The organism is Streptomyces sp. AC627_RSS907 (assembly GCF_019049165.1).
In genome coordinates, this window is record NZ_JAGMUE010000289.1 from 146,910 (window position 1) to 229,456 (window position 82,547).

General features: G+C 72.3%; 65 protein-coding genes, 2 tRNA genes, 4 pseudogenes and 1 riboswitch (1 of these 72 only partly in view). Of the genes and pseudogenes, 23 read left to right on the forward strand and 48 right to left on the reverse strand.

Annotated elements, in window-relative coordinates; translation table 11 throughout:
• Positions 1-696 carry the 3' portion of a GntR family transcriptional regulator gene (locus KUM32_RS34665; protein ID WP_217145889.1) on the forward strand. 90 nt of this gene lie to the left of the window's left edge, so only the last 696 of its 786 coding nucleotides appear in the window; the start codon falls outside the window, past its left edge; the stop codon is at positions 694-696.
• A gap of 6 nt (positions 697-702) precedes the next feature.
• Here KUM32_RS34665 and KUM32_RS34670 read toward each other — a convergent pair whose 3' ends face one another.
• Entirely contained in the window at positions 703-999 is a 297-nt protein-coding gene (locus KUM32_RS34670) for a WhiB family transcriptional regulator (RefSeq protein ID WP_217145890.1), read from the reverse strand.
• Between the two features lie 337 nt (positions 1,000-1,336).
• Between KUM32_RS34670 and KUM32_RS34675 the strand changes: the two genes are divergently transcribed.
• From KUM32_RS34675 to KUM32_RS34685, 3 genes are all read left to right on the forward strand, one after another.
• Positions 1,337-2,311 (forward strand): SMP-30/gluconolactonase/LRE family protein, encoded by a 975-nt coding sequence (locus tag KUM32_RS34675; protein ID WP_217145891.1) that lies wholly within the window; start codon positions 1,337-1,339, stop codon positions 2,309-2,311.
• A gap of 119 nt (positions 2,312-2,430) precedes the next feature.
• Positions 2,431-2,784 (forward strand): MaoC/PaaZ C-terminal domain-containing protein, encoded by a 354-nt coding sequence (locus KUM32_RS34680; protein WP_308408793.1) that lies wholly within the window; start codon positions 2,431-2,433, stop codon positions 2,782-2,784.
• 722 nt (positions 2,785-3,506) lie between these two features.
• Positions 3,507-5,747 (forward strand): M4 family metallopeptidase, encoded by a 2,241-nt coding sequence (locus KUM32_RS34685; protein WP_308408794.1) that lies wholly within the window; start codon positions 3,507-3,509, stop codon positions 5,745-5,747.
• Between the two features lie 105 nt (positions 5,748-5,852).
• Here KUM32_RS34685 and KUM32_RS34690 read toward each other — a convergent pair.
• Positions 5,853-5,926: transfer RNA gene (locus KUM32_RS34690), tRNA-Pro, on the reverse strand.
• A gap of 111 nt (positions 5,927-6,037) precedes the next feature.
• Here KUM32_RS34690 and KUM32_RS34695 point away from each other — a divergent pair.
• Both KUM32_RS34695 and cobF read left to right on the forward strand, forming a co-directional pair.
• The gene (locus KUM32_RS34695) at positions 6,038-6,553 is read left to right on the forward strand and encodes a DUF309 domain-containing protein (RefSeq protein WP_217145892.1); all 516 of its coding nucleotides are present in this window, start codon (positions 6,038-6,040) and stop codon (positions 6,551-6,553) included.
• Between the two features lie 120 nt (positions 6,554-6,673).
• Positions 6,674-7,447 (forward strand): precorrin-6A synthase (deacetylating), encoded by a 774-nt coding sequence (gene cobF / locus KUM32_RS34700; protein ID WP_217145893.1) that lies wholly within the window; start codon positions 6,674-6,676, stop codon positions 7,445-7,447.
• A 134-nt stretch (positions 7,448-7,581) separates the two neighbouring features.
• Here cobF and KUM32_RS34705 read toward each other — a convergent pair whose 3' ends face one another.
• From KUM32_RS34705 to KUM32_RS34725, 5 genes and pseudogenes are all read right to left on the reverse strand, one after another.
• Positions 7,582-8,331: a cobalt-precorrin-6A reductase gene (locus KUM32_RS34705; protein WP_217145894.1), complete on the reverse strand. Its 750-nt coding sequence runs from the start codon at positions 8,329-8,331 to the stop codon at positions 7,582-7,584.
• Positions 8,241-8,660: pseudogene (locus KUM32_RS34710) on the reverse strand (DUF4232 domain-containing protein); the annotation flags it as partial. The gene KUM32_RS34705 and the pseudogene KUM32_RS34710, both read right to left, overlap by 91 nt.
• 67 nt (positions 8,661-8,727) lie before the next feature.
• Positions 8,728-9,501, reverse strand: a complete 774-nt coding sequence (locus KUM32_RS34715; RefSeq protein WP_217145895.1) for a sulfite exporter TauE/SafE family protein — start codon at positions 9,499-9,501, stop codon at positions 8,728-8,730.
• A 58-nt stretch (positions 9,502-9,559) separates the two neighbouring features.
• Complete coding sequence (locus tag KUM32_RS34720) at positions 9,560-11,074, reverse strand: long-chain fatty acid--CoA ligase (RefSeq protein ID WP_217145896.1); 1,515 nt, start codon at positions 11,072-11,074, stop codon at positions 9,560-9,562.
• Between the two features lie 55 nt (positions 11,075-11,129).
• Entirely contained in the window at positions 11,130-12,317 is a 1,188-nt protein-coding gene (locus KUM32_RS34725; RefSeq protein WP_217145897.1) for a thiolase family protein, read from the reverse strand.
• Positions 12,318-12,478: 161 nt separating this feature from the next.
• Here KUM32_RS34725 and KUM32_RS34730 point away from each other — a divergent pair, with 161 nt between their 5' ends.
• The 6 genes and pseudogenes from KUM32_RS34730 to KUM32_RS34755 all read left to right on the forward strand — a co-directional run bounded on the left by KUM32_RS34730 (position 12,479) and on the right by KUM32_RS34755 (position 16,053).
• On the forward strand, positions 12,479-13,288 hold the full coding sequence (locus KUM32_RS34730; RefSeq protein WP_217145898.1) for an alpha/beta hydrolase: 810 nt from the start codon (positions 12,479-12,481) through the stop codon (positions 13,286-13,288).
• Positions 13,289-13,335: 47 nt separating this feature from the next.
• Complete coding sequence (locus KUM32_RS34735; RefSeq protein WP_217145899.1) at positions 13,336-13,656, forward strand: WhiB family transcriptional regulator; 321 nt, start codon at positions 13,336-13,338, stop codon at positions 13,654-13,656.
• On the forward strand, positions 13,602-13,934 hold the full coding sequence (locus KUM32_RS34740; protein ID WP_217145900.1) for a DUF3140 domain-containing protein: 333 nt from the start codon (positions 13,602-13,604) through the stop codon (positions 13,932-13,934). Before KUM32_RS34735 ends, KUM32_RS34740 begins: the two co-directional genes overlap by 55 nt.
• Before the next feature lie 2 nt (positions 13,935-13,936).
• Positions 13,937-14,587 (forward strand): endonuclease, encoded by a 651-nt coding sequence (locus KUM32_RS34745; protein ID WP_217145901.1) that lies wholly within the window; start codon positions 13,937-13,939, stop codon positions 14,585-14,587.
• 247 nt (positions 14,588-14,834) lie between these two features.
• A pseudogene (locus KUM32_RS34750) lies at positions 14,835-15,445 on the forward strand (amidohydrolase); the annotation flags it as partial.
• Between the two features lie 80 nt (positions 15,446-15,525).
• On the forward strand, positions 15,526-16,053 hold the full coding sequence (locus tag KUM32_RS34755) for an NUDIX hydrolase family protein (protein WP_217145979.1): 528 nt from the start codon (positions 15,526-15,528) through the stop codon (positions 16,051-16,053).
• Positions 16,054-16,220: 167 nt separating this feature from the next.
• Here KUM32_RS34755 and KUM32_RS34760 read toward each other — a convergent pair.
• The 14 genes and pseudogenes from KUM32_RS34760 to KUM32_RS34825 form a co-directional block, all read right to left on the reverse strand.
• Positions 16,221-16,294: transfer RNA gene (locus KUM32_RS34760), tRNA-Pro, on the reverse strand.
• 220 nt (positions 16,295-16,514) lie between these two features.
• A complete protein-coding gene (locus KUM32_RS34765) occupies positions 16,515-16,874 on the reverse strand; it encodes an MmcQ/YjbR family DNA-binding protein (RefSeq protein ID WP_217145902.1) in 360 nt (119 codons plus the stop codon).
• A gap of 30 nt (positions 16,875-16,904) precedes the next feature.
• A complete protein-coding gene (locus KUM32_RS34770; RefSeq protein ID WP_217145903.1) occupies positions 16,905-17,435 on the reverse strand; it encodes a GNAT family N-acetyltransferase in 531 nt (176 codons plus the stop codon).
• Complete coding sequence (locus KUM32_RS34775) at positions 17,432-18,010, reverse strand: helix-turn-helix domain-containing protein (RefSeq protein ID WP_217145904.1); 579 nt, start codon at positions 18,008-18,010, stop codon at positions 17,432-17,434. Before KUM32_RS34775 ends, KUM32_RS34770 begins: the two co-directional genes overlap by 4 nt.
• A 46-nt stretch (positions 18,011-18,056) precedes the next feature.
• Positions 18,057-18,959 (reverse strand): LysR family transcriptional regulator, encoded by a 903-nt coding sequence (locus KUM32_RS34780; RefSeq protein ID WP_217145905.1) that lies wholly within the window; start codon positions 18,957-18,959, stop codon positions 18,057-18,059.
• Positions 18,960-19,016: 57 nt separating this feature from the next.
• Entirely contained in the window at positions 19,017-20,210 is a 1,194-nt protein-coding gene (locus tag KUM32_RS34785; protein WP_217145906.1) for a glycine C-acetyltransferase, read from the reverse strand.
• A gap of 29 nt (positions 20,211-20,239) precedes the next feature.
• Positions 20,240-21,268, reverse strand: coding sequence for an L-threonine 3-dehydrogenase (gene tdh / locus KUM32_RS34790; protein WP_217145907.1), 1,029 nt, complete (start codon positions 21,266-21,268; stop codon positions 20,240-20,242).
• Between the two features lie 177 nt (positions 21,269-21,445).
• Complete coding sequence (locus KUM32_RS34795) at positions 21,446-22,021, reverse strand: GAF domain-containing protein (protein WP_217145908.1); 576 nt, start codon at positions 22,019-22,021, stop codon at positions 21,446-21,448.
• Positions 22,022-22,103: 82 nt separating this feature from the next.
• Positions 22,104-22,748, reverse strand: coding sequence for an ATP/GTP-binding protein (locus KUM32_RS34800; RefSeq protein ID WP_217145909.1), 645 nt, complete (start codon positions 22,746-22,748; stop codon positions 22,104-22,106).
• Positions 22,726-23,100: a DUF742 domain-containing protein gene (locus KUM32_RS34805; protein WP_217145910.1), complete on the reverse strand. Its 375-nt coding sequence runs from the start codon at positions 23,098-23,100 to the stop codon at positions 22,726-22,728. Before KUM32_RS34805 ends, KUM32_RS34800 begins: the two co-directional genes overlap by 23 nt.
• A 2-nt stretch (positions 23,101-23,102) precedes the next feature.
• Entirely contained in the window at positions 23,103-23,537 is a 435-nt protein-coding gene (locus KUM32_RS34810) for a roadblock/LC7 domain-containing protein (protein WP_064730860.1), read from the reverse strand.
• 602 nt (positions 23,538-24,139) lie between these two features.
• A pseudogene (locus KUM32_RS34815) lies at positions 24,140-25,834 on the reverse strand (ATP-binding protein); the annotation flags it as partial.
• Positions 25,835-26,237: 403 nt separating this feature from the next.
• A complete protein-coding gene (locus KUM32_RS34820; RefSeq protein WP_217145911.1) occupies positions 26,238-28,634 on the reverse strand; it encodes a condensation domain-containing protein in 2,397 nt (798 codons plus the stop codon).
• A gap of 122 nt (positions 28,635-28,756) precedes the next feature.
• Positions 28,757-29,782 (reverse strand): fatty acid desaturase, encoded by a 1,026-nt coding sequence (locus tag KUM32_RS34825; protein ID WP_217145912.1) that lies wholly within the window; start codon positions 29,780-29,782, stop codon positions 28,757-28,759.
• 833 nt (positions 29,783-30,615) lie between these two features.
• Between KUM32_RS34825 and KUM32_RS34830 the strand changes: the two genes are divergently transcribed.
• From KUM32_RS34830 to KUM32_RS34860, 7 genes are all read left to right on the forward strand, one after another.
• Entirely contained in the window at positions 30,616-31,596 is a 981-nt protein-coding gene (locus KUM32_RS34830) for a fatty acid desaturase (RefSeq protein WP_217145913.1), read from the forward strand.
• A gap of 95 nt (positions 31,597-31,691) precedes the next feature.
• Positions 31,692-31,895: an MbtH family NRPS accessory protein gene (locus tag KUM32_RS34835; protein WP_217145914.1), complete on the forward strand. Its 204-nt coding sequence runs from the start codon at positions 31,692-31,694 to the stop codon at positions 31,893-31,895.
• 86 nt (positions 31,896-31,981) lie between these two features.
• Positions 31,982-33,064: an amidinotransferase gene (locus KUM32_RS34840; protein ID WP_308408795.1), complete on the forward strand. Its 1,083-nt coding sequence runs from the start codon at positions 31,982-31,984 to the stop codon at positions 33,062-33,064.
• 69 nt (positions 33,065-33,133) lie between these two features.
• Positions 33,134-36,328, forward strand: a complete 3,195-nt coding sequence (locus KUM32_RS34845; RefSeq protein ID WP_217145915.1) for a non-ribosomal peptide synthetase — start codon at positions 33,134-33,136, stop codon at positions 36,326-36,328.
• A gap of 2 nt (positions 36,329-36,330) precedes the next feature.
• Positions 36,331-36,576 (forward strand): MbtH family protein, encoded by a 246-nt coding sequence (locus tag KUM32_RS34850; protein ID WP_217145916.1) that lies wholly within the window; start codon positions 36,331-36,333, stop codon positions 36,574-36,576.
• Between the two features lie 139 nt (positions 36,577-36,715).
• Positions 36,716-37,414: an alpha/beta fold hydrolase gene (locus tag KUM32_RS34855; protein ID WP_308408798.1), complete on the forward strand. Its 699-nt coding sequence runs from the start codon at positions 36,716-36,718 to the stop codon at positions 37,412-37,414.
• A 48-nt stretch (positions 37,415-37,462) separates the two neighbouring features.
• On the forward strand, positions 37,463-38,284 hold the full coding sequence (locus KUM32_RS34860) for a class I SAM-dependent methyltransferase (protein ID WP_217145918.1): 822 nt from the start codon (positions 37,463-37,465) through the stop codon (positions 38,282-38,284).
• On the opposite strand, the gene KUM32_RS34865 is transcribed toward KUM32_RS34860, so the two are convergent.
• The 5 genes from KUM32_RS34865 to KUM32_RS34885 all read right to left on the reverse strand — a co-directional run bounded on the left by KUM32_RS34865 (position 38,257) and on the right by KUM32_RS34885 (position 48,165).
• Positions 38,257-39,834 (reverse strand): amino acid adenylation domain-containing protein, encoded by a 1,578-nt coding sequence (locus KUM32_RS34865; protein WP_217145919.1) that lies wholly within the window; start codon positions 39,832-39,834, stop codon positions 38,257-38,259. The genes KUM32_RS34860 and KUM32_RS34865 overlap by 28 nt on opposite strands.
• A gap of 70 nt (positions 39,835-39,904) precedes the next feature.
• Positions 39,905-45,712: a type I polyketide synthase gene (locus KUM32_RS34870; RefSeq protein ID WP_217145920.1), complete on the reverse strand. Its 5,808-nt coding sequence runs from the start codon at positions 45,710-45,712 to the stop codon at positions 39,905-39,907.
• 73 nt (positions 45,713-45,785) lie between these two features.
• Positions 45,786-47,510: a condensation domain-containing protein gene (locus tag KUM32_RS34875; RefSeq protein ID WP_217145921.1), complete on the reverse strand. Its 1,725-nt coding sequence runs from the start codon at positions 47,508-47,510 to the stop codon at positions 45,786-45,788.
• Positions 47,507-47,815 (reverse strand): acyl carrier protein, encoded by a 309-nt coding sequence (locus tag KUM32_RS34880; RefSeq protein WP_217145922.1) that lies wholly within the window; start codon positions 47,813-47,815, stop codon positions 47,507-47,509. The genes KUM32_RS34875 and KUM32_RS34880 overlap by 4 nt, the downstream gene beginning before the upstream one ends.
• Before the next feature lie 104 nt (positions 47,816-47,919).
• A complete protein-coding gene (locus KUM32_RS34885) occupies positions 47,920-48,165 on the reverse strand; it encodes an acyl carrier protein (protein WP_217145923.1) in 246 nt (81 codons plus the stop codon).
• 238 nt (positions 48,166-48,403) lie between these two features.
• Between KUM32_RS34885 and KUM32_RS34890 the strand changes: the two genes are divergently transcribed.
• Positions 48,404-49,210: an RNA methyltransferase gene (locus KUM32_RS34890; RefSeq protein WP_217145924.1), complete on the forward strand. Its 807-nt coding sequence runs from the start codon at positions 48,404-48,406 to the stop codon at positions 49,208-49,210.
• Positions 49,211-49,267: 57 nt separating this feature from the next.
• Here the strand turns inward: KUM32_RS34890 and KUM32_RS34895 are convergent, their stop codons facing one another.
• From KUM32_RS34895 to KUM32_RS34960, 14 genes are all read right to left on the reverse strand, one after another.
• Entirely contained in the window at positions 49,268-51,049 is a 1,782-nt protein-coding gene (locus KUM32_RS34895) for an ABC transporter ATP-binding protein (RefSeq protein ID WP_217145925.1), read from the reverse strand.
• Positions 51,046-52,665, reverse strand: coding sequence for an ABC transporter ATP-binding protein (locus KUM32_RS34900; RefSeq protein ID WP_217145926.1), 1,620 nt, complete (start codon positions 52,663-52,665; stop codon positions 51,046-51,048). The genes KUM32_RS34895 and KUM32_RS34900 overlap by 4 nt, the downstream gene beginning before the upstream one ends.
• A gap of 286 nt (positions 52,666-52,951) precedes the next feature.
• Positions 52,952-54,712 (reverse strand): amino acid adenylation domain-containing protein, encoded by a 1,761-nt coding sequence (locus tag KUM32_RS34905; RefSeq protein ID WP_217145927.1) that lies wholly within the window; start codon positions 54,710-54,712, stop codon positions 52,952-52,954.
• A 93-nt stretch (positions 54,713-54,805) separates the two neighbouring features.
• Positions 54,806-55,933 (reverse strand): aminotransferase class I/II-fold pyridoxal phosphate-dependent enzyme, encoded by a 1,128-nt coding sequence (locus KUM32_RS34910; RefSeq protein ID WP_217145928.1) that lies wholly within the window; start codon positions 55,931-55,933, stop codon positions 54,806-54,808.
• Positions 55,934-56,021: 88 nt separating this feature from the next.
• Positions 56,022-56,780, reverse strand: a complete 759-nt coding sequence (locus KUM32_RS34915; protein WP_217145929.1) for a thioesterase II family protein — start codon at positions 56,778-56,780, stop codon at positions 56,022-56,024.
• On the reverse strand, positions 56,777-58,555 hold the full coding sequence (locus KUM32_RS34920; protein WP_308408796.1) for a non-ribosomal peptide synthetase: 1,779 nt from the start codon (positions 58,553-58,555) through the stop codon (positions 56,777-56,779). The genes KUM32_RS34915 and KUM32_RS34920 overlap by 4 nt, the downstream gene beginning before the upstream one ends.
• A 109-nt stretch (positions 58,556-58,664) precedes the next feature.
• Positions 58,665-59,690 (reverse strand): TauD/TfdA family dioxygenase, encoded by a 1,026-nt coding sequence (locus tag KUM32_RS34925; protein ID WP_217145931.1) that lies wholly within the window; start codon positions 59,688-59,690, stop codon positions 58,665-58,667.
• 163 nt (positions 59,691-59,853) lie between these two features.
• Positions 59,854-61,353, reverse strand: a complete 1,500-nt coding sequence (locus KUM32_RS34930; protein WP_254406546.1) for an AMP-binding protein — start codon at positions 61,351-61,353, stop codon at positions 59,854-59,856.
• An 802-nt stretch (positions 61,354-62,155) separates the two neighbouring features.
• A complete protein-coding gene (locus KUM32_RS34935) occupies positions 62,156-62,485 on the reverse strand; it encodes a hypothetical protein (protein WP_217145933.1) in 330 nt (109 codons plus the stop codon).
• 13 nt (positions 62,486-62,498) lie between these two features.
• Entirely contained in the window at positions 62,499-64,970 is a 2,472-nt protein-coding gene (locus KUM32_RS34940) for a DNRLRE domain-containing protein (protein WP_217145934.1), read from the reverse strand.
• Between the two features lie 686 nt (positions 64,971-65,656).
• A complete protein-coding gene (locus tag KUM32_RS34945; RefSeq protein ID WP_217145935.1) occupies positions 65,657-67,000 on the reverse strand; it encodes an SWIM zinc finger family protein in 1,344 nt (447 codons plus the stop codon).
• A complete protein-coding gene (locus tag KUM32_RS34950) occupies positions 66,997-69,915 on the reverse strand; it encodes a DEAD/DEAH box helicase (RefSeq protein WP_308408799.1) in 2,919 nt (972 codons plus the stop codon). Before KUM32_RS34950 ends, KUM32_RS34945 begins: the two co-directional genes overlap by 4 nt.
• A 445-nt stretch (positions 69,916-70,360) precedes the next feature.
• Positions 70,361-71,185: a DUF1963 domain-containing protein gene (locus KUM32_RS34955; RefSeq protein WP_217145936.1), complete on the reverse strand. Its 825-nt coding sequence runs from the start codon at positions 71,183-71,185 to the stop codon at positions 70,361-70,363.
• A gap of 383 nt (positions 71,186-71,568) precedes the next feature.
• Positions 71,569-72,804, reverse strand: coding sequence for an MBL fold metallo-hydrolase (locus KUM32_RS34960; RefSeq protein WP_217145937.1), 1,236 nt, complete (start codon positions 72,802-72,804; stop codon positions 71,569-71,571).
• Positions 72,805-72,999: 195 nt separating this feature from the next.
• Between KUM32_RS34960 and KUM32_RS34965 the strand changes: the two genes are divergently transcribed.
• Positions 73,000-73,584 (forward strand): carboxymuconolactone decarboxylase family protein, encoded by a 585-nt coding sequence (locus tag KUM32_RS34965; RefSeq protein ID WP_217145938.1) that lies wholly within the window; start codon positions 73,000-73,002, stop codon positions 73,582-73,584.
• Positions 73,585-73,643: 59 nt separating this feature from the next.
• Complete coding sequence (locus tag KUM32_RS34970) at positions 73,644-74,264, forward strand: TetR/AcrR family transcriptional regulator (RefSeq protein ID WP_217145939.1); 621 nt, start codon at positions 73,644-73,646, stop codon at positions 74,262-74,264.
• Positions 74,265-74,311: 47 nt separating this feature from the next.
• On the opposite strand, the gene KUM32_RS34975 is transcribed toward KUM32_RS34970, so the two are convergent.
• The 3 genes and pseudogenes from KUM32_RS34975 to KUM32_RS44200 form a co-directional block, all read right to left on the reverse strand.
• Positions 74,312-75,097: an SGNH/GDSL hydrolase family protein gene (locus tag KUM32_RS34975; RefSeq protein ID WP_217145982.1), complete on the reverse strand. Its 786-nt coding sequence runs from the start codon at positions 75,095-75,097 to the stop codon at positions 74,312-74,314.
• A 206-nt stretch (positions 75,098-75,303) separates the two neighbouring features.
• The gene (locus KUM32_RS34980; protein WP_217145940.1) at positions 75,304-76,227 is read right to left on the reverse strand and encodes a M23 family metallopeptidase; all 924 of its coding nucleotides are present in this window, start codon (positions 76,225-76,227) and stop codon (positions 75,304-75,306) included.
• A gap of 4 nt (positions 76,228-76,231) precedes the next feature.
• Positions 76,232-76,390: riboswitch (cyclic di-AMP (ydaO/yuaA leader) on the reverse strand.
• A gap of 377 nt (positions 76,391-76,767) precedes the next feature.
• Positions 76,768-76,916 (reverse strand): annotated as a pseudogene (locus KUM32_RS44200) (alpha-galactosidase); the annotation flags it as partial.
• A gap of 94 nt (positions 76,917-77,010) precedes the next feature.
• Between KUM32_RS44200 and KUM32_RS34985 the strand changes: the two are divergent.
• Positions 77,011-77,808 (forward strand): tyrosine-protein phosphatase, encoded by a 798-nt coding sequence (locus KUM32_RS34985; protein WP_217145941.1) that lies wholly within the window; start codon positions 77,011-77,013, stop codon positions 77,806-77,808.
• A gap of 24 nt (positions 77,809-77,832) precedes the next feature.
• On the opposite strand, the gene KUM32_RS34990 is transcribed toward KUM32_RS34985, so the two are convergent.
• From KUM32_RS34990 to KUM32_RS35010, 5 genes are all read right to left on the reverse strand, one after another.
• Positions 77,833-77,952 (reverse strand): DUF6126 family protein, encoded by a 120-nt coding sequence (locus tag KUM32_RS34990; RefSeq protein WP_217145942.1) that lies wholly within the window; start codon positions 77,950-77,952, stop codon positions 77,833-77,835.
• The gene (locus KUM32_RS34995) at positions 77,949-78,578 is read right to left on the reverse strand and encodes a helix-turn-helix domain-containing protein (protein ID WP_217145943.1); all 630 of its coding nucleotides are present in this window, start codon (positions 78,576-78,578) and stop codon (positions 77,949-77,951) included. Before KUM32_RS34995 ends, KUM32_RS34990 begins: the two co-directional genes overlap by 4 nt.
• Before the next feature lie 97 nt (positions 78,579-78,675).
• Positions 78,676-80,061 carry an aspartate aminotransferase family protein gene (locus KUM32_RS35000; protein ID WP_217145944.1) on the reverse strand — a complete coding sequence of 462 codons (1,386 nt, stop codon included), beginning with the start codon at positions 80,059-80,061 and terminating at the stop codon, positions 78,676-78,678.
• Entirely contained in the window at positions 80,062-82,002 is a 1,941-nt protein-coding gene (gene dxs, locus KUM32_RS35005) for a 1-deoxy-D-xylulose-5-phosphate synthase (RefSeq protein WP_217145945.1), read from the reverse strand.
• A 27-nt stretch (positions 82,003-82,029) separates the two neighbouring features.
• Positions 82,030-82,547 (reverse strand): flavodoxin-dependent (E)-4-hydroxy-3-methylbut-2-enyl-diphosphate synthase (locus KUM32_RS35010; RefSeq protein WP_217145946.1); only part of this gene is annotated, 518 nt, incomplete at its 5' end.

The following is an 82,547-nucleotide window of genomic DNA, read 5'->3' on the forward strand; positions in this document are numbered from 1 at the left end:
CTGTACCACCAGCTCGCCCGGCAGCTGGAGGCGGCGATCGAGCACGGCGCCCTCGCCCCGGGGAACCTGCTGGGCAACGAGGTCGACCTCTCCGTCCGCCTCGGCCTGTCCCGGCCCACCGTCCGCCAGGCCATCCGGTCACTGGTCGACAAGGGGCTCCTGGTCCGGCGGCGCGGGGTCGGCACACAGGTGGTGCACAGCCAGGTCAGACGCCCCCTGGCGCTGAGCAGTCTCTACGACGACCTGGAGGCGGCCGGACAGGGCCCCACCACGCAGGTGGTGCGCAACGAGGAGGTCGCCGCGTCCGCCGACGTGGCGGCGGCCCTCGGGGTCGCGGAGGGCGGCGTGGTCACCGTCCTGGAACGGCTGCGCCTCACCCACGGCCGACCCGTGGCGCTGCTGTGCAACTACCTGCCGACGGCGCTGCTGGACCTCGACAGCGCCCGGCTGGAGGCGACCGGCCTGTACCGGATGATGCGCGCCGGCGGCATCACCCTGCACAGCGCCCGCCAGACGGTGGGCGCCCGCTCGGCCACCCGCGAGGAGGCGGACCGCCTGGAGGAGAAGGAGGGCGCCGCGTTGCTGACCATGCGGCGCACGGCCTACGACGACACCGGGCGGCCGGTCGAGTACGGCACGCACCTGTACCGCGCGTCCCGGTACACGTTCGACTTCCAGCTGCTGGCCAGGTCCTGACGCGGGTCAGCGGGCCGTGGCCGGCCGGGCCCGCCGCTCCGGCGTGAGTTCCCGGGAACGCCGCTCGCCCTCTGTCCGGCCGCCCCACGTGCCGTAGTACTGCCGCGACTCCCGTGCGAAGCGGCCGCAGGGACCACTCACGGGACAGCCTCGGCAGATCGCCCGCGCCGCCTCCTCACGCTCGCGACGAGCCGGCCCCCTCTCACCGGGGGGCGAGAAGAAGACCGAGCTGTCCATGCCGCGGCAGGCGGCACCGGCCTGCCACTCCCATTCCCGCAGCAGCGGCTTGGTTCGCGTCCTCATCCCTCTCACCTTCCGTCCGTCCGCCGCCGGACCGCGACGGTCGTCACAGCCGGCAGGCCCAGAGAGCCGACCGCGTGTTCGCGGAAGTCCCGGCCCCCGACAGTAGGGTCCGGGCGCCCGGCGCGATGCGCCGGGAACGCACAGGGTCTTGCCTCCACAGGAACCACGGGCGCGGCGCCGGAAGACGGACGAGGAAGAACCGGTGCGCTGACGAACCGCAGGTGGTGCGCCGAGAGTCAACCCGGCGGTTCCTCATCCCCTTTCCTATGGAACGACCTCGGAAAAGGTCTCGCTCAATGCCTTCTCCGCAGCCCGGAGACACAGGGAAAGAAGTGACATGCCGAATATCCCTTCCCGCATACGCAACGGCCTTCTGGCCTCCGCCACGGCGGCGGCCCTGGCCCTGACCGCCGCCGGCCCGGCAGCCACGGCGACCGCCGTCCCTCGGCCGGACGTGCGCTTCATGGCGCACCTGGACATCACCGGCGGACAGCGCCCGGAGAACATCACGCTGGAGCCCGGTGGCGGAGCCGTCGTCACCTTCGCCTACAACCGGCAGATCGCGAGGATCACCCCCGCGGGCAAGGTCCGGGTCCTGGCCACCCTGCCCGAACCACCGGCCGGTTCCACCACCCCCGCGCTCACGCAGCCGTTCCTCGGCGGCATCGTGCGCACGGACGACGGGACGCTGTACTTCGTCTACGCCACCGGCAGCGACGACCTGACCGGTGTGTGGCGCCTGCGCCCCGGCGGCACACCGCACCGCATCAGCGCGCTTCCCGCCACCGGCCTGCCCAACGGCCTCGCCCTCGACCGGCACAAGCGCCTGCTGTACGTCGCCGACTCGGTCCTCGGCACCGTCTGGCGCGTGCCCGTGACCGGCGGTGCTCCCACCCGCTGGAGCAGCGCGCCCCAGTTGGCCGCGGACGGTTTCCTCGGAGCCAACGGCATCAAGGTGCACGACGGAGCGGCCTGGGTCTCCAACCTGGACCAGGGCACCGTGCTCCGCATACCGGTCACCCGTGACGGCGCCGCCGGCCGGATCGAGACCCGGGCGAGGGGGCTGGCCAACATCGACGACTTCGCGTTCACCGGTCACGGGGACACGCTCCTCGCCGCGATCAACGCGGACAACGAGGTCGCCCTGGTCAAGCCGGACGGCACCCACCGCACCGTACTGACCGGCGCGGACGGGATCGAGAACCCGACCTCGCTCGCCGTGCGCGGCACCACCGCCTACGTCGCCAGCGGTGCCTACTTCACCAACGACGATCCCAACGTCCTGGCCGCCCGTGTCTCCCCGCGCAAGTGAACCCGTACCGTTCCCGGACCGCCTCGGCACGACCAGCGGAAGGACAGTCCGATGAGTGAGCGGCACCCCACCGAGCCCCGGCCACCGCGCAGGAGGCCTTCGATCCCGACTCGTTCCTGGTGGTCCCGGCCAGGACCTTCGAGGACCTGCGCGTCGGCGAGGTCTTCCGCGCGCCCAGCCGCACCCTCACCGACGCCCACGCCGCGGCCTTCCAGACGGTCTCCGCGGACAACCACCCGGTGCACTACGACGCGAAGTGGGCCCGCAGGCACGGGCACACCGCACCGGTCGTCCACGGCCTCCAGGTGCTCGCCTTCACCGCGCCGGGCGCCACCCTGTTCCCGGCCCTCACCGTCACCGACCTGCGACCGCAGGGCGACAACGGCGTCGTCACCACCGAGGCGACCATTCACAACCAGCGTGGCGAACTCGTGCTGTCCGGCCAGCACACGTACCTGCTCCGGCGTCGGTGAGGAGCGGAGCGGCCCGCCTGCCGGGAACGTGACGGCGGGCCGCTCCGCTGCCCGGCTACGCCGCTGTGGCGCTCACCTCTCGGCGGGCGGGACGGGCGCTGCCGACTCTTCCACGAGGGCGCTGAGCACCGGCGCCCCGCCCTGGACGGCGCCCCTTCGCGACTGCCAAGGCGCACGGGACACTTCCGGCTTGCCCCGTTCTGCGGTACTCGGCATTCAAGAAATTGAGCTTCGAGGTCGGACGGGGCGCCGTGCCCCTCTTTCTGTTACGAGCGGATGTACAGCAGGCGCCGCCCGGTTCACCGTTGGCGCGAAGGTGATCCTCACCGCCCAGGAGTTGAGCGCACGCCGTCTGGTGGCGCGCGGCACCTCAGCCAGCTCTGCCACACGGGCGAACACGCTGTTCAACGCGGTGATGCGGAGAGGTTCGCTCCAAGTGGCGCCGGGTGCGGGGCAGTTGGGAGGACGGCTGGACGCTCAGTGGGTTTCGGACAACGACTCGTCCCCTCCTGCCCATTCGCTTCACTTCTTGAAAGCATCGACCTGTTCCGAGCGGCTCAGACTTCCGCCCGGAGACGGTCGTGCCGGTCTCATGTCCGAGGAGAGCCACCCAAGTGCCTGACAGAGCGTCAACTTCCCCGTACGCACGAATACCCGGATCCCGTTCCCCTCGGGGCGGTGCCCCTTCGCGAAGGCGCGCCGCACTGACCGCGGCACTCGCGGTGGGCGCGCTCCTCCTCCCGGTCGCGACGGGGGCGGGCCCGTCCGCCTTCGCCGCCGACACGGACCCGGCGCCCCGGCGGATCGAGGCCGCCCCCCGATCCGGGACCGGGAGCGTCGAACTCTCCGCCGCGCAGCGCGAGAAGCTGCTCGACGCGGCCTCCGACGAGAGCACCGCCACCGCCCGCCGCCTGAAGCTCGGCGACCGCGAGAAGCTCGTACCGAAGGACGTCGTCAAGGACGCGGACGGTACCGTCCACACCCGCTACGAGCGCACCTACGCAGGGCTTCCGGTACTCGGCGGCGACCTGGTCGTCCACGAGGGCCACGCCGCCCGGACCGTCACCAAGGCCACCGCGGCGCCGATCACCGTGGACACGGTCGAGCCCGCCGTGACGGCGGGCGCCGCCAGGAAGGAGGCGCTGGCGGCGGGCAAGGCGGAGGGCACCGCCCGCAGGGCCGTCTCCCAGGCGCCCCGCAGGGTCGTCTGGGCGGGATCCGGCGAGCCCGTCCTGGCCTGGGAGACCCTCGTCACCGGCGTCCAGGAGGACGGCACCCCGAGCCGCCTCCAGGTGGTGACCGACGCGGCCACCGGCGAGCGGCTGCACAGCTCGGAGCAGATCCACGCCGGCGACGGCCTGAGCCAGTACAGCGGCCCCGTGCGGATCGGCTCGGTCCACAACGGCACGGCGTACGAGCTGACCGACCCGGTGCGGGGCGGCCACCGGACCTACTCCTTCGCGCCGGACAAGACGCAGACGCTGCTCACCGACGACGACGACCACTGGGGGGACGGCACTGCCGCCCACGAGCAGACGGCCGCCGTGGACGCCGCCTACGGCGCGCAGAAGACGTGGGACTTCTACCAAGAACGCTTCGGCCGCAAGGGGATCGCCGACGACGGGGTCGGCGCCCGCTCCCGGGTGCACTACGGCAGCGGTTACGCCAACGCCTTCTGGGACGACCGCTGCTTCTGCATGACCTACGGTGACGGCGTCGGCGACGCCCGGCCCGTGACCTCCATGGACATCGCGGCCCACGAGATGACCCACGGCGTCACCTACGCCACCGCCAACCTGGTCTACTCGGGTGAGTCGGGCGGGCTCAACGAGGCGACCAGCGACATCATGGCCGCCGCCGTGGAGTTCTACGCCGACAACCCGCTGGACACGCCCGACTACACGATGGCCGAGCTGATCGACCTGCGGGGCAACGGGCGGCCGATCCGGTACATGGACCAGCCCTCCAAGGACGCCTCCGCGAAGGGCACGTCCCAGGACTACTGGACGTCCGAGACCAGGAAGCTCGACCCCCACTTCAGCTCCGGCGTGGGCAACCACTTCTTCTACCTGCTGGCCGAGGGCAGCGGCCGGAAGACCATCCGTGGCATCGCGTACGACAGCCCCACCCACGACGGCAACCCGGTCGCCGGCATCGGCATCGAGAACGCCGCCGCCATCTGGTACCGGGCCCTGACGGTCTACATGACCAGCCGCACCGACTACGCGGGTGCCCGCACCGCCACGCTCCAGGCCGCCAAGGACCTCTTCGGTGTGGACGACGGCGTGTACACGGCTGTCGGCAACGCCTGGGCCGCGGTCAACGTCGGCCCCTCGTACGTCAACAACATCGCGGCCGTCGTCCCGTCCACCCAGAAGTCCGCGGTGGGCCAACCGACCGGACTGCGCATCGACGCGGTCTCGACCCGCCCCGGCGCCCTCACCTACGCCGTGACCGGTCTGCCCGCCGGGCTGAGCCTCGACACCGCCACCGGGGTCATCAGCGGCACCCCGACGGCGGCGGGTGACTTCACCACGGTCGTCACCGTCACGAACTCCGCCTCGGAGACCCGCGAGCTGTCCTTCACCTGGTCCGTGCTGGCCTCGGGCGGAAACTTCTTCGTCAACCCGGCCCGGGTCGACATCCCGAACTGGGTCACCGTCGAGTCGCCCCTCACCGTCACCGGCCGCAGCGGCAACGCGCCGAGCGACCTCAAGGTGACCGTCGACCTCGTGCACGACTTCATCGGCGGACAGGTGATCAACCTGGTGGCCGAGGACGGCACGGTGATCCTGGTGAAGGACTTCGTCTGGGACGAGGGCAGGGAGCTCCACAAGACGTTCACCGTCGACGCGTCGGCCGTGCCGGCCAACGGCAGGTGGACGTTGCGCGTCACCGACAACACCCCCGGCATCTTCACCGTCGACCCCGGTTACCTCGACGGCTGGAGCCTGACCTTCTGACGCCCGGGCCGGGGCCCGGTCCCTGGGCACCCCAGTAGTCCACACACACGGTCAAGGGCCGTTTCAGATTCTCTGAAACGGCCCTTGACCTGCGACTCTTTCGAGTCGGGACGACAGGATTTGAACCTGCGACCCCTTGACCCCCAGTCAAGTGCGCTACCAAGCTGCGCCACGTCCCGGTGTGCTCGCCCGCGGTGAACCGCGCGATCACGCGAACAGCACTCTACCTCACACCCCGCGCCACACCTAAGCGGGCCGGGGCGAGGGACAATCGGCCCATGGACAGTGCCATGGACAGCACAGCCTCGGACCGGCCGGTGGACGCGCGGGACCGCGACGACCAGGGGCGGGCGCGCAACGCCCGGCCGCGGGACGGGCTGGGACGCCCGTTGCCGTACGGGGCGGCCGGCGTGCCCCGTCAGCCCGAGGGCGTCGTGCGGGCGCCCGGGGAGACCGTCGCCGAGGCGCAGCGGCTGCTGGACGAGGGGAAGCCGTTCCACGCTCACGAGGTCTTCGAGGACGCCTGGAAGTCGGGCCCCGAGGAGGAGCGGGAGCTGTGGCGGGGGCTGGCCCAGCTGGCCGTCGGCCTGACGCACGCCGCCCGCGGCAACGCCACCGGCGGGGCCAGGCTGCTGCGGCGCGGGGCCGGGTCCGTCACGCGGTGGGCGGCGTCGGCGGCCGGGCGGGAGCGCCCGTACGGGATGGATCTGGACGGGGTCGCCGGGTGGGCCTCGAAGCTGGCGGGGGACGTGGAGGGCGGCGCGGCCGTGGACGCGGGGGCGCGGGCACCACGCCTGAAGGGCTGAGGGGTTGAGGGTCCACGGCGCTGAGGGTCCACGGCGCTGAGGGCAAGGGAGTCCGGCGGCCCGGCGGTGGGAGGGCGGCCCGGTCCGGGCGCCGCCGGTGGCGTACGGCAGACTCGTGGCGTGCGGAAGATTCATGTGATCGGTATCGGCGCGGGCGACCCCGACCAGCTCACCCTGCAGGCGGTCAGGGCGCTGCGGAGCACGGACGTGTTCTTCGTCCTGGACAAGGGCGAGGTGAAGGCCGACCTGGTGCGGCTGCGCCGGGAGATGCTGGAGGCGCACATACCGGAGGGGACGTACCGGGTCGTCGAGGCCCGCGACCCCGAGCGGGACCGGAGCGCCGGCGGGGCGGCGTACTCCCCGGCCGTCGGGGACTGGCGCAGTGCCCGCGCCGGCATCTACGAGCGGATGATCGCCGAGGAGCTGGGCGAGGACGAGAGCGGCGCGTTCCTGGTGTGGGGCGACCCGGCGCTGTACGACAGCACCCTGGGCATCCTGGAGGAGATCCTGGAGCGCGGCGCGGTGACGTTCGCGTACGACGTCGTGCCCGGCATCAGCAGTGTCTCCTCCCTCGTGGCCCGGCACCGGACCGGGCTGAACCGGGTCGCGCGGCCGGTGCAGATCACCACCGGGCGGCGCCTCGCGGAGGGCTTCCCCGAGGGCGTGGACGACGTGGTGGTGATGCTCGACGCCCACCAGGCCTTCCGGCGGTACGCGGACCAGGACATCGACATCTACTGGGGCGCCTACCTGGGCACCCCGGACGAGATCCTCGTCTCCGGCCCGATCGCCGAGGCCGCGCCGCGCATCGAGCGGCTGCGCGCCGAGGCCCGGGAGCGCAAGGGCTGGATCATGGACACGTACCTGCTGCGGCGCAACCCGAAGGAGCGGTAGGGGCGCCGGCCGGCACGGGACAGTCACCGAGCCCGGGCGGGTGGAGCAGGACGTCGGCCGTCCCTCGGGCACGGACCCGCGCGCCGCGGTCGGCGCGACCGCCCCCGGCGGGGCACCGCGCGGGCGCGGCGCCGTCAGGGCGCGCCGAGGCCCAGCCGCTCCAGGACGCCGGGCACGTCGGGCACCACGGGCACGCCTTCCGGCAGCGGGGGCCGGCGCACGACCACCACCGGCAGGGCGAGGTCCCGGGCAGCCGTCAGTTTGGCCGCGGTGGCCGCTCCCCCGCTGTCCTTGGTCACCAGCACGTCGATGCGGTGCTCGCGGAGGACGGCGGTCTCGTCGGCCACCGTGAACGGGCCGCGGGCCAGCAGCACCCGGGTGTCCGGCGGGAGGGGCGGCTCGGGGGGCTCCACCGAGCGGGCGAGGAAGTGGAGGCCGGTCAGGTGGGCGAAGGCCCCGAGGCCCAGGCGGCCGGTGGTCAGGAAGACGCGGCGGCCGAGCCCCGGCAGCAGGCCGGCCGCCTCCGGGAGGGAGGCGACCGGGTGCCACCGGTCACCGGGGCCGGGGTGCCAGCCCGGCCGGCGCAGGATCACCACGGGGGTTCCGCAGGCCGCCGCGGCGCGTGCCGCGTTGGCCGTGATGGTCCCGGCGAAGGGGTGGGTCGCGTCGACGAGGGCGTCCACGCGCTGTTCGCGCAGCCACGCGGCGAGCCCGTCGGCACCGCCGAACCCGCCGACGCGCACCTCGCCGGCGACCGCTCCCGGCCGGGTCACCCGCCCCGCCAGCGAGGTCGTCACCCGCACCCCGGGCCGGGCCGCGAGGTCGGCGGCGAGGCGGCGGGCCTCGGTGGTGCCGCCGAGGACGAGGACGTGCGGGACCGGCATGGCGTCGAGGGTACGAGGCGCCCCGTCCGGGGCCGCCACCGGCTCCCGCGGAGCACCGCGGCCGCCGCGGACGGACCGGGGGCCGCGGACTCGTCGACCCCGCCGTCCGACAGCTTCACCAGGGCGTGGGCCGGGGCTCCCGGCTTGGGCACGACCGGCGTGGCCGGCTTGCTCTGGGCGACGGCCGGGACGTCCCGCCTGTGGCTCTCCGGGAACTGGATGTGCGGGAGCCCCGTCAGCCGGCAGGAGTGCCCGGTGGTGTTCTTCGCCGTGAGGACGATGTGGGTGTGGGGCGGACCGTCCTGCGTGGCGGCGGTGACGCGGACGTTCCCCGCGGTGCAGACGGGCCGCCGGGCACCTCCTGCACGGCCGGTACCTCCTGCACCGTCCGCGGCGTCAGCGCAGGAGCAGTTGCAGGCCGCCCACCACCGTGGCCGCGATGACCAGTCGCTCGAAGAGTCGCTGGTCGATCTTGTTCACGGCCCACTTGCCGACCAGCGCGCCCGGCACCACGAACACCACGAGCACGGCGTCGAGGAGCAGCGAGCGGCCGTCGATCAGGCCGAGGCCGGCGCTGAAGGGCAGCTTGGAGACGTTGACGATCAGGAAGAAGAAGGCCGAGGTGCCGAGGAAGCCGAGCTTGCGGAAGCCCGCGGAGAGCAGGTACATCGACATCACCGGGCCGCCCGCGTTGGCGACCATGGTGGTGAAGCCGCCGAGGACGCCGTACGAGCGGGCCTTGACCCGGCCGGCCCGGGAGGTGGTCGTGTCCGGCGGCCCGTCCGCGTCGGACCGCCGCCGGCGCCACACCGTCACGCCGGCCATGAACAGCAGGATCCCGCCGATCGACGTCCGTACGATCGCGTCGTCGGCCCACACCAGGAACACGGTGCCCACCGCCACGCCGGCCGCCACCGCGGGGAACAGCCGCCACAGTGTGGGCCAGTGCGCGTGGCGCCGGTAGGTGAGGACGGCCAGGACGTCCCCGGCGATCAGGACGGGCAGCAGGACGCCGGTGGAGGCCCGGGCCGGCAGGACCGCCGCGAAGATCGCCAGACTGACCGTGTTGGCCCCGCTCACGGCGGTCTTGGAGAAACCGACGAGCAGGGCCGCGAAGGCGAGGGCGGCGAACTCCCAGCCGGTGAGGTGCCAGAGCGTCATGATGTCCATTCGGGCACCGATGCTATGCCCACCCGCCGGGGTCCGTGAGGACCGTCTCGTCAGATGATCACCGACGGCCGGCGTACCGCGCCCGCAGTTCCCGCTTCAGCACCTTCATGCTCGGGCCCAGCGGCAGCGCGTCCGTGAACTCGACCCGGCGCGGGTACTTGTACCTGCCGAGGTGCTGCCGGGACCACTCGGTGATCCCGGCGCCGTCCGGCGCCGCGTCCGGCGCGGGGACGACCACGGCGCACACCTCCTCGCCGTGCAGCTCGTCGGGGAGGCCGATGACGGCGACCTGCGCGACGCCGGGGTGGCGCATCAGGACCTCCTCGACCTCGCGCGGGTAGACGTTGTAACCGCCCCGGATGATGACGTCCTTCTTCCGGTCGACGATCCTGAGGAACCCCTCGTCGTCCTTGGTGCCGAGGTCGCCGGTGCGGAACCAGCCGTCGACGAGCGCCTCGGCGGTGGCCTCGGGGCGGCCGAGGTAGCCGGAGAAGACGTTGTGGCCGCGCACGACGACCTCACCGAGCTCGCCGGGCGGCAGCAGCTCGACGCGTCCCTCGACCTCCGCGCGGGCGATCTCCACGTCCACGCCCCACAGCGGGTGGCCGATGGTGCCGGGCCGGGCGCCGAACACCGGCTGGTTGACGGCCGCCGCCGGAGAGGTCTCCGACAGTCCGTACCCCTCGTAGATCTTCGCGCCGAACGCCTCCTCGAACCGCTCCAGGACGGCCACCGGGAGCGAGGCGCCGCCGGAGACGCACACCCGCAGTTCCGGCAGGGCGTCGGCGCCGGCCGCCGCGGCGCTGAGGGCGACGAACATGGTCGGCACCCCGTGGAAGGTGTTGACCTTCTCCCGCACCATCAGCTCGATCGCGCGGGCCGCGTCGAAGCGCGGCAGCAGGACGAGCGTCGCCCCGGCCCGCCAGGTGGAGTTCAGGGAGACGGTCTGCCCGAAGGCGTGGAACAGCGGCAGCGCGCCGAGCGCGACGTCGTCGGGCCGGATGTCGTTGGCGTCGAAGGCGTTGACGGTCGCGTTCATCACCAGGTTGAAGTGGCTGAGCACCGCGCCCTTGGGGACACCGGTGGTGCCGCTGGTGTAGAAGACCACGGCCGGGTCGTCGGCGTCGCGGGTGACGTACGAGGGCAGCGGCTCCGCGTCGGCGGCGAGCTTGTCGAACTCGTCGCCCAGCATGATCGTCCGTACGCCCGCCTCCCGCGCGGCGGGCGCCGCGGTCTCCGCCTGCGCCGGGTGGCACAGCAGCAGCGTCGCGCCGCTGTCGCGCAGGACGTGTTCGACCTCCGCCGGGGACAGCAGCAGGTGGACCGGGACGACGACACCGCCGGCCGCGGCGATCGCGTAGTACGCCTGCGGGAAGTCGGCGGTGTTCGGCGCCATCAGCGCGACCCGGTCCCCCGGCCGGACGCCCAGGCCGGTGAGGGCCCCGGCGCGGGCGCGGGCCCGCTGCCACACCTCGGCGAAGGTGAGCCGCAGGTCGCCCTCGACCAGCGCCTCCTTGTCGGGGCGGCGCCGGGCGTTCTCGGCGAGGACGGCGGCGACGGAGAGGGTTGCCATGGGTGTTGCTCCGTTTCCTTGCTGCGGCTCTGCAGAGGGAGGGTGGCGTGGGGCGTCAGTGCCGCTCGACGAGCACCGCGCTGCCCTGCCCCACGCCGACGCACATGGTGGCCAGTCCGCGGGCGGCCCCGGTGCGCCGCATGCGGTGGAGCAGGGTGGTGAGGATGCGGGCGCCGGAGCAGCCGAGCGGGTGACCCAGCGCGATGGCGCCGCCGTAGGGGTTGACCAGGCCGGGATCGATGCCGAGCTGGTCCACGCAGGCGAGGGCCTGGGCGGCGAACGCCTCGTTGAACTCGGCCTCCGCGATGTCCTCGACGCGCCAGCCGGCGCGGGCCAGGACCTTGCGGGTGGCGGGGACCGGGCCGATGCCCATCACGTCCGGGTGGACACCGGCCGAGCCGCCGGCGACGTAGCGGCCGAGCGACTCCAGCCCGAGGTCGTTCAGGGCCTCCTCGCTGACCAGCAGGAGTCCGGCGGCGCCGTCGTTCATCGGGGAGGCGTTGCCCGCGGTGACCGTGCCGCCGGCGCGGAAGACGGGCTTCAGGCGGGCCAGCTTCTCGGGCGAGGTGTCCTCGCGGACGCACTCGTCGGTGTCGACGACCACGCCGTCGGGGCGGGTGACGGGGAGCAGCTCGTCGTCGAAGTGGCCGCTTCCGCGGGCCTCGACGGCCAGACGGTGGCTGCGCAGGGCGAACTCGTCCTGGCGTTCGCGCGTGATGCCGTACCGGTCGGCGACCTCCTCGGCGGTCTCGCCCATGGCCAGCAGCCCGTGCAGGTCCTTCATCGCCGGGTTGACCAGACGCCAGCCGAGCCGGGTGTCGGCGGTCTCGATGCGGTGCGGCAGGGCCTCGTCGGGGCGGGGCAGTACGAAGGGGGCGCGGCTCATCGACTCGGAACCGCCCGCGAGCACCACGTCGGCCTCGCCGGCGGCGATGGTGCGGGCGGCGGTGGTGACGGCCTCGAGGCCGGAGGCGCACAGCCGGTTCACCGTGGCGCCGGGCACGGACTCGGGCAGGCCGGCGAGCAGCGCGGCCATCCGGGCGACGTTGCGGTTGTCCTCGCCGGCCTGGTTCGCGGCGCCCCAGTACACGTCGTCGACGCGGGCGGGGTCGAGCGCGGGCACGTCGGCGACCAGGCCCCGGATCACGGCGGCGGCGAGGTCGTCGGGCCGCACGCCGGACAGGGCGCCGCGCAGCTTGCCGATCGGGGTGCGGCGGGCGGCCGCGAAGTGGACGGGACGCACGAGGGGACTCCTGACCATCGTCGCTCGGCCCCCACGGATCCCGACGCCGTCCGGAATGCCCCGAGGCCCTTAATTAGCGCTGCTAGTTTTTGACTATAGACCGCCGGACTGCTCGCTGGGAAGATCCTCCGGTGACCTTCACCCACGCAGCCGGAGGAGACATGGCCGAGCCCCGCGAGCACGTCCTGACCGGATCACGGGGGCGGATCGCCGTCCGCGAGTGGCCCGCCGAGCGGCCCCGGTACGTGGCACTGCTGGTGCACGGCTACGGCGAGCACATCGGCCGCTACGAGGAGGTGGCGGGCGTCCTGACCGGGCACGGCGCGGCTGTGTACGGCGTCGACCACACCGGGCACGGCCGGTCGGACGGCGAGCGGGTCCTGATCGAGGAGTTCGAGGACGTGGTCACCGACGTGCGGAGCGTGGCGGACCTCGCCCGGGCCGCCCACCCGAACCTGCCCGCCGTCATGGTCGGGCACTCCATGGGCGGCCTGATCGCCTCCCGCTACGCCCAGCGCCACCCCGGCACGCTGCACGCGCTGGTGCTGTCCGGGCCGGTCATCGGCGACTGGGAGCTGCCGCGCCGGCTGCTCGCCCTGGACGAGATCCCCGACACCCCGATCAGCCCGGCCGCGCTCTCCCGCGACCCCGCGGTCGGCGCCGCGTACGCCACGGACCCGCTGGTGTGGCACGGCCCGATGAAGCGGCCGACGCTGGAGGCCTTCGTACGGACCCTGGAGACCGTGGCCGACGGCGGCGACGTCGGCCCGCTCCCGCTGCTGTGGGTGCACGGGGACGACGACCGGCTCGTGCCGCTGCCCGGCAGCCGCGTCGGCGTCGAGCGGCTCGACGGCGGCGGCCTGACCGAGCGGATCTACCCGGGCGCCCGGCACGAGGTCTTCAACGAGACGAACCGCGCGGAGGTGTTCGCGGACGTCACGCACTTCCTGGACGACGTGCTCGCCCGCTGACCGGCCGGAGGTGTTTGCCCCGCGGCCCCCTGGGCACCCGCGCCGCCATGGAGTGGTTGCGCCGCGCGGCCTGCGTCGACGAGGATCCCGAACTGTTCTTCCCGGTGGGCACCGCCGGACCGGCCCTGCGGGACGCCGCGGCCGCCAAGCGCGTCTGCGCCCGGTGTCCGGTGACCACGCAGTGCCTGGCGCTCGCCCTCGACTCGGGGCAGACGTCGGGCGTGTGGGGAGGCACCTGCGAGGAGGAGCGCGTGGCCCTGCTCCGCGCGACCACCCGGCACGCACGTACGCACGACGAAAAGAGGGGCACCTCATGGCCGACGCCCTCGAACTCGACGCGCTGTGGGAGGACTTCCACCGCGTGGTGAACATGACGTCCGCGGAGCTCGCGGACTGGCTCCGGGTACGCGACTCCGGTGAGCTGACCGAGCCGTTGCCCGACGACGCCGGCTCGCCACTCGGCCGGCACGTCCTCGCGATCCTGCAGAAGCGGCGCACGGACCTGACGGAGGACGACCTCCGGGCGATGCACAAGGTCGTGGACCTCGTGACGTCGCAGACCGACCTGGAGAACGAGCCCCGGTCCGAGGACACCCGGCTCAGGCACCGGCTGATGACGGTCGGTCACGACCCGTTGAAGCCGTAGCCGTGAGCCGTGACCAGCGGCGCGTCGTGCGCGAACTCGTCGGCGCGCACGGGCGGACGTACGCCGAGGAGGCGGGCATCCGGCTGAAGGACACCCCGCAGCCGCTGTACCGGCTGCTGGTCCTCGCCCACCTGCTCAGCGCCCGCATCCGGGGCTCGGTCGCCGTGGCCACCGCCCGTGCCCTGCACGAGGCGGGGCTGCGGGACCCGCGCCGGATGGCCGGGGCCGACTGGCAGGAGCGGGTGGACGCGCTGGGCCGGGGCGGCTACCGGCGCTACGACGAGCGCACCGCCACCCAGCTCGGTGAGGCGGCCGAGCTGCTGACCGAGCGGTGGGGCGGGGACCTGCGCCGGCTCCGGAAGGAGGCGGCCGGCGAGGTCGCCGAGGTGCGCCGGCTGCTCCAGGAGTTCCCCGGCGTGGGCCCGACCGGCGCGGACATCTTCCTGCGCGAGGCCCAGCGCGTATGGCCGCAGGCCGCCCCGTACCTGGACCGCAAGGCCCTCCAGGGCGCGGAACGCCTCGGCCTGCCGGGGGACCCGGACCGGCTCCTGGACCTCGCCGGGACGACGGAACCGGCCGTCCTGGCGGCCGCGCTGGTACGCGCGGCGGTGGACGAGGAGGTCGCGCGGGACACCCTCGACCGCGCCGGATGATTCCCGCGCCCCGGCGGCCGGTCCCGCTCCGCGTCCACCGACGGGGGCGGGACACGTCCGTGTGCGCACCTCGGGAGAAACCCGGACAGCCTGATCACCGGACGGCACAATGGTGCGCGACGGACGGCACACGCGCGAAGGAGCCGAGACGTGGGCGAGAGCGACACCGCGCCGGGCGGGTTACCGGGACCGGGCACCCCCGCGGCACATACGGCCGCTCCCGCCGGTCCCGTCCCCGGCGGACGCCCTGGCCCCCTCCCGTCCCTCGCCCGACGAGGTCACCGGGGCCACCCGGTACCGGCTCGCCCGCGGCGGCCGACTCGAACACCCGGTGCTCGTGCGGCACCTGCTGTGGACCGCCGTCGACCTCGGGCTGCCGCTGCACCTGCGCACCGGGTCCGGCGACAGCGGCATCCGCGTGCACCCCACCCGCCCGACCGACTGGCTGCACCTGACCGCCGGCACCATCCCCGTCCTGCTGCTGCACTGCCGGCCCCACCAGCGGCAGGCGGCCTGTCCGGCGGCGGTGTCCGAACGGGTCCGCCTCGATGTCGGCCTCCCCCTGCACCACGTCGATCCCGCCCGGGCCGGCGCGATCCTCGCCGAGGCGCTGGAGATCACCCCGTTCCGCACGTCGCTGTACAGCTCCGACGCCTATGGAGTGGCCGAGTTCCCCCACCTGGGGGCGCCGGCCTTCCGGCACGGGCCGGCCGGACTGCTCCAGGAGCGGGTGGACGCCGACGAGCCGGCCCTGCCGGACGCGCCGCGCCTCGCACGCTGGGCGGGGCGGGGCGGGACAACGCGCGCCGGGTCCACCGGCTGCCCGGCGGCCCCGACGACGCGCCCGACGACGGCTGAGCGACGTGGGGACGGTCACAGTCCCGGAGCGGCGCCCAGGAAGCACGAGACGCTGAAAGTATGATCAAGCGATGTCTGACATGACCGAAACCACGCCAGGCTGGCTCCCGAGCGACGAGCTCGAGATGGCGCGCGCCCGCATGCCGATCCTGTACGTCGAGGCCGTGCCCGTGCGCGTCGACGACAGCGGCGAAGTCACCAGCGTCGGCCTGCTCCTGCGCATCGGGCCCGACGGGACGGTCAGCCGGACTCTGGTCTCCGGCCGGGTGCTGCACCACGAGCGGGTCCGGGACGCCCTGCTGCGCCACCTGGAGAAGGACCTCGGCCCGGTGGCGCTGCCCCGGGTCCCGTCCTCGCTCCAGCCGTTCACGGTGGCCGAGTACTTCCCCACGCACGGCGTCACGCCGTACCACGACCCCCGGCAGCACGCGGTCTCCCTGGCCTACGTCGTGCCGGTGACCGGCGACTGCCGGCCGCGGCAGGACGCGCTCGACCTGGTCTGGTTCAGCCCGCAGGAGGCCCTGTCACCGGCGGTGCAGAGCGAGATGCCCGGCGGGCACGGGGTGCTGCTGAAGCAGGCGCTGGCACATGTGGGCTGCGTGATCTGACGGCCCGGCGCCGCCCGGGAGGGAGCCGCCGCCCCGCACGGGCGCTCGTCGTACCGAGGGGCGGCGGCCTCGCACCTTCTCCGGCGGCTGGTCCCCCGGACCCAGGCATGATCAAGGGCCGGTTTCGGATGTCTCCGAAACCGGCCCTGACCTGCGACTGTCTCCAGTCGGGACGACAGGATTTGAACCTGCGACCCCTTGACCCCCAGTCAAGTGCGCTACCAAGCTGCGCCACGTCCCGATACCCGTCTGACCTGGGGTTTCCCTGGCCGAACGCGCAGGAAAACCATACCGCACTCGGGCCGGTGGTCGCGCACCGGTTTCCAGGCGCGGGCCGCGGCCGGCGCGGGTGCGGGGGCCCGCCGGGTCCCCGCCGTACGACAGCCGGAGCCCCCCTCCGGCTCCGGCTGCCACACGTTCCCGGATCATGCCACGGGGCACTGACAAGGCCCGGGGGACTCTCAGCCCCCGGCCGGCAACCCCAGTCGGGGATGGGCGTCCAGCAGCCGGGGCGGGGCCGCCTGACGCCAGGAGTCGGCGAGGATGTCACGCAGCTCGTCCTCGCCCTCCAGGGCGGCGAGGCGGGCCCGCACCCAGGCGAACTGGGCCTCGTGACCGGCGATCCAGAACTTGTCCGGCTCGGCCAGCACCAGCTCGGCGCGCTCCTCCTTCGGGCAGCGCACCGCGATGGAGGTCTCGTCCTCGGGCAGCGTGGCGAACATCTTCCCCGCGACCCGGAACGTGGGCATGCTCCAGGCGATCTTCTCCGTCGTGTCCGGCAGGGACAGGGCGATACGGCGTACGTCTTCTGCGTCCGGCATGCCAGGCACCGTAGCCGCCCCCACTGACAATCACCCGGTGGCCGCGGCACCGACCCGCTTGAAGAAGAGCGTCGTCGGGCGCAGCCTCCCGCCCGGATCCGCGGCGTAGTCGGGGATCACCCCGGCCGGGGTCCACCCGGCGGAGCGGTAGAGGTGTTCGGCGGGGCTGCCGGTCTCGGTGTCCAGGTGCAGCAGGGTGATGCCGGCCGCCGCGGCCGCCTCCTCGGCGACGGTCAGGAGCCTGCGCCCCAGCCCCCTGCCGCGGGCCTCGCGGGCCACCATGAGCTTGACCAGCTCGGCACGGTGGCGGCTGTTGGGCTTGTCGGTCAGGGCGAGGCTCACGGTCCCCGCCACCCGCTCCCCCTCCAGCGCCACCCAGACCGCGAGTCGCCCGGCGGCCACGGCGGTGCCCCGCTCCCGCCACCAGGCGACGGCCTGAGCGGGGTCGAGCGGCGCGAGGAAGCCGACCGACGCGCCGCCCGCCACCGTGTCGGTCAGCAGACCGGTCAGCCCGCCCAGCAGTGCGGTCAGCCGTTCCCCGTCCACACGGCTCACGATCACGGCAGCACCACCGCCAGCACATAGCGCGCGTCCTCGGGTCCGGCGCACCGGAACCTCGTCGGCCCCCACACCCGCAGCCGGAGGCAGTCCCCGGTGCCGAGGTGGTGCCCGACGTCCTGGGCCGTCACCTCCAGGGCCCCCGCCAGGACCCAGATGTGCTGCTCCAGCCCGGGCACGGGCGGCCGGTCGTAGGCGATGTCGGCGCCGGCCGTGAGCCGCCCCTCGACGAGTTCGCCGCGCAGCCCGGCGTGCGGCGGCGAGACGGAGCGGCGCGCGAATCCGGAGGCCCGGTCCTCCCACAGCGGCTGCTCGGCGGCCCGCACCACGAGCGCGGGTTCCGCCTCGACCTCGCTGAGCAACCGGGACATGGTCCGTCCGTAGACCGCGCACAGGCGGTTCAGGAAGGAGGCGGTGGGGCTGGTCTCCGCCCGCTCGACCCGGGACAGCGTGGACCGGCTCAGCCCACTGCGCTCCGCCAGCTCGTCCAGTGACCAGCCGCGTTCGGCCCGCAGCTCGGCCAGGCGGGCGGCGAGCCGGGCGTCCACCAGGTCGGTGGCCTCGTCCGTCTGTCTCATGTCCGGGAGGTTATCCCGGACATGAGACGGCGGTGTTACCGAAGCCTCACTCCCGGGCCGCCTCGTCGAGTGCGTCCAGCACCGGGCGGATCAGGGGGTGCTCCTCGGCTCCCCGGCGTACGGCCGCGAAGACCCGGCGGGTGGGCGCGACCCCGTCGACCGGGCGGACGACGACGCCCGTGAGGTCCGTGCCGTGCAGGGCCGAGCGCGGTACGAGGGCCACGCCCGCGTCGGCCGCGGCGAGCGACACCACGGCGCGGAAGTCGTCCGAGGAGTGCTCCAGGTTGGGCTGAAAGCCGGCGCTCTCGCAGGCCAGGACGACCACGTCGTGGCAGGGGTTGCCCGGATAGGGTCCGATCCACGGGTCCTTGGCCAGCTCGGCGAGCCGCACCTCGTCGACGTCGGCGAGCCGGTGGGTGACCGGGACGACCGCGTCGAAGGGCTCCGCGTAGAGGGGGACGTGGGTGAGGCGCGGGTCGTCGGCGGGGGGCGCGCCGCGGTACTCGACGGCGACGGCCACGTCGACCTGCCGGTCCAGCACCATCGGCAGGCTGGCGTCGCCCTCGGCGTCCTGGACGCGGATGCGGATGCCGGGCGCCGACTCGGCGAGGCGGGCCAGCGCGGGCGCGACGACCAGGGCGATGCCGGTCGCGAAGGAGGCGACCGTGACGGTGCCGGCCTCGCCCGAACCGTACGCGGCGAGTTCCGCCTCGGCCCGCTCGAGCTGGGCGAGGACGGCGTTGGTGTGGCTGAGCAGTATCTCGCCGGCCGGGGTCAGCCGTACGCCCCTGGCGCCGCGCTCCACCAGGCGGTGGCCGGTCTCCTGCTCCAGGGCGGTCAGCTGCTGGGAGACCGCCGACGGCGTCAGGTACAGCGCGGCGGCCGCGGCCGTCACGGTGCGGTGGTCCGCCACCGCTCGGAGGATGTGCAGCCGCCGCGCTTCGATCACGGGATCGATTCTCTCAGGTCGGGCGTCGCGGGCCGGACGGTGCCGGGCCGGACCGCGTCAGGCGCCCAGCTCCCCGCGTGCCGCCACGAAGGCGTCCACCGCGCGGTCCACGTCCTCGGTGGAATGCGCGGCGGACAGCTGCACGCGGATGCGGGCCTGGCCCTGCGGGACGACCGGGTAGGAGAAGCCGATCACATACACGCCGCGCTCCAGCAGCAGCTCGGCCATGCGGCCCGCCTCCGCCGCGTCGCCGATCATCACCGGCGCGATGGCGTGGTCCCCGGGGAGGACGTCGAAGCCCTCCTCGGTCATGCGGCGGCGGAACAGGGCGGTGTTCTCGGCCAGCCGGACGCGCAGGTCGTCGGCCGACTCCAGCAGGTCGAGCACCTTGAGGGAGGCGGCGGCGATCACCGGGGCCAGCGTGTTGGAGAAGAGGTACGGCCGGGAGCGCTGGCGCAGCAGGGCGACGATCTCGCCGCGGGCGGCGACGTAGCCGCCGGAGGCGCCGCCGAGGGCCTTGCCGAGGGTGCCGGTGACGATGTCGACGCGGTCCATGACGCCGTGCAGTTCGGGGGTGCCGCGTCCGCCGGGGCCGACGAAGCCGACGGCGTGCGAGTCGTCGACCATCACCATGGCGTCGTAGCGGTCGGCGAGGTCGCAGATCTCGCGCAGCGGCGCCACGTAGCCGTCCATGGAGAAGACGCCGTCGGTGACGATCAGCTTGCGGCGGGCGTCGCCGGCGGCCTTGAGCTGGGTCTCCAGGTCGGCCATGTCGCGGTTGGCGTACCGCAGACGCCTGGCCTTGGAGAGCCGGATGCCGTCGATGATCGACGCGTGGTTGAGGGCGTCGGAGATCACCGCGTCCTCGGGTCCGAGGAGGGTCTCGAAGACGCCGCCGTTGGCGTCGAAGCAGGAGGAGTAGAGGATCGTGTCCTCCTGGCCGAGGAACGCGAAGAGCCGGGCCTCCAGTTCCTTGTGGACCTCCTGGGTGCCGCAGATGAAGCGCACGGACGCCATGCCGTAGCCCCATCGGTCGAGCGCCTCGTGGGCGGCGGCGACGACGTCGGGGTGGTCGGCGAGGCCGAGGTAGTTGTTGGCGCAGAAGTTGAGGACCTCGCCGGGACGGCCGCCGGCGGTGACGTTCACGGTCGCGGACTGCGGGGTGCCGATGACGCGTTCGGGCTTGTGCAGGCCGGCGGCGCGGATGTCGTCGAGGGTGGCGCGCAGGTCGTCGCGCACGGAGTCGAACATCTCGGAAGCTCCTAGGAAAGGCAGATGACTTACGCGGTCCAGTCGAGGATGACCTTGCCGCCCTTGCCGCTCGCGGCGTCGGCGAAGGCCGCCTCGAAGTCGCGGTGGCCGTAGCGGCCGGTGATCACGGGGGCGAGGTCGAGGCCTCCTTCGAGCAGCACCGACATGGCGTACCAGGTCTCGAACATCTCGCGGCCGTAGATGCCCTTGACGGTGATCATCGAGGTGACGATCCGGGCCCAGTCGACGGGGAACTCCTCGGAGGGCAGGCCGAGCATCGCGATGCGGCCGCCGTGCGTCATGTTGGTGATCATGTCGCGCATCGCCTCGGGGCGGCCGGACATCTCCAGGCCGACGTCGAAGCCCTCGCGCAGGCCGAGTTCGCGCTGTCCGTCGGCGATGGTCGCCTTCGACACGTCGAGGGCGAGACTCACGCCGACCTTGCGGGCGAGGTCCAGGCGTTCCTCGCTCACGTCGGTGATGACGACGTTGCGGGCGCCCGCGTGCCGGGCCACGGCGGCGGCCATCAGGCCGATCGGCCCGGCGCCGGTGATGAGGACGTCCTCGCCGACCAGCGGGAAGGACAGGGCGGTGTGCACGGCGTTGCCGAACGGGTCGAAGATCGCGGCGATGTCGAGGTCGACGGGGACGCGGTGCACCCAGACGTTGGCGGCGGGCAGGGCGACGTACTCGGCGAACGCCCCGTCCCGGCCGACGCCGAGTCCGACGGTGGCGCGGCACAGGTGGCGCCGTCCGGCCAGGCAGTTGCGGCACTTGCCGCACACCAGGTGCCCCTCGCCGCTGACCCGGTCGCCGGTCCTGATGTCGGTGACGTCCCGGCCGGTCTCCACGACCTCGCCGACGAACTCGTGCCCGACGACGAGGGGGGTGCGGATGGCCTGCTGCGCCCAGCCGTCCCAGGCCCGGATGTGCAGGTCGGTGCCGCAGATACCGGTGCGCAGCACCTTGATGAGCACGTCACCGGGTCCGATGGCGGGCTCGGGGACGTCCACGAGCCGGAGCCCGGGCTCCGCCTTCTCCTTGACCAGCGCCTTCAACGCTACGGCTCCTGACGGGTGAGGTCCCGGCACCGGGCATGCCGAAGCAGCCCGCGTCCGGGAGGGGGAGGTGAATCGCAGAGCAATCTGCCGTAGGACACCGTCCCGGGTCCATCGAGCCTTTCTTAAGCCCGGTCGCAGCTTTCCTTCACGCCCCGCGTTCCGGCGCCCGGCGGCTCACAGCGGGAGCCCGTCCTCCGCGCTGCGTTCGATGCGGCGCACGAGGTCGGCCGCCGTCGACTTGATCGTCGCCAGGCCCGCCCTGCCCCAGACCCGTGGCCGCACGTCGGCCGCGGACACCGTGCCGAGCACCGTCCCCGTGCTGTCGATGAGCGGAGCGCCGAGGTAGGAGCGGATGCCGAACTCGTCGACGACCGGGTTGCCCGCGAAACGCGGATAGTCGCGCACGTCCTCCAGGACCAGCGCCTTGCGCCGGACCACCACGTGGGGACAGAAACCGTGGTCGCGGGGCTGGACCCGGCCGAATTCGGGGCTGGTGCCGTCCCCGCGCGTCACCGGCGCGGTCTCGGGGACCCGCAGGCCCGCGAAGAACTGCCCGTTCTCGACGAGGAAGTTGACCATCGCGTACGGCGCCTCGGCGAGGTGGGCGAGGTGGGCCGCGAAGACGTCGAGGGCGGGGTCCGGGCGCTCCGCCAGTCCGAGCCGGCGCAGCCGTCGCACCCGGGCGGGTGCCTCCCGGTCCTCGGGGGTGAGCAGGAGACGTCCGACCGGGCGCGGCGGGTCGTAGCTCATCGGCCGGCTCCGTCGCTGTGGGCGTGCGTCATGTGCGGCTCCGTGGCGGTGTGGGCGGGGGTCACCTGGGTGTGCCTGGGCGTCACCGGTGTGCGCCGAACCCCGTCGTGGGGGCCGGGGTGTGGGCGATCAGGTGGCGTACGAGGGTGAGCAGCGTCTGTACGCCGGAACTGGAGATCCGGGCGTCGCAGCACACGATCGGGATCTCGGGGTGGAGATCCATGGCCGCGCGCACCTCCTCGGGGTCGTAGCGGTACGCGCCGTCGAACTCGTTGATCGCGACGATGAAGCCGAGTCCGCGTTCCTCGAAGAAGTCGACGGCGGCGAAGGACTCCTCGAGCCGCCGGGTGTCGGCGATGATCACCGCTCCGAGCGCGCCCTCGCACAGCTCGTCCCACATGAACCAGAACCGTTCCTGGCCGGGCGTCCCGAACAGGTACAGCACGTGTTCCGGGTCGAGGGTGATGCGGCCGAAGTCCATGGCCACGGTCGTTTCCAGCTTGTTCTCGATTCCGTCGAGGCTGTCGGTCGCGGCGCTGACCGTGGTGAGCAGTTCCTCCGTGCTCAGCGGGGCGATCTCGCTGACCGCGCCGACGAAGGTCGTCTTGCCCACTCCGAACCCGCCCGCCACGAGGATCTTCAGCGCGGTGGGGAAGGGGTCGCCGGTGTCGTGGCCGGATCCCGGGACGGATCCGTGGCCGTAGTCAGAGCTGTCGTCGTAGTCCATCGAGCACTGCCTCCAGAAGGGCCCGGTCCGTGGGGTCGTGGTGGAACGCGGCGGGGGGTTTGGTGGTCAGCGCGCCGCAGTCGACGAGGTCCGACAGCAGCACCTTGGTGACCGCCACCGGAAGCCTGAGACGGGCGGCGAGCTCGGCGACCGGGAGGGGCGCCCGGCACAGGTCGAGTGCCTGCGCGTGCTCGGGACCGAGATAGCCGAGGGGGGTCGCCCCGGTGGCCATCACCTGGGACATCAGGTCGAGCGCGACGGTGGGCCGGGTACGGCCGTTGCTGACGGTGAAGGGGCGCACCAGCCGACCGGCCGCGTCGTCGAGCCAGGGGCCGTCGCCGACCGCGGCCACCCTCAAGGCCTCATCGCCGGGGGCTCGACGGCGTGCTGCCGGGGTGCGGTGACCAGGTAGGGGCGCACGCTCTTGACGAGCATCGCCATCTCGTACCCGAGTACGGCGGCGTCGGCCTCCCGGCCCGCCAGCACGGCGAGACAGGTGCCGGAGCCGGCCGTGGTGACGAAGAGGAGGGTCGAGTCGAGTTCGACGACGACCTGGCGTACGTCCCCGCCGTCGCCGAAGCGGACTCCGGCGCTGCGGCCGAGGGAGTACAGGCCGGAGGCCAGGGCCGCCATGTGGTCGGCGCTGTCGGCGTCGAGCCCGTGCACGGACTTCACCAGTCCGTCGCAGGACAGCAGCACCGCGCTGCTCGTGTGCGGCACGCGCTGCACGAGGCCGCTCATCAGCCAGTCGAGGTCGGACACTTGGCCGGTCGGCGCATCGCTCGCCATGGTGGATCGACTCCTTGGGGTACGAAGGTCTGCGGGAGCGCTGGTCGTGGTGGTGGTGAGGGCGGGGAGGGAGCCGGGGACGGCCGCGCGGTCGGTCATCCGGACGGTTCCCCGTGGGTCGGCTCCCGGCGCGGCGCCTCCGGGCGGCCCGGCCCGGTGGGGGCCGACTGCAGGAGGGTCGGCGCCAGGGGGGCCGGTTCGGTGCGGGCGGGTGCGGAGCCGGCCGGTGCGGTGCTGGCCAGTGCGGTGCCGGCCGGTTCTGCGCGGGTCGGCTCCGCGAACGCCGGTTCTGCGCGGACCGGCTCCGCGAACGCCGGGCCCGTACGGGTCGGCTCCGCGAAGTCCCGCTCCGCGCGGGACACTTCCGCACCGGCCGACTCCGCGAACACCGGCTCTGCGCGGACCGACTCCGCGAACGCCGGGCCCGTACGGGTCGGCTCCGCGAAGTCCCGCTCCGTGGGCATCAGTTCCGCGCCGGTCGACTCCGTGTACGCCGGTTCCGCGTGCGTCGGTTCCGCGTGCGTCGGTTCCGCGCGGGCCGGCTCCGTGCGGACCGGCTCCGCGAACGTCGGTTCCGCGCGGGCCGCGTCCGCGAACGTCGGCGCCACGGGGTCCGGCCCCCTGCGGTCCGGTTCCACCGGGCTCGCTTCCTCGTGCTGCTGGGCCTCCGCGAGGCCGATGCCGCGTTGGAAGGCCGCCATCAGGCCCGGGTCGTGGCCCGCGTGGTGCTCGGGTTCCTGGCGGGGCGCGGGGCCACCGCGCAGTTGGGGTGCGATGTGCTCCTGGGCACGGCGGCGGGGCAGGTGGGGCTTGCCCATCGTGCCGCGCACGGCGCTGTGGCGCGGCACGGGCGGTGTGGCCGTGTGCTCCGCGAGGACGGCCCGGTCGTCGGCCCGGACGCCCGGTGCGGCGGCCGCCGGGGTGGGCCGGTCCTCGTGGGTGCCGCGCACGGGCAGCGGCACGGGCTCACCCCGGTGGACGCCGGATGCCACGGGAGCCGGAGGCACCGCGGGGTGCGACTGCGGCGGGGGCGGTGGTACCGGCGTCGCCCCGGCTTCCGCTGTCTCCGGCGGCCGGCCCGCGGCCCCCGGCTCGGTGCCCAACAGGGCCTGCGGCACGACCAGTACGGCCTGGACACCGCCGTAGATGTTGCTCTGCAGGCGCACGGTGATGCCGTGCCGCTTGGCGAGCTGGGAGACGACGTACAGCCCGATGCGGCCGTCCGCGAGCAGACGGGCGACGTTGACCTGGTCGGGGTCGGCGAGCAGGGCGTTCATCCGGCTCTGCTCCCCGACGGGCATGCCGAGTCCGCGGTCCTCGACCTCGACGGCGAGGCCCGAGGTGACGAGGTTGGCGCGCATCAGCACCTGGGTCTGCGGGGCGGAGAACAGCGTGGCGTTCTCGACGAGTTCGGCCAGCAGGTGGATGACGTCGGCGACGGCGTGTCCGCGCAGGGTGCCGTCGATCGGCGGGACCAGCCGGACGCGCGAGTACTGCTCGACCTCGGCGATGGCCGAGCGGAGCACCTCGGTCATGTCGACGGGGTTGCTCCACTGCCGACGCGAGACGGCACCGCCGAGCACGGCGAGGTTCTCGGCGTGGCGGCGGATGCGGGTGGCGAGGTGGTCGACGTGGAAGAGGCCCTTCAGCAGGTCGGGGTCCTCGATCTCGTTCTCCATCTCGTCCAGGATGGAGATCTCGCGGTGCACCAGTGACTGGAGTCGCCGGGCGAGGTTGACGAAGACTTCCAGCTTCTGTTCGCTGCCCGTCTGGCTGGAGAGCTGGGCGGCCCGGAGCACGGCGGTGACGGCGCCCTCGTGGGCGCGGGACAGGTCGGCGGCGAGCAGTTCGAAGTCGTCGGCGTCCTCCGGTGGTCCGCCCCGGGACTTGCGCTGGGGCGGAGTCTCGCCACGGCGCAACGCCTCGACCACGGCCCGCAGTTCGCCCTCCCCACGTGCGGTGCTGCGGCGCAGGGCGCCGACGCGTTCGTACACGGACCGCGCGGCGCGGTCGGCGGCGACGGCGGCGACGACGACGGCCACGAGGGCCACGGAGACCGCACCGGCGAGCACGCCCCACAGGCCGAGGCCGGGCCGGACGCCGGTGGACCGGATGGTGAACAGGACGGCCGCGCAGGCGCTGAGGGCGACCGCCACGGGCGGCAGCACGGCGAGACGCAGGAGTTGGGGCCGTATGTGGGTCTCGGGCAGCGCGGGGGCGTTGCGGGAGGCCGGCCGGCCGTGCCGCCCGCCCTCACGGCGGTCTGCTCGCGCGACCGGGGCGCGGAGGTGAGACATCGGTGTCCTCGTACTGGTCCGTCGGGCCTGGGTGCTCGCGCGTGGTGCCGGACGCCACGCGGACACGCGACGCCACGCGGGCACGCGCCATCGCGGTGTCGGCCGAGCGGACCGGGTGATCCGGCCCTGCGTCGCCCGACGGACACTGACAGTAGTCGCCCGCACATCGTGTGTGGTGGGCAGTTGCCAAAGTCCCTCGGACAACGTCCCGCTCTGGTATGAGGCCTCGTACGACAGGCCGATAAGCCGGTGAAGCGTTCGCTCCGGAAGGGTGGAGGAGCGGTCGGAACCGATCAGAAACGGTCACCGTCGGTGACGGTGCCGGATCCCGCCCGTCCGGGTCCGCCCTGCCGCCCGGCCCGAGCCGTGCGTCAGGCGGCCTACGGGGGACCGGGCACGCCGCTCACTTCATGGCCTCCGCGATGACGGGTCCCGTCCGTCGGACCACCGCGGCGTCCATGACGTCCTCGTGCGCGCAGTCCAGCACGTGGGTCTCGACGCCGCGGCCGGTGAGATCGGACCAGCGGACCCGGACCCGGTCGCGCTCCGGTCCCGTCTCCGCGGTCTCGAAGCTCACCGCGCTCCCGCCGTACACCCGCGAGCTGTGGGCCCGCAGGAGGCCGAGGCAGTGGGCCGCGATCTCCGAGAGCTCGCGGAACACCGACTCCGCCAGTTCGCCGGACGCCCCGCCGCCGGACCCGTGGATCGATTCCACGATGGCCTCGGTCTCCTCCTCGGACAGCCCCTCGCGCACCGTGGTCCCGCGCACCGCCGGGACGGCGTCGAGGAGCACCAGGTTGCGGACGTCGATCCCGGCGGCCTGCGACATCACGGCGATCTCCTGCGCGACGACGCCACCGAAGGACCACCCCATCAGGGAGTACGGGCCCTGGGGACACACTCCCCGGATCAGTTCGAGATACGTCCCGGCGAGTTCCCCCACCGAGCCAGGCCGGCCGGCCTCCCCGGCGAACCCGGTGGCCTGCAGGCCGTACACCGGGTGTCCCTTCGGGATGTACGGCAGGAATCTCGCGTAGGACCAGCTCAGCCCACCGATCGGAGGAAGGAAGAAGACGGGGTCGAGGTCCCCGTCCGCGCGCAGCGGCAGGAGAGCGGCCAGTGAGTCGGACGCCCCGTCGTCCAGCCGCCCGGCCAGACCCGCCACCGTCGGAGACTCGAACAACCACTGCATCGCCAGTTCCACGCCCAGAACCGACCGCACCCGCGACGCCAGGCGTCCCGCCAGCAGCGAATGTCCGCCCAGGTCGAAGAAGTCGTCGTCGATCCCGACCTCCTCGACCCGCAGCACCTCGGCGAACAACCCGCACAGGAGCTCTTCCCGGGGGTTGCGCGGCGGCCTGCGGTCGCCCGGCCGGCCGGGCGACCGTGAGGTGGTGTCGTGGATGTCGGCCGGTCCCCCGGCCGCCGGCGCGTCCAGCCCCTTCGGCCGCTCGGCGGACGGGCCCAGCAGCTCGTCCAGATCCACGTCCGGATTCTCGACGGCCCGGGTCAGAATGGCCACGAAATCCTCAGCGAGCGACTCGATGGTGGACCGGTCGAACACGGCGGTGCGGAAACTGATCTCTCCCTTGAAGCCGTGGCCCGCCGACCAGATCGAGAACAACGCATCGAATTTCGCCGTGACTCCCCCGGTATCCAGGGATTCGATCTCGAGACCGGGCCACCCGTCCGGATCCGTTGATCCGTATTCCAGTGCCAGAGCATTTTCGAACAATTCCGTCCGGCTTCCGCCCCGTCCCGATCCCAGATGGGCCACCAGCTGTGCGAACTGATATTCCTGGTTCTCATACGCATCCAGCGACACGCCCCGCACCCGCCGCAACAGGTCCCGGAAACTGCGCGCGTCCCTCGAATCGATCCGCAGCGGCACCATGTTCACGAAATAACCGATGGCCTCCTGCATCCCCGCTCCGCGCCGGCTCGCCATCGGACTGCCCACGACGCCGTCCCGCTGCCCGGAGGCGCGCGCGAACGCCACGTGGTGCACGGCGAGCAGGAACATGAACGGCGTGACACGCTCCCGGGCCAGCAGACGGTCCAGACCGGCGGTGACCTCCTGGTCCACCTCGAACGGGACCAGGTCGCCGGCGACCGAGGCGACCGCCGGCCGCGGTCGGTCGGCCGGCAGCCTCAGCGGCTCGGCACCGTCCAGCGTGCGGCGCCAGAACTCCAGCTGTTCGCGGCACTCGTCGGTCCGCAGCCACCGCCGCTCAGACACCGCGAACTGCGCGTACTGTCCCACCGAGGGTTCCACGGCCGGCGCTCGGTCGTCGATCGCCGACGCGTAGAACTCGCGCAGCTCGTCCATCAGGACGTCGAGCGAACGACCGTCGAAGACCGCGTGGTGCACCGACAGCAGCAGCACGTGCTCACGCTCGGCCAGCCTCAGCAGACCGGTCCTGAACAGGGGCCCCGCCTCCAGGTCGAAGACGTGCTCCTCCTCCAGCAGCAGCCGCCGTCGCAGTCCGTCCTGACCTGACACGTTCTCGACGACCCAGCGCACGGGCAGTTCGTCGGCGATCCTCTGCAGCGGCGTTCCGTCCACCTCGACGAGGGTCGTGCGCAGCGCCCCGTGCCGGGCCACCACCTGGTTCACCGCCCACTCCAGGGCGGACACGACCAGGTCTCCACGGAGGCGGAAGGCGAACACCATCGAGTACTGCGTCGAGCCGCCGTCGAGCTGGTCGACGAACCACAGCCCCTCCTGCCCCACCGACGCCGGCACCAGCCCCGTGGGCGCGAGCGGCACCGCCGGGGGCTGGGTTCGGGCGTGGTCCACGTCGGCACCGGAAGTCATCGCGTTCCCCCGCGTTCGTGAGTGGTGCGGCTGGTGTCAACGGTGATCTCGGTCGGTGGCCGCGCCGGCCGTGCGGACGACCGCCGGCGCGGCGTCCCGGACGCTCACGTCTCGGGCACCGGGGTGGTCGGGGCCGCTCCCGCCGCCCCGCGGCCGGCGGAGGGCAGGGACCAGTAGATCTGCCCCATGCCGCCGAGCACGCCGTCCAGGCGGGGCAGGGCCGCGTACACCGGGTCGCGCCGCAGGATCGCGTCGACCTCCCGCAGCCGCCACATCGGTGTCCGCGGGAACAGGTGGTGGACCAGGTGGAAGCCCTCGCCGTCCTTCTCCCCGAGCAGGAAGCGCGTCCCGAGGCCGTACACCCGGTTCCAGGACATGTAGATGTCCATGCGCGGGGCGGTCTCGATCAACGGGAAGTGTTCCATGAGCTCGGCGACGGCGCCGATCCACACCTGCGTGGTGACCAGGGGCACGAACCAGAGCAGCAGCAGCCAGGGCCACCAGCCGCCGAGCACCGCCCACGCCAGCACCGCGGCGAGGACGGCGCCCCGCAGCCACCGCTCGGACGTCCGCTCGCCCTTCGCCACGATCCGGTGCCGCAGCAGGTAGAGGATGTACGACGCGGTGGCGGGTGGGCTCACGGCCGTCCACAGGTACCGTCGCAGCGCGGCCCGGCTGAGGTTGTCCCCGCACAGCGCGTTGTCCTGGTACTGCTTGTAGTCGGGGTCCCGGTCCGGATCGCCCAGCCGGCCGTGGTGCTCGCCGAGGTGCGAGGCCCGGTAGCCGGTGAAGCTCTGGAGCACCGGGTATCCGCCGAGCAGCGCGCCGATGACGTTGCCTGCGCGGTGGTTCGCCATGAACGCGCGGTGGGTGGCCATGTGCAGCACGCCGGCGAGGGCGCGCTGACGCCCGCCGACGAAGAACACCGCGACGATGTACACCAGGACGGCGGCCCAGAGCGGGGCGCGTTGGAACGCGAGCACCGACGCCGCGCACCACGCGGAGATCCACAACCAGTGTTCGACCACTTCGAGTGGTCCGTGCCAGTTGTCCGGACGCGACGCGGCACGGACCGCCGCGAGGATGTCCGGCGAGAACCGATACCGTTCGGCGCGATCAGCGCTGGCCACAGTCTTGTCCCTCCCGCTGCGAATCCTGAACGCGAAGACTCACCAGCACTGCGCCACGTCGTGGTCACCAGGGACGAGCTCGCTGTCCCACCGGAGGTGGACAGCCGCTCCACGATGTCGGCGACCAGCTCGGCTTCGTGCTTCAGCAGATAGAAATGGTCACTGTCGACGGCGGTTGGGGAGGGGGCGATTATCCGGGCCCCAGGAGGACTTGAGTGTCCGGCCTCTCCTCACCATGGATGGCCGACAGTATTTTCCATCGGGAATTGCACTGTCAAGAGGTGCCGCACGGCCGTCGGACGACCATGCGGAGTGAGCGTCCTGCCGGTGATCACACCGCCTTGCCGGCGATCAACGGATGACGGGACTCGCCTTCGCGGATCAAGCCCCGACGTTGCGCCGTAATCGGGGTCTTGACCTTTTTGCGACCGACGCTGTTGAATGCGGTTTTGCGATCGCCTGTCAACTCACTGCTGCCGAAAGACCCGCTTGGCGCGTGCTCCGTCCCGGGCGTCTTTCATGAGTTTCCACCGGACAGATCTGGCCGATTTCGAGAGAACACCGGGGCGTGATCGGATCACCGCCCGGGGAACGGGACGTCATCCACCGGGACGGCGACCCGACGGTGCACGCCACACCAGTAACCGAAGTCATCGGAGTTCCGCGGAGCCTCGCGATCAGGGCGCGTCGCGTGGCCGGATCTGCCGTGCGGACACGTGTGCCTCCGGGGTCTTCGGCTCGCGCGCTCGTGTGGTCGTGAACCGACGGTAGGGACCCGGGTGCGTTGACGCGCATGCATTTCGGCGCACACGACGAGCAGAGGTGTCAGTCTCATGGAAACGCGACAGCCCCGGGTGTTCCGGCACGGCCCGGTCGACGCCGTCCTGGTTCTGTTCAGCATCGCTCAGTTCTCGGTCACGATCGCGCTCGCCGCGGCCGGCCCCACCGGGCTCTGGCCGTGGTCGGGTTCGTTCGCGCTCGTGACGTTCATGGTGTCGTACAGCGTGATCATCGTGTCGCACCTGTTCGTGCACAAGCCCTGGTTCGTCTCGTCGCGCCTCAACGCGGTGATGTCCCTGATCAATTCGGCGAACATCGCACAGTCGGTGCAGGCGTACCACCTCAGCCACGTACGCAACCACCACCGCTACAACAACGACCGCAAGGGCGCGGACGGCACGACGCGCGACGTGACCTCCACCTTCCGCTACAGCCGGGACGACGGGCACGCGCCGCTGTGGCGGTACCTGGCCTTCAGTCTCGCCGGATCGGTCCGCGAGTTCGCCGGTACGATCGCCGCTCTGCGGCGGGGCTGCCGGGTCGGCGCGGACGAGACGCTGCTGCAGGAGCTCGCCACCCGCAACCCCGGGCGCCGCAAGGCCGAGTTGCGCCAGGTGCAGGCCGACCGCCTCGCTCACCTCGCGCTGATCGCTCTGCTCGCCGTGCTGTCCTGGCAGTGGCTCCTGATCTGCTACCTGCCCGCGATCGCGGTGGCCTTCACCCTGGTCAACGTCCAGAACTACTACCGGCACTACGGCGCCCACCCCGAGAGCCGGTACGCGAACTCGGTCAGCCACTACGGCCGCCTGTACAACGTGCTGACCTTCAACGACGGTTACCACCAGGAGCACCATCTGCGCCCGGCCACGCACTGGAGCCGGCTGCCGCGGGTCGCCGAGCAGTACGAGGAGTCGTTCGGCGCGGAGGGGCGCGTCGTGTCGCCGGTGCCGGCGATGGTCGGCTTCCTGGACGTCCACCGCGTGGCCGGGGCGCCGGCGTTCGGGCCGACAGCCGGTGAGCCGGAGGCACGTTGAGCGACGGCGCGCGGACGCCGGCCTGCCGGTCCTCGCTCTGCGGAGCCGGGCCGCCGGGCCACGCGCGTGATCAGAACCGACGACGGAGGGCAGCCATGTCAGAAGCCGACGACCTCTGCACCATCGTGCGCAACCACGAACAGCAGTACTCCGTCTGGCCCGCGGGCCGGGAGATCCCGTCGGGCTGGGAACCGGTCGGCGAACCGGCCGCGCGGTCCGCCTGCCTGGACCGGATCGACGAACTCTGGACGGACATGCGTCCGGCGAGCCTGCGCGCCCTCATGGACCGGGGGGCCTGAGGTGGGCCCACGTTCCGCCGCGGGCGGCCGGGTGCCCTGAGCGCGGTCCGACAGCATCCTTGACACCGACCAGCGAAGGACGCGAAGTGAGTGAGTCCGAGGCCTCGGCCCAGTGCCCCGTCAGCGCCCACAACGAGTGGGACCCACTGGAGGAAGTGATCGTCGGCATCGTCGACGGTGCGCGCTTCCCTCCGTGGCACGTCGCGGTCGGCGCACCGCTCTCGCCGGAACAGCGGGCCGTGTTCCAGGAGCGTGCCGGGCAGCCCTTCCCCGCCGACCGCGTCGCGGCCGCCCGCGACGAGCTCGACCAACTGGTCGACATCCTGGCCGGCGAGGGTGTCAAGGTCCGCCGGCCCGAGCCGCGGGACCACGGACAGTCCTACGGTGCGCCGGGCTGGTCGAGCACGGGCCTGTACGACGCGATGCCCCGGGACCTGCTGCTGGTCGTCGGGGACGACGTCATCGAGGCGCCGATGGCCTGGCGTTCGCGCCACCACGCGGCGTCGGCCTACCGGCCCCTCCTCAAGGAATACTTCCAGCAGGGTGCCCGGTGGAGCTCGCCGCCCAAGCCCGAGCTCGCCGACGAGCTGTACGTCGCCGGCTGGACCGAGCAGCCGGAGGGGGAGCCGTTCCGCTCGGTGATCACCGAGTTCGAGCCCACGTTCGACGCGGCCGACTTCATCCGGTGCGGCCGTGACATCTTCGCCCAACGCAGCCACGTCACCAACGCGATGGGCATCGAGTGGGTCCGCCGGCACCTGGGCGAGGCGTACCAGGTGCATGAGCTGACGCTGGCCGACGACCACCCCATGCACATCGACGCGAGCCTGATGCCGCTGGCCCCGGGCAAGCTGCTGATCCATCCGGACCGGGTGCCTCAGGTGCCGGAGATCTTCAAGGACTGGGAGGTGCGCACGGCCCCGCAGCCGGTGATCCCCGACGGCCACCCGCTGTACATGACCAGCAAGTGGATCAACATGAACGTGCTCATGATCGACGAGGAGCGCATGGTCGTGGAGGCGCGGGACGAGCCGATGCGCCGCCTCGCCGAGAGCTGGGGCATGGCCGCGATCCCGTGCCCCTTCCGGAACTTCAACAGCTTCGGCGGTTCCTTCCACTGCGCGACGGTCGACGTGCGACGGCGCGGTGGACTGCGGTCCTATTTCTGATCCCGGACCAGTGAGCGCTCTCGTTCCCCTGGCCACACCCGTACCGCCCGTTCCAGAGGTAGGAGATTCATGCCCGGTCCCTGCGTGCATCACCTGGTCGAGGCGCAGGCTTCGCTGACACCCCATGCCGTCGCGGTCGCCGGGAACGGCGGCACCCTCACCTACCGCGAGCTCGACGAACGGGCCAACCGACTCGCCCACCTGCTGGTCGCCGGCGGTGCCGGGCCCGAGCGCCTGGTCGGCGTCGTCATGGGGCCGTCGTCACACCTGCTGGTGACGATGCTGGCGGTGTGGAAGGCCGGCGGTGTGTACATGCCCGTCGATCCGTCGCTCCCCCGCAGCGCCGCCGAGACGATGCTCACCGACGCCGGAGCGTGCCTCCTCGTCCGCGACGGATCGACCGCCGTGACTCCCGTGGGCGTACCCGTGGTGGACCTGGACCAGGTCGACCTCTCCAGCGGGCCGGACAGCGCTCCGACGCCCGCCGTCGACCCGGCGAACCTCGCCTACTGTGTCTTCACCTCGGGCTCCACCGGCAAGCCCAAGCCCGTCGCCGTCGCGCACGCCAGCTTCGCCCACCACGCCGTGTCCCTCCGGGACGAGCTCAAGCTGGGACCCAGCGACCGGGTCCTGCAGTCCACGGCGATCGCCTTCGACGCCGCACTGGAGGAAATCATGCCCGCGTGGGCCGCCGGCGCGGCTGTCGTGATGCCCGAGCAACGCCACTTCACCAGCCGGGAGTTCACCGACCTCGTCGACCGTCTCGCGGTGACCATGGTGAGCCTGCCCAGCGCCTACTGGCACCAGTGGGTGGACGATCTGACGGCCGGACTGGTCCGGCTGCCCGCGTCCCTGCGCACCGTGTTCATCGGCGGCGACAAGATCCTCGTCGACAAACTCGCCGCCTGGGCACGGATCCCCGGGGCGCAGGCCATCGACTGGGTCTCCGACTACGGCCCGACCGAGGCCACCATCAGCGTGGCGCTGCACCGTCCGGACGAGGACCTGTCCGGCACCGACCGCTCCGACTACGCGCTGGTGCCCATCGGCCGCCCGTTCGCGGGGGCCGTGTTCCACATCCTCGACAGCGATCTGCGACCGGTGCCGGACGGTACGCCGGGAGACATCTGGCTCGCCGGCCCGCCCCTGGCCCGTGGCTACCATGCCGCCCCGGCCGCCACCGCCGATCGCTTCCTGCCCGATCCCCAGGGCCCGCCGGGCGCGCGCATGTACCGCACCGGCGACCGCGGCAGCCGGCGCGGCGACGGGACGCTCCTGTTCCTCGGACGCTCGGACCGCCAGGTCAAGGTGCGCGGGCAACGCGTCGAACCCGGCCAGGTGGAGAGTGCCGTGCACCGCTGCCCCGGGGTCAGGGACGCGGTCGTCGTCACCGTCGACGACCCGCCTTCCGGGTCGCGTCTCGTCGCCTACGTGGAGGCCGAGGACGGGGTGTCCGAGGCGGCGATCCGCGCCGACCTCGCCGGCCGGCTGCCCGAGGCGATGGTGCCCCACACCATCGTGCTGCTGGAGCGCATCCCGCGTTCGCCGCTGAACGGCAAGGTGGCCCGCTCGGCGCTCCCGCCGGTCGCGCCCGCGCGGGCCGGCCGCACCGGCCGGGCCGGGATGACGACGCTGGAGCGCGTCGTCGCCACCCTCGTCGGTGACGTGCTCGACGGCCCGCCCGCCCCTCGTGACGAGGACTTCTTCGCGGCGGGCGGCGACTCGCTGCGGGGGCTGCGACTGCTCAGCCGGGTCGCCGAGGTGACGGGTGTGACGCTGTCGTTCGCGCAGCTGCGGGCGGCTCCGCACGTGGCCGGGATCGCGGCCCTGGTGAAGCGGGCGCACGGGCTGGGCGCACCGGACACGGCGGTCGTGGCGTCGCAGGACCGCGGCGACCGGTGCCTCGCCTCACGCGGGCAGGCGGCCCTGTGGTTCCTGGACCGCGTGCACCGGGGAGCGCCGACCTACTCGGTACCGGTCGGCTACCGGATCAGAGGCCCACTCGACCTCGACCGCCTGGACGCCGCGCTGACCGGGATCGTCGCCCGTCACGAGGCCCTGCGTACCGTGCTGGAGGAACAGGACGGCAAGGTCTGGCAGCGCATCCGGCCCGCGGGTCCGGTGCGTACGGTGGTGGCCGCCGTCGCCGACGCCGACGAGGCGGCCCGCCGGGCCGAGGAGGAGGCCGGGCGCCCGTTCCGTCTGAGCGAGGGCCCGCTGCTGCGGTCGGTCTGCTACCGCGTCGGCGCCGAGGAGCACCTGTGGCTGCTCAACGTGCACCACGCGGTGTTCGACGCCTGGTCCCTGGCCGTGTTCTGGCGTGAGTTCGCCGCGCTCTACACCGGCCGGCCGCTGCCCGAGCCGACCACCCAGTACGCCGACTACTCCGCCTGGCAGGAGCGCTGGCTGCGCGGCGCGGAGGCGGACGGACAACGGGCCTACTGGCGCGCACGGCTCGCCGGGGACCTGCCGGCCCTCGAACCGGGAACTCCGCGCACGGCCGGCGGACGCCCCGGCACCGAGGGGTTCGCCCTCCGGCTGCCGTCCGACGCGATCGATCCGACCGCTGTCGAGCGTGTCGCCCGCGCCTGCGGGACCACCGCCTTCACCGTGCTGCTCGCGGCCTTCCTCGCGACGCTGCGCCGCACCGGCGGCGTCGACGAGGTGGTGGTCGGGGTGCCGGTGGCCTGCCGGGACCGGCAGGGCACCGAGGACGTGATCGGCTACCTGGTCAACACGGTCCCGCTGCGGATGCGCTTCGCCGAGGGCATGCGCTTCCGTGAGCTGATCGCGCGCACCGACGAGGCGCTGGCGGAGGCGCTGACCCACCAGGAGCTGCCGCTGGCCGACATGGTGGAAGGCCTGCCGCGGCGTGGCGGCGGACAGCGACCGCTGTTCCACGCCATGTTCGGGATGCAGTCCACACCGTTGGACGACTGGGGTGTCATCGAAGGCCTGGACGTCGCCGAGCAGTTCGTCCACCAGCGGACCGCGAAGGCCGCGCTGACCTGGACCGTCCGACAGCACGCCGACGGACTGGCCGGCGAGTTCGAGTACGCCGCCGACCGGTTCGACCGGGACTCGGCACAGGAGTGGCAGCACTCCTTGCTGACGCTGCTCACGGGCGGTCTGGCGCGTCCCGACGCGCCGGTCGACGAGCTGCCGACGCCGGCCGTCGACGGTGACCTGGAGGAACGCCCCCACCTGTCAGAGGACTTGACCCACGACACCCGTTCCGGGTCGCGGCCATCAGGAGGCTCGTGAACATGCCGGTCGACGCGTCCTTCGGTGACGGTGACGGAGACGTCGAGGCGGACCTCGTCTACGACGTGGTGGTCAACCACGAGGAGCAGTACTCGATCTGGCCCGTGGGCCGGCCCGCGCCGGCGGGCTGGACGACCGTGGGCGTCCGGGGCACGAAGTCCCAGGTGCTGGACCACATAGAGAGGGTGTGGAGCGACATCACGCCCTTGAGTGTGCGCCAGGCCGCCGCCCGGGCCCCGCGCCGGTAGCGGCCCTCCGTCCGGGCGTCGTCATGGGCCACGGGGGTATCTCGTGAACGGAGACCGCGCTCTCGCGCACCGCATCGCCTTCAGGGGCTTTCGCACGGCCGCGGGCGGGGCGGACGCAGTGGTTCCACCGAGCCGCACGGTGTACTGCGTACCGGCCGCCGGCACGGGGGCGCGGAGCTTCCTGATGCCCTTCGCACGCTCACCGCTGCGCGGGAGCCTGCGGGTGGCGCAGCTGCCGGGTCGCGAGGACCGGCTCGACGAACCCTGCCTCGATGACATCGTGGAGATGGCCGCGCTCCTCGCCGACGCCATCGCCGAGGAGGGGGCCGACGACTACGCCCTGTACGGGCACAGCTTCGGGGCCCTGGTGGCGCTGGAGACGGCGCGGAGGCTGGACCGCGGACACGCGCCCGCTCCGGCGCTGCTGGCGGTCGCGGCCTGCGCCGCCCCGCACCTGCCGCAGGCCGTGCGTTTCGACGAGATGGAACCCATGGAGATCGCCGAGGCGCTCCGCAACCTCGGCGGACTGAACTTCAGCGGCCCGCTCGGCGAGAAGGTGGCGGCTGTCGTGCTGCCCTCGCTGAGTGCGGACTGCCGCGCCAGCACCCGGTATCTCGACGCCTTCGGCGCCTGCGGGGCGGGCAGGATCGCGTCCCCGATCCTGGCGCAGGGCGGCACGCTGGATCCGGCGGTCACGAGGGAGAAGGTAGCGGCCTGGCGCGACCACACGGATTCCGGTTTCGCGGCGCAGGAGTACGCCGGCGGTCACTTCTTCCCGCTGGAGTCCGAGCTCCCGTTGCGCGCGGTCGTCGACTGGCGACCCGCACCGGGCCCGTAGCGAGGCGCCGCTCGGTCCACGGGACACACCCTGGGAGGGGTCATCACTGTGAAGCGCACGGACCCGATCACCATCCACGAGATGTACAGCCCCGACGACAACGACGCGATCGACAGGGCGCTCAACCGCAGCCGCGACCCGCGGCCGCCCGGTTCGTTGTTCGCCATGGTCGGCGAGTTGGGGATCGGGCCCGACGACGTCGTGCTCGACATCGGCGGCCGGGACGCGTGGTATTCGCTCCGGCTCGCCGAACTGGCGGGGTGCCGCGCCGTTTCGGTCGACCCCGTCGAGAGCAACAACGCCCGTGCCCGTGCCGCCGTCGCCGGGCACCCGCGGGGAGCCCGGGTGTCGATAAGGCCGGGCGTGATGGAGGACATCCCGGCGTCCGACGGCGAGTTCGACCTCGTCTTCTGCCGGGACATGTTCTTCCAGGTCGTGGACGCCGACAAGGCACTCGCCGAATGCCACCGCGTACTCAGGCCGGGCGGGCACGTCCTCTTCTACCAGAGCTACGCGACCGACCGGCTCGAGCCGCGCGAGACCGCCCACCTCTACGCCGACCTGGCGGTCGTGCCCGAGCGCATGTCGAGCGACGACTTCGAGCGGCGTGTGGCGGGGTCCGGCCTCGTCGTCGCATCGATGGACCCCATCTCCTCGGAGTGGTACGAGGCACTGGAGGAGGACGGCACCCGTACCACCTCCGACCAGCTCCTGTACGTGGCGCGGCTGCTGCGACAGCCCGAGCAGCTGCGTGCCGAGCTCGGCGACACCGACTACCGCGTCGAACTCGCCAACGCCTTGTGGGGCGTCTACCACATGATCGGCAAGCTGGAGCCGCGGATCTACGTGCTGCGCAGGCCCGATGCGTGAAAGAGCTCTGCCACGGCCGCCCGGTCGAGCTTCCCCGACGGTGTCAGGGGCAGCCGGTCGGCCGTCACGTACATGCGAGGCACCATGTAGGCCGGGAGCGAAGCCGTCAGCAGCTCCCTGACCGACCGGGCGAGTGCGCCGGACGCGTCGGACGATGCGCCCGAAGAGGTGTCCGCGCCCACCACGCAGGCGCCGAGGGCCGGCCCGAGAGCGGTGTCCACCACGCAGACGGCGGCGTCGAGGACGTCGGGGTGCGAGCCGAGGACGGTCTCGATCTCACGCAACTCGATCCGGAATCCGCGGATCTTGACCTGGTCGTCGTCGCGGCCCACGTAGGCGAGCTCGCCGCCGGGCAGCCGCCGTACGAGGTCTCCCGTGCGATAGCAGCGCACGGCTTCGGAGCCCGGCCCGAGGGGCAACTCGGCGAACCGCTCCTTGGTGAGGTCGTCACGGTGGAGGTATCCGACGGACACGCCGGCCCCGGACAGCCACAGCTCTCCCGTCGTGCCGTCCGTCACCGGCGTCCGCTCGGCGTCGAGGACGTGGGCGCCGACGTGCGGGAGCGGCCGGCCGATGGGCGAGGCGGAGCCCGACCGGAGCGTGTCGGCGTCGAGCACCTTGAACGTGGAGTGCACGGTGTTCTCCGTGATCCCGTACATGTTGACCACCTCCGGGCCGCGCGGCCCGGTTCCGGCGACGAAGTCCCTGACGACGTCGAGGTGCACGCTCTCCCCGCCGAGGACGACGTAGCGCAGCGGGAGTCGGGGACGACCGTGCTCGGCGTGGGCCTGGACGGTGTAGCGGAAGACCGACGGCACCTGGTTCAGGACGGTGATCCGCCGCTCCCGCAGGAAGTCGATGAGCTCGGCGGAGAGCACGACGGTACGCCAGGGGACGACGACCGCGGTCGCACCGGTCGCGAAGGCGCCCCACAGCTCCCAGACCGAGAAGTCGAAGCACAGGGAGTGGAAGACCGCCCATCGGTCGTCGGCCGTGAAGGCGAACAGGGGCAGGGCCGCGTCCAGCAGCGCGAGGATGTTGCCGTGCGTGATCACACAGCCCTTGGGCCTGCCGGTCGAGCCGCTGGTGTAGATGACGTAGGCCGGGCTGTCGGCGGTCGGCGCCGGCACGGTTCCGTGGCCGGCGGTGGCCACGGGATCGGCCGCCGGCGCCGCCGGGTCGATGAGGCGGTGGTGCGCGAGCCCGACGCGCTCGGCGGTGGAGCGCGCTCCGACGATGCGGGTGAGCCGGGCGTCCTCGGCGATGAACCGGGTCCTGTCCCGCGGGTAGTCGGGGTCCAGGGGTACGTAGGCGGCGCCGCGTCTGAGGATCGCCAGCAGCCAGACGACCGTCTCCGCGTCCCGTTCGACGAGCAGTCCCGTCAGGTCACCCGGGCGTACGCCGGCCGCGGCGAGGCGGTCGGCGGCCCGGTCGGCGGCCCGGTCCAGGTCGGCGTAGCTCAGCCGTACGCCGTCCGCGAGCAGGGCGGTCGCGTCGGGGGTCTCGGACACCCGCGAGCGCAGGAGTCCGACGAGGGATTGCGGTTCCATTACCCACCTGTCGTGTTTCGGGAGCGGGGCTCGGCCGCCGCGGGCGAGGGAGGTGCGGGCCACGGCGCGCTCACGGCCGGCGCAGCTCTCCGAGCGGTGCGGCGGGAGTGGAGAGGACCTGCTCGAACCGGTCCGCCAGTCGGGACGCCGACGGTGCGAGGTCGCTGCCCTCGGAGATCTCGGCGATCATCTCGACACCGTCGGCGTGTTCTTCGACGGTCACGATCGCGGGCCACGGCATGGTCCGGCGCGCCAGGACCATCGGCGAGGCGGTGGTGCCGAACAGCGAACGGGTGCCCTGCACCTCGTAGTTGAACGCGACGAGGCCGGTCGGCAGGCGGCGGTACCGCTTGTGCTGCAGCACGCGGTACAGACCGGAGGTGTGGTCCGAGCCGTCCAGGATCTGCGTCTGGACGGCCTTCGCCACGTCGATCAGGGTGCCGTCGTCGGGAAGGTCGACGATCACCGGCAGCAGGTCCACGCAGAAGCCCATGAGCGGCTTGTCCGTGTGGCGGGGCTGGCCGGTCTGGTGGGCCATCACGACCAACTGCTCGGCGCCGGTGAGCAGCGACGACGCCACCGCCAGCGTGGCCAGGGCCGCGGTGTGCCTGGTGCATCCGCTGGACCGCGCCACGTCGTGCAGGCCCGCGAGGCTCTCCGGGGGAAGGGCGTGCACGTGCGTGACGGGTTTCCAGGGTCCCGTGCCCCCGTTGAGCCGGGCCGACCCCCAGGCCGCGTCGAACCGGGCCCGCCAGAGGGTGTCGTGCGCCTCGTACCGGGCGTCCTCGTCCGCGCGCTTCCACCGCGTGTACTCGAGGAAGCCGGCCGGTTCGGGCAGGGCGTCGCCCGCCTCGCCGCCCAGGTAGCAGGCGGACAGCTCCGACCACAGGACCTCGAACGACCAGCCGTCGACGACCGCGTGCGGCGCGGTGGCCTGGAGGAACGCCGCGTCGCCGGTCTGGACGAGGTGGAACCGGAACAGTGAGGGCACCGACATGTCCGTCGGCCGCAGGGCGAACCGGTCGAGAAGCGCCTCCACGTCGCCCGGCGACGCGTCGCTCAGGGTGCTGACGGCCAGTCCCGGAACGGCGCGTGCGACGCAGATCTGGGCCACGCCGTCCTCGTCGAAGCCCGTCCTCATCACCTCGTGCCGCTCCGCGACCCGCTCGACGGCCCGCCGCAGCCGTTCCGCGTCCAGTGTCCCCTCGACGCGCACCGCCTCGGACATCTGGTACGACTGGCCGAGCTCACCGCCCAACTCGGCGGCCAGCCACATCAGTTTCTGGCCGTCGGTCAACGGGGCCTCACCGACGACCGCCGGTGGTGACACCTCGGGCGCGGGAGCCGGTACGCGCGGCGCGCGGGTCTTCTCCCACAGGCCCCGCGAGGCCACTTCCGCCGCCGTCTCGGCCACGGCCTCCACGATCCGCGTGCAGTCCGCCTCGGTGTGCGCGGCGCTGAGGAAGCAGGTGCGCCCCTCCCACACGTAGATGCCGCGGTTGAGGAGCCCGAGGAAGAACATGTCCTCGGCCAGCGGGGAGCCGCCGACGTCGATGCGGAAGAGGGACGAGAAGTGCTCGACCCTGAGGGGGTGGCCGTGGGCGGACGCGTGGGCGTCGATCCTCCCGGCCAGGTCGGCGGTCCGCTCGGCCAGCGAGGTCTGCAGCCGGGGCGACTCCTTCTTGAGGTGCAGGATCATCTGCTGCGCCACCGCCATGGTCAGCGGGTGCTTGCTGAAGGTGCCGGCGAACACCATGCTCGGCCGTTGCGGGAAACCGACGTCGCCCTCCCGCCAGCGACCGCCGTCGATGGGCGCCATGAACTCCGCGTCCCCGGCGATGACGCCGATGGGCATGCCCCCGCCGATCACCTTGCCGTAGGTCACCAGGTCCGGCCGCACACCGAAGTACGCGGCGGCGCCGCCCGGGTGGCACCGGAAGCCGGTGATGATCTCGTCGAAGACGAGGGCGGCGCCGTGTGCGCTGGTGAACGCCCGCAGGTGGTGCAGCAGTCCGGCGGGCTGGTACCCCGGGCGTCGGCTCTGGACCGGCTCGACCAGCACCGCGGCCAGTTGATCACCGTAGGACTCCAGGACCGGGATCGCGGAGTCGTCGTACGGCAGGACGATGACGTCCTGGACCATCGAGGCCGGCGTACCCCGGCCGAGGGGCGTCGTCTCGCCCCGCTCACCGCCGGCCCGGGGCGCGACCAGCACGCCGTCGAACGTGCCGTGGTAGGACCCGGAGAACTGCGCCACGAGTCTCCTGCCGGTCTTCGCGCGCGCCGCGCGCACGGCGCCCATCACCGCCTCGGTCCCCGACGAGGTGAAGGCGACCCGGTCGACGCCGGTCAGCGACGCGATGCCGCGGGCGACGTCGCCGGCCGTGGACGACTGAGGGCCGATCAGCAGGTCGGAGGCGTCGAACGCGCGCAGGGCGGCCGTGAGCGGCTCCGACGCGTGTCCCAGCATGAGGACACCGAAGCCCATGCAGAGGTCGAGGAACTCCTGCCCGTCGACGTCGGTGAAACGGGCGCCCTTCCCGCGGGCCCCGACCACCGGGTAGCTCGCCTCACGGCGTCCTTTGCGGGAGGAGATCAGGTTGCGCTGGTCGGCCAGCGCGAACCGGTCCTCCTCGGTGATGCGCTTCGACAGCGTGGTCCGCCGGGCCCACTCGGTCTCCGCCTGGAGGGGTGCGGTGCGGTCCGCGGTGACGGCCTGCCGGGACCGTCGCGCACCGGGCGGCTCCGGCACGGTGGTGGCCGCGGGTCCTCCGGGCGCCCGAGGAGGCACCGGGGCGGCGTCCGGGGCGGGTTCGGGCGTGCGACGCGGGGGCTGCCGGGCCGGCTCCGGTGCCCGCGGCGGCTCCGGGCCCACGGCGGTGGCCGGCGCCGAGGGGCCGAGCGGTGGAACGAGCCCCTTGAGGTGTGCGCTCACCCCGTCGCAGGAGTCCAGGTCGAAGAAGAGCAGCCGCACGTCGATGTCGGTCCGGAACTCCGCCGACAGCGCGTCCGCGAGCTGGATGAGCAGGAACGAGTCGTACCCGAGCTCGATGAAGGAGGCGCTCGGCTCCACCTCCTGCGGTGCGCACCCCACGAGCTTGGCGACGATGTTCCGGACGCCGCTCTCGATCCTCACCGCGTCGGCGGGCGACAGGACCGGCGTGGGAGCCTCGGCCGGGACACGGTCCTCGGCCGGCGGGGCCGGCCGGACGGCGCCGGGAGTCGGCTGTGCTTCCGTCGGCATGGGCGGCTGCTCCTTCCGAGCGCTGCGGTCGAACGCGTAGGTGGGAGCGTGGACGAGCGTCACGGGTGCGCCCGCGCCGCTCCCCCGGCCGGTCTCCCCGGTGGTCACCGCGGTGTCGTCCTGGCCGGCCGACCACGCGGACGCCAGCAGCCGGGCCCGGGAGAACGCGTCGTAGCCCGCCTGCCCGCCGGTGGTCATGGCCGGCGCGTCGGCGCCGAACACCTCCCTGACGAACAGCGTGACACCGGCTTCGGAGTCCAGGACGTGGGCGAGGTCCGTACCGCTCGCGCGGAGCCTGTGCACCGCGTCGCCGAAGCGGACCGTCCGGACCAGATGGCTCGCCCAGAAGCCGGGGTCGCGGGCCGTCTCCTCGTCCAGCCAGTCGCCCGTCGTGGGTGACATCAGCCGGATCTCCGGCGGCCGGAGGCCGACCTGGGACCAGGCCGCCGTGTACTGCGCGACGGCGTCCTCCAGGACCGCGCTGTGGTAGGGGTGCGCGACGGGGACTCGGACACCGGCGATGCCGTCGCCGCGCAGCCGGGCGGCGACCGCGTCGATGGCGGCCCTCTCACCGCTGAGCATGCAGTCCCTGGCGCCGGGCACGATCGCCAGCGACACACCCGCGCCGAGGTACGGGGTGACGGACGCCTCCGGGAGCCGGACCCGGATCATGCCGCCCGCCGGGGCGCCCTTCAGGATCCGCGCCCGCTCCGACAGGACCGCGGCGGCCTCGGTCAGGTCGAACACGCCGGCGACGACGCCCGCGGCGACCTCGCCCAGGCTGAATCCGCACAGGGACCGGGGCCGCAGGCCGTCGGCGAGCAGCGACCTCGCGATCGTCACGGACTGCACGAGCACCGCCAGCTCGGTGAGCAGAGGCTCCGGCGCGGTCTCGGGCGCCCCGGTGAGGAGCCCTCGCACCAGTGGCCGGGCCTCGGCCGGCAGACACCGGAGCGCCTCGGTGAGCAGGTCCGCGAATCCGTCGATCCCGGCCTCGGCCGCGCGCAGGTCTCCCGCCGGCCTCCCTTGGCCCGGGAGGACGAGGGCGCTGTCGTGGTCCCGCTCGGCGAGGCGGCTGCCGGTGCGCCACGTGGTGATCCCGTCGTCGCGCCTGGCGACGACGATCGCCTCCCGGTGGGCGAGGACGCGCCGGCCCGTCCGCATCGTGTGGGCGAGGCTGCGCAGACGGTGCGGATGGTCCGCGGCGTACCGCGCCACGCGGTCGGTGGTGTCCTCGACGCTGCGCTCGGAGGCGGCGGTGACCGGCAGGACGCAGACGTGCTCGCGCGGTTCGTCGGGTGTTTCGGTGACCGGCGCCTGCTCGAGTACGACGTGCGCGTTGGTTCCGCCGATCCCCATCGAGCTCACCCCGGCCCGGCGCGGCCTCTCGTCGTCCTCCCACACGCCGCGTTCCTCCCACACGCCGCGGCCGTCGGGCACGTAGAGCCGGTCGCTCGCCGGTCTGATCCGCGGGTTGAGCTCCACGAAGTTCGCGACCGGGGGGATCCGGCCGTGCGCGACGACGAGTACGGCCTTGATGAGGCCGACGATGCCGGCGGCGGCGCCGAGATGGCCGACGTTCGCCTTGGTCGCGCCGATCGCGCAGCGCACACCGTCCGGGCCCAGGGCACGTTCGACGGCCGCCCATTCGACGACGTCTCCGATGGCGGTGGCGGTGCCGTGCGCCTCCAGGTAGCCGATGTCGCGTTTGTCGACCCCCGCGGCGGCCAGCGCCGCACCGATGACCAGGCTCTGCTGGTTCACGCTCGGCGCCGTGAAGCCGACCTTCCGGTTGCCGTCGTTGTTGAGCGCGCTGCCGCGGATGACGGCGTGCACGGCGTCACCGTCGGCGAGCGCCCGGTCCAGGCGCTTGATCACCACCGCGCCCGCGCCGCTCGCGGTGATGGTGCCGTCGGCGGCACGGTCGAACGGCCGGCAGTGGCCGTCGGCGGACCAGACGCCGCCCTCCTGGTGGTAGTAGCCCACCCGGTGCGGGAGCTCGATGTTCACGCCGCCGGCCACGGCCGTGTCGGACTCACCGCTGAGGACGCTCCGGCTCGCGAGGTGCAGGGCGACGAGGGAGCCGGAGCACGCGCTCTGCACGGTCAGGCACGGCCCGCGCAGGTCGAGCGGGTAGGCGATCCGGGTGGCCAGAAAATCGTTGTCGAGGAGCGCCGTCCAGTTGATCGCCTCGGAGAGCCTGAGCGGCCTCGTGGCGTCGCCGTACCGGTCGTCCCCGGCGCGCCGCACGACCGAGATCGGTGAGGCGCCCCCTCCGGCGGCGAACAAACCGATGTTCCCGGGGTACCGCAGGGGGTCGCAGCCGGCGTCCTCCAGCGCCTCGAGCACGACTTCCATCATGACGCGGTGGTTGAGGTTGATCCCGTCGGCCTCACCGGCGCTGAGTCCGAACGCGGCGCTGTCGAACTCGTCGTACCCGTCCAGCGGCGCGGCCACGGGTACATACCGGTTGCGGACCGCCGGGTCCAGGACGACCCCCTCGCGCCGGCGGTCCCGCTCACCGACCTCCACCATGCCCGTCGCGCCGGCCTCGACGCGGGCCCACAGAGACCGGTAGTCGGCTGCGCCCGGAACCCTGCACGCCATGCCCACGATGGCCAACGGCTCCTGCATCTGCTGCTCCTCACGTGAACCGTCGTCGTGTCCGCGAACCCGCGCCCCGCTCGGGCGGACCGCCGTCACGCGGTCATGCCGGCCCGGCCGGTCGCGGCGCGGAAGCACCGTCAAGGGCGTGCGGCACGCCGTCCGCGTCGGCTCCGACGCCCAGACAGGAGGTGAAGTCGCGCAACCGCGGGTGGTCGAAGAGCAGGCGCAGGGACGCGGTGGACGAGAGGTGCTTGCGCACCGACGCGACGACCCGGCCCGCCAGCAGCGAGTGACCGCCCAGTTCGAAGAAGTCGTCGTGCGGCGAGTCGACGGGTACGCCGATCACCTCGCTCCAGATGGCGGCGACCGCTTCCTCGACGTCGGTGAGTCCGTCCTCCGCGAGACGCGGCGGGGCCTCGGGGGTCGTGGCGCCGGGGGCGGGCGCGTCACCACGCGGGAGCGGGGCGGCACGGTCCAGGATCCCGGTCAGGCCGAGCGAGTCCATCGGCACGTCGGGCCGGTGCAGCAACGCCGCCAGGATCTCCTGGTACGCGGCGCAGTAGCCCCGGGCGAGTTCGTGCGAGTAGGTCCGCAGCGCGTACTCCCAGTCGAGGGCGACACCGGACGCGCTGATGTCGCAGTCCACGACCAGGTCGAAGGGTCCCTCCACGGTGCGCGACACCACCTCCGACAGCCGCCCCTCGCCGAGTTCCAGGCCGCCGGTGGCCCCTGCGGAGAAGAGCATGCGCACGACGCCGGCGCCGGGTTGCGGCCCCGCGTCGTGCAGGTCGGCGACCACTCTGCTGAACGGCAGGTCCTGGTGGTCGATGGCGTCCATGAGGTCCAGGGCCACCTCTTCGAGCGTGGCGGCGAACGTGCGGGACAGGTCGATCCGCGACCGGACGACGATCATGTTCGCGAGCATGCCGACGGTGCGGGCGAACTCGGGTGTGCGGCCGCTCGTGGCCATTCCGAGCGCCTCGTCACCGTCACCGGTGACGGCGGCGATCATGACGTTCATCGCGCACAGCAGGATGGAGAACGGTGTCGAACCGGCGCGGCGCGCGTGGTCCCGGAGCGCCTTCGTGAGCCCGTCGTCGAGCGTGACGGACACCATGCAGGTGTCCAGCGCGTCCGGAGCCCGCGTGACGGTGTGGCCGGCGCCGGGCAGCGCGCTGCCGGTGACGCCGGTGAGCCGTTCCCGCCAGTACGCCGACTCCTCGGTCAGGGTGCCGTCGGCGGGTGCGGCCAGCTGTCGTGTCACGAAGGTGCTGTAGCCGGGTGGGACCGGACCGAGAGCGGGCGGGGTCCCCCGGCGCGCGGACCGGTAGAGTTCGCCGAACTCGTCGAGGACGACGGTCATCGACATGCCGTCGCACACGATGTGATGAGCGACCAGGACCAGCGAGGTGCGGTTTTCGGACACCTGGACGGCGGTGAGCCTGATGGCCGGCTCGGCCGACAGGTCGAACGGCCGGTTCGACGCCGCGTCGAGGGCCGATCCCAGCCGCTCCGACCGCACGGCCGCCGGCAGCCCGCGCAGGTCCAGCACGTGGACCGGGACGGGTTCCGGATCACGGGCGATGACCTGCACGACGCCGGACTCCGACTCGTGGAACGTCGTCCGCAGGGCCTCGTGGCGGCGGATGACCTCGTTGAAGGCGAACTCCGCCGCCTTGACGTCGAAGTCGCCGTCGAAGTGGAAGACCTCCGGCATGCTGTAGGCGGGGCTCGTCGGATTCAGCCGCCAGAAGAGCCAGATGCCCTCCTGGAGCGGGCCGATCGGAAGCGTGTACGTCGTCGGGTCCGTGCTGTCGGTCGTCAACCCACGTCTCCGATCAGGTGGCGCAGTTCGCGGATGGTGCCTGCCCGGAAGAAGTCACGGAGCCGCACGCGGACCCCGAACTCGGCGCGCACGCGCGCGAGGACGTCGAGCGCGTCGAGGGAACCGCCCCCGAGCGCGAAGAAGTTGTCCTCGGGCGTGCACGGGACGTCCAAGGTCCGGCGCACGATCGAGACCAGACGCTGTTCGATGGCGTCGAGAGCGGTGTCGTCGGTCTGCGCTTCGGTCTCGCCCACGCCCATGTACTCCTCCAACGCAGCGGTGTCGGCCTTGCCGTGGTCCGTCACCGGCAGGTGCTCCACCCGTCGGTATTCGGGAACGAGAAAGCGTGCCGGACCGGCGGCACGGCAGAGGACCCGTACGGATCGATCGAGACGCCGCGGACTCCCCGTCAGCGATTACCGTCGACGAGCTCTTCCACGCTGTTCCAGTGAGCGGTGAACTTCGCGACCGTCGGATACTCCATCAGCACGAGGACATCCGTATCAATACCCAGTTGCTGATTGAGCCGACTGGCGAGTTCCATCAGAAGTAGTGAATGTCCGCCGAGATCGAAGAAGTTGGTGTCGACGTCCGCTTCCGGGATTCCAATCACGTCCGCCCAGATTCGGGAGACGTCCTGCTCCTGCACCGGCATGGTTGGCAACCTTCCGCGTGTCTTGGCAGACCGCTGGGTCCGCGCCATCGTACGCAGGCATTTCTGCACAGCACAAGACCCGCTCGGACAAAGGGGGTTGGGCGGGTGCGTGACGGGAGCGCGCCGGCGCCCGGTGGTACGGGGAAGCACGCGACGGTGGTGATACGAGGGGCGTGGATATGCCATTGCGCGGGTATCTTTGAGACACACTTCCACAGGGCCGAACGCGAGCGGTGACATGGAACTGCAACAGATCGGGCTTCAGCATCCGGCGGCGCACCTCGTCCGGGACATCCGGAACAACCGCACCGGCATCCCCCGTCGCTTGTTCGTCGCGGAAGGATTGTTCGAGAACAATCTCGTTCTCGATACCGGCGTCTCGGTGGAGACCTTCCTGTGGTGTCCCGCGGCTGCCTACTCCGACGAGGCGAAGAAGCGGGCGGCGGAACTCGCCGAGCGCGCTCGGCACGCCTATCAGATATCCGAGAAGACCTTGGCGCGACTGGGTGAGCGGCCGAACCCGGACGGGCTCGTCTCGATAGCGCGCTTACCCGACTGGGAGCCGGATTCCTTCGCGTTCGGCGATGACGCCCTGGTACTGGTCACGGACGCGCTGGAGATCCCCGGAAACCTCGGCACACTGCTGCGCACCCTGGACGCGTGCGGCGCGGACTGCCTGGTGATGACGAACCGCCGGACGCGCATGACGCATCCGAAAGTGCTGCGCAGCAGCCAGGGAATGAGCATCAAGGTGCCGTCCCTCGGATTCGACGAGGTCGGCGACGCCATAAAGTGGCTCAAGCGGAATCGATTCCGGGTCTACATCGCGGACACCGACGACAGCACCCATTACCGCACGCTGAACTACGGCGGCCGGACGGCCCTGGTGGTCGGCAGTGAGCGCTTCGGCGTTTCGCAGCCGTGGTACGACGCCGGGTTCCAGCGGGTGGGGATACCGATGCTGGGGTCGGCGGACTCGCTGAACGTGTCGGTGTCCGCGTCGGTCCTGCTGTACGAGGCCCGCGCGCACAAGAACGGCTGGTAGGCCGGGGCGGTCGCCTGCGGTTCCGGAACCGCCCCGGCGCGCACGGGTGGCGGCGGCTCACACCCAGCTGGACCAGAGTCGGGCGTAGGCGCCGTTCTGGCCGATCAGGTCCTCGTGGGAACCGACCTCGACGATGCGTCCGTCCTCCACGACGGCGATGCGGTCCGCGTCGCGGGCCGTGTGCAGCCGGTGGGCGATCGAGATCACGGTGCGTCCCTCCAGTACGGCCGCGAACGACCGCTCCAGCTGCCGGGCGGAACCCGGGTCCATCCGGGAGGTCGCCTCGTCGAGGATCAGCACGCTCGGGTCGGCCACGAGCAGGCGGGCGAGCGCGATCTGCTGGGTCTGCGCATCGGTCAGCTCCTCCCCGCCGACGCCGACCGTGGTCTCCAGCTTCTCCGGGAGCGCGTCCACCCACTGGTGCGCGCCGACGGTCTCCAGGGCTCGCCAGAAGGCGGCGTCATCGCCTTGGGCCCGGGAGTCCTGCGGGGTGTCGGAGGCGGCCAGTTCGAGATTCTGGCGAAGGGTGCCGCCGAAGACGTACTGGTCCTGGCTCACCAGCACGACGTGCTTGCGCAGCTCGTGGTGCGGCAGTTCCTGGAGGGGGATGCCGGCCAGCCGCACCTCGCCCGTGCGCGGGGGGTGCGTCCCGGACAGCAACCGGGCGAGCGTCGACTTGCCGCTTCCGGTCGGCCCGACGACGGCGAGCCGTTCGCCGGGGCGCACCGCGAGATCGACCCCGTGCAGGACGTCGGGCCCGTCGTCGTACGCGAACCGCACGTCGCGAGCGGAGAGGTCCGCCGGGTCGATGTCGCCGTGCCCGGCGGGCCGCTGCCCGGACGGGCCGTCCTCCTGCCCGGACTGATCCGCGACGCCGAGCAGGCGGGCCAGGGACGCGCTGCCCTGCTGGAGCGTCCCCACCCAGTCGAGCAGCGTCTCCAGAGGGAACATCAACTGGAGGATGTACAGGGTCGCCGCGGTCACCTGGCCCAGGTCGACCCAGCCCTGGGTGTAGGCGTACCCGCCCAGCAGGAGGGCGATGGCCAACGGCAGCGTGAAGAGGAACTCCTCGACCGAGTAGAGGACCGTCCGAAGGCGCAGGGTGTACCCCATCGCCTCGTACCAGGCCTGTGTGTCCCGTTCCGCGCGGCGGACGCGGTGGTCCTGCAGGCCGTACGCCTCGACGGTGGCCGCGCCCTGGATGGTGGCGTCCAGTCCCTCGGTGATGACGGAGGAGGCCGCGGCCTCGCGCAGGAAGCCGGAGCGTGCTCTGGCCAGGTACCACCGGTTCACGATCACGAGCGGCGGCAGGATGACCAGAAGGGAGAGCGACAGCAGGGGCGACACCAGCACGAGCGCGCCGAAGCTGAGGACGATCCACACCACGGCCTCGGTGACCTGTGGTACCGCCAGTTGCATGGCGTGCCGCAGGGTGTCCGCGTCCTGTGAGGCACGCGTCACCAGGTCGCCGTCGTCGGACCGCTCCACGACGGCCAGGGGGAGCGCGAGCACGTCGTCGACGAACTTCTCCCGGATCTCGCCCTGCACCGTCGCGGCGAGTCGGCCCGCTGCCCGGAAGGCGACGCGGGTCAGGAACGCCTGCAGCAGGATGAACCCGCCGAGCGCGGCCGCGACGGCGGTCACGTGGCCCGTGGTCGTGCCGTCCCGCACGTCCTCGACGAGTGCGCCGAGCAGTCGGGGGCCGACCAGGCCGCTGCCCACGGCGACGCCGTACAGGGCCAGGACCTGGGCCAGTTCTCTTCTGTGCCGGTGCGCCACCTGCCGGAGGAAGCGGCGAACGAACTTCACATCGGCGACCGGCAGTGTACGAACCTTCATGTCCCCACCTGTGAGGCGTCGTCACGCGCCACCAACGTCCGGTATGCCGAGTGACTTTCCAGTATGTCGTCGTGGGTCCCTGCGGCGACCACACGGCCGTCCTCCACGTAGGCGACCCGGTGCGCTTGTTGGAGCAGGAGCGGACTGAGAGTGAAGACGACGGTGCTCCGCCCCTCCGAGAGGTTCTCGTGGAACCGGGCGAGATTCTCCGCCACGCGGTACTCGGTGTACGCGTCGACGGCGTTGGTCGGCTCCACGAGTACCGTGAACTCGGCGCCGGCCAGCAGTGCCCGGGCGAGTCGCAGGCGTTGCAGCTGACCGCCCGAGAAGGTTCTGCCGCGGCCCGTCATCCGGGTGTCGAGACCGTCGGGAAGAGGGTCGATGATGTCCGTGGCACACGCGATCCGAAGGGCGGCGGTGATGTCCGCCGTGTCGAGCGTGCCGGCCGGTGCGATCTCCTCGCGGATGGTGCCCGCGAAGAACCGGTCGCTGTTCAGACCCAGCAGGATCCGTGACCGCACCACCGAGATCGGCATCGACGCCAACGGCTCGCCGCCCAGTGCGGGATCGCCGGAGTCCTCGAAGCGAGCCAGGCGACGGGCCAGGGCGTCGGCGTCACAGGGGTCGGCGCAGGCGACCGCCATGAACGTCGCCGGTGGCACGTCCAGCCCCGAGACGCGGTCGACCAGGGGAACCTTGCCCCGGTTCTGCGGCGTGGGGGTGGACGTCCCGGGCGTGTCCGCCTTGCGCGGCGGCTCGACGTTCAGCAGCTTGGTCACCCGGCGGGCGGCCACCAGCGCCCGCGTCACCTGACTCGTCCCCTCCATGAAGTCGGTGAGCGGCATGGCGAGGAAGGTCGCGAAGCCGTAGAACGCGATGACCTGGCCGATGGTCAGGCGCTGGTCGAGCGCGAAGAGAGCCGCCGTGTACGTGACGATCACGGTGACCAGACCCGGTACGAGGACCCGTGCCGCCTCGAAGTCGGCTTCGGCGCGCGCCACACCGACGTCCGCGACACGCAACCGTGCCGAGTCGGAGCGAAAGCGCGCCGCGAACTGCCGCTCGCCGCCCACTCCCCGCAGGACCCGCAGCCCCGAGGCGATGTCGATGGCGCGTCCCGCCAGTTGCCCCTGGAGGGTGCGGTAGGTGTCCTGGTGCCGGTGCAGGGGGCGCAGCAGCAGGCTGCTGAGTCCGCTGAGGACGGGGACGGTCACGAGTACCAGGAGTCCCAGAGGGACCGAGACCGTGAGCATGGCCACCGTGACGGCCGTGACGGCCGCGACGGCACCCAGGATCCGGCCGGCGTAGAGCAGGCCGATTCCGATCGTCGTGCTGTCCGAGGTGCTGGTGGCGATCAGGTCGTCGGCGTCCTGCCGTCGGGTAAGCGAAGCACCGAGCCGCGTGATGTGCCGCGTCACCATGCGCATGGTCAAGGAGGCGGAGACGGTACGCGTGATGATCGAGTGCCGGTAGAACGCGATACCGGTCGTCGCCCTGATCACGCCGAGCAGCAGGACGGCCGTCGACCACCAGACCACTTCGCCGCTGTCGTCGCGGGCGATGCCCCTGTCGATCGCGCGGCCGATCGCGAACGGGATGAGGGCCTGGCTGGTCATCCATACGGCGGCCGTGAGCGCGCCCCAGAGCGTGGCGGCCTTTTGTTTTCCGAGGAGCGAGAGAATGAATCTGGCCGCCGACCGGTGGTCAAGTTCTTCTGGGCCGAGCGCGGGAATCCGTTGCATGATCGAAAGCTCGATCCCTTCGGTAGCCGAGACGCCGCACCCATGAGAAGTTGCCGGTCGGCAGCGGCCAGAGTAACGAGTGACCATCCGGCGCCGCAATGGAGTTGACCCTGCTCAGGGATGCTGGAACGTCTTTCGATTTCACAGCCGATCGGTCTGGTCACCCGGACTCTCCGAGCCTTTTGGAACACCCCTTCTCCGCACGCGGCGCCGACATTCGAACAAGCTCGGTCACCGTTGCGGCGAGGTCGGAAAACACCGGGTTTTGTTCGATCAACGCGATGTCCACCTCGATGTCGTGGGCCTGTGCCAGCCCGGTCGCGATCCGCCGGGCGGTGTGCGGACGCCCCCCGAGGGCGTAGAAGTTGCCGTCGGGCGCCGCCGGCGCGCCCAGATGCCGCTCCCACAGCTTCGAGAGCGTCTCGAACACCGCTTCGTCCCAGACACGGGTCTCCTCCGGGGCCCGCAGGGCGCTGTGGTCGGTCTTGCCGCTGCTGGTCATCGGGATCTCCGGTACCTGGTACATGCGGGTGGGCACCATGTAGGCGGGGAGGCGGCCGGCCAGCCGACGGCGCAGTTCCACGACGTCGCAGGGGGGGTCGGCGACGAACGCCGCGAGGTGGGGGCCCACCACGCGGTGCGCGTCCATCCGGACCGCGACACGGCCGTGGCCGACCAGGTCGGCGAGTGCGGCCTCCACCTCGTCCAGTTCGACCCGGTTGCCCCGGATCTTGACCTGCCGGTCCAGCCGTCCGGCGTGCACCAGCAGGCCGTCGGGCCTGCGCCGGACCACGTCGCCGGTGGCATAGCGCGCTCCGCCGTCCTGGAAGCGCTCCGCGGTCAGGTCCGGTCGGCCGAGGTAGCCGAGGGCGACGCCGGGTCCGCCGATCAGGAGTTCTCCGACCTCCCCCGCGGTCTCCGACAGCGGCCGGACCTCCGCCACCGCGCCGTTGACCGGGGTTCCGATCGGCAGGTCCGGCTCCGGGTCGTCGGGGTCCAGGGGAAGGCAGGCGTGCGCGGTCGTGTAGATCGTGGCTTCGGTGGGGCCGTACAGATTCCACACCTGCTCGGTGTGCGCGACCTGGGCCACCAGCGACCGGCGCAGGCGTTCCCCGGCGAGCAGCAGGACGGTACCCGCCGGAAGCTCCAGCCCGGCCTGGAGAAGGTGCTCCAGGACCGTCGGCGTGGTCTGGCAGAAGACGTGCCGGCCCGGCGCGTGCAGCAGCGCGCCCAGCCGGTTCGCCAGGACCTGCAGTTCGGCGACGACGACCAGTTCCCCGCCGACCGCCCACGGGGCGAATATCTCGAACACCGAGATGTCGAAGGCGAAGGAGGACAGCGCGACGAACACGGAGTCCGGGCCCATTCCGATCAGCGACGCCACCGACTCGACCAGCCCGGCCGCGGCGGCCGACCGGATCTCGACGCCCTTGGGCGCGCCGGTCGATCCGGACGTGAAGATGACATAGGCGGCGCCCGGGTGCGGGCGGGAGCGCGGGGAGGACGGCGGGGCGTCGCGGGTCCGCAGCAGCTCGGGCGTCGTCAGGTCGGTGCGGGGCACGTCCTCGGGCGTGTCGTGCGCGGTGTCGACCGCCACCACCCTCCGTACCCGCGCGCCGCGCAGGACCGCCGCGCGCCGCGCGGCCGGCCAGCCCGGGTCGATCGGCACGTAGGCCGCCCCGCTCCACAGCACGGCCAGGATCGCCACCGGACCGCCGGCCCGGCGCGCCGCCATGACCCCGACCCGGTCGCCGGGCACCACCCCGGCGGCGGCGAGCCGGCCGGCCAGGCCGGCTGCCGCCGCGGCGACCTCGGCGTAGGTCCACGAGCCGCCGCTGTCCCGGATCGCGACGCGCTCCGGTGCGTCGTGTGCCGACCTCAGGAACAGCGCTGCGAGCCGGTCGGGCTCATCGGGTGTCACTGCGGACTCCTTCCGCGGTGGTCGCGCCGGGCCACCGCGACGCCGGCGAGGGACGCGGACGTCTGCCGGCGGCCACCGCCGGGAGCGTGCCCGTCATGCGGTTGCCCGCCGGGTGAGGAACGTGTCCAGGCGGTCCAGGGCGAGGGGGAGGGAGGTGCGGCCGAGGCCGATGCGGAAGCGGTTGTCGGCGGTGTCGAAGACGCTGTCCGGCAGCAGCAGGACGCTCTCCTCGCGGGCGAGGTCGCTCACGAACGCGTCGACCGGGACGGGGAGCAGCAGTTGGGGGAAGGCGACCATTCCCGCGCGCGGCGCTTCCCAGGCGAAGGCGCCGGGGCGTTCCCGGAAGAACGACTCGACGTGCGCGAGGTTGTCGAGGATGATCCGCTTGCTGCGCGCGACCAGTTGGTCGCGCGCCCGGAGCGCGATGAGGGAGAGGATCTCCGCAGGTGCCGAGGCGCAGACCGTGGTGTAGTCCTTGAGGGCCCGGGTCGCGTCCATCAGGGCGGTGTTCCGGGTGGCCATCCAGCCGACGCGCAGGCCGGCCAGGGCGTACGCCTTGGACATCACCCCCACGCTGACGGCCCGCTCGTCCAGGTCGCATGCGGCCGGGAGCGTCGCACCGGGCTCCCACTCCAGGTAGCGGTAGACCTCGTCGGAGACGACGGTGACCCCCGCTTCGGCGCCGAGGGCGACCAGGGCCTCGAATTCCGCACGGCTCGGCAGCGCGCCGGTCGGGTTGTGGGGGAAGTTGACGAACAGCGCGCGGGTGGTGGGCCTCAGGGCGCGGCGGACCGCGTCGAGGTCGAGTCCCCAGCCGTGCTCCGGGTCCAGTGGGACGGGTGTGATCTCGGCGCCGAGGGCCGGGGCGATGCGGTGCAGGGACTCGAACGCGGGCCAGATGACGACGGCGTGGTCACCGGGGCCGAGGAGGGCGTGGCTGATGAGGAACAGTGCCTCGGCCGCTCCGCCCCCGCAGACGGTGACGCCGTCGGCTTCGGTCTTGGTGTACTGATCGGCGATCGCTTCGCGCAGGAGCGGGTGCCCTGCGGTCTCGGTGTAGCCGAGTTCGAGTCCTTCCCACAGGGCGAGGGACTCGGTGTCGGCGAGGTCCAGCAGCTCGCGCAGGGAGAGGCCGTCGACGTCCGAGGCACAGGCCACGTGCTCGACGGCGGACTCCCACTGTCCGAAGAAACGCTCGATCTTGCAGCTCTGGGGGATCACAGCGCGTACGTCTCCTTCTCCAGGCGCGGCAGGGGCGTCTGGCCTTCGAGTGATGGGACGGTGCGTTCCTCGTGGCCGCTGGGCACGCCTATGCCGTCGGGGTCCGCTCGTGGAGCGAGGTGATGTGCGAGGGGAGGGCGTTCCACACGTCGGGCGTGTAGAAGTGCCCCCCGGGGAGCTCGGTGTGCCGGAACGCGCCTCTCGCCAACGTGCGCCACTGTTCCCTCGCGTCGGGATCGATGACGTCGTCGCAGGCGCCGGTGAGCACCTGGAGGGACGTGCTGACGGCGGCGCCGTCCCGGTGCCGGAACGAGTCGCGGACCCGGATGTCGGCGCGCATCAGGTCGACCGCCATCTCCCGGAGGTCCGGGTCGCCGAGGACGTGCTCCGGCATCAGCCCGAACTCCTCCATCCAGGCCGTGAGCCGCTCGTCGCTGTCCTGCTGCGACGGGAACATGTCGGCCGGTGTCAGTCCGCGGCTGGGGGCGTTCGCCGACGACACCACCAGGGCCGCGGGGGCGGGGCCCGAGCGCTCCTCGATCCGCGCCGTGACGTCGAAGGCCACCCAGCCACCCATGCTGTGGCCGAACAGCACGTAGGGAATGTCCGCCGCGGAGAGCACCGCGTCGAGCGCGTCGTCGACCAGCCCGGTCCAGTCCTCGGCGAAGTCCTCGACGAAGCGGCCTTCGCGGCCGGGGTAGCAGACGGCGGCGAGTTCCACTCCGGGCGGCATGGCGTCGGCCCACTTCGTGTAGGAGCCGGCGCCGCCTCCGCAGAATCCCAGGCAGACGAAGCGCCGGGTGGCCTTCGGCTCCCGCCTGGGGCGGACGACGGTGGTGTCCTTCACGCCCGCGCTCCCTCGTCCCTGGAGTCACCGGGTCCGCGGCCGTCCGGGGGCGGCTGCGGCGCCGCCGCGGCCAACTCCTCGACGTACTCGGCGAGATCCCGGACCCGCGGGTGCCGGTAGACCTCCTTGACGGGTACGACCAGCCGCAGGTTCTTCTTCAGGCGGGCGACGAGACGCAGGGCCATGAGGGAGTGCCCGCCGAGGGCGAAGAAGTCGTCGTCGGCGCTGATCCGGTCGCGGCCGAGGACCTCCGCGTAGACCTGGGCGATGAACCGTTGCAGCTCGCCCTGTGGCTCGGCGCCCGGGCCGTCCTCACGGCGCACCGCGTCGGGGTCCGGCAGTGCCGCGACGTCGAGCTTCCCGTTGGGCGTCAGCGGGAGTTCGTCCACCTTCACGCACGCGGAGGGGACCATGTGGTCCGGCAGTGTCTGCGCCGCGTGCTTTCTGAGGTGGTCGGGCGACGGGGCGGCGACCGCCGCCGGGATGTAGTACGCGACCACCCGCTGGTCGGAGTGTGTCCCGTGGCTGACGACCACCGCGTGGGCGACTCCGGGGTGGCTGGTCAACACGGACTCGATCTCTCCGGGCTCGACGCGGAAGCCGCGGAGTTTGATCTGCCGGTCGGCACGGCCGACGAATTCGAGGACGTCACCGGGGCCCCGGCGCACCAGGTCCCCCGTGCGGTACATGCGGGTGCCGGCTTCACCGAAGGGGTTGGGGAGGAAGCGCGACGCCGTCAGGGAGGACTGGTTCGCGTACCCGTGCGCCAGTCCGGCGCCGGCGATGTACAACTCCCCCACGTCTCCTCGCGCGACCGGCCGTAACGCGGCGTCGAGGACGAACAGGTCCGTGCCCGGCAGGGCCGTCCCCAGGTGCGGGTCCTCCCCGGTGATCCTGCCGGCGGTCGAGTCGACGGTGCACTCCGTGGGCCCGTAGAGGTTGACGGCGTGCGGGCCGCCGTCGGCCGCCGCCTGCGCCAGCTCCCGCCAGAGGTGTCCGGGCACCGGTTCGCCGCCGACGAGGAGTCTGAGCCCGCGGCCGTGGGAGAGGGGGGCCAGCAGACGGCTGCGGAGCACCTCCCAGTGCGAGGGGGTCACGTCCAGGACCGTCACCAGGTTCTCCTCGAGGACCCTGGCGAGCCGGTCCGGATCACGGCGCTGTTCGTCGTCCAGCACGACGACGGTGTCGCCTCGGCAGACCCGTACCCACTGCTGGACGGAGGCGTCGAAGGAGGGGCTGGCGTTCCAGGCCACGACCGTGGTGCCGTCCTCGTAGACGCCGGTCTGCTCGAGCGCGGAGATGAGCTGGGCGACACCTCCCCGGGTCGCCACGACACCCTTGGGCTCGCCGGTCGAGCCGGAGGTGTGGATGACGTAGGCGGCGGCACCGCGCGCCACCTCGACCTGCCGGGCGGCGGAGTCGGTGGACGCGTCCACGAGCCGCGCGGGCACGACCGCCTCGACCCCAGGGGGTGCGAACTCGGCGTCGGCCTCGGTCAGCAGGATCCGCACCCGCGAGTCGTCGGCCATGAAGGCAAGCCGCTGGGGCGGGTACTCGGGGTCCAGAGGCACGTACGCCGCCCCCGCACGCCACACTCCGAGGAACGCGGTGACGAGTCCGGTGCCGCGCCTGAGCCGCACGCCGACCCGGTCACCGGGGCCGACGCCCCGCGTGGACAGCCAGTGGGCCAGTCGGGCCGTCCGGCGGTCGAGTTCGGCGAAGGTGAGGTCGCCGTCGCTTCCCCGTACGGCGATGCGGTCGGGGTGTTCACGCACCGCGTTCCGGAATCGGCTCAGCGGATCGGGCGGCACGCCGGTCGCGGCGACCGTGGGGCGTGGGCGTTCCGCTTGCGGGGTGGGTCGCAATGTCTGTTCCCTCTGGTCTCTACGCCGACGTCGCGGCGGGGCGGGTGCTGGGCCGGCAGTCGTCGATGTCCACGGGATTCCCCATGGCCACGACGATCTTCCGCTCTCCCCGGAACGGGTCGCGTCCGTGGGCGGTCAGGATGTTGTCGACGAGCAGCAGATCGCCCGCCTCCCACGGCTGACGCACGGTGGCGGTCTCGTAGGCGGCCTGGACGGCCCGGAGGTCCTCCCTCGTCAGCGGTTCGCCGTCCCCGAAGGCCGAGTTGAAGGGCAGGCCGTCCGCGCCGAACTCGTCCAGCAGGGCTTCCCGGAGTTCGTCGTCCAGCGACCACTCGTTCCAGAAGGCCAGGTGGTTGAACCAGACCTCGGCCCCCGTGGTCGGGTGCCGGATGACGCCGGGGCGCAGCTGGCTGGTGCGGAGGTTCCCGTCGGGCTGCCACTCGTAGGCGATGAGGTTGTCGTCGCAGTAGCGCTCCACGTCCTTCGCGCTCTCGGCCGAGAAGGCGGTGCGCCAGTCGGTCGACACCAGGTCGGAGTACGACCGCTTCAGCTGCCAGCCGACGGAGCGCACCTTGGCCACGAGACGCGGCGGCAGGCTGTCCAGGACCTTCCGGCAGTCGGCGACCGGTGTCGCCCCGCCGTCCTCCGGAGCGACGAGGCACCCGAAGAGCAACAGCCCCGGGAAGCGAAGGGTGTAGCTGTTCTCGTTGTGCAGGGCGATGGGCTGCGACGGCGGAAGGTCGGTGGACGAGTAGACCCCGCCCCCGTAGTCGCTGCGCGGGGTCGCCTTCTCCCGGTACGGAGTGCTGCTCGGAATGAGCACGTCGCGCACTTTGGCGAAATCGTCCACGCTGCGCACGGGAAGGCCCCGCAGACACAGCGCGCCGTGTTCGTGCAGTGCGTCGACGATGTCCGGATGACGCGCGGTCAGGTGACGGCAGGCTTCGTCGATGTCTTCCGGACCGGCCAGGTGGGTCGTGGCCGGTTTCCCCGGATGTGATTGCCAGACGAGCGGGCCTGTTCGTCCTTCCGCGTCTGTACTCATGACTCTTCCCCCTCCAGGCGCGACTGAGGCCGGGCTGTTGTCGGCTCGGCGGCAGAGAAAATCAGGTGACCCCCGGTTCTCCTTTCCCGTCCTGCCGTTCGAGTGGGGTCCGAGGAACTCCATGGCGGGCAGGTGGTCGCGGCCGGGTGGTCCGGCCGGGTCGTCACAGCCCGCCGCACGCCTGTCGGTCCACCTTGCCGTTCGCGTTGAGCGGCAGGGCGTCCAGGTGCACGAACCGGGACGGGAGCATGTGTACCGGCAGGTGGGGGCGCAGACGGTCGCGGAGATCGGCGGGTGCTGCCGCGGTGCCGCTGTAGACCGCGGTGAGCCACGGTTCGCCGCCCGGCCCCGGCGCGGCGACGACCACCACGTCGTCGAGGCCGCCCCACTGGCGGATCGCGGTTTCCACGTCGCCCAGTTCGAGCCGCCGGCCCATGATCTTGACCTGCTGATCGAGCCGGCCGAGGTGGACGAGTTCGCCGTCCTCGACCGCCACCCGGTCGCCGGTCCGGTACCACGCCCGCGTGCTGGGAGCCGGTCCCGGGTTCGGCCCGGGTTCGTGGAAGCGCCCCTCGTTGTCCGCCGGATCGAGGTAGCCGCCGAACCGCTGCGGTCCGCGGACCTGCAGTTCGCCGGTGTGCGGATCGATCCGGTGATCGAGGTGCGGGTGGACGCGGCCGATGGGGACCGTGCCGTTGGAGGTCTTCGGCCACGCGGAGTGGTCGGCGGGAAGCCGGTAGGCCGTCACCGTGACGGAGAGCTCTGTGGGACCGTACAGGTTCTCCACCGTGCTCCCGGGTGCCGCCTCCGACCATGTCTGTGCCTGTTCCAGGGTCAGTTGCTCGCCGGCGAAGAGACTGCGGCGCAGTGTCGGCAGGCTGCCCGGGGCGAGGGAGCCGGTGTTGCGCACCATGGAGACGATCGAGGGCACGGAGTACCAGTGGGTCAGGGCGTGGTCGTTCACGAAGCCGACCGGGTCGACCAGTTCGCCGCGTGTGGGCACCACGAGCGTCGCCCCGCCGCCCCAGGCGACGAACATGTCGAAGACCGACGGGTCGAAGGTCAGGCCGAAGGTCTGGGACATCCGGCAGCCGGGACCGATCCGGTACCGGTCGAGGTGGAAGCGGAGGAAGGCGTCCAGGTTCCGGTGCCGGATCGGCACGCCCTTCGGCACGCCGGTGGATCCCGAGGTGAAGAGGATGTACGCGACCCCTTCCGGGTCGAGCGCGTCGTCGGCCGGGGCGGTGGGAGTGGCGCTCAGGGCCCGCCGCACATCGTCCTCGCCGGCAGTGATCACCGGCACTCCGGTGCCGTGCGCGAGCGAGGTGTCCCTGCCCTCGTCGGCCAGCACGGCGTCCAGCCGGGCGAGTTCGACGACCTGGCGGTTCCTGGCGGCCGGGTAGTCCGCGCTCAGCGGGACCACGGTGCCCCCGACGCGCAGTACGCCGAGATAGCCGGCGTAGGCGACCACGCTGCCTGCGGCGAGCAGTCCGACCCGGGCCGGCCGCGCCCCGGTCACGGCAGCCACACGGGCGGCCAGCTCCCTGGAGACGGCGTCCAGTTGTGCGTAACTCAGGCGTTGCCCGGCGACGACCAGTGCGTCCTGGTCGGGGTCTCGGCGGACACTGTCGGTGAACCAGGAGTGCAGGGTCTTCGCGGGCAAGGAATCAGCCTCCCTCCGCGGGAGCATGCCCCGCGGCGTCCGAAGCGGCCGGCAGATCACTTAGAGGCGGGCGGTTCAGGAGCTGAGCATGCGTAGATTCGCAAAGCATACAGATCCTCAAAGTGGGGCGCATCCCCCGAGATTGGTGAAAGTGCCGTCGGCCGGTGGACGGGGGTGCGCGGGGAGCACGGCGTGCGGAGGTTCCCGCCGCTCGCCGCGGACTCCCCGTCACCCCGGCCCCGACGCCGGGACCGCCCTCACTCACCGTTACCGGTCACCGCGAGGTCGAGGTTCCGGGACAGCCGGCTCACCGTCCGTCGACAGACGCGGGAGAAGCCGGGGTGACGTCAGTACTCCGGCCGCAGATCGTCATGTGCCCCGGCCTTGGGGCTGTCCGCCAATGGGCCTTGGGGCTGGCTGCCACTGGCGGAAACACAGGTGGCCTCGGCGCACGGTCCGGGCGGAGTCGGGCGATGCTCCGAGCGGAAGCGGCTGCATGCCGACCACGCGCCGGCAGTAGCAACCGCAGCCGATCCTCGCGCGGCTGCGAACCCGGGGCCCGGTTGCCGCGGACGCCCCGCGTGATCCCGGGCCCCGGCCCCGCGGAGTCGATGGTCCCCGTCCGCGGGGCGGACCCGCCCGACGCCTCGGCGGTGCAGGGGGAACCCGGCCGACCGGCACGACACGCGGCCGCCGGGTCCATGTCACCTCGCCCCCATACGCCGACCGGCGGCCGGCCCGGGTCAACCGGGGCCGGCCGCCGGCGCGGGGGCCCGCCCGGCTCAGTGGCCGAGGTGGGGTGTCAGGTGAACGGCAGAGGGTCCGGCAGGAGCCAGGTGGCCGCTGCCGCTCCGCTCACGAGGGCCGTCGCCCAGCCCGCCCACGTCCGCCCGGACAGGGTCCGGGCCGCGTGAGCGGCCTCGGAGGCGACGACCACGCCGCAGATCAGCGTCAGGAACACGTCGTCCCAGGCCGTCTCCGGCCGGCCGATGACGAGCCAGCCTGCCGCGCATCCCGCGAGGCCCGCGGCCATGTAGGGCCACGGCGTGTACTTCGCCGACTCCGGCGACGCGCGTACGCGGTGCGTCAGGATCAGGACGATGTCCGCGAGGACCGCCGCTATCGCAATCACTGGTCCTCCGTGATCAGAACTTGCATGCCTTCTTCAGGGCCGGAATGCCCAGCAGGGCCGCGACCGCCTTGCGGTGCGCCGAGGTCAGCTTGCGGCGCTTGGCATAGGTCTGGATGAGCTTCGCGGTCTTCTTGACACCGATCTTCTTCACCAGCTTCACGGCGGTCAGGACCCGCTTGGAGCTGCCCGCGGGCGTGAAGGTGAAGATGAAGCCGGACACCGCCAGCGCGCACTTGGCGATCTTCTTCGTGGTGGACCACCAGGAGGGGTCGATCACGATGGGGAAGGAGCTGTTCGTGTCGAAGTCGACGTGCTGGACGAGCTTGTCGCCCACGACCTTGTAGCTGGTCGGCACGTCGTTGCCGGCGGCGTCCTTGGCCCAGGGCGCGTCGAAGAAGCCGGCGGCGTCGGACGCGGGGGCCTTCTCGGCGTTCTCGTCACCCGCCGCGTAGAGCGAGACCGAACCGTCGTCGTGTGTCACGGCCTTCATCCCCGCGGGGATGGTGAAGCCGGTCTCGTAGTCGTGCGGCGCGCTGCCGTTCTTCAGGATGTTCAGCGTGCGCGAGCCGCCGTCGACGGTGGGCTGTACGACGGTGTCGACCGGGCCGGTCGACGTGTAGACGACGTTGCCGCCGACCTGGGTGCCCTTGGTGCCGGCCGCGGGGATGGTCAGCTTGTTGGGCATGAGGTCGTTGCGGATGTCGATGGCGTTGTTCCTGCCGTCCCAGGGGACGGAGACCACGTTCTCCTCGGTGACCGCGATGGACGCGTAGGAGGAGTCCGACGAGGTCGCGGCGGTGACGTCAGCGGCGTCCGAGTACGTGTTCGCCAGACCGAGGGCGTTCTCCGCCGCTGTCGGCTTCCACGCGGTGTCGACCGTGAAACGGACCGGGTCGGACCAGCCGTTGGCATAGTGCGTGCCGTCGTAGGCGGTGGTGCGGAAGCTGTACGTGTGTCCCGACACGAGCTTGCCCGCCGGGACCTTCACCTGCGAGGTGCTGTTGGCCGGCACCGGGGCGGCGTTGACGGTGGTGACCACCTTGCCGGTCGCGGTGTCGGTGATCTCGTAGGTGCCGGTGACCTCGTCCTCGCCGTTGGTGTCCACGGTGGAGAACCGCAGGACCGGCGTGGTGGTGTTCACCCGGAAGATGCCGCCGGAGGAGATGAAGGGTGCCCCGGCCTGGAGGTTGACCCCATTGTGGGGGCGGTAGTTGTACGTCACCTCCAGGGTGGGGATCTGGTCCCCGTTGACGGCGTTGGCGGAGTAGAACCGCTTCCAGGCGTACGTGTCGGACTCGTCGGCGGCCTTCAGCGCCACGGAGCCGGTCTCGGCCTGGGCGGAGGACCAGGTCTGCGCCAGCCTGGTGATGTCGGCCGTGACCCAGCCCGCGTTGTTGCAGGCCGCGGACCTGGTCTCGGTGGAGGTGGCGATCTTCTCCGTCATCGCCGGCTGCTTGGTCCACCGGGTGCTGGTGTCAGCGGCCCCCGCCGCCCACACCTCCCAGCTTCGCTTCTCGCAGGACCAGGAGTGGTAGTTCCACAGCTTCAGCGACGCCTTGGACACCAGGGCGTCGGCGAAGTTCGCGGTGCGGAAGGTCAGGAAGGAGCGCGCGACGCGCTTGGTGGTGCCCTCGAGGTCGCCGGGCCAGCCCACCTTCAGGTCGGTGCTCGCGGACTGGTCGGTGGTGTCGCCGCCCTGCACGAAGGTGTCGAAGAGGACGTCGAGGGCGTCCGTCGCCGGATCGATCGTGACCGGGTACTGGGTGCCGGGGGCGGCGAGCCAGTCGGCGTCCGGGTGCAGGGTGAGCTGCATGGTGGTGCCGGACTGGCTGACGTCCATGGCGACCCGCTTGCGGTTGACGTGCTCCCCGGAGCGCGGGTCGACCTGGCTGTCCCACATCGTGGGGGCCGGCATCGTCGCGATGGTCTCGCCGGAGTCGTCCACGAAGTCGACGCCGCCGTCGGCACCGGGCCTGGCCGTCATGCCCTCGGGCAGCACGATCGGCAGCACCAGGGGTGCGCCGTCGCGGGGGGCCCGCCGCAGCTGCAGGAACTGCTCGAACCCGGTGCGGGTGGCCTCGACGACCAGGTCACCGTCGGGGACGGCGTTCTCGTAGGTGGCGGTGTGGCCGGACAGCCGTGGGGCGGGCAGGCCGCCCTTCCACTGGACGGCGATCCTGTCGTCGCCGCTGCCCAGGGTGACCAGGTCGCGGGCCTGCGTCCGCGGTGCCGCCGCGGCGCTGCGCAGTGAGGGCGCCAGGGCGCCGCCCTTTCCGGCGAGGGACAGTCCCCGCGGATGGGCCTTGGCGACGACGTCACCGTCGGCCTCGCGGCGGAGGTCGACGTCGACGTCGGTCCAGCGCCCGTCCTTGAGCATCCGGACGGGCGCCACGGACGTCTCCCGGGTCAGGGTGCCGTCGGGGTTGGCGAAGACGGTGTCGGTCTCCGTGCGCATCTGCAGGACCTCGACCCGGTGGTCCTGCATCCGTGCGGCGGTCTGTGCCGCGTCGACGCTCTCGGCCTATGGCTATGCCTGCGGCATGCCAGGTGGTTCTCATGTGCGTACTTTCCATGGTCGCGGCACGCGGCCCGCCGATGTCGTTCCCCCCGGCGGAACCGAGCCGCAAATGATCTTCGAGCGGCGTAATGGAACCACATGTCCTACAAAAATGCCCACTCCGGGCAGCGACCAGGACAGGTACGGCGCTCCGACCGGTACTGAGCCGTCCGGCAACAGGCCGTGACAAACGGCGACTTGGGAGCGATGCGGGACGGTGACTCCTCCACGGCGCGGCGCTCCGCGGTGCCGTGGTGCGCTCGGTGCCACGGCGCTCCGCGGTGGGGCGTCGGGCCGCGATGCGAGCTGGGTGCATCGCCCGGTGGAGGCGTCAGCGGCGGGCAACCCCGCCGGCCGCGGGAACGACCCCTGAGACAACGCGGTCGGGTCCCGCCCTCACCCGCTCCCCGGAAGCGCCGGGGCGGTAGCAGCGGCACACCGGCTGCCAGGAACGAACGGCCCTGGGGGGACGTGAAGCATGCGGGTAATGTGGCGTGGTTCGATGCACCCGAGGGGCTGCCTGAACCCGGGCAGCCCGTTGCGGCAGCCGTGTTCGGCACGTGGCCGTCGGACGTCCACGACCGGTCCGTCGCGGGTGAGTCCGATCCGGCCGGTCATGTCCCCGGCAGGATCGGCAGCACAGCCTCCAGGGCGTCCTGGGAGGGAGGGCCGGCGGGCCACCACTGGCCGGACTGCTTGCGGAACGGGTACCAGTGACCGTCCGGTCCGTACCGCAACTCGACACCGTGGCCGACCAGTTGGAGGCGGCCGCCGGTGCGGCGCAGCAGCGGTGGGCCGGGCAGGTCGGGAAGCGGCCGGGTGAGGAGTTGTTCGCGTGCCGTGGTCGCCGCTGCACGCGGTGGCACCTGGCCTCCGTCGAGGACGGCCAGTGCGGCTTGGCCCCCGTACTTCCACGCCGCGCTTGCCCGCGCGAGCCGGGCACGCGCCTGGACCGAACTGTTCAACAGGCGGCCGACGACGCGCGGATCGCCGTCCGCTCGCGCCGCGCGCCGGACGGTGTCCAGCCAGAGGTCGGTGTCGAGCCAGAGCCGGGCGGCGGGGGCGCCTCCGGTGGCGACCGCGTGGCTGTAGGCGTCGGCGGCGCGGTGGGCGGCGTCGTCGGCCAGCATGCGCAGCCGGTCGGGGGCGACAAGGCTGTCCTCGTGGCCCGGCTCCGGGAACGGTGCGACGGTGACGGGCCCGGTCGCCGGGGCGGGAAGCTCCGGCAGGGGAGGCAGTCCGCCTTCCTGCCCGGCCCGCGCGAACGCCTCGCCGGCCGGGACTCCGCGAGCCGCGCCCGCCCTGGTCCGTTCCGCTTCGGCGGCCTGTTCAGCGGCGGCCTCGCGTTCGGCGCACCGGAGCGCTGCTTCCTTGCACACGGCGTCCAAGCGGTGGCCACGGAGCAGCAGGAGGGCGTCCGGGCGGGAGTCGACGGCCCGGGCGTACTGGTAGGAGACCGCCGCCGCGTGTTTGCAGGGAGAACCCCAGTCGGGGCAAGTGCACGCGTAGTCGGTGAGGCCGGGCCTGGGTACCAGAGGCTCGTCCGCGGCGACGGCGATGCGCGCGGTGGCCTCGCCGAGCTCTCCGCGGGACAGTTCGGCGGCGGCGTCGACATCGTCCGTCCATGCCTTGAGCAGCCGGTCCACGTCAGCCTCGGGCAGTTCGGGAACGCGGAGTGTGACCCTGTACGGGCGGCGGCCGCTGCCGGTGACGCGGGCGGACAGTTCGCCCGTGCGTACGGTGATGTCTCCGACCGCCCCGCGCCGGGCGTAGGTGCGGGCACGGCCGAGCCTGGCTGCGTGGCCGGAGTCCCGACTGTCTCGTCGGCTGGGACTTTCCAGGGCCGCGATCCACAGAATGCCCCACGGCCCGTCCGCCGGCTTCCGCTGTCCCGGTACCGGCGGAGGCTTAGGGAGGACCAGGTCACCGGGGCGCTTCCCTGTGCCGTTGCGGTTCATCGGCTGCTCCGGTCGGTGGTGGTGTGCAAGGCGACCAGGTCAGCGAGTTCGTCGTCGGTCAGTTCGCTGATCGCGGCCTCTCCCCGGTTTCCGCCGAGGACCGAGTCCGCCAGGTCGCGCTTGGACGAGATGAGCCGGGCGATGCGTTCCTCGACGGTGCCTTCGGTGATCAGCCGGTGGACCTGGACCGGCTGGGTCTGGCCGATACGGTAGGCACGGTCGGTGGCCTGGTCCTCGACGGCCGGGTTCCACCAGCGGTCGTAGTGGACGACATGGGACGCCCGGGTGAGGTTGAGGCCGGTACCGGCTGCCCTCAGGGAAAGCAGGAACACCGGGACCTCGCCCCTCTGGAAGGCGTCGACCATCTCCTCGCGGCGGTGCACCGGTGTCCCGCCGTGCAACAGGAGTGTCCGCACACCACGCCGGGCCAGATGGGCCTCCAGCATCCGCGCCATCCGGGTGTACTGGGTGAAGACCAGCACGGACTCGTTCTCGGCCAGGAGCACGTCGATCAGTTCGTCGAGGAGTTCGAGTTTGCCGCTGCGTCCGGTGAGGCGGGCCGCCGTCTCCTCCTTCAGGTAGTGGCCGGGATGGTTGCAGATCTGCTTGAGGGCAGTGAGGAGCTTGAGGACCAGGGCGTGCCGGGTGATGCCCTGTGCGTTGCGGATCTCGTCCATCGACTCCCGTACCTGTGCCTCGTACAGCACCGTCTGTTCCCGGGTCAGCCGGACTGGGTGGTCGGTCTCGGTCTTGGGCGGCAGCTCGGGGGCGATGCCCGGGTCGGACTTGCGGCGGCGCAGCACGAAGGGGCGGATGAGACGGCCGAGCCGTCCGGCGGCCGCCGCGTCAGCCTCGTCCTCGCTGCCGCGGGCGGCGCGTTCGGCGGCCCGGCCGTAGCGGTCCCGGAAGGCGGTGAGCGGGCCGAGCAGACCGGGCGTGGCCCAGTCCAGGAGCGACCAGAGTTCCGTGAGGTTGTTCTCCACCGGTGTACCGGAGAGCGCCACCCGGGCCTGGGCGGGGAGGGCGCGCATGGCCTTGGCGGTGACCGAGGCGGGATTCTTGGCGTGCTGCGCCTCGTCGGCGACCACGAGTCCCCACGGTCCGGCCTCGCAGAGGTCGGACAGGTCACGGCGGAGGGTGCCGTAGGTGGTGAGGACGATCTCGTCGGGCCGGAGGTCACCGAGGTCACGTGCGGGTCCGTGGTGGCGGCGCCAGGGCGTACCGGGCGCGAACCTGTCGATCTCCCGCCCCCAGTTGCCGAGCAGCGAGACGGGACACACCACCAGGGTAGGGCCGCAGGCCGTCCTCGGTTCTTCCTGCCGGCGCAGGTGGAGGGCGATGGTGGTGATCGTCTTGCCGAGGCCCATGTCGTCGGCGAGGCAGGCGCCCAGGCCGAGGCTGGTGAGTCGGTCGAGCCAGGCCAGGCCACGCAGCTGGTACCCACGCAGGGTGGCCTCCAGCCCGGCGGGAGGCAGCAGCTCGGCATCCGCGGCGTGTTCCGGTGCGGTCAGCCGGTCGTGGAGGGAGGCAAGCCATCCGTTCGGTCGCACCGGGGTGGCGGTTCCGTCGTCGCCCGCCACCTCGCCCGTGAGGACGGCCGTCAGTGCCTCCAGGGCGTCCACTTCGCGTGGCCGGCTGCGGGCCTTGCGTACCAGCGCCTCGTCGACGACGACCCAGTGGTCCCGCAGCCGCACCAGTGGACGCCCGGCCTGTGCCAGCCGGTCGAGCTCCGCAGGGGTGAGGGTGCGGTCGCCCACCGCCAGCTCCCAGCGGAAGGAGAGCAGCGCCTCGGGGGTGAAGAAGCCCGATCCCTCCGGTTCTTCGTCCGGCGAACCGCTCCCGGGCTCGAGGACTGCCTGTACGACGAGGTCCCGGACCAGGTCCTTCGGCAGGTGCACCGCCACACCCACCCGTGCCAGGGCACCGATGCCGTCGTCCAGCAGGGTGAGGAAGGCGTCGTCGTCCAGGCCCAGTACGTCCGGCCCGGCCGGTTCCAGCAGTCCGGCGAGCGCGGGCCAGACCTCGGCGGCCGCACGCAGCGTCGATTCGACCCGCGCACGGTCACGAGGGCCGAACCCTTCCACGGTCCCCCCTCGCACCCCGGCCAGGTCCGCGCGCAGCAACGGATCCGCCAGCGAGCGCACCTGGGGCACACACCGCACCGCCGCTCCGGGGCGGTCTGCGGCGCCCGCGCCCGTACCGTCGTCGGCGCTTTCGAAGTACCCCTCCGTATCCGGCAGTTCAAGCCGGAGAGAGAGCTGGACACCGGCGTCCCGGCCGTCGGCGACCTTGGCGGTCCAGCCCCACAGCCCCGGCAGATGCCTGGGGTCCCGGCCTGCAAAGGCGGCCTGCCCAGCAGCGGTGGCAGCGGCGGGCGTGCGTGGCAGCAAGTCGGCCACCGCGTCCAGGAACAGACGCAGCCGGTCGTACGGATGCGGCAGCAGCAGCGGAGTACGCCCACGTCCGGCCCGCTCCAACGGAGTCGCGTACGCGGAGGGGGCGAGAGATCCGGCCAATGCCCGTACCCAGTCGGCGTCCTCCTGCGAGAACGGCCCCAGCCTCCAGGCGTCGTACCCGTCGGGACTCAGCCCGGGCAGCAACAGCCCTCGGCCGGCCATGTACAGCGCGTAGAGGGCCGCGTGGCGCCATGCGGCACCTGTCGCGGTAAGACGCTCCGGCAGCTCGTCGAGCAGCAACGGCAGGACGTCGGCGAGCGGGCACACCACCGCGGGAACGGTCCGTCGCCGCCCGCCGCGACCGTGCGGCAGGACGACCAGGAGCTCTTCGGCGGGAGCACCGGCCGGCAGCCGCCCACCTTCGGCGTGGAAAGCGATCCGTCCGGAGCGCGGGGGATCGCCCGGCAGGAACACTGCCGTGCACCCCCTCAGATCCTCCCACCACACCGGGTCGAACACGACGGTCCGGGAAACGGGTGGAACCTCCTCCGTCCCGGACCCCGGATCGGAGGTCACGGGCGGGCCCACAGGCTGCCGATGCCGGGAAGGGGCACGCCCCCTGGTCAGGCGGGGATCATCGATCTCCCGACCGTCCACATCGAAGTACCGGGCGCTCCGCTCCTGGCCTTCGTCGTTCATGGTCACCACGCGGTAGACCGTGGCCATCGTCTGGTTCCTCTGCCGATGTCCCCCAGCCGCACCTGCCGCCGGTTTTCCTACTGATTGCCCCAGCCGTGACTCCACCGACCGGATTGCTTCAACGCTACCGGAGCGGACAACCTCGCAGTGAGGATCTCCGCGATCAGTGCACACTCCGTCTCCTGGCTCCGCCTACCGGTCGGTACTCGATCGGCGCCGCGACCTGCGCGCCTGCCACCAGCATCAGCCAGAATCGGACATCAGCTCACGGGCCTTCGAAGCACCCCAGGACGGTCACCTGGTCGAAGCACCGCGCCTTCACGTCCTTCCTCGCGATCGTCCAGAAGACGTCGCCGCCGATGTGGAGGTTACCGAAGTCCAAGGCGCCTCCATACCATTGAGCGAGAAGCGCCCAGTCGTCGGGACGAGGCCGTGCCCATGGGCTGGCCCGCCTGCCCTCCGGCTTCCCCGCCCTCCGTGCCGCCATGGCGGCGGACGCGGTGATGGGGTCGTCCTCGCCGTAGGAGTCCCTGGAGTATCCGTCGATCTGCAGGTGCGTCTCGTCGCGATGGTGTCTTTCCTCGTACAGCACGTCCGACCAGGCCTGGCGCAGTTCCTTGGCGTGCGGGTGCTCGACGGGGTCGATCAGCACCTCGTTGTCCGGCAGGGAGAGGTCGTACTTCAGCCGTAGCTCTGCGCGGTCATAGCCGTCGTCCCCAGGGCGTTCCTCGAGGGGCGTGCCGGCGGGGACGTACATCACTCGGCCGGAAGCGGCAAGGTCGTCCGGATGGAGCCGGGCGAAGAAGAGGAGCCGGCCGTCGGGGGGCAGTACCAGAGTCGTCGCGTCGCCGGGCAGCGCGGCGAGGTCCAGCATCGCTATCAGGTTCAGCCCTGCCGGGTGTTGGGGAGCGTCGGCGGGCAGCAGGCTGGGCCCGCCGAAGTGGCCCACGACCGGCCCGTCCACGGTGGACGCCAGGGTGGCGCAGGGGCGGGCGGCCTCGAGCCACCTCTCCACCTCGGCGGACGGGACGCCGCCCGCTAGCGCCTTCTCACGGAACCGGCTCATCTTGTCGAGCATCTCGGGTTTCATGCGGTGAACATAGTGGCGAGTACTGAACTCACGGGCCGATGCATGACGTACACCCGGCAACTGCCGCATTCTGCACACCTTCACCCTCGCCGGCCTCAGCAACGACGCGCTGCCTCGGCGCGAGGCCGTGAGGGCCCGCAGCTGGCGGAGTGCGAACTCAGCGCTCCACGCCGCGCGTTCGGACAACACCCCGAGACGAGCCTCCCAGGGACGGCAAGGGGGGCGCTCCGTCGCTTCGTCGCTTCGTCGCTTCGTCGCTCCGTCGCTCCGTCGCTCCGTCGCTCCGTCGCTCCGTCCAAGGCTCGCAGCGAACGACCCTGCTCGTCAGCGGGGAGACGCTCCAGCCTCCGCACCATCTCCCCCTGTCTCGTCCCCGACCGCCCTCACCGCTCACCCGCGAGGTCGAGATCACCCCTGCTCGTCGCAGCCGGCTCTTCAGCACCCCGGGGACGGCGCCACGGGTGCGCGATCGGACCGGCGACCGCCCGCCACCACGGCTCCACCGGCAGCTCCCCCGCCGGCTCGAACGGCTCGCCCGGGCGCGGGAACGCCACCGCAAGGCCGGCCTCCTCGGCCGCGTCCTTCGTCCACTCCGCCGGCTCCGCCCACGGGTGCGGCGCCAGGTTGAAGCTGCCCCAGTGGATCGGCAGCAGCACCCCGCCCGGAGCGCCTCCCTGCAGGTCAAGATGGGCCTGCACACCCTGCGCAGGCGTCATGTGAATGTCTGGCCACATGCCAGGCAGCGGCGTAGAGTCCGTGTGGTTCTTGGGCCAGAACTCGGCGTACGCCCCGAGCTGGATCATCGTGGCGTCGAACGGGCCGTGGGCGGCGCCGATCTCCCGGAAGCCCTCGAAGTAGCCCGTGTCGCCGCTGTGGTAGACGCGGTGCTCCTCGCCGGCGACGACCCAGGACGCCCAGAGGGTGTGCTGGGTGTTGCGCAGACCGCGCCCGCAGAAGTGCCGCGCCGGGGTGGCGGTCAGGGTGAGGCCGCCGACGCGCGTCGACTCGTGCCAGTCCAGTTCGCGCAGCCGGCCGGCGGACACGCCCCAGTGTTCGAGGTGGGCGCCGACGCCGAGCGGAACGGCGAACAGGGTGTCCGTGCCGGCCAGCGCCTTGATCGTGGGCATGTCCAAGTGGTCGTAGTGGTCGTGGGAGATGACGACCACGTCCACCTCGCCCAGGGCGGCCAGGGGCAGCGGTACCGGGTGCAGCCGCCTGGGCCCGGCGAAGGGGAACGGGGAGCAGCGCTCACCCCACACCGGGTCGAAGAGCACCCGCCGCCCGTCTATCTCCGCGAGCACGCTGGAGTGCCCCATCCAGGTCAGCCGCAGTCCGGTGGCGGGCGGCCGGGCGAGGTCGGCGAGCGTGGTGGCGTGTACCGGGACCGTTCCCCCCGGGGTGCGGCGCAGCCGCGACTCCCGGTCGAAGTAGATCTTGGCGAACTCGCGGGCCGATCCGGAGGGCCGGGTGCGGGCGGTGCCTCCGGGGTTCTGGAACACCCCGTCGCGGAAGTGCGGCGATCTGCGGATGCGCGCCATGCGCTCACCGCCCGGGTCCGCGCCGAAGGCGGCGGGCCGCGGCACGCGGAGCCCGGTGTGAGGGGAACGGGGGGCGGCCACGGTACCTCCTGGTGGAGTGGGTCAGGCTCTCATTGTCGTCCTGCCCGACGTCACCTCGAACGACCGATGTCACATCCGGGTTCCCTCCACCCGTCGCACCGGTGAGGGCGCTCCGCACCAGGCGCCCGAAACGAACCCGGCACGACACGACACGCCACGGCACGACACGGCCGACGAACAGGAAGGTGGCCCCCCATGGCCCACGTATCCCTCACCCCGCCCCGGACGCTCTTCTTCCGTGTCATGGAGTGGTACTCCAGGCGCACCTACGGCAAGGTCCTCGACCCCGGCAAGGCCCTCGCCCACAACCCGCGCGTGCTCTGGGGCGACCTGCGGTTCGAGCGGTCCGTCGCCAGGTGGAACAGGCTCGACTCCGATCTGAAGGCGCTCGCGGTGATGGCTTCGGCGGCCTCCATAGGCTGCTCGTGGTGCATGGACTTCGGCTACTGGGAGAACGCGGAGCGCGGAATGGACCGGCGCAAGCTCCACGACGTGCCGGCGTGGCGCGAGAGTGACGTGTACACCCCGTTGGAGCGGGACGTCATGGAGTACGCCGAGGCCATGACGGCGACCCCGCCCACCGTGGGCGACGACCTCGCCGGGCGGCTGCGGACCCGGCTGGGCGAGCCCGCGTTCGTGGAGCTGACGGCCATGGTCGCCGTCGAGAACCTGCGTTCCCGTCTCAACGCGGCGCTCGGCCTCACCAGCCAGGGCTTCAAGGACTCCTGCGACCTGTCCGGCGCGGGCTCCGGGGCCGGGGCCGCCGCCTCGGCGGACTGAGTCCGGGGGCCGAAGGCGGCCGTCGCCGCACGTCCGGGCGCCTGTATAGGCTGACGGGCGTGGCGAGAGTCCGGTTGAGTGTGGCGGAGCGGCGCGAGGAGCTGCTGCGCGCAGCCATCGAACAGATATCCGCGCGGGGCGTGGCGGCGTTGCGGATCGCCGACGTGGCCGCCGCGCTCGGTGTCAGCAACGCGCTGGTGCTGTATCACTTCTCGACGAAGGAGAAGCTGGTCGCCGCCGCCTTCGCGCATGCCGCCGAGGACGATCTCGCCCATCTGCGCAAGCTGCTCGGCGGCCGTACGTCGGCGCTGCGCCGGCTGCGGGCGGCCGTACGGTGGTACGCCCCGACCGGACAGGCCAAGGGCTGGCGGCTGTGGATCGAGGGCTGGGCGGTGGCCCTGCGTGAGCCCGCCCTGCGGGAGGTCGCGCGGGAGCTCGACCGGCAGTGGAAGGCGGCGATCGCCGAGGTCATCGCCGAGGGCGTGGCGGCCGGGGAGTTCCCGTGCCCGGACCCCGACGGCGCCGCCCGGCGTCTGACCGCCCTGCTCGACGGGCTGGCCGTGCAGCTGACGTCCTACGCGGGCGCGGTGTCCCGGGCCCAGGCACAGGAGTGGACGGACGAGGCGCTCGCCCGGGAACTGGGGCTGGCGCGGGAGGCGTTGACGCCGTCGCGGCGATGAGCCGGCCCGGAGCCGGCGTCCCCCGCCGCCGCGCCCCGGTCCCGCCTTCAGACCACCGCGTCGATCCGCATCTTGATGTCGTCCGGCGACAGCGTCCCCTTCGCGGTCACGTGGTCCCCCGAGGACTCGCCCCGCAGCCGGCGTCCGATCCACGGCACCAGGTACTCCCGTGCCCACTGCACGTCGTCCCGCCGGACGTCGAGGGTGCCGCGGGGCGGCAGCGGCGGCCAGGGCTGGTCCGGGTCGGCCGGGACGCCGAGGCCGAGGACCTGGCCCGCCCGCAGCGCCACGCGGGTGTGGCCCTCCGCGGAGAGGTGCAGCCGGTCCGCGTCCCACGCCCTGCGGTCCTGGACGCTCCGGAGCGACCACAGGTCGAGCACCGGGCAGCCGTAGCGGTCGGCGACGGCGCGCACGTGTCCGTTGTACGTGGCGATCTTGCCGCGCAGATGCTTGAGGACCGGCACCCCGCGGGTGTCGAACCCGGTCGTCACCAGGACGGTGCCGGCCGCGGCGGTCAGCGCGGCCACCGCCCGCTCGAACCGCTCGGCCACCTCGTCGGGATCGGTGCCGGGCCGGATGATGTCGTTGCCGCCCGCACAGAACGAGACGAGGTCCGGTGCGAGTTCGACGGCCCGCGGGACCTGTTCCGCCACGATCTGGTCGAGCAGCCTGCCGCGCACGGCGAGGTTCGTGTACGTGAAGTCGCCCTCGGGGCGCCGGTCTGCGAGCAGTACGGCGAACCGGTCGGCCCAGCCGACGAACGCCCCGTCGGGGCCGGGGTCACCGACGCCCTCGGTGAAGCTGTCCCCCACCGCCACGTACGACCCGATCACTGCTCTGCTGTCACTCTTCGAATCGTCTGCCACATCGGCCCATGATTCACCGTGGAATGTGACCTACGCGACCGTAGGAAGGGGTTGACGGGCGGTGAGAAAGACCACGCCTAAAGTGTTCGTCAATTGCGGAATACGCCGAAGGCCGGACCCCGGGACCGGGGCCCGGCCTTCGTTCCGGCGCGAGGGCCGCGCCGGAACCGTCGTCAGACCAGGACGCCGTGCGAGCGCAGGAAGGCCAGCGGGTCCACGTCCGAGCCGTAGTCCGGCGTGGTGCGGATCTCGAAGTGCAGGTGGGGGCCGGTCACGTTGCCGGTGGCACCCGAGAGGCCGACCTGCTGGCCCGCCGTCACCGACTGGCCGGCGGAGACGGAGAGCGAGGACAGGTGGGCGTACTGGGCGTAGTGGCCGTCGGCGAGCTCGATGACGACCTGGTTGCCGTACGCGCCGCCCCAGCCGGCGGAGACGACCGTGCCGGCGCCGACGGCCTTGAGCGGGGTGCCGGTCGGGACGACGAAGTCCGTGCCGGTGTGGTAGCCGCTGGACCACATGCTGCCCGACTGGTGGTACGGGGTTCCGACGCTGCCGCCGGGGACGGGGGAGGTGTAGCCGCTGGCGGTGCCTGCGGACTGGGTGCTCGTGCGGGAGGAGGTCGTCGTGGCGTTCGGCGACTTCTCCGAGACGGTGTCCTCCGACGCGGCGGGCTTCGGGGCGGCGGGCTTCTCGGCCGGCTTGTCCGCGGGCTGCTCCGGGGTGGTCGCCGCCGGCCGGCCGAGGGACAGTTCGAGGCCCGGGTGGATCAGCGACGGGTCGGAGCCGATGGCCTCGCGGTTGTCCGAGTAGAGCTTCTTCCAGCCGCCGTCGACGTGCTGCTCGTCGGCGATCCCCGACAGGGAGTCCCCGCTCCTGACGGTGTACGTCGTCGTGCCCGGGTTCTTCCCGGCGGCCTGCCCTGCTGTCGCCGGGACGGACCGCACGGCCTGCTCGGAGGCGGACTGCGCGGGAGCGGCCTGCGCGCCGGCGGCACCCATCAGCGGGAGGGCGAGCGCGGCGCCACCGGTTCCGGCGACGGCGAGGGTGCGGGTGAGGCGCATGGCCTTGGTACGACGGTGCTTACCCTTCGCGGGCATGGTGAGTTCCTCTCCGGCGCCTGCGAGGTGAGCTGTCGGGTGCGGGCTGGAGATGCCCGGCCGCGCAGGGGCGCGGCTTTACCCCGAGCCTGTTCCGGGAACCGGAACAGGCGGTCCTGCCTGTGGGTCCCCCGCTCCTGCCGGGTACGGGTGATGGATGAGTGCGGGCTCCGGTCGGCGGCAGGATTAGGCGTCCGTCCGGATCGGTGGTGAACGTAAGGGACCCGGCCGCGCGGGGACAAGCGAGGAATTGCCCGGGCACGTGTTTTCCGTGATCCGTTGCGGGAATCACCGGTCACACTCCGTCGATTCCGCGTGCGCCGTTTCCCGTGAAGCGCCTTGAAAACCGATTGAATTACGTGAGCATGACGAGCAACTCACGGTCACGGATATGACGCTGCTCACGCGAGACCGCCCCAGCCTCCTTTATTCCAGGTCACGTTGGGCGTCAAGCCTCAATTCAGAACAGAACGCCCGAATACGGTCGAGTCGGAACACCGTGGCGTCGAGGTCTCCGCGGCCGGCTGAAGCCCTCCCGGAGGCGAGCCGGTCGAGCGGATCGGTGTCGGCCGAGGTCCGCACCCCGTGTCCCGGCGGGCGAGCACACCGAGACCGGCCCGGCCGCCGCCATCCGGGCAGGACGCGAAGGCACCGCCCGGGTGGTCGGCCCACAGCCGGTCCACCAGTGCCTTCACAACTCACTGCCGCAGGCAGGGGATGCCGTATCGTCGAGTGGCGCCCGTCGTCGAGCAGCGCCGACGGGGCGGAGTGGGAGGAGCCCCCGTGACGCAGCAGGTCCCGTCGACCGAGCCCGAGCTGGCCGGTGTGCGCAACTTCCGTGACCTGGGCGGGCTGCCGACCGTGGACGGACGGCGGGTGCGGCAGGGGGTGCTGTTCCGCAGCGGCCACCTGGCGCACGCCACCGAGGAGGACGCGGCGTTCCTGGCCTCGCTGGGCCTGCACACCATCTTCGACTTCCGCAACGCGGCCGACCAGAAGCTCGAGGGCCCCGACGTCGAGCTGCCGGGCGTGCGCAACGTGAACCTGCCGCTGAGCGATCCGGCCGACGGCGCCGAGTTCTGGAAGATGGTCCGCGACGGCGACCTCGACCAGCTGCGCGAGATCCTGGCGGACGACAAGGGCGCCCAGCGGATGATCGGCTCCTACCGCACGATCATCAAGGAGCGCACAACGGAGCACTCCCGCGTGCTGCACGCACTCGCCGAGGACAGCGTCCCCGCCCTCATGCACTGCGCGGCCGGCAAGGACCGCGCGGGTCTGTCGATCGCGATCACCCTGCTCGCCCTCGGTGTCGAACGCGAGGCCGTCGTCGAGGACTACCTGAAGTCGAACGCCGCGCACCGCCGCTACAAGGTGCACCGCAGCAGCTCCGCCGCCTCGGCGTACTCCCCCGAGGTCATGGAGCTGCTGAGCCCGCTGTTCGACGCGCGCGCCGAGTATCTGGCCGCGGCCTTCGAGACAGTGGAGGAGACCTGGGGCGGGGTCGACGCCTACCTGGAGAAGGGCCTGCGGGTCACTCCGGAGACTCGGGAGCGGCTGCGCGAGCGGATGCTGGACTGAGCCACGCGCCCGGTCGGTCGCCGGCTACTTGGCCCCCACCTCGAACAGCAGGTAGAGGAAGGCACCGAAGACGTGCCCGAGGGCGATGTAGATGAACAGGCGCACCCACAGGGCGCGCGGAAACTTGTCCTGAATGGCGCTCATGGCATCTCTCCAGGGGTCGGGCCGAGGCACAGCGCGGCCGAGGGGCTCTGCAGAAGGGTGTGGACGAAGAGCAGTTCGACCCCGTCGGGGTCCTGTGCGGCGATCCGGTGCGGGGTGAGCGAGTCGAAGTGGGCACTGTCCCCCTGGCCGAGCCGGTGGACCGTGTCCCCGAGGCGCAGCCGCAGCCGGCCCCTGAGCACGTACAGCCACTCCTCACCGGGGTGCACCCGTACGATGTCGCCCTGGGAGCCGTGCGGCACACGGACACGCAGGGCCTGCATGCCGCGGCCGGCCCCTCCCGCCTGCCAGTACGTCCAGCCGCCCGCCTCCGTCGGCTCCATGGCGTCGGCACGCACCACGGCGTCCCGGTCCGCGGCCGTCTCGCCGAGCAGGTCCGAGACGGTCGTGGCGTAGACCCGGGCGAGGGCGAGCAGCATCGGCAGCGAGGGCTGGCGCTGTCCGGTCTCGAGCCGTGAGAGGTGGGCGGGCGACAGCCCGGCCGCCCGGGCCGCCGCCTCCAGGGTGAGGCCGGCCCGGCGCCGCAGGGCACGCAGCTGCGGCGCCACGACGGACACCGCGTCCGCCGCCCCGTCCGGAGCCGGCGGCTCGGTCTCGTGCGAGGTCATGCCTCCATTCAGCCCGAGAATTACCCGTGAGGCAATTCTCTTGCCTCAGAGGCAAGAAAGCGTCTCCGGGAGGAAGGCGGCTCCGGGAGGCGGGGCGCTAACGGTTGGCCACCGCCTGCCTGACCAGGGTCTTGCCGAAGTCCCACATCAGGCCGCCGCCGTTGTGCGCGTCGTCCATGACCTCGGTGAAGGCGTCGACGAACCGGTCGGCGTCCGCCGCGTCGATGATCAGCGGCGGGATCAGTTTGATCACCTCCAGGTGGTCGCCGGACACCTGGGTCAGGATCCGGTGCCGTTGCAGCAGCGGCACCACGACCATCTGCGCGAACAGCCCCTTGCGCGCGGCCTGCAGCATCGTCCAGCGGCTGCGCAGCCTCAGGGACCTGGGCCGGCCGAACTCGATCCCGATCATCAGCCCCCGGCCCCGGACGTCGGCGAGCAGCTCGTAGCGGTCCACCAGCTCCACCAGCCGGGACTTCAGCCGGTCCCCCACCGCCGCGGCGTTCGCCACGATCTCCTCGTTCTCCATCACCGACAGCACCGCGAGTCCGGCCGCCATGGCCTGCGCGTTCGACCCGAAGCTCGCGGAGTGGACCTGGACCCGGTCCATCGAGGAGAACACCTTCTGGAAGATCCAGTCCTTGCCGAGGGTGGCCCCCACCGGCACGTATCCGCCGGACAGGGCCTTGGCCACACAGACCAGGTCGGGTTCGACGCCGTCCTCGTGCTGGAAGGCGTAGAACTTCCCGGTCCGGCCCAGTCCCGTCTGCACCTCGTCGGCGATCAGCAGCGCCCTGTGCCGGTGCAGCAGCTCCTGGGCGGCGCGCAGGTACCCGGGCGGTGCCTCGTGCACGCCCTTGCCCTGGATCGGTTCCACGATCAGCGCGGCCACGTCACCCCGCTCCAGCTCCCGTGCCAGCGCGTCCAGGTCGCCGAGGGGGACGGCGGTGTCGGGCAGCAGGGGGGCGAAGCCCTCGCGGAACCCGTCCTCGCCGTTGACGGACAGGGAACCGGTGGTCAGCCCGTGGAAGGCGTGCGCACAGTACAGGACCCTCGGCCTGCCGGTCGCGTACCGGGCGAACTTCAGCGCGGTCTCGACCGCCTCCGTGCCGCTGTTGCCGAAGAAGACCCGGTCCAGGTGCGGGCTGTAGGAGAGGAGCTTCTCGGCGAGCAGCCCGGGCAGCGGCGGGCAGTCGAAGCGGGTCAGGTCGGCCAGGGAGGCGTCGAGGACGTCGTGCAGCGCCTTGCGGACGACCGGGTGGTGGCGTCCCAGGCCCATCACCGCGAACCCGGCGAGCATGTCCAGGTAGTCGTTGCCGTCCGCGTCCCAGAAATGCGCCCCCTCGGCCCGCTCGTAGACCTTGTCGAAGCCGATGGTGCGCAGCATGCGCGGGAGCTGGTGGTTGAGGTGTCTGGCGTGCAGCTCGTACCGCTCGGCTCCGCGCTCGGCCAAGAGCGCGGCGAGGTCGAACTCCTTGGTCATTCAGTTCTCTCCTTGCGCTGGCATGACGATCCGTTCGTCCCCGGACTGTTCCCCCGCCGGTGCCCCGGCCCGGCCCGCGACGGCCAGGCTCGCGCTGATCCGTCCGGCGATCTCGACCGGGGTGAGACCGATGTCGGCGAGCAGCTCGGCGCGCTTGGCGTGCGCGAGGAACTGCTCGGGGATGCCGAAACGGCGTACGGGTACGTCGACCTCGGCATCGCCCAGCGCCAGCGCCACCGCGGAACCCACCCCGGCCGCACGGCTGTTGTCCTCGACGACGGCCACCAGGCGGTGGCGCGCGGCCAGCGGCGCGAGCGCGGGGTCGACGGGTTTGACCCAGCGCGGGTCGACGACGGTGCATCCGGTGCCGCGGGCCTCGAGCAGCTCGGCGGCCCGGAGGCAGACGGGCGCCATCACGCCGACGGCCACGAGCAGCACCACGGGGTCGTCCGCGGTGTGCAGGACGTCCAGGCCGCCGACCCGGTCGACGGCCGGTACGGCGGGGCCGACGGTCTCCTTCGGGAAGCGCACCAGAGTCGGCGCGTCGTCGACGGCGACCGCCTCGCGCAGCTGGGCGCGCAACTGGTCGGCGTCGCGCGGGGCGGCGATGCGCAGGCCGGGGACGACCTGGAGGACCGACATGTCCCACATGCCGTTGTGCGAGGGCCCGTCGGTGCCGGTGACACCGGCCCGGTCCAGGACGAAGGTGACGCCGCAGCGGTGCAGCGCCACGTCCATCAGGAGCTGGTCGAAGGCGCGGTTGAGGAAGGTGGCGTAGACGGCGACGACCGGATGGAGTCCGCCGGTGGCGAGGCCGGCGGCGGAGACGGCGGCGTGCTGCTCGGCGATGCCCACGTCCCAGACCCGGTCGGGGAACCGCTCGGCGAAGCGGCCGAGGCCGACCGGGTGCAGCATGGCCGCGGTGACCGCGACGACGTCGTCGCGCTCCTCGCCGATCCGGAGGATCTCCTCGCCGAACACCGAGGTCCAGGAGGGGCCGTTGGAGGGGCTGAGCGGCTCGCAGGTGAGCGGGTCCATCGCGCCGACCGTGTGGAAGTGGTCCTCCTCGTCGCGCAGGGCGGGTTCGTAGCCGCGGCCCTTCTGGGTGAGGCAGTGCACCAGCACCGGCCCGTGGAAGCGCTTCGCCCGGCGCAGGGCCGACTCGACGGCCCCGATGTCGTGCCCGTCGACCGGGCCGACGTACTTCAGCCCCAAGTCCTCGAACAGGCCCTGCGGGGCGAAGGCGTCCTTGAAGCCCTTCTTCGCGCCGTGCAGGGCCTCGTAGACGGTGTTGCCGACCAGGGGTGTGCGCTGGAGCACGTCCTTGCCCCAGGCCAGCACGCGCTCGTAGCCGTCGGTCGTGCGCAGCGTCGCCAGGTGGTCGGCGAGGCCCCCGATGGTCGGCGCGTACGAGCGTTCGTTGTCGTTCACGACGATGATCAGCGGCCGGTCCCGGGCCGCCGCGATGTTGTTCAGGGCCTCCCAGGCCATGCCGCCGGTGAGCGCGCCGTCGCCGACGACGGCGACGACATGGCTCCGCTCGCCCCGCAGCCGACGGGCCTTGGCGAGGCCGTCGGCCCAGCCGAGGACGGTGGAGGCGTGGCTGTTCTCGATGACGTCGTGCTCGGACTCCTCACGCGACGGGTAGCCGGACAGTCCGCCCTTGCCGCGCAGTTTGGAGAAGTCCTGCCGGCCGGTCAGGAGTTTGTGCACGTAGCTCTGGTGGCCGGTGTCCCACAGGATGCGGTCGGCCGGTGACTCGAAGACCCGGTGCAGGGCGACGGTGAGTTCCACCACCCCCAGGTTGGGTCCGAGGTGCCCGCCGGTCCGGGCGACCGCGTGCACCAGGAAGTCACGTATCTCGTCGGACAGTTCACCGAGTTCCGCCCCGGACAGCGCCTTCAGGTCGCGTGGTCCCCGGATGCTCTCCAGAATCGTCACGTTCGGGCCCCCTTCGGTCCGTGCTGTTCAGCTCACGGTGACGGCCGGCTCCCCCGACGCGCCGTCCTTCTCCATCTGCTCGGCCAGCTTCATGGCCTCCTCGACGAGGGTCTCCACGATCTTCGACTCGGGTACGGTCTTGATGACCTCGCCCTTGACGAAGATCTGGCCCTTTCCGTTGCCGGAGGCGACACCGAGGTCGGCCTCGCGGGCCTCACCGGGACCGTTGACGACACAGCCCATGACGGCGACGCGCAGCGGGACCTCCATGCCCTCCAGTCCCGCCGTGACCTCCTCGGCCAGCTTGTAGACGTCGACCTGGGCGCGGCCGCAGGACGGGCAGGACACGATCTCCAGGCCCCGCCGGCGCAGGTTGAGCGACTCGAGGATCTGGATGCCGACCTTGATCTCCTCGACCGGCGGGGCCGACAGGGAGACGCGGATGGTGTCGCCGATGCCCTGGGAGAGCAGGGCGCCGAAGGCGACGGCCGACTTGATGGTGCCCTGGAAGGCGGGGCCCGCCTCGGTGACACCGAGGTGCAGCG

Excerpts from the sequence above, each read along its gene's own strand:
- KUM32_RS34670 (WP_217145890.1), bottom strand. The coding sequence starts at position 999 with ATGAGGACGCGAACCAAGCCGCTGCTGCGGGAATGGGAGTGGCAGGCC.
- KUM32_RS34675 (WP_217145891.1), top strand. The coding sequence starts at position 1,337 with ATGCCGAATATCCCTTCCCGCATACGCAACGGCCTTCTGGCCTCCGCC.
- KUM32_RS34695 (WP_217145892.1), top strand. The coding sequence starts at position 6,038 with ATGGACAGCACAGCCTCGGACCGGCCGGTGGACGCGCGGGACCGCGAC.
- KUM32_RS34705 (WP_217145894.1), bottom strand. The coding sequence starts at position 8,331 with ATGCCGGTCCCGCACGTCCTCGTCCTCGGCGGCACCACCGAGGCCCGC.
- KUM32_RS34715 (WP_217145895.1), bottom strand. The coding sequence starts at position 9,501 with ATGGACATCATGACGCTCTGGCACCTCACCGGCTGGGAGTTCGCCGCC.
- KUM32_RS34720 (WP_217145896.1), bottom strand. The coding sequence starts at position 11,074 with ATGGCAACCCTCTCCGTCGCCGCCGTCCTCGCCGAGAACGCCCGGCGC.
- KUM32_RS34730 (WP_217145898.1), top strand. The coding sequence starts at position 12,479 with ATGGCCGAGCCCCGCGAGCACGTCCTGACCGGATCACGGGGGCGGATC.
- KUM32_RS34735 (WP_217145899.1), top strand. The coding sequence starts at position 13,336 with ATGGAGTGGTTGCGCCGCGCGGCCTGCGTCGACGAGGATCCCGAACTG.
- KUM32_RS34740 (WP_217145900.1), top strand. The coding sequence starts at position 13,602 with ATGGCCGACGCCCTCGAACTCGACGCGCTGTGGGAGGACTTCCACCGC.
- KUM32_RS34755 (WP_217145979.1), top strand. The coding sequence starts at position 15,526 with ATGACCGAAACCACGCCAGGCTGGCTCCCGAGCGACGAGCTCGAGATG.
- KUM32_RS34765 (WP_217145902.1), bottom strand. The coding sequence starts at position 16,874 with ATGCCGGACGCAGAAGACGTACGCCGTATCGCCCTGTCCCTGCCGGAC.
- KUM32_RS34775 (WP_217145904.1), bottom strand. The coding sequence starts at position 18,010 with ATGAGACAGACGGACGAGGCCACCGACCTGGTGGACGCCCGGCTCGCC.
- KUM32_RS34785 (WP_217145906.1), bottom strand. The coding sequence starts at position 20,210 with ATGTTCGACTCCGTGCGCGACGACCTGCGCGCCACCCTCGACGACATC.
- KUM32_RS34795 (WP_217145908.1), bottom strand. The coding sequence starts at position 22,021 with ATGAGCTACGACCCGCCGCGCCCGGTCGGACGTCTCCTGCTCACCCCC.
- KUM32_RS34800 (WP_217145909.1), bottom strand. The coding sequence starts at position 22,748 with ATGGACTACGACGACAGCTCTGACTACGGCCACGGATCCGTCCCGGGA.
- KUM32_RS34810 (WP_064730860.1), bottom strand. The coding sequence starts at position 23,537 with ATGGCGAGCGATGCGCCGACCGGCCAAGTGTCCGACCTCGACTGGCTG.
- KUM32_RS34830 (WP_217145913.1), top strand. The coding sequence starts at position 30,616 with ATGGAAACGCGACAGCCCCGGGTGTTCCGGCACGGCCCGGTCGACGCC.
- KUM32_RS34835 (WP_217145914.1), top strand. The coding sequence starts at position 31,692 with ATGTCAGAAGCCGACGACCTCTGCACCATCGTGCGCAACCACGAACAG.
- KUM32_RS34845 (WP_217145915.1), top strand. The coding sequence starts at position 33,134 with ATGCCCGGTCCCTGCGTGCATCACCTGGTCGAGGCGCAGGCTTCGCTG.
- KUM32_RS34850 (WP_217145916.1), top strand. The coding sequence starts at position 36,331 with ATGCCGGTCGACGCGTCCTTCGGTGACGGTGACGGAGACGTCGAGGCG.
- KUM32_RS34865 (WP_217145919.1), bottom strand. The coding sequence starts at position 39,834 with ATGGAACCGCAATCCCTCGTCGGACTCCTGCGCTCGCGGGTGTCCGAG.
- KUM32_RS34870 (WP_217145920.1), bottom strand. The coding sequence starts at position 45,712 with ATGCAGGAGCCGTTGGCCATCGTGGGCATGGCGTGCAGGGTTCCGGGC.
- KUM32_RS34885 (WP_217145923.1), bottom strand. The coding sequence starts at position 48,165 with ATGCCGGTGCAGGAGCAGGACGTCTCCCGAATCTGGGCGGACGTGATT.
- KUM32_RS34890 (WP_217145924.1), top strand. The coding sequence starts at position 48,404 with ATGGAACTGCAACAGATCGGGCTTCAGCATCCGGCGGCGCACCTCGTC.
- KUM32_RS34895 (WP_217145925.1), bottom strand. The coding sequence starts at position 51,049 with ATGAAGGTTCGTACACTGCCGGTCGCCGATGTGAAGTTCGTTCGCCGC.
- KUM32_RS34900 (WP_217145926.1), bottom strand. The coding sequence starts at position 52,665 with ATGACCAGCCAGGCCCTCATCCCGTTCGCGATCGGCCGCGCGATCGAC.
- KUM32_RS34925 (WP_217145931.1), bottom strand. The coding sequence starts at position 59,690 with ATGAGTACAGACGCGGAAGGACGAACAGGCCCGCTCGTCTGGCAATCA.
- KUM32_RS34940 (WP_217145934.1), bottom strand. The coding sequence starts at position 64,970 with ATGCAGGACCACCGGGTCGAGGTCCTGCAGATGCGCACGGAGACCGAC.
- KUM32_RS34945 (WP_217145935.1), bottom strand. The coding sequence starts at position 67,000 with ATGAACCGCAACGGCACAGGGAAGCGCCCCGGTGACCTGGTCCTCCCT.
- KUM32_RS34955 (WP_217145936.1), bottom strand. The coding sequence starts at position 71,185 with ATGAAACCCGAGATGCTCGACAAGATGAGCCGGTTCCGTGAGAAGGCG.
- KUM32_RS34965 (WP_217145938.1), top strand. The coding sequence starts at position 73,000 with ATGGCCCACGTATCCCTCACCCCGCCCCGGACGCTCTTCTTCCGTGTC.
- KUM32_RS34980 (WP_217145940.1), bottom strand. The coding sequence starts at position 76,227 with ATGCCCGCGAAGGGTAAGCACCGTCGTACCAAGGCCATGCGCCTCACC.
- KUM32_RS34990 (WP_217145942.1), bottom strand. The coding sequence starts at position 77,952 with ATGAGCGCCATTCAGGACAAGTTTCCGCGCGCCCTGTGGGTGCGCCTG.
- KUM32_RS34995 (WP_217145943.1), bottom strand. The coding sequence starts at position 78,578 with ATGACCTCGCACGAGACCGAGCCGCCGGCTCCGGACGGGGCGGCGGAC.
- KUM32_RS35000 (WP_217145944.1), bottom strand. The coding sequence starts at position 80,061 with ATGACCAAGGAGTTCGACCTCGCCGCGCTCTTGGCCGAGCGCGGAGCC.